At 69.4% G+C, this 82,191-nt stretch carries 66 protein-coding genes; 26 read left to right on the top strand and 40 right to left on the bottom strand.

Features of this window, described 5'->3' with window-relative positions; genetic code table 11:
• Nucleotides 1-495: 495 nt before the first annotated feature.
• Nucleotides 496-768 carry an SCO4848 family membrane protein gene (locus ACIG87_RS29150; protein ID WP_396854817.1) on the bottom strand — a complete coding sequence of 91 codons (273 nt, stop codon included), beginning with the start codon at nt 766-768 and terminating at the stop codon, nt 496-498.
• Between the two features lie 502 nt (nt 769-1,270).
• Here ACIG87_RS29150 and argS point away from each other — a divergent pair.
• On the top strand, nt 1,271-2,989 hold the full coding sequence (argS, locus tag ACIG87_RS29145) for an arginine--tRNA ligase (RefSeq protein ID WP_396854821.1): 1,719 nt from the start codon (nt 1,271-1,273) through the stop codon (nt 2,987-2,989).
• A gap of 150 nt (nt 2,990-3,139) precedes the next feature.
• Here argS and ACIG87_RS29140 read toward each other — a convergent pair whose 3' ends face one another.
• Nucleotides 3,140-4,216 (bottom strand): ice-binding family protein, encoded by a 1,077-nt coding sequence (locus ACIG87_RS29140; RefSeq protein ID WP_396854816.1) that lies wholly within the window; start codon nt 4,214-4,216, stop codon nt 3,140-3,142.
• 239 nt (nt 4,217-4,455) lie between these two features.
• Between ACIG87_RS29140 and ACIG87_RS29135 the strand changes: the two genes are divergently transcribed.
• The 5 genes from ACIG87_RS29135 to ACIG87_RS29115 all read left to right on the top strand — a co-directional run bounded on the left by ACIG87_RS29135 (nt 4,456) and on the right by ACIG87_RS29115 (nt 9,493).
• Nucleotides 4,456-4,680, top strand: a complete 225-nt coding sequence (locus ACIG87_RS29135; protein ID WP_396854815.1) for a hypothetical protein — start codon at nt 4,456-4,458, stop codon at nt 4,678-4,680.
• A 39-nt stretch (nt 4,681-4,719) separates the two neighbouring features.
• On the top strand, nt 4,720-6,780 hold the full coding sequence (locus ACIG87_RS29130) for a S8 family serine peptidase (RefSeq protein ID WP_396854814.1): 2,061 nt from the start codon (nt 4,720-4,722) through the stop codon (nt 6,778-6,780).
• A gap of 83 nt (nt 6,781-6,863) precedes the next feature.
• Complete coding sequence (locus ACIG87_RS29125; RefSeq protein ID WP_396854813.1) at nt 6,864-7,742, top strand: hypothetical protein; 879 nt, start codon at nt 6,864-6,866, stop codon at nt 7,740-7,742.
• 303 nt (nt 7,743-8,045) lie between these two features.
• Nucleotides 8,046-9,269 carry a cytochrome P450 gene (locus ACIG87_RS29120; RefSeq protein WP_396854812.1) on the top strand — a complete coding sequence of 408 codons (1,224 nt, stop codon included), beginning with the start codon at nt 8,046-8,048 and terminating at the stop codon, nt 9,267-9,269.
• Complete coding sequence (locus ACIG87_RS29115; protein WP_396854811.1) at nt 9,269-9,493, top strand: ferredoxin; 225 nt, start codon at nt 9,269-9,271, stop codon at nt 9,491-9,493. Before ACIG87_RS29120 ends, ACIG87_RS29115 begins: the two co-directional genes overlap by 1 nt.
• 143 nt (nt 9,494-9,636) lie before the next feature.
• On the opposite strand, the gene ACIG87_RS29110 is transcribed toward ACIG87_RS29115, so the two are convergent.
• A complete protein-coding gene (locus ACIG87_RS29110; protein WP_396854810.1) occupies nt 9,637-10,344 on the bottom strand; it encodes a TetR/AcrR family transcriptional regulator in 708 nt (235 codons plus the stop codon).
• A gap of 113 nt (nt 10,345-10,457) precedes the next feature.
• Here ACIG87_RS29110 and ACIG87_RS29105 point away from each other — a divergent pair, with 113 nt between their 5' ends.
• From ACIG87_RS29105 to ACIG87_RS29090, 4 genes are all read left to right on the top strand, one after another.
• Entirely contained in the window at nt 10,458-11,438 is a 981-nt protein-coding gene (locus ACIG87_RS29105; protein WP_396854809.1) for an NAD(P)-dependent alcohol dehydrogenase, read from the top strand.
• A gap of 355 nt (nt 11,439-11,793) precedes the next feature.
• The gene (locus ACIG87_RS29100) at nt 11,794-13,185 is read left to right on the top strand and encodes a carbohydrate-binding domain-containing protein (protein ID WP_396854808.1); all 1,392 of its coding nucleotides are present in this window, start codon (nt 11,794-11,796) and stop codon (nt 13,183-13,185) included.
• Nucleotides 13,186-13,472: 287 nt separating this feature from the next.
• A complete protein-coding gene (locus tag ACIG87_RS29095) occupies nt 13,473-14,066 on the top strand; it encodes a DUF4956 domain-containing protein (protein WP_396854807.1) in 594 nt (197 codons plus the stop codon).
• The gene (locus ACIG87_RS29090; RefSeq protein ID WP_396854806.1) at nt 14,063-14,926 is read left to right on the top strand and encodes a polyphosphate polymerase domain-containing protein; all 864 of its coding nucleotides are present in this window, start codon (nt 14,063-14,065) and stop codon (nt 14,924-14,926) included. The genes ACIG87_RS29095 and ACIG87_RS29090 overlap by 4 nt, the downstream gene beginning before the upstream one ends.
• A gap of 91 nt (nt 14,927-15,017) precedes the next feature.
• On the opposite strand, the gene ACIG87_RS29085 is transcribed toward ACIG87_RS29090, so the two are convergent.
• On the bottom strand, nt 15,018-15,728 hold the full coding sequence (locus ACIG87_RS29085) for a response regulator transcription factor (protein ID WP_396854805.1): 711 nt from the start codon (nt 15,726-15,728) through the stop codon (nt 15,018-15,020).
• Between the two features lie 197 nt (nt 15,729-15,925).
• Nucleotides 15,926-16,504 carry a DUF3455 domain-containing protein gene (locus ACIG87_RS29080; RefSeq protein WP_396854804.1) on the bottom strand — a complete coding sequence of 193 codons (579 nt, stop codon included), beginning with the start codon at nt 16,502-16,504 and terminating at the stop codon, nt 15,926-15,928.
• Nucleotides 16,505-16,698: 194 nt separating this feature from the next.
• On the opposite strand from ACIG87_RS29080, the gene ACIG87_RS29075 reads away from it, so the two are divergent.
• Nucleotides 16,699-16,893 (top strand): RICIN domain-containing protein, encoded by a 195-nt coding sequence (locus ACIG87_RS29075; protein ID WP_396854803.1) that lies wholly within the window; start codon nt 16,699-16,701, stop codon nt 16,891-16,893.
• A gap of 72 nt (nt 16,894-16,965) precedes the next feature.
• Here ACIG87_RS29075 and ACIG87_RS29070 read toward each other — a convergent pair whose 3' ends face one another.
• The 7 genes from ACIG87_RS29070 to ACIG87_RS29040 form a co-directional block, all read right to left on the bottom strand.
• Nucleotides 16,966-18,189: a cellulose binding domain-containing protein gene (locus ACIG87_RS29070; protein ID WP_396854802.1), complete on the bottom strand. Its 1,224-nt coding sequence runs from the start codon at nt 18,187-18,189 to the stop codon at nt 16,966-16,968.
• Nucleotides 18,190-18,486: 297 nt separating this feature from the next.
• Nucleotides 18,487-19,599 (bottom strand): RICIN domain-containing protein, encoded by a 1,113-nt coding sequence (locus ACIG87_RS29065; protein ID WP_396854801.1) that lies wholly within the window; start codon nt 19,597-19,599, stop codon nt 18,487-18,489.
• Between the two features lie 51 nt (nt 19,600-19,650).
• Complete coding sequence (locus ACIG87_RS29060; RefSeq protein WP_396854800.1) at nt 19,651-20,361, bottom strand: ice-binding family protein; 711 nt, start codon at nt 20,359-20,361, stop codon at nt 19,651-19,653.
• Nucleotides 20,362-20,652: 291 nt separating this feature from the next.
• Nucleotides 20,653-20,847 (bottom strand): hypothetical protein, encoded by a 195-nt coding sequence (locus ACIG87_RS29055; RefSeq protein ID WP_396854799.1) that lies wholly within the window; start codon nt 20,845-20,847, stop codon nt 20,653-20,655.
• A complete protein-coding gene (locus ACIG87_RS29050; RefSeq protein WP_396854820.1) occupies nt 20,829-22,121 on the bottom strand; it encodes a PHB depolymerase family esterase in 1,293 nt (430 codons plus the stop codon). The genes ACIG87_RS29055 and ACIG87_RS29050 overlap by 19 nt, the downstream gene beginning before the upstream one ends.
• A gap of 186 nt (nt 22,122-22,307) precedes the next feature.
• Complete coding sequence (locus ACIG87_RS29045) at nt 22,308-24,053, bottom strand: PQQ-dependent sugar dehydrogenase (RefSeq protein ID WP_396854798.1); 1,746 nt, start codon at nt 24,051-24,053, stop codon at nt 22,308-22,310.
• Nucleotides 24,054-24,083: 30 nt separating this feature from the next.
• On the bottom strand, nt 24,084-25,166 hold the full coding sequence (locus ACIG87_RS29040; RefSeq protein WP_396854797.1) for an SMP-30/gluconolactonase/LRE family protein: 1,083 nt from the start codon (nt 25,164-25,166) through the stop codon (nt 24,084-24,086).
• Nucleotides 25,167-25,686: 520 nt separating this feature from the next.
• On the opposite strand from ACIG87_RS29040, the gene ACIG87_RS29035 reads away from it, so the two are divergent.
• The gene (locus ACIG87_RS29035; protein WP_396854796.1) at nt 25,687-26,511 is read left to right on the top strand and encodes an SAM-dependent methyltransferase; all 825 of its coding nucleotides are present in this window, start codon (nt 25,687-25,689) and stop codon (nt 26,509-26,511) included.
• 139 nt (nt 26,512-26,650) lie between these two features.
• Here ACIG87_RS29035 and ACIG87_RS29030 read toward each other — a convergent pair whose 3' ends face one another.
• Together ACIG87_RS29030 and ACIG87_RS29025 are read right to left on the bottom strand one after the other, a co-directional pair.
• Nucleotides 26,651-27,091 (bottom strand): hypothetical protein, encoded by a 441-nt coding sequence (locus ACIG87_RS29030; protein WP_396854795.1) that lies wholly within the window; start codon nt 27,089-27,091, stop codon nt 26,651-26,653.
• 111 nt (nt 27,092-27,202) lie between these two features.
• Nucleotides 27,203-27,988 carry a class I SAM-dependent methyltransferase gene (locus tag ACIG87_RS29025; RefSeq protein ID WP_396854794.1) on the bottom strand — a complete coding sequence of 262 codons (786 nt, stop codon included), beginning with the start codon at nt 27,986-27,988 and terminating at the stop codon, nt 27,203-27,205.
• Between the two features lie 47 nt (nt 27,989-28,035).
• Here ACIG87_RS29025 and ACIG87_RS29020 point away from each other — a divergent pair, with 47 nt between their 5' ends.
• Nucleotides 28,036-28,617: a helix-turn-helix domain-containing protein gene (locus ACIG87_RS29020; protein ID WP_396854793.1), complete on the top strand. Its 582-nt coding sequence runs from the start codon at nt 28,036-28,038 to the stop codon at nt 28,615-28,617.
• Between the two features lie 304 nt (nt 28,618-28,921).
• Here ACIG87_RS29020 and ACIG87_RS29015 read toward each other — a convergent pair whose 3' ends face one another.
• From ACIG87_RS29015 to ACIG87_RS29005, 3 genes are all read right to left on the bottom strand, one after another.
• The gene (locus tag ACIG87_RS29015) at nt 28,922-29,695 is read right to left on the bottom strand and encodes a hypothetical protein (protein ID WP_396854792.1); all 774 of its coding nucleotides are present in this window, start codon (nt 29,693-29,695) and stop codon (nt 28,922-28,924) included.
• Nucleotides 29,696-30,310: 615 nt separating this feature from the next.
• Nucleotides 30,311-31,249 carry a 5'/3'-nucleotidase SurE gene (gene surE / locus ACIG87_RS29010; RefSeq protein WP_396854791.1) on the bottom strand — a complete coding sequence of 313 codons (939 nt, stop codon included), beginning with the start codon at nt 31,247-31,249 and terminating at the stop codon, nt 30,311-30,313.
• Nucleotides 31,250-31,548: 299 nt separating this feature from the next.
• The gene (locus ACIG87_RS29005; protein WP_396854790.1) at nt 31,549-33,078 is read right to left on the bottom strand and encodes a cellulose binding domain-containing protein; all 1,530 of its coding nucleotides are present in this window, start codon (nt 33,076-33,078) and stop codon (nt 31,549-31,551) included.
• A gap of 214 nt (nt 33,079-33,292) precedes the next feature.
• On the opposite strand from ACIG87_RS29005, the gene ACIG87_RS29000 reads away from it, so the two are divergent.
• Both ACIG87_RS29000 and ACIG87_RS28995 read left to right on the top strand, forming a co-directional pair.
• Nucleotides 33,293-33,439 carry a hypothetical protein gene (locus ACIG87_RS29000; protein ID WP_396854789.1) on the top strand — a complete coding sequence of 49 codons (147 nt, stop codon included), beginning with the start codon at nt 33,293-33,295 and terminating at the stop codon, nt 33,437-33,439.
• A gap of 224 nt (nt 33,440-33,663) precedes the next feature.
• Nucleotides 33,664-34,275: a hypothetical protein gene (locus tag ACIG87_RS28995; RefSeq protein WP_396854788.1), complete on the top strand. Its 612-nt coding sequence runs from the start codon at nt 33,664-33,666 to the stop codon at nt 34,273-34,275.
• A 120-nt stretch (nt 34,276-34,395) separates the two neighbouring features.
• Here the strand turns inward: ACIG87_RS28995 and ACIG87_RS28990 are convergent, their stop codons facing one another.
• From ACIG87_RS28990 to ACIG87_RS28970, 5 genes are all read right to left on the bottom strand, one after another.
• A complete protein-coding gene (locus tag ACIG87_RS28990) occupies nt 34,396-35,160 on the bottom strand; it encodes a hypothetical protein (RefSeq protein WP_396854787.1) in 765 nt (254 codons plus the stop codon).
• Between the two features lie 132 nt (nt 35,161-35,292).
• A complete protein-coding gene (locus ACIG87_RS28985) occupies nt 35,293-36,156 on the bottom strand; it encodes a DUF3592 domain-containing protein (protein ID WP_396854786.1) in 864 nt (287 codons plus the stop codon).
• Nucleotides 36,157-36,179: 23 nt separating this feature from the next.
• Nucleotides 36,180-37,262, bottom strand: coding sequence for a hypothetical protein (locus tag ACIG87_RS28980; RefSeq protein ID WP_396854785.1), 1,083 nt, complete (start codon nt 37,260-37,262; stop codon nt 36,180-36,182).
• A 180-nt stretch (nt 37,263-37,442) separates the two neighbouring features.
• Nucleotides 37,443-39,437: a tetratricopeptide repeat protein gene (locus tag ACIG87_RS28975; RefSeq protein ID WP_396854784.1), complete on the bottom strand. Its 1,995-nt coding sequence runs from the start codon at nt 39,435-39,437 to the stop codon at nt 37,443-37,445.
• Nucleotides 39,398-40,246 carry a BTAD domain-containing putative transcriptional regulator gene (locus tag ACIG87_RS28970; RefSeq protein ID WP_396854783.1) on the bottom strand — a complete coding sequence of 283 codons (849 nt, stop codon included), beginning with the start codon at nt 40,244-40,246 and terminating at the stop codon, nt 39,398-39,400. The genes ACIG87_RS28975 and ACIG87_RS28970 overlap by 40 nt, the downstream gene beginning before the upstream one ends.
• Nucleotides 40,247-40,559: 313 nt before the next feature.
• Between ACIG87_RS28970 and ACIG87_RS28965 the strand changes: the two genes are divergently transcribed.
• The 11 genes from ACIG87_RS28965 (at nt 40,560) to ACIG87_RS28915 (ending at nt 54,613) form a co-directional block, all read left to right on the top strand.
• Nucleotides 40,560-41,609, top strand: coding sequence for a LacI family DNA-binding transcriptional regulator (locus ACIG87_RS28965; RefSeq protein WP_396854782.1), 1,050 nt, complete (start codon nt 40,560-40,562; stop codon nt 41,607-41,609).
• Nucleotides 41,606-42,559: a carbohydrate ABC transporter permease gene (locus ACIG87_RS28960; protein ID WP_396854781.1), complete on the top strand. Its 954-nt coding sequence runs from the start codon at nt 41,606-41,608 to the stop codon at nt 42,557-42,559. Before ACIG87_RS28965 ends, ACIG87_RS28960 begins: the two co-directional genes overlap by 4 nt.
• 2 nt (nt 42,560-42,561) lie before the next feature.
• On the top strand, nt 42,562-43,401 hold the full coding sequence (locus ACIG87_RS28955; protein WP_396854780.1) for a carbohydrate ABC transporter permease: 840 nt from the start codon (nt 42,562-42,564) through the stop codon (nt 43,399-43,401).
• Nucleotides 43,402-43,465: 64 nt separating this feature from the next.
• On the top strand, nt 43,466-44,761 hold the full coding sequence (locus ACIG87_RS28950) for an ABC transporter substrate-binding protein (RefSeq protein ID WP_396854779.1): 1,296 nt from the start codon (nt 43,466-43,468) through the stop codon (nt 44,759-44,761).
• Nucleotides 44,762-44,763: 2 nt separating this feature from the next.
• Complete coding sequence (locus ACIG87_RS28945) at nt 44,764-45,900, top strand: ADP-ribosylglycohydrolase family protein (protein WP_396854778.1); 1,137 nt, start codon at nt 44,764-44,766, stop codon at nt 45,898-45,900.
• On the top strand, nt 45,897-47,243 hold the full coding sequence (locus ACIG87_RS28940; RefSeq protein WP_396854777.1) for an ADP-ribosylglycohydrolase family protein: 1,347 nt from the start codon (nt 45,897-45,899) through the stop codon (nt 47,241-47,243). Before ACIG87_RS28945 ends, ACIG87_RS28940 begins: the two co-directional genes overlap by 4 nt.
• Nucleotides 47,240-48,217: a ribokinase gene (locus tag ACIG87_RS28935; protein ID WP_396854776.1), complete on the top strand. Its 978-nt coding sequence runs from the start codon at nt 47,240-47,242 to the stop codon at nt 48,215-48,217. Before ACIG87_RS28940 ends, ACIG87_RS28935 begins: the two co-directional genes overlap by 4 nt.
• Nucleotides 48,214-50,238, top strand: a complete 2,025-nt coding sequence (locus tag ACIG87_RS28930) for an SUMF1/EgtB/PvdO family nonheme iron enzyme (protein ID WP_396854775.1) — start codon at nt 48,214-48,216, stop codon at nt 50,236-50,238. Before ACIG87_RS28935 ends, ACIG87_RS28930 begins: the two co-directional genes overlap by 4 nt.
• 39 nt (nt 50,239-50,277) lie before the next feature.
• Complete coding sequence (locus ACIG87_RS28925; RefSeq protein ID WP_396854774.1) at nt 50,278-52,446, top strand: alpha/beta hydrolase-fold protein; 2,169 nt, start codon at nt 50,278-50,280, stop codon at nt 52,444-52,446.
• 110 nt (nt 52,447-52,556) lie between these two features.
• Nucleotides 52,557-53,723 carry a CaiB/BaiF CoA transferase family protein gene (locus ACIG87_RS28920; RefSeq protein WP_396854819.1) on the top strand — a complete coding sequence of 389 codons (1,167 nt, stop codon included), beginning with the start codon at nt 52,557-52,559 and terminating at the stop codon, nt 53,721-53,723.
• Nucleotides 53,723-54,613, top strand: coding sequence for an HpcH/HpaI aldolase/citrate lyase family protein (locus tag ACIG87_RS28915; RefSeq protein ID WP_396854773.1), 891 nt, complete (start codon nt 53,723-53,725; stop codon nt 54,611-54,613). The genes ACIG87_RS28920 and ACIG87_RS28915 overlap by 1 nt, the downstream gene beginning before the upstream one ends.
• A 668-nt stretch (nt 54,614-55,281) precedes the next feature.
• Here ACIG87_RS28915 and ACIG87_RS28910 read toward each other — a convergent pair.
• The 18 genes from ACIG87_RS28910 to ACIG87_RS28825 all read right to left on the bottom strand — a co-directional run bounded on the left by ACIG87_RS28910 (nt 55,282) and on the right by ACIG87_RS28825 (nt 81,620).
• Entirely contained in the window at nt 55,282-57,279 is a 1,998-nt protein-coding gene (locus ACIG87_RS28910) for a hypothetical protein (RefSeq protein WP_396854772.1), read from the bottom strand.
• A complete protein-coding gene (gene dpdK / locus ACIG87_RS28905; RefSeq protein ID WP_238672887.1) occupies nt 57,276-57,779 on the bottom strand; it encodes a phospholipase D-like domain-containing protein DpdK in 504 nt (167 codons plus the stop codon). Before dpdK ends, ACIG87_RS28910 begins: the two co-directional genes overlap by 4 nt.
• 11 nt (nt 57,780-57,790) lie before the next feature.
• Nucleotides 57,791-62,254, bottom strand: coding sequence for a protein DpdJ (gene dpdJ, locus ACIG87_RS28900; RefSeq protein WP_396854771.1), 4,464 nt, complete (start codon nt 62,252-62,254; stop codon nt 57,791-57,793).
• Complete coding sequence (locus tag ACIG87_RS28895; RefSeq protein ID WP_396854770.1) at nt 62,251-62,925, bottom strand: hypothetical protein; 675 nt, start codon at nt 62,923-62,925, stop codon at nt 62,251-62,253. The genes dpdJ and ACIG87_RS28895 overlap by 4 nt, the downstream gene beginning before the upstream one ends.
• On the bottom strand, nt 62,922-65,954 hold the full coding sequence (gene dpdH, locus ACIG87_RS28890; protein ID WP_396854769.1) for a protein DpdH: 3,033 nt from the start codon (nt 65,952-65,954) through the stop codon (nt 62,922-62,924). Before dpdH ends, ACIG87_RS28895 begins: the two co-directional genes overlap by 4 nt.
• Entirely contained in the window at nt 65,947-66,846 is a 900-nt protein-coding gene (gene dpdG, locus ACIG87_RS28885) for a protein DpdG (RefSeq protein ID WP_396854768.1), read from the bottom strand. Before dpdG ends, dpdH begins: the two co-directional genes overlap by 8 nt.
• 1 nt (nt 66,847) lies before the next feature.
• On the bottom strand, nt 66,848-69,433 hold the full coding sequence (gene dpdF, locus ACIG87_RS28880) for a protein DpdF (protein WP_396854767.1): 2,586 nt from the start codon (nt 69,431-69,433) through the stop codon (nt 66,848-66,850).
• Nucleotides 69,423-72,518: a protein DpdE gene (gene dpdE / locus ACIG87_RS28875; RefSeq protein ID WP_396854818.1), complete on the bottom strand. Its 3,096-nt coding sequence runs from the start codon at nt 72,516-72,518 to the stop codon at nt 69,423-69,425. The genes dpdF and dpdE overlap by 11 nt, the downstream gene beginning before the upstream one ends.
• Nucleotides 72,519-73,045: 527 nt before the next feature.
• A complete protein-coding gene (gene dbpB / locus ACIG87_RS28870) occupies nt 73,046-74,191 on the bottom strand; it encodes a DGQHR domain-containing protein DpdB (protein ID WP_396854766.1) in 1,146 nt (381 codons plus the stop codon).
• Nucleotides 74,188-75,429: a tRNA-guanine transglycosylase DpdA gene (dpdA, locus tag ACIG87_RS28865; protein ID WP_396854765.1), complete on the bottom strand. Its 1,242-nt coding sequence runs from the start codon at nt 75,427-75,429 to the stop codon at nt 74,188-74,190. The genes dbpB (ACIG87_RS28870) and dpdA overlap by 4 nt, the downstream gene beginning before the upstream one ends.
• Nucleotides 75,426-76,586, bottom strand: a complete 1,161-nt coding sequence (gene dbpB / locus ACIG87_RS28860; RefSeq protein ID WP_238672869.1) for a DGQHR domain-containing protein DpdB — start codon at nt 76,584-76,586, stop codon at nt 75,426-75,428. Before dbpB (ACIG87_RS28860) ends, dpdA begins: the two co-directional genes overlap by 4 nt.
• A complete protein-coding gene (locus ACIG87_RS28855; protein WP_396854764.1) occupies nt 76,568-77,374 on the bottom strand; it encodes a hypothetical protein in 807 nt (268 codons plus the stop codon). Before ACIG87_RS28855 ends, dbpB (ACIG87_RS28860) begins: the two co-directional genes overlap by 19 nt.
• Before the next feature lie 145 nt (nt 77,375-77,519).
• Complete coding sequence (folE2, locus tag ACIG87_RS28850; protein WP_396854763.1) at nt 77,520-78,359, bottom strand: GTP cyclohydrolase FolE2; 840 nt, start codon at nt 78,357-78,359, stop codon at nt 77,520-77,522.
• Entirely contained in the window at nt 78,356-78,712 is a 357-nt protein-coding gene (queD, locus tag ACIG87_RS28845; RefSeq protein WP_099855491.1) for a 6-carboxytetrahydropterin synthase QueD, read from the bottom strand. The genes folE2 and queD overlap by 4 nt, the downstream gene beginning before the upstream one ends.
• On the bottom strand, nt 78,712-79,350 hold the full coding sequence (gene queE / locus ACIG87_RS28840; RefSeq protein WP_396854762.1) for a 7-carboxy-7-deazaguanine synthase: 639 nt from the start codon (nt 79,348-79,350) through the stop codon (nt 78,712-78,714). The genes queD and queE overlap by 1 nt, the downstream gene beginning before the upstream one ends.
• An 8-nt stretch (nt 79,351-79,358) precedes the next feature.
• On the bottom strand, nt 79,359-80,060 hold the full coding sequence (gene queC, locus ACIG87_RS28835) for a 7-cyano-7-deazaguanine synthase QueC (protein WP_396854761.1): 702 nt from the start codon (nt 80,058-80,060) through the stop codon (nt 79,359-79,361).
• A 100-nt stretch (nt 80,061-80,160) separates the two neighbouring features.
• Complete coding sequence (locus ACIG87_RS28830) at nt 80,161-80,343, bottom strand: hypothetical protein (RefSeq protein WP_396854760.1); 183 nt, start codon at nt 80,341-80,343, stop codon at nt 80,161-80,163.
• Between the two features lie 338 nt (nt 80,344-80,681).
• Entirely contained in the window at nt 80,682-81,620 is a 939-nt protein-coding gene (locus ACIG87_RS28825) for a replication-relaxation family protein (protein ID WP_396854759.1), read from the bottom strand.
• Nucleotides 81,621-82,191: the final 571 nt, after the last annotated feature.

Genomic DNA, 82,191 nt, shown 5'->3' with positions numbered 1-82,191 from the left:
CTGTTGAGTTCTCAAAGAACAACCACACACCACCCGAAAGCCCCACCACAGCAGGACCCCCGACCCGGGGTATCTCGTTCGCAGCACCCGGCGCTCCCGCGCTGGGCACTTTTACTACGTTACCTCACCGTCTTCCCCGTGTCAACCGGTGTGTCCCGGTGTGTCACGCTTCGTACGGCTTACACCGCTGAGCGCACGCAGCAACGATCACTGCGATTGATCATCGGATTCTGCAGAACCGGCCGCTGCGGTCTCCCGCGGGCTCGCCCGGTGCTCTGCCGATCGACAACACTACCCGGCCGGTTCCGCCCGACCAAATCCGCCCTGCGGCGATTCGGTGAGCCCCACCCGGTCCGCGTCGTTTAAGTTGGTGCCCGCTACGACGCGTTACCAAACATCGAAACTCGACCTCCAGGACCTTCGTCCTGTTTGCCCCGTTCCGCGCTGGCAGAGAGAAAGTTACGCGGTTTCAGGTTTGATCGTCAAATCCGCAGGTCACTGCCCTGTATCGCGGCGAACCGCCCGCCACCCCCGGACGCCGAGCACCCCGACGGTGGTGCCGATGGCCAGCGAGGCCCCGATCAGCAGCGCGTGAACCCAGAAGAAGCCGGTCGGTGCACCCTCGCCGACCGCGCCGCCTGCCCAGGCACGCGTGTCGTGCCAGATGGCAAGCCCGAGCCTCGGCCAGATCAGCCAGGTCCACACCCCGACCCCGACCAGGAAGAACGCCCAACGACGCGACAACACCATGGTCGACGAGTATCCCACTGCCTGAACCTCACCCGGGGACTGCGGACCCGCGTCACCACGAAACGGAGCCCGACCACGATGGCGGAGCCGTACACCGGCCGGTCCCTGGTGCGTCGGAGGCCGTTACCGGCTTCCCGGGCACCCGCCGTCCTCCTTCCCGACCTGCGTCGGCTTTGGCCGGGGGCGGACCCTTGGGCTCCTTCGTGCCGGCGGACTACGGTTCCGCGCCGGCTGGTGACGGCCGCCAACACCCGGACGAGCCGATCCTGCCGGGTGCCCGCCGCCGGCCGGCCCGCTACGCTGGTGCCATGACCAGCGTGACCGCTCAGCGCACCGGAACGTCGTACGACGTCCGGGTCGGTGCGGAGCGACGCCGGCGATCCGTCGCCCGCCCGCGCTGACCCATTCCCTGCGACCGGCGGATCGAGCCGCCGGTCACCACCGCTGTCCTCGGTCCGTCCGCAGGCTCTCCCGTCCGGGGATCCGCGTGACTGACGGATCCGAGCAGATCGGCGTACCCATGGATCTTGAAAAGCTGCTCACCGACCGGCTGACGCCGGCGTTCACCGCCGTGGCCGGCGGCCCGGTCGACCCCGTGGTACGGCGCTCGCCGCGCGCGGACTTCCAGTCCGACGCGGCGCTGGCGCTGGCCCGGCGGCTCGGCCGGCCGCCACGCGAGATCGCCGAGGCGGTGTTGGACCACGCGGTCCTCGACGACGTCTGCGCGGTCGCGGAGGTCTCCGGGCCGGGCTTTCTCAACCTGACGATCGCCGACGGGGCGTTGGCCGGGATGGTCACCGCGCTGGCTGCCGACGACCGGCTCGGGGTGCCGGTGACCGCCGATCCGGAGACCGTGGTGGTCGACTACTCGGGCCCCAACGTGGCCAAGGAGATGCACGTCGGGCACCTGCGCTCGACGGTCATCGGCGACGCGGCGGTACGGCTGCTCGGCTGGCTCGGGCACCGGGTGGTCCGGGTCAACCACCTGGGCGACTGGGGCACCCCGTTCGGGATGTTGATCGCGCACCTGGTGGACCTCGGCGAGGCGGAGGCGGCGCAGGAGCTGTCCATCGGCGACCTGGACGGGTTCTATCGGACGGCCCGGTCGAAGTTCGACACCGACCCGACGTTCCGCGAGCGGGCCCGGCAGCGGGTGGTCGCGTTGCAGGGCGGCGACCACGAGACCCGGCGGCTGTGGCGACTGCTGGTCGAGCAGTCCCAGCGGTACTTCCTGACCGTGTACCGGCTGCTGGACGTGACGCTGAGCGAGGGTGACTTCCGGGGCGAGAGCGCGTACAACGACCGGCTCGGCGCGGTGGTGACCGATCTCGACCGGCTCGGACTGCTGACCGACAGCGCCGGGGCGACCTGTGCCTTCCCACCCGGGTTCACCGGGCGGGACGGCACCCCGCTGCCGTTGATCGTGCGCAAGGGCGACGGCGGGTACGGCTACCCGGCGACGGACCTGGCCGCGTTGCGGCTGCGCACCGGAGAGTGGGGCGCGACCCGGCTGCTCTACGTGGTGGGCCTGCCGCAGCGGCAGCACTTCGCGATGGTGTTCGCGGTGGCCGGGCAGGCCGGCTGGTTGCGTCCGCCGGCCCGCGCCGAGCACCTCGGCTTCGGCTCGATCCTCGGCCCGGACGGGCGGATGCTGCGCAGCCGGGCCGGGACGTCGGTGAAGCTGGTCGACCTGTTGGCGGAGGCGGTCACCCGGGCGACCGCGCTGGCCCGGACCAAGAACCCCGAGCTGGACGAGGCGAGCGCGGCCGAGATCGGCCGGGCCGTCGGGGTCGGCGCGATCAAGTACGCCGACCTGTCCACCGACCGGACCCGCGACTACGTGCTGGACTGGGAGCGGATGCTCGCCCTCGACGGCAACACCGCCCCCTACCTCCAGTACGCGTACGCCCGGACCCGGTCGGTGTTGCGGCGGGCCGGCACCGACGTCGGGTCGGGCGTGCGGGTCCTGCTCACCGATCCCGCCGAACGGGCGTTGGCGTTCGAGCTGCTCGGGTTCGCCACCGTCGTCGACGAGGTGGCCCGGACGGCGGAGTTCCACCAGCTCGCCGGCTACCTGCACCGGCTGGCCACCCGGTTCAGCGCGTTCTACGAGCGCTGTTCGGTGCTGCGGGCGGACGGGGACCAACGGGCGGGTCGGCTGCTGCTGACCGACCTGACCGGGCGGACCCTGCGGCAGGGGCTGCGCCTGCTCGGCATCCGTACGGTCGAACGGATGTGAGCGGGCGAGCCGCCGCACTCGCCGATGTGCTCCTCACTACCCGCCGGCCTGGCGGCACCGTCCGCAACGCACCGAACCGCTGCTCGGCAGCGGTTCGGTGGGCAACGCCAGCGGGTCCGGCGGCCGGTGACCGACCGCCGGACCCGGGGGTCAGGACGTCCTACGGCGTCGGTGCAGCAGTGTCAGCAGTGCCGCACCGGTAGCGACGGCGAGGCTGCCGACGCCGGTCAGGACGGGTACCAACGTGCTGCCACCGCTGCCACCCGTGATGGGCAGTTTGGTGCGGCTGGGGGTGGGCTGCGCCGTCGGGGTGACGGTGGGCTGTCCGGTCGGGGTGCCCGTGGGCTGCCCGGTCGGGGTGCCCGTGGGCTGCCCGGTCGGCGTGCCCGTCGGCGTGACGGTGGGTTGCCCGGTCGGCGTGCCCGTGGGTTGCCCGGTCGGCGTGCCCGTCGGCGTGGCCGTCGGGGTGCCGGTGGTGGGAGTGCCGGTGGGTTGGAGGCAGACCGGGGTGGTGATGGTGTTGGTGTCGAGGGTGACGGCCCCGGTCTGGGCGAGGGCGCGGCCCTGGAGGGTGGCGCCGGTGGTCATGGTGATCGACGTCTGGGCGAGGATGTTGCCGACGAACTGGGTGCCGGTGCCGATGGTCGCCGAGCTGCCGACCTGCCAGTAGACGTTGCAGGGTGAGGCGCCGTTGATGAAGACCACGCTGCTGTTGGAGGCGGTGGTGAGGGTCGACTCGATCTGGAAGATGAACACGGCCGCCGGGTCACCCTGGGTGTCCAGGGTGAGTTGCCCGGTCAGTTGTGCGGCGGAGAGGCGGTAGACGCCGGGGGTGAGGGTGGTGCCGCCGAGCTCCGCGGGCAGGACGGTGAAGGGTGTGCGTCCGGCGGCGTCGTTGTAGGCGGTGGTGAGGTCGTTCTTGGCCTGGAGGGCGACGGCGTCGCCGAGGTGGATCTCGCCGCCGACGATGCCCGGTGGGAAGCCGGGCGCGGTGTTGCCGGGAGAGACGCCCAGGCTCTGTTGGAGGAACGTCGCGCCGGTGTTGGTCACGGTGGAGCCGGCGAGCACGGAGAAGTTCGCGGCGGTGCCCAGGCCCACCGGTGCTTCCGCGGCGCTCGCGCCGGTGCCGCTGACGATCAGCACGGCGGTGGCGGTGACGCCGGCGGCGATGGTGGCCAGCGCCGCCAGGACGACACGTCGTGGGCGGCGCGATGTGGTGACAGTCAAGGTGTGCCCTTTCACGAATGCGTTTCGCCGAACTTCGGTGACCCGGTTGTCGTTCGGTCGGGAACCAAAATCGGATGCAATCGGACTTTGACACACTTAACGGGACTAAGTCCTCATAACGGCAATATCTCCTGTCGATCCGGAATGGAGCCCGTCGGGCGGTCGGTGGCGGAGCCCCGCAGCGGCGCGGTGCCCGGCTCCACCCTCCAAGCCCTCCTGATCGGCCCGGCCGCACACACGTGTCCTGCACCGTGTACGACGGGCTTCCCGCCACCCGGCCGTCGGCGGCGGCCACCCGTACCGACCAGGTCACGGCCGACGCGCGCAGCTGCCCCACGGTCGCCCGCGCGGACGACCCGTCCACCGTCATGGCCCGGCTCTCCGGTGCGCCGTCGACGGGGGTCCACTGCACCCGCGCGCTGTCGATGGTGGCGCTGCCAGTGACGCGGACGACCAGGCTGTAGGTCTCCGCACCGCAGCGCACGTGCGCGTTCGCCGACACCGTGAACGTGGCGGCGAGCTGCGGCGCGGCGGCCGGCCGGGACGCGGCCGGCGGTCGGGTCGGCGTGGGCCCCGGGTCCGGCCCGCCGACCGTCGTGGCGTCCACCGGCAGCCCACCGGGCGCAGGCGGGCCACCGGCACCGGTCGGGGCGGAGCCCGGCGTCGTCCGGCCGGCGGCACCGGCGGTGGTCGCGGCGACCGACGGCCCCGCCGATCCGCCGAACGGTGCGCCGGACGTGTCCGCGACCCGCTCGGCGACCGGCCTGCCAGGCGCGAACGCCCTGACCAAGCAGGTGAAGTACCTGGTGCAGGACGGCGGATTCAACTCCAATCCCGACTTCCCGAGCAAGGTGTCCCTGCACAAGGCCGAGTGGGGCGAGACCAACACCAACGACTGCACGAACGGCACGCCCTGCCCGTGGCACGCCACCGACGTGGTGCTCGCCGGGATGGGCCGGGTCGACAACGACTACGGCACCGCAGGTCCGGCCGGGCCGGTGGTGCAGGAGCTGGTCGGCGTCCGCAACGGCATCGACTACTGGACGGTGCTGCGCCGGCTGGAGAAGGCCGCCGAGGCGACCCACCCGGACGTGGTCAACCTCAGCTTCACCCGCGACGTGAACCTCGGCACCGGTTGGGCCCGCACCTGGACCGACCGGCGGATGAAGCACGTCCGGGACACCGGCGCGCTGATCGTCGCCGCCGCCGGCAACAACGGTACGAACGTCGACGGCGACACCCTCTGGGTGCCGTGCGAGAGCACCCATGTCATGTGCGTGGGCGGCATGAACGGCGACGCGACCGTGTCGGGTGGGTCGAACTGGGGCACCAAGGACCTCACCACGTCGGTGGAGATCTACGGTCCGATGTGCGTGCCGGGCCTGACCGACCCCGGCACGCCGGCGGTCAACACGACGAAGACCACCTGCGGCACCAGTGTCGCCTCGCCGTTCGTGGGTGGCGTCGCCGCGCTGGTGATGGCCGCCGACCCGACGCTGACCTCCGAGGAGGTCCGCGACATCCTCAACGACACCGCCCACGTCGGCGGTCTCGGCGCGAAGGTGACCGGCAGCCAGCGCCGGATCGACGCGCTGGCCGCCGTCGCCGAGGCGTTGGGCGTCAGCGTCGGCAAGCCCTCGGTGAGCATCAGCACCCCGAAGACCAAGCAGCAGTTCGGGGTGAACCAGTCGGTGGACCTGTGGGGCACGGCGACCGACTTCCTCGGCAAGGAGATCCCGCTCACCTGGACCAGCAGCATCGATGGTGAGCTGGCCACTGGGTCACAGACGTTCGTGCCGTCGCTCTCGGCCGGCAGCCACGTCATCACGGCCAGCGCCACCGACAGCATCGGGCGTACCGGGTCGGCGTCGGTCACCGTCACGGTGGTGGACGCCCCGACGACGGTGGCCATCGTCTCGCCGCCGGCGGGGCTGACCCTCGCGGCGGGTCAGTCGGTCGGTCTGCTCGGCACCTCCCTCGACCCGGACGCCTTCGGGCAGGTCCCCGACGGGGAGGTGTCCTGGACGGTGCGGCGGGGCAACACGGTGGTCCTCGAGAAGACCGGCCACCAGGCCCTGCTGCCGGCGAACACGGTCACCCCGGGGGCGTACACCGTGACCTTCGCGACGGCCGGTGCCAGCGTGCAGCGCGCCTTCTCGGTCATCTCGGCGCCGGCCGGGCAGACCCGGCCGACCGCCACGATCACCCAGCCGGAGACGGCCCTGGAGTTGACCACGATCGAGACCGGGCCGAAGTCGGTCGCGTTCGCCGGGGCCGGCACCGACGCCGAGGACGGCACGGTCGCCGGCACCCGCTACCGGTGGACCGCGTACGGCGACGGCGGCGTCAAGAAGGTCCTGTGCCAGGGCAGCGCGGTGCCCACCGGCGAGCCGGTCGACGACAAGGGCACGCCGAAGAACTGCGCGGCCTTCACCTCGGCGCTGGCCCAACTGACCAGCGGGACCGACACCACCACCTGGTCGGTGTGGCTGGAGGTCTTCGACTCGACGGGACTGGTCGGCACGGATTCCGTGCCGGTCCGGATCCGGCGGGTCACCCCCTGACCGGCCGTTCCCACCACCACCACCAACGAGCAGGCCAGGAACCGGGCGGTTCCGGGACCGAACGAAAACGAGGAGAGAACACCATGCGCAGAGAAGCGAACCACCACCGGTCGACGCGTCGGGCGGTCGCCGTGGGCGGCGTCCTGTTGAGCACGGTCGTACTCGGCCAGGTCGCCCTCAGCGGGCCGGTGGCGGCGGTGCCCGGCCTTCTGATCCGGACGACGGTCGGGCCGAGCAACAGCGTCGCCAAGTCACAGAGCGCGGTCTGCCCGGCCGGCACCACGGTCATCGGCGGCGGCGGGGCGATCACCGGGTCGGGCCTCGGCCAGGTGGGCATGGACATCGTGCAGCCGCTGGCCGATGCCGGCCTCTACTCGGTGACCGGGCGGGAGGACCCGAACGGTGTCACCGGGAACTGGGCGGTCACCGCCAGCGCGATCTGCGCCCCGACGCCTGCGGGCTACCAGGTGGTGACCGGCCACTCGGCGATGAACTCGGTCAACCCGAAGTTCCTGGAGTTGTCCTGCCCGGTGGGCAAGCGTGCGATCGGGGGCGGCGGCGCGGCCCTGGCGCTCGGCTCGGGATCGAGTGACGTGCTCCTGGAGGACCTACGGGTCAATCTGAGCAGCGTGACGGTGGCGGGTGTCGAGGCCGGCAACGCCTTCGCGGACAACTGGTCACTAGACGTCTCGGTGATCTGCGTCGACCCGCTGGCCGGGGAGCAGCGGGTGACCGTGGACAGTGTCTCCAGCTCGGTGGTCGACCGTTCGGTCACGGCGACCTGCCCGGCCGGCAAGCGCCTCCACGGGGTGGGTGGCGAGATCGTCGGTGGTGAGGGCCAGGTACGCCTGACCGAGCTGCGACCCACCTCGTCGACCACGGCGACCGTCCGCGCCGCAACGGACGAGAACGGTTTCAGTGGTAGCTGGAAGGTGCGCGCGTACGCCGTCTGCGCGACCTGAGCGACCAGCCTCCACGCCGACAGCCACCAACCGGCCCTGCGGGCCGTGCCGACTCGTCGTCACGGTCCGCGGGGCCGTCGGCGTCATCCGTGGGCCGTCGGCGCGATCCGTGGGGCGTCGGCCTCGGTGGCGCGTGGGCGTCGGCACGCGCACGGTCGGCCGGCTGGGCCGGGGTTCGGCGTCGGCCTCGGCCTCGGCGGGGGCCGAACAACCGTCGATTGCGGAGGGTTGTGTCGACCTTCACCGATGAGTAACGTCATGCATCGATACGACTACCCACGGTCATGGCAGGAGATGTTCCACATGACACAGACCATGGAGACCGAACTGCCCTGCTGGCCGCCGGTCAACTCGGCCCGCGGCCCGTTCACCCCACTCGACGACGCCGAACGACAGCGGTACGTCGGCCCGGTGACCCGGGTGCTGCTGCCCACCGGCGCCACCGCCTGGCTGGTCAGCCGGCACACCGACGTACGTCAACTGCTGCGCCACCCGGCCTTCAGCTCCGATCTCCAGCGCCCCGGCTTTCCACTGCTCCGCCCGCTGCCGCCCGAGGTGGCGATGAACAATCAGGGCGCCTTCATCCGGATGGACGGTGCGGCGCACAGCCGACTGCGTCGGATGCTCACCGCGGAATTCATGATCAAGAATGTTCGTCGGATCGAGCCGCTGATCCACCGGACCGTCGACGAGGCCCTGGCCGACCTCGCCACCGCCGGCTCCCCGGCCGACCTCGTGTCGACGTTCGCCCTGCCCCTGCCGTCCAAGGTGATCTGCCACCTGCTCGGCGTCCCCTACGCCGACCATGACTTCTTCCAGTCCCGCAGCCGCCTTCTGCTCAACCGCGAGGTGCCGCCGGAGCAGTTCCAGCACGCCGCCCAGGAGCTGCGGGACTATCTCGGGGCGCTGATCGACACCAAGCAGGCCCATCCCGACGAGGCGGACGACCTGCTCAGCCGGCTGATCCGGGAACGGGTCGCGCCGGGCGAGCTCGGCATCGACGAGCTGGTCGGGATGACGCTGCTGCTGCTCATCGCCGGCCACGAGACCACCGCCAACATGATCGGGTTGAGTGTCCTGTTGCTGACCCGCCACCCCGAGCAGTACGCGATCCTGCGCGAGCGACCCGAACTCGCGGCGGGGATGGTGGACGAGCTGCTGCGCTACCTCAGCATCGTCCGCACCGGACTGTTCCGGCTGGCCACCGAGGACGTCGAGATCGGCGGCCAGCTGATCCGGGCCGGTGAGGGCGCCATCGTCCTGATCTCCCTGGCCAACCGGGACACCGAGGTCTTCGACGACCCCGACGAGTTCGACCCGTACCGGCAGGCCCACCAGCACCTGGCCTTCGGGTTCGGGATGCACCAGTGCATCGGGCAACCGCTCGCCCGTGCCGAACTCCGCATCGCGCTGGTGGAGCTGGCCCGCCGCTTCCCCGACCTCCGCGTGACGGCGGACCCGCAGGAGCTGAGCACCCGGGACAGTTCGATCGTCTTCGGCCTCGACACCCTCCCGGTGACCTGGTGATGCCCGACCGACAGGTGACCGAGGAGACGACGCTGCAGGTGGCCGTCGACCGGGGTCGCTGCTGTGGATCAGGCAACTGCGTCCTCGCCGTACCGGAGGTCTTCGACCAGGACGACGCCGACGGGCTGGTGCTGCTGCGCGACCCCGCACCCCGCGCAGCGCTCCGGGAACGCGTTCAGCGGGCCGTCGACCTCTGCCCGGCCGGCGCGATCCGGGTCGGGTGAGGCCCGTGGACGGGTGAACGTCTGCCGCGTCCAGTGTCCCGCTGCCCCGCGAGGGAGATCGTCGGCAGGCACCCCGACGTCCGCGCGGAGCACCATGATCGAGACGCCGCCCCCGGCGGGCCAGCGGGACACCCCACGACGGATCAGCGCGACGACGTCCAGCCCTGTTCCCGCAGCCGTTCGATGCCGTCCAGCAGCAGGTCCAGCGCGAACTCGAACTCGAACTGGTCGTCGCAGCCCTGCCCCACGACGGACGCGTCGTCGTGGGACGCCGCCGTGGCGATCTCCGCGACGTGGGGGAACCGGGCGGCGACCTCCGGCGGCAGGGGTGCCGGTGGTCCCGGCTCGGTCGGGCCGGACCGACCGGCACGCCGGTCGGTGTCGAACAGTTCCTGGCTGAAGCCCAGGATGCGGCTGCCCATCGCGTGCATGACGTGGTGGGTGAGGTCGACCGAGAGCCCGCCGGCCCGCAGCGTCCCGATCATCGAGTCGAGGTAGGCGAGGACGGCCGGCGTCGCCATGGTCCGCGACTCGATCGCGAGCGGCGCCCAGGGGTGCCGCCGCAGCACCTGCCGCGCCGAGAGGATGCGCTGGCGGATCGCCTGCTTCCAGCCGACGTCCGGCACCAGCGGATCGATCTCGCCGACGACCACGTCGATCATGCCGTCGAGCAGTTCGTCCTTGTTCGCCACGTGCTTGTAGAGGGCCATCGGTACGACGCCCAGATCCTGCGCGAGGTTGCGCATGCTGAGCGACTCGATCCCGGCCCCGTCGGCCAGCGCGACGGCGGCACGCAGGATCCGTTCCCTGCTCAGCGGCGTCCGGCGCAGCCTCTCAGCCTGCTCAACCATCTCGGTCCCTGTCCTCGGTCGGCGAATGGAACCCTATCCGGATTGACAGGTGTACGGCGTACACCTACCGTGGTTGACATGCGGTGTACGCCGTACACTTTGAGGAGGGAACGATGAAGGCGATCGTCCAGGACCGATACGGCCCGCCGGAGACGCTCGTGCTCGCGGACGTCGACGTGCCGGTGCCCGCCGCCGACGAGGTGCTGGTGCGGGTCGAGGCCGCCGCGCTCAACGCGTACGACTGGCATGTCATGCGGGGCGATCCCCGGATGGCGCGGTTGGCCCTGGGGCCGGCGCGGCCCCGGGCGCGCATCCGTGGCCGCGACTTCGCCGGCCGGGTCGAGGCCGTCGGTGCCGACGTGCGACAGGTACGTCCGGGCGACAGCGTGTTCGGCGACCTCGGGGACGCCAACGGCGCATTCGCCGAGTACGTGTGCGCCCCCGCGACGATGGTCGCGCCGAGGCCGGCGAACCTGACGGCACAGCAGGCGGCGGCCCTGCCGCTGGCCGGCACCACCGCGCTCCAGGGACTGCGCGACGCCGGGCGGGTCGCGCCCGGCCACCGCGTCCTCGTCAACGGCGCTTCCGGCGGCGTCGGCACCCTCGCCGTCCAACTCGCCAAGGCGCTGGGCGCGACCGTGACCGGGGTGTGCAGCACCCGCAACGTGGACCTGGTCCGTTCGCTCGGCACCGACCACGTGGTCGACTACACCCGCGCGGACTTCACCCGCGGGGACCGTCACAACGTCGTGTTCGACCTGGTCGGCAACCGTTCCCTCACCGCGCTCCGGCGGGCCCTGACGCCGACCGGGACGCTGGTGCTCTCCGGCGGCGGCGTGTACCGCGGCGGGAGCCTGCTCGGGCCGGTCCAACTCCTCATGCGCGGGCGACTGCTGACGCCCTTCGTCCGGCACCGCATCGTCACCCTCACGGCCACCCCCGGCCGGGAACACCTCGACACGCTCCGCGCCCACGCCGAGGCCGGCCACCTCACCCCGGTCATCGACCGGACCTACCCACTCCACGAGGTGCCCCGGGCCATCGGTTACCTCGAAGGCGAACACGCCCGCGCAAAGGTGGTCATCACCGTCTGACCGCCCACCGACGACCCCGTCGACAGCCCCGGCCGGCACAACAGATTCCGTTTCCTCGGTCAAGTGTATCCGGCTCAAAGGTCCGTCAATGTTTCCTGTGAGCCAGCTGGCATCTACTGAAGCGGTTCGGTTTCTCGGTCGAAACCTATTGACGAGCGCTCATTCTAATTTACGCTCATCAATGCCTGGCCTCGTTCACCTCCCGTTCACCCTATCGAAAGTCGGTGTTCGAGGCACCCACACCGCACCTCGGGCTCAGGCCAGCCCCGCCCCGTCCGTATCGAGGGAACAGGACCGCCCCGTCCGTATCGAGGGAACAGGACCGCCCCGTCCGTATCGAGGGAACAGGACCGCCATGAAAGCAACCGCCCGCAGAACCGCCGTCCTGGCCGGACTCACGGCCGCCCTGCTGACCGGCCCGCTCGCCGTCGCCGCCGTCGCCGCCGCAACCGCCACGATCACCCTCAACGGCTCCAGCGCGAGCGTCACCGGCAGCAACGTCACCGTCGCCGGCAGCGCCATCACCATCACCGCCCCCGGCTCGTACGAGATCAGGGGCACGCTGAACAACGGTTACGTCAAGGTCGACACCGCCGTCACCGGCACCGTGGAACTCATCCTCGCCGGCGCCTCGATCACCAACTCGACCTCCTCGCCGTTGTACGTGACCAACGCCAGCGCGGTCACCGTCACGCTGGCCGCCGGGACCAGCAACAACCTCACCGACGCGGCGACCTACACCAACACCGGCGAGCCGGACTCCGCGCTGTTCAGCGCCGCGGACCTGACCATCGCCGGCACCGGATCGTTGACCGTGCGCGCCAATCACGCCGACGGCATCGTCAGCAAGGACGACCTGGTCATCCAGTCCGGCACCATCACCGTGACCGCGGTGGACGACGCGATCCGGGGCAAGGACTCGCTCACCGTCAACGGCGGCACGATCAACGTGACCTCGTCCGGCGGCGACGGGCTCAAGTCGAACGACACCGAGGCCGGCAAGGGCGTCCTCACCATCACCAACGGCACGATCACGGCCTCGGTCGCCGACGACGCCATCAAGGGTGAGAACGACCTGAACATCTCCGGCGGCACCATCAACGTCACCCGGTCGTACGAGGCGCTGGAAGGGCTGCGGACCACGATCAGCGGCGGCAACATCAACGTCGTGGCCAGCGACGACGCGGTCAACGCCGCCGAGGAGGGGCTGGGCCACATGGAGCCGTCCGCGATCGCGTTCATCAAGGTCACCGGCGGCACGGTGGTGGCCACCGGCGGCACGGACGGCTTCGACTCCAACGGGTCGCTCACCTTCGCCGGTGGCACCGTGGTGGCGCGGGGCTCCAGCACCCGCAGCGGCGGCGAGGGCGCGATCGACGCCGACGGGCCGATCACGTTCAGCGGCGGCACGGTGGTGGGCGCCGCGCTGACCTCGTTGGCCGTGTTCCGGGCGGTGCCGAACACCGGCCAGGGCTGGGTGGCCCCCCGGTTCAACTCCAACCTGGCCACCAACACCATCGTGCACGTGGTGTCCGGCAGCACGGTGCTGGCCTCGTACCGGACCACGGGCACCGTCCGGGAGGTCGTCTTCTCGTCGAACCGGATCACCAACGGCCAGCGGTACGACATCTACACCGGTGGCAGCGTGAGCGGCACCAGCACCGGTGGCCTCTACACCAGCGGCAGCATCACCGGGGCCACCCGGGTGCTGACCAGCGTCACCGCCGGGCAGTACGGCCGCTTCTGAGCCCTCGTGGCCCGGCCGGGGCCGATCGCGCCCCGGCCTGGCCCCGGGCGGCGGCAACGCCCCGGCCTGGTCCCGGGCGGTGGCCACCCGCCGCCCGGGGCCGCACGACCGCACCACCCTTGTTCCGCCGGCTCGGCCCGGCGCACCGCGCGGACTCTGAGCGAACTCTGAGATTGCCGGTCCCGCTGACGACGCCAGCCTGATAAATTTACCGTTCTCGATTAGATGCCTGTCCGTCAGACTCCGTTCACCGGAAAGACGCCGGGCGGACACCCGAAGGAGCGAAAATGTCGCGCTTGGTCCTGGCCGGAATGGACCTGGTCGCCGTGGTCCTGCTCGTCTTCGCGCTGTACTTCCCCCGCCACCGGCGGCGGGACCTTGTGGTGGCCTACCTCGGCGTCAACGTCGGCGTTTTCGCCGTGGCCAGCTCACTCAGCAGCAGCACCGTTGGCGCCGGCCTCGGGTTGGGACTCTTCGGGGTGCTGTCGATCATCCGGCTCCGCTCCACCGAACTCGACCAGCACGAGGTGGCGTACTACTTCTCCGCACTCGCGCTCGGAATCCTCGGCCCGCTCTCCGGCACCTCGATCTGGATGGTCGGCGCCCTGACCGCGCTGATCCTCGCGGTGATGTACGTCGGAGACCACCCCAGGCTGCTGCGCCGGTACCGACGGCACGTCATCGTGCTGGACAGCGCGGTCACCGACTCGGTCGCCCTCACCGCCCACCTGGAACAGTTGCTCGGCGCACGGGTGCACAACGTCAACGTCGAGCGGGTCGACCTGGTCAACGACACCACGGTCGTCGACGTCCGCTACTCACGCCCGAGGGTCACCGCCAGCAGCGGTCGCCGTCCCGCCGACGCGGGCGCGAAGCGATGACTCCCGCCGGCACGCCCACCACGGCCCTGGGCGACCTCGCGCCGATCGGGCTCGCGGAGCTGACCGAGCGCGCCGCTCTGCAGACCCGGTTCGACCGCAAGTACCTGCTTCCGCTCGCCGAGATACCACACCTGATCACCGGGCTCGACCGGACCGACCAGGTGCTCGAGATCGACGGCATGCGGGCCTTCCGCTACGAGTCGATCTACTTCGACACCCCCGACCTCGTCAGCTTCCGGCTGACCGCCCGCCGACGCCGCCGCCGTTTCAAGATCAGGACGCGGACGTACCTCGATTCGGGCCTCTGCTGGCTGGAGGTGAAGACCGAGGGCACCCGTGGCGGCACGGTCAAGGAGCGGCTGCCCTACCGCCCCGACGACAGCAGCACTCTCACCCCCGGCCGGTCGTTCATCGACGGAGTGCTCGCCACCGTCAACACCGGCCCCGCACTGGCGTTCGCACCGACCCTCACCACCAGGTACCTGCGCAGCACGCTCTACCTGCCGGCGACCGGGAGCCGGGCGACCATCGACGTCGCACTGCACTGGGAAGACAGTCGTGGCCGCCGGCTGGCGCTGCCCGAGCTGGCGATCATCGAGACGAAGACGGGCTCGACCGCCTCGCACGTGGACCGCCTGCTCTGGAGCCGGGGTCACCGCCCGGTGTCCATCTCCAAGTACGCGACCGGGCTGGCCGCCCTCGATCCCGAGCTGCCCGCCACGCGCTGGCGACGCACCCTGAGGCGACACTTCGTGTCCGGCACCGACCCGGCCCACCCGGCGTCGACGCCGCCGAACCCCGGCCCCGACCCGGACCTGCTCGACCGGACCGCCCCGTCGATCCGCGCGGGCCAGAGCTGATCCTGATGCCGCCGAACTAGCGCTGGCCGCCGCCTCGATACCGCTGGACCAGCGACGATGCGAGCCACGCCGGCTGCCGACCGGGGCCGGATCAGGGGTTCGGCGGGGCCCCACCGCGAGGCAACCGCAGCGCGTAGCCGGCACCCCGGACGGTGTGGATCAGCGGCGGATCCCACCGGTCGATCTTCTTACGCAGGCAGTAGACGTACGACTCGACGATCCGGCCGTTGCCCCCGAAGTGGTAGTTCCACACCCGGTCCATGAGCTCCGCCTTGCTGACCACCCGACCCGCGTTGGCGAGCAGTTCCCGCAGCAGGTTGAACTCGGTGGGCGACAGGTCCACCAACTGGCCGCCCCGGCGCACCTCGTGGGCGTCCTCGTCCAGCTCCAGGTCGGCATAGCGCAGTCGCCCGCTGCGCTCCACACCCTGATCCGTCCGGGTGCGTCGGATGATCGCCCGAACCCGCAGCACCAACTCCTCCAGGCTGAACGGCTTGGTGACGTAGTCGTCCGCGCCCACGGAGAGCCCGGCGATCCGGTCCTCCAGCGCGTCGCGGGCGGTGAGGAACAGCACCGGCACGCCCGGCCCCGGGCCGGAACGCAGACTCCGCGCGACCTGGAAGCCGTCCAGGTCCGGGAGCATCACCTCGAGCACCACCAGGTGCGGGTCGAAGGCTTCCGCCACGACCAACGCCTCCCGACCACCGGACGCCACCCGGACGTCGAACTCCAGCATCCCCAGCCTCGCCGAGAGCAGCGTACGGATGTGGGGTTCGTCGTCCACGACGAGCACCCTGGGCATTCGGGAAGTCACACCCTGTTCATACGGGGCATTCTGGAAAGTGACCTCGGCGTCGGCTGTGGATCAGCTGTGCACCTTGTCCACACCGGCCGACCGGCGATCCGACGGCCGTCCACAGAGGACCGATCGACGTCGGGCAGGTCCGCCGGCCGTCCCCGGCACCCGCCGAACGGCAGGCGGGCACCGGGGCGAGACGGCTACCGCTTCGCGGCCCAGAAGACGTAGACCGCGCCGTACGGCACGGCCTTCGTCGCCCCGTCGGTGCAGGCACCGGTCGGGGCGGCCCCGCCGGAGGTCAGCAGGCGGCTGATGTACGAGACGTTGCTGAGGATGCCGGTGCCGGAGTGGGTGTCCACCGTCAGCAGCAGCTCGGGGATCGTCCCCGGACGGGCGCTCTCCGCGGTCTTCTTCGCCGTGACCAGGGAGCCGTCGCGCTCGGACTGCCAAGTCGGGCCCTTGAAGTGGTGGACCCGGCCGCCGGTGCCGATCAACTGGGCTTCCGGCACGGACGCGCCGGTGAACACGCCGCCGGCACACGTGTAGGTCTGTGTTCCACGGGTCACCACGTACGCGCCGACGGGGCGGGCACCCGCCGGCGGCTTGATTGCCGGGGCGATGCGCGGAATGTCGACCCGGCGGGCGTCGGGGCCGACGGCGGCCGGCGCGGCCACCTCGGCAGCGGACGCCTGATGGGTCACCGCGCCGAGCGCCGCCACGACACCTGCCATGCCGACGACAGCGAGCGCCCGAACCCGGGAGCGAGACGTGTTGAGCATCCGATTCCTCCGTTCAGGCAGGCGCGACTGCGCCCACGTCGTCCTACACGGATGGATCGCGTCCAACGATCAATGTCCCGCGGATTTCGTCGACAAATTCACCTGAGCCTGAGCCTGAGCCCGGTTCGGTGTTCGGCAGTGGTGTCCGGGAATCCGTCGGACAGCATGCACGCGCATCAGCATGGAGGTCCGAAGTGGCAGAGGCGCAGGCCGCAGCGGCGCGCAGCACCCTGCCAGTGGACTACTACGAGTTCCGGGCCCGGCACAGTGACCGGTGTCTGGACGTGACGAACGCCAGCACCGCCCACGGCGCGCAGGTCGTGCAGGGCACCTGCTGGGGCGGGACCACCCAGCATAGGAAGCTCGTCAACGCCGGCACCTGGAGCTGAGGCTGGGCAGGGGATGGCCCGCAACCGGCACGAAGAGGCCGCCCACCTGACGTCCAGGTGGGCGGCCTCCGGTCATGCGCCGGTGCAGGTCGGTGCCGGACTGGTGGGCGTTCCGGAGCCGAGGAAGCCGAAGGTCGTCGAGCTGCCCGAGCCGATCGCGCCGTTGTAGGAGACGTTGCTCACGGTCGCGGTCGAGCCGCTGGTGCTCAGGGTGCCGTTCCAGATCTGGCTGATGCTCTGGCCGCCACCCAGCTCCCAGCGGACGGTCCAGCCGTTGACGGCGGCGCTGCCGGCGGTCACCGTGACCTCGCCCTGGAATCCGCCGGACCACGAGTTGACGGTGCGGTAGGTGGCGGTGCAGGCGGCGCCGCCGGGTGGCGGGGTGGTCGGCGGGGTGGTGGGTGGCGGGGTGGTCGTGGGGGGCGGGGTGGTCGGCGTGCTCGTCGGCGGCGGGGTGGTGGGCGGCGTCGTCGGCCCGCCCGGCGGCACCAGGGGGCAGGTGGCGCTGTACCGCGAGACGCCGGTGCTGTCCGCCAACGGGCAGAGGAACTGGGTGTAACGGGTGTCGTTGTCCAGGAAGGTCTTGAGCCAGGGGATCAGGAGCCGCATCTCGGTCGGGTTCGACCGGGTGAACGAGAGGTGGTCGTTGCCGGCCAGCTCCGCCCAGGCATGCTCCACACCGGCGGGCAGCGTGTTGTAGATGCCCTGCACGTAGGAGGGCGTGACGGTGCCGTCGTTCTGGCCCGACAGGAGCATGGTGGGGACCTGGGTGGTGGACATGTTCAGGTTGTTGCCGGGCGTGCCGGGCGCGAGACCGACCGCGGTCTTCAGCGACGGCCGCCGCAGCGCCGCCAGGAGGGTTCCGGCCCCGCCCGCGGAGTGGCCCATCACGCCCAGCCGGTTGGCATCCACCCGGCTGCGGACCGGGCTGGACCGGGTGAGGTAGTCCAGCGCCGCGAGCAGCTGGGTGGCGCGGGCGTCGGCCCCGTCGGTGCGGCTGTTGGTCTCGATCCCGATCACCACGAATCCGAAGGACGCCAGCCAGGGGCCCATCCAGGCTTCCTCGTTGGCGAACAGGGCCGAGTAGCCGGGAACGATCGCCACCGCGCCCCAGGTGCCCAGGCTGGTGTCGGTCGGGTAGTAGACGTACCCGCCGTTGAAGCCGTTACCCGCCGGCACGGTCGCCTGCGTCGTGGCGAACGGTCCCCGGGTGGCGGCCACACTGGCCAGGGTCGGGTCCGGACCCCGCTGGTACGGGCTGTCCGCCGCCGCCGCGTACTGCGTGGTCGTCGACATGGTCAGGCCGAGGACCACCGCGAGCCCGGCCGTCAGCCATCTCGCGATGCCGGATCGACGGACGGACGGGGCCCGGGGCGCGGTCCCCGATGTCGGGGCTTGATCTGTTGGCAGCTTCACTTCTCGCTTCTCCTTCGGTCAGGCGGGCCCGTACTCGGTGGTGGAGGTGCCGGTCCGGGGCGTCCCACGACCGTTTCCTGGGATCGGTCACCGATGCCGGGGTGCCCGCGGCGGGCGGTCACACCGGTGCCGCGCCGGGCCGGCGGACGAGCCGACCGGCCGGCGCGACCACGCGAGCTACCGGCGGCTCCACTGCTGGTTGGTCTGCCCGCTGCAGGTCCACAGCACGAGCTTCGTGCCGTTGGCGGTGCCCGCGTTGTAGGCGTCCAGGCAGAGACCGGACTGCACACCGGTGATGGTGCCGTTGGCGTTGACGTTCCACTGCTGGTTCGTTCCGCCGTGGCAGTCGTAGATGGTGACCTGGGTGCCCGGGGTGGTGCCGTAGCCCGCCGCGTCCAGGCACTTGTTGCCGTAGACGGTGAGCGCCCGGCCGGAGGTGTACGTCCACTGCTGGTTGGTGCCGCCGTGGCAGTCCCACAGTTGCACCTGGAGGCCGTTGGTCGTGGCAGAGCCGGGTACGTCGAGGCACCGCCCGGACGGGTTGCCCACGATCGTGGTGGTCTGTCCGCTGCCGCTGCCCGGGTTGCCGATGCTGCCGGACACCGACTGCAACGCGCTGTACCAGCGGGCGGCCATCTTGTCGTAGCCGCCGGACGTGGGGTGGATGCCGTCGATCAGGTCGGCGGTGGTGAGGGCGCTGTGCATGTCGACCAGGTGCACCCGCTTCCCGGCGCTCACCTTGCCCTGCACGATGCCGGGGATCGCCGCGTTGAAGGTGCGTACGGCCGCCTCCTGGTTGCTGTTGGAGAGCGGGATGAGCTGCGCGACGAACACCTCTGCGGTGGGCACGGTGGCGGTGATCCGGTCGATCAGGGTGGAGAGCCGGTTCGGCGCGGTGCTCACGTTGTAGTTCTGCAGGATGTCGTTGGTGCCGATGTGCAACAGGACGGTCTGCGGCCGTTGGGTGTTCAGCCAGCCGACGATGTTCGCGTCGATCTGGTCGATACGCCAGCCGGGATGCCCCTGGTGGTCGTGGTCACCCAGGCTGGCCGGCCCGTTGAACTGCGACCCGACGAAGTCGATCGTGTACCGGCCGCTGGCGAGGCGCTGCCAGAGGCCGATGCGGTACCCGCCCGGCACCTGGGTGCCCTCGGTGATGGAGTCACCGAGCGGCATCACCCGCACCCCGCCGTTGGACTCCGCGTTGGCCGGCCCGGTCGGTGTCACCACCCCGGCGACCATGACGCCGAGTGCGGCGAGCGCCGCGAGCCATCTTGCCCTTGTTCGCATAGCTTTCTCCCATGAATGGTCGAGCCGATGCCGGCGACACCACCCCGAATGTTAACGATAACAACGATACTTGTAAATTTTTGTCGCTGATTCGGCAGCCGTCAACCCTCTGGTCGGCCCGGTGGGCACGGCCTGCTGTGGTTCTGGTGAATACGACGGGCGAGGTGCGCGAAGGCGTTGGTCAGTCCGTACCGGGCTGCCGGTGGTGACGAAGTCCGTCGCGACGACCGTCGCCGTCCAGGCAGCGGCCGAGAGCAGACGGTCGTCGGTCACCGTCACCGACCCCAGGTTGGCCGAGACGACACCACCGGCGTAGAGGGTCAGGGTGCCGGCGATCCCGAAGGTGCCCCCGACGGAGCTGTACACGCCGGTGGTCCTGGTGCTGCCACCGAGATCACCTGAGATGGTGTCGGTGGTGGTCCGCGCCACGGCATTGTCGTACGCGATGGTCAGGTCGGTCTGTGCCTGCGCGGCGGGGCCGTCGTTCACGTGGACCGCACCGTTGATCTGACCGGGAGGGAAACCGGTCACTGAGGTACCCGGGCTCACGCCGACGTCACCGGTGACCACGGAGGATCCGGTGTTCGTCACGGTCGTGCTGGCGAGGATCGCGAAGTCGGCGGCGGAGCCGAGCGGTACCGGCACGGTTTCCGCTCTCGCGCTCACGGGTGCGACCACATCGACCAGCAGCGTGGTCACGCAGGCCAGGAGCAGTGCCGTGGACAACCGGCCCACGGCGGTACGCCGACGGCGGGTGACCACAAGAGGTTGACCTTCCCGGTCAGGTCCAACGCCCGCTGGCCGGTGTTGTCGACCCGATGGCGACCGAGGGCACGCCGTCCGCATCCCGGGCCGGGACGGACTCACCAATGCTGAAGTCGGACGGCGGTTCGCCGCCCGCGCCGACGCTCAGATAGACGCGGATACCCCAGTTGGATCCCGATGCTGCCCTCGTCCGGATCAGGCGCGGCCTCGCTGGCCTGGGCGACAGGGCCCAGACCAGCGAGGCACAGCAGCACCGGTACGACCCGCACGGCCGACCGGACCCACCGCTCACGCCACCGAATGCGTCACCGTTCCGGGGGAGATGCCGGCCTGCGAGTCCAGTGGAACGTTGACCACCAGGGTCGGGTTCCAGGTCGCCGTGTTGTTACCCGTGCCACCGACGTGGGTGAAGGCGGTCAGCGGGGTCGTGTTGTCCAGCGGGGGTAGCCGCCGCTCCGACGTGGTCAGCTCCGCAGCGTCCACCGCTGGTTGGCCTGACCGTTGCAGGACCAGAGGATGGTCTTGGTGCCGTTGCCGGTGCCCGCCGCGTTGGCGTCCAGGCACAGTCCGGACTGCGCGTTGGTGATGGTGCCGTTGGTGTTGACGTTCCACTGCTGGTTGGCACCACCGTGACAGTCCCAGATGATCACCTGGGTGCCGTTGCTGGTGCCCGCTCCGCTGGCATCCAGGCACTTGTTGCCGTACACCGTCAGCTGCCGGCCCGACGTGTAGGTCCACCGCTGCCCGGTGCCGCCGGTGCAGTCCCACAGCTGCGTCTGGACGCCGTTGGTGGTACTGGCGTTCGGCACGTCCAGGCAGCGGCCCGACTGACCCCCCACCACGGCGACCCCGGCCGTCGGCGTGGTCGGTGACGGGGTCGGCGTGGTGGAGGCGCCGTCGAGGCCGAGGAAGGAGATGGCGTACGCGATCTGGCCGGCCTGCGGCAGCTCGTGCCCCACCCCGCTGATGCTGATGCCCTCGATCGTCGCCCGGGTGCCACTGTCGCCGTACCGGGTCCGGGTCCAGTTCGACTGCGGACGGTCGGTGAACACCGGGGTCTGGCTCACCCCCTGCAGGTTGGTCCACTGCTTGATCTCTTCGCCGAAGTTCACGTACGACAGCGTGGTGTCGGTTGTCCCGTGCCAGAACTGCATCCGGGGATACCGGCCGGTGTAGCCGGGATACATCGCGCGGGCGGCGTCGCCCCACTGCTGGGCGGTCTTGGTGAGCTGGCCACCGGCGCACTGGCTGTTCCAGGTGTTGGTGCTGCTGCCGGTCGCGAAACAGGTGGCCGGCACACCGCTGAACGCCGATCCCGCAGCGAACACGTCCGGATACTGCGCCGCCATCACGTTGGTCATCATCGCCCCGGAGGAGAACCCGCTGACGTACACCCGGGCCGGGTCGACGTTGTGCTGCTGCTTGGCGTAGTTGACCATCGAGATGATGCCGTCCGAGTCGCTTCCGCCGCCGCGCCGCAGCCCCTGCGGCGAGTACACGTCGAAGCACTTGCTGCTCCGGGTCACCTCCGGCACCACGATCACGTAGCCGTACCGGTCGGCGGCGGTGACGTAGTCGCGGCCGTTGCCGTTGAAGATCGCCGGCCCCGATCCCCCGCAGTAGTGGATCAGCACCAGCAGCGCCGGCTTCGGCCCGACGTTGTCGGGCACGTAGAGGTACATGTTGAGGGCGCTCGGGTTGTTGCCGAAGTTGGTGACCTGGGTCAGCGAGGCCGCTGCGGCCGGCTGTGCCGTCATCAGCACGGTCATGGCGAGCAGCGGCACGACCGCGCTGACGACGGCCGTCACCGCCCTGAGTAGACGTTTCACGGGCAGGGTCTCCGATCTGGGGACGGGTGGTGCGGTGAGGCCGTCGACCGGACGGCCGACGACCTCACCGGGGGTGGTGGTGTGGGTCCGGGCCGGCGGCGTGCCGGCCCGCGGCTACCTGCCGAGGGTCACCTTGAGGATCCGCTCGTTGCTGTTGTTCGGGACGCTGTCCTTGTCGCCGCCGGTGCTCGTGGTCAGCCACAGGTTTCCGTCCAGGGTCGGCTCGACGGTGCGCAGCCGGCTGTACGTGCCGACGAAGTACTGCTGCACGTCGGTGAGCGTGTTTCCGCTGATCACGGCCCGGTACATCCGGTTGCCCCGCAGGCAGGCGAGGTACAGCACGTCGCGGACGATGGCGATGCCGCTACACGAGCCCTCGGCGACCGGGTAGGTGCGGACGGGCGCGACGTAGTTCGGGTTGGCGCAGTCGCCCACCGTGCCCTCGCAGGCCGGCCACCCGTAGTTGCCGGCCCGGACGATGATGTTGGTCTCGTCCATGACGTTGTTGCCGAACTCCTGCTCGAAGAGCCGGCCCTGGGAGTCGAACGCCAGCCCCTGCGGGTTGCGGTGGCCGTAGCTCCACACCGCGTTGCCAAAGGGGTTGTCGGCCGGCACCCTGCCGTCGGGGCTGATCCGCAGCACCTTGCCGCCCAGGTCGTTGACGTCCTGGGCGCGGTCCGGGCTCTGCCCGTCACCGGTGGCGGCGTAGAGCATCCCGTCGGGGCCGAAGCGCAGCCGCCCGCCGTTGTGGTACTTGTTGCGCGGAATGCCGGTGACCAGCACCTGCACGGTGCCGGTCTGCAAGGTGCCGTCGTAGCGGATGCGGACGATCCGGTTGTCGGTCGTGGTGGTGTGGTAGATGTACAGCCAACGGTCGGTGGTGAAGCTCGACGACACGGCCAGGCCGAGGACCCCGCCCTCGCCGTTGGTGCCGGCGACGTTGGGCACCGTGCCGATGCTGCGCTTGTTGGTGCCGTCGGGGTTCATGGCGACGACGTCGAACAGGTCGCGCCGCCCGTACAGGACGGTGCCGTCGGGCAGTTGTACCAGGCCCCACGGCAGATCCCGCTCGGTGGTGACCACCGTCGTGCCGCAGACCGCGCTGGTGCAGGCCGATCCGGTGCGTACGGTCACCGCGCTGCTCGCCGCCGAGGCGTTGCCCTGCGCGTCCCGGGCGACGACCGTGTACCGGTAGTCGGTGGTGGCGGCCAGCCCGGTGTCGGTGAACGAGGTCGCCGGCGGGTTGGCGGCCGTGCCGGTGACGGAGCCGACCGTCACCCCGTTGCGCAGGACGTCGTACCTGGTGACGGCGACGTTGTCGGTGGCGGCCGACCAGGTCAGGGTCACGTCCGTGCCGTTGGCGGTGGCGACGAGGTTGGTCGGCGTGGTGGGCGGTTGGGTGTCGGACTGGCAGAACGGCGGGGTCACGCTGAGCGTGGCGCTGGCCTGTGACACGTTGCCGGCGGCGTCCCGGGCGTTGACGTACCAGCCCCAGGTGACGCCCTGGGCGACGGTGAGCGTGGCGGTCAGCGTGGTGCCGGCGACCGAGGTGACCAGTTGGCCGTCGTGGTAGATGTCGTAGTAGGCGACGCCGACGTCGTCCCTGGACGCGGACCAGGTGAGCGTGACGGACTGGCAGGTCAGCCTGCTGCTGCGCAGGTTGGTCGGCGCGGTGGGCGGCCTGGTGTCGGCGGCGAGCGGGGCGGCCGGGCCCCGGCCGGCGGCAGCCGTCGTGGCCGTCGTGCCGGCCGTCGTCCCGGACGGGCCGGCGGTGGCGGGTGCGCTGACCAGGACGGTGCAGGCGCTGGTCAGCACGGCGAGGGCGACGAGATGGCGGGGATGACGAGGACTGGTTCGCACGCGATGCGTCCCTTCTGTCGAACCTGGTGGTCAGTACGGGTAGCCGGGCACGTTGAGCCGCACGCTGTACAGGCCGGAGTCGTTCGTCGGGCCGGAGGTGACGTAGAGGGTCCGCCGGTCGGACCCGCCGAACGCCACGTTGGTCGTGCCCGAGGAGCCGGCCCGGATCGTGCCGAGTTGGTTGCCGGCGGGCGAGTACACGTGGACCAGGCCGTCGGCGCCGGAGGCCCAGTACACGTTTCCGGCGCAGTCGATCGTGGCGCCGTCCGGGCCGCCCACGTAGCTGACGAACACGCTGCGGGCACCGGTGCTGCCATCGGGCTGGACGGCGTACTTGTAGATCTTGTTCTCGCCGTAGGCCCCCACGTAGAGCGTGGTGCCGTCCGGGGAGAGCGCGATGCCGTTGGGCTGTCGCAGCGTCTCGTCGACCAGCGACACCTGGCCGCCCGAGACGCGGAAGACGCTGGTCCGCCCGCTCATCTGGTCGGGGCGGTTGCCGCGCTGGAAGTTGGGGTCGGTGAAGTAGACGACGCCGTCCGAACGGACCGCCACGTCGTTCGGGGAGTTGAACGCCCGCCCCTGGTAGTTGGTGGCGACGACGCCCCGGGTCAGGTCGTCGATCCGGTACGTCGAGACGCTGCGCTGGTCGTGCGTCGCGGCGACGAGTTGCTGCCCGTCGGGGGTGAGCGCGAGTCCGTTGCTGCCCGCGATGGCGAGAAACGTGTCGAAGGTCGCCGGCGGCGTGAACCGTCGGATCGTCGACGGCTGGACGCGCTCCGACCCGGTTGCCGCGCCCATGTCGGACACCAGCAGGAAGCCCCGGTCGGCGAGCCAGACGGGCCCTTCGAGGAACGAGAATCCACTGCGGATCTTCGCGGCCACGACCGATGTCGCCGGCAGCGGCGGGCCGTAGCTGGTGCCGGACGGGCAGACGCCGGGCGGGGCACCGGGCGGCCCGGCCAAGGTGCCGACGGCCTGTTCGGCGCTGCTGTGACCGTTCACATCACCAGCCCGAACAAGCGGTACGGACGAGGCGGCGGTGCCCACCGGGACGGCGGCGGGCAGGGCGAGGACGAGGCTGGCCAGCGCGGTGGCGGCTGGGTGCAGGACCATCGAGGACTCCGATCAGCGAGCGGACCCGCCGTCGTTGGCGGACGCGGGGTGGCACGGCATCAATCTAGCTGTATCGATGTACCATTGGGCAGCATAGGTGACGAACCACCGGCCCGCAGGGTTTGCCAACAGTCAATCCAGGCGATGACCCGAACTCACTACCGAGACGTTGGTCTATATCTAAACCCGACGGGAGACCCCGACTCCACGGGAAGGCCTCCCGCCGAGGGCCCTGGCCGGTTGGCCGGGGCCGCCTTCCGCATCCCCCGCCCCGACCCTCCACACTCGACGCCACTGCCGCATCACCCCGCGTACGCGGATGCTCCGGGCGGGTGTCTCCTCATCTGTTTACCTGCAGGAGTTGCGGTGCCAGCGGAATCGACGTGCGGAGTCCGCTCATCTACCCTCAGAGCACATCCGTCCCACTCTCGTGGGGCGGCATCGGTTCGGCAGCCATGAGCGTCGTGGTCTCCCCGCCAATATGTGACCAACCATGGCCCTGTTCGGAGGGATCAAAGCGTTGACGAGCGACAAGGCGGCACCGCCGGGCGTCGACACCACCCGGCCCAGCATCGCCCGGGTGTACGACTACTATCTCGGCGGCAAGGACAACTTCGCGGTCGACCGACACGCCGCCCAGATGGCGATGCAGGTCACGCCGGACGGCCCGGAGGCAGGGCGGGCCTGCCGGGCCTTCCTCCGCCGATCGGTCCGCTACCTGGCCGCCGAAGCCGGCATCCGCCAGTTCCTCGACCTCGGCTCCGGGCTGCCCACCCGGGGCAACGTGCACGAGATCGCCCATCAGGTGGACCCGGACGCCCGGGTGGTCTACGTGGACAACGACCCCATGGCGCTCGCGCACGGCCGGGCCCTGCTCGCGGACGCCCGGACCACCACCGTGGTCGGGGCCGACGTCCGGCAGCCGGAGGAACTGCTGGAACAGCTCAACGACCGTAAACTGATCGACTTCGACCAGCCGGTCGGGCTGCTGCTCCTGGCGATCCTGCACCACCTGCACGACGACGACGACCCCGCTGCTGTCGCCCGGCGGCTCATCGCCGCCCTGCCCTCCGGCAGCTACCTGGCCATCTCGCACTTCTACGACCCGGGCGACGCCCAGCCGGAGGTCTCGCAGCGGGCGCGTGCGGTGGAGAAGGTGTTCAACGAAACCCTCGGCACCGGCCGGTGGCGTACCCGCGAGGAGATCCTGGGCTTCTTCGGCGACCTGGAGCTGCTGCCACCCGGACTGGTCCCGCTGGCCGAGTGGCATCCGGACAGTGAGGAAGACACTCGGCAGACCGCCACCTACCACACCATCGTCGGCGGGGTGGCGCGCAAACCCTGAGGCCCGGTTGAGGCGGGGCGGCGGAGATCCGGAGGACCCGCCGCCCCACCCGACTCCGGGATCCATCCTCTCCGGGCTCCACCCTCGCCCCGGCTCCCGGTGCCGACCTGCGGAAGTGACCGGCGTCAGTAGTAGGTGTTCATGGCGGCTCGCACCTCGGCGAGAGTGGCGTCGGCCACCGCTCTGGCACGCTCGTCGCCCTCGCGCAGCGTCTCGCGGAGGTAGCCGCATCCTGCCCGTACTCGGTCCGGCGTGCCCTGATCGGGGCCAGGTACTCGTTGACCGACTCGGTCACGACCTTCTTGAGCGCGGCGGCACCCGCAGGGCCGATGTCGGCGGCCACCTGCTCCGGGGCCCGGTTCTGGCAGCGGGCCGCCAGCAACAGGAGCGAGGACACCTCGGGGCGGGTGACCGGGTCGTAGGTGATGTGCCGCTCCGAGTCGGTCTTGGCCCCCTTGATCAGGCGCGCGGTCTCATCGACGTCGGCAGCCAGGGTGATGGCTTGTTCCGGCTCTTGCTCATCTTGGTGCCGTCCGTGCCGAGCAGAAGTGGAGCGTGCGGAGATAGCGATGGGAGACAATCCGACAACTCGCGGGACGCCGGTTTCTGGTGGGTCGAGGCAGCCCGGGGATGAGGCGTGCCACCTCGACCTTCCCGCCGACGACGAGGCGGCCCGGCGCGGATCAGAAGGTCAGCGGCGGGCCAGCCAGACCGTCCGTTCGGTGCGGACGGTGAGGTCTTCCCGGTCCGCCAGACCCGCGATGGCCTCCTCAAGGGTGGCGAGATCGCGGGAGGCGAGCCGCCCCTCCAGCCCGTGGCACATCCGGCTCAGCGAGACCTGCGCGTAGCGAGTGGTTGCGGCGGGCAGCGGCGGACGCAGGTCGATGTCGAAGTGCCGCTCGGTCACCGAGGCGAAGCCGGCCTGGCTCATCCGGTCGCCCCAGTTCTCGTGCATGTGCAGCCCTGCCTCGTGCCGACGCTTCGCCGCCTCGGCGTGACCGCGCAACTCCGCTTCCTCGCCCATGGTGCCGGTGAGGAAGCGGGGAAAGGAGTCCAGCTCGGCGATCACCAACAGCCCGCCCGACCGCAGCGCGCCGTACGCCGACGCGAGCGCGTTCGCCGGCTCGGCCATGTGGTGCATCGACGCGGCGGCCCAGATCACGTCGACCGGCCCGAGGTCGGGCCAGGGCTGGTCGAGGTCGGCTTCGACAGTGCCGATCCGATCGCCCAGACCGAGGGCGTCAGCGCGGCTACGCAGGTGGCCCAGCATCTCCGGGGAGACGTCGACCGCGGTGACCGTGGAGCCGGGCAGTTCCCGGGCAAGGGCGATGGAGGCAGTGCCGCTGCCGGCCCCGAGGTCGACGATGCGGGGCTGGCCGGTGGCCTCGCGGCCGACCCAGCCGATCACGTCGTGGAAGTACTCGTGCAGCACCTCGGCGTCGAGGTCGAGCAGCTCGATCAAGTGGTCGTGTGGCATGCGGCCACGGTAGCCAGGCCATGCCCTATCGGCATACTGTCTTGCTTATGAAGCAAGACAAGGATCTGGAGACCCTGGTCCGCCAACGGATCCGCAGCCTGCGCGTGGCGCGCGGCTGGTCGCTGGATGAATTCGCCCGTCGCTGCCTGATCAGCCCCTCCACGCTCAGCCGCATCGAGACCGGACACCGACGGGTCGCCCTGGACCAGGTCGCCACGATCGCCCGGGTACTGGGCATCACGCTCGACCGGCTGGTCGAGTCGGATGCCGACGAAGACGTGGTGATCCGCCCGCACTGCAACGAGGAGCGCGGCATCACCACCTGGCTGCTCTCCCGCGACAACAACCAGACGGTCGCCAAGATGCGGATCACCCGCGAGGCACCGACGGAGCTGCGGGTGCACCCGGGGCGGGACTGGTTCATCGTGCTCTCCGGCACGATCGAGCTGCGCCTCGGCGAGCGGACGATCCTCGTCGGCACGAACGAGGCAGCCGAGTTCTCCACCCTGGTCCCGCACGCGTTCGGGGCGCACGACGGCCCGGCCGAGGTTCTCTGCATCCTCGACCACGAGGGTGAGCGCAGCCACCTCGGCCCGAAACCTGCCCCTTCGGGTCGACCGTCGCCCTGAGCCCAGCGGGAACTGGCAGGAAGGGCTTCCTGCCTGTCCGGGGCACCCTGACCTTCCCCTCCCGCAGGAGCGGTCCGGCAGCGTGACGCACGGTGCGAGCACGACCAGCCGCCGTACGACTACTGGAACGGCCTGGCGCTGTGGGCGTACATGAAGGACGCCTCGTTGCAGTACCGCGGCTGCGCCTGAGCGGAGCCGCCCGGCCGGTCACCGCGGACCCGCGGGAGGAACCTGAGCGAACAGGGGTGCCGGTCTCGACGTCGGTCGACACCGAGACCGGCACCCCTGAACGTGACGGTCGACGTCAGCAGCCGAGCCGCCTGGTGGAGAGGGCGATGTCGTCGATCCAGAGGTCGAACTCGCCCGGCGTGGCACCACCCTGGTAGAGCTGCCAGCCGATCTTCACGGTGTCGACCGTCGGCAGGATGAAGGGGACGTCGTTGCCGCCGTGCGCGGTGGTGGAGGCGGTCAGTTCCGGGTTCGCCACCCCGTCGATCCACACCGCGACGCGGTTGTCCGTCGGGTCGAGCTTCCATTCGAAGCACTGCCAGGTGTCCTCGGCGACCGGGGCGGACTCCCGCCAGTTGGTCCAGTCGCCGGTCGGGCCACCGTCCGCGCCCACACCCCAGAAGACTCCGGGGACCGTGGGCGCGTACTGGCCGCCGACCGGACGGACGACCTCCGAACTGCCGGCGCCGGTCGCCTCCACCAGCGTGAAGTGCGCCCAGTCGGGGGCGGCGGGGAAGGCGTCGACGCGCAGCCGCATCCGACCGTAGAAGCGGTTGCCCGGCGCGGCGAAGTCGTCGACGCGCAGGAAGGCACGCCCGTTGTCGACCGTGTGGATGTGCAGGACCTGGTTGCCGTGGCGGGCACGCTCGACGGTGAGCGTGCCACTGCGCGTGTCGACGCCCCAGTTCAGCGTGCTGGGGCCGCCCGGAGGCAGCCGCTCGAAGTCCTCGCAGAAGAGCATGCCTCGGGTGCACGAGCGCGGGGAGGCACCGGACGCGCCGGCCGGGACGCTGCCGGCGGTGGTGCCGAGGATCAGGGCGGCGGCGAACACCGCGAGGAAACTGCGCATGGTCATCCTCCAGGACGTCTGGCTCCCACCCCGTGGGCGGGGCCGGTACGGACTCTCCCGGGCCAGCACGAACGTTGCTCACCTCGTGCGGGTGCGTCGACAGGGCGCACCGGACGCCTCCGGCTGCCAGCGGCCGAACGCTCGGTAGTCGCGGGAGTGCGTGACGGGGGGACACGTACGGCGGGAGACCTGCTGCCCGTCGTCGTGGAGATGGCCCGGCGACGGGGCATGCGCGTCCGCCGTGGCGGCGCGTTGCCGGCCTGCGATGCTCCCGTGCTCACCGTTCCCAGCACGGTTGCCCCCGTGCTGCGGCGATGTGAGCCATTCCAGCACGCCGTGCCCGTTCCGGCAATATCGACCGGGGGCTTCGGCCAGGCGGAGAGCAGGGTGCCGTACGGGGCACATCCCGCCGGTCTGGTGCAACGGCCCGGCACGCCGACCAGTGGCGACGCTTCGCGCCGAGACCGGCGTCAGCACCCGCGGGTGAGGCGCTGACGCCGGCACCGTCGACCGATGTCCGGGGCGCTGGCCCGGTCGGGCCGGCGGGGCGAGCAGATCGTCGATCCGTCGGATCGGACCCCCGGGACGGAAGCTGGCTGAAGGAGAACCGGAGCGTCAGGGGTTGAGGCGTTCCAGGAAGCGCACCCGGGTCGCACCGGGCGGGTTCGCGCTGAGGTCGGCGTCGAACGGGGTGATGCTGATCCTGCCGGCCTGGAGTGCGCTCCAGTCGCTGCCGGGGGCAGGCGTGCCCGTGGGCCCGCCGATCGTCAGGGCGTAGGTCCCGGGCTGGCCGAGCGCCCCGGTGGTGTTGGTGAACCCGAAGCGGAGGTAGCTGTTCCGGTCCACGCGCGTCAGGCTCGTGCCGGTGACCGCGGTGCTGCCCGGGTAGTTGATGTTCAGGCCGAGGCCTTCGGGGAGGAGGGCACGGCCACCGGCGTTGCGGGCGAGCGCCGCGACGACGTCGCTCGTGTACCCGGCGACCCTGTCCTTGAGCGCCAGCGACTCGTCGAGGGTCTTGCCGTCGATGCTGACGGCGATCGCCGGAACGTCGTTCTCGAGGGCGGCGATCGCTGCGCCGACGGTCCCGGAGTGGTTGGCGACCGAGGTGTAGTTCCCGCCGGGGTTGATCCCGGACACCACGAGGTCGGGCGGTTCGCTGTGGAACAGGGCGTCGAGGCCGACGATCACCGCGTCGCTGGGCGTGCCCGTCACGGTCCACACCCGGGGTTCGGGATTGGCGAGGTTCACCGTCGGATAGGTGATCAACGTCCCGGTGCCGCTCTGGTTCGTCGCCGGGGCGCACACCGTCACGTCGTGGCCGTCGGCGACGAGGGCATTGCGCAGCGCCACGATCAGTGGGGTGCTCGATCCGCCCGGTCCGATCCAACCGTCGTCGTTGGTGATCAGGATGCGCAGGCGGCGGTGGTCGGGCTGGGGAGCGGGCTGGGGCTGGGGACTGGGCCGAGTGCTGGGCTGGGCGGCAGCGTCGAGGGACGGGACCACGGCCAGGGCCAGGGCAAGGGCGATCGGCATGAGACGACGCGCTGTACTCACGGCAACTCCTCTTCCACCCCGGGACCGAACACCGCGATCTCCTGCCGCGAGGGCCTGGGCCTGACGGGGCAGCAGGCGCGGATTCACGGGGTACGCGGTGAATGGGTGTCGATTGTAGACGGCGGTGGTCGTCCCGGGTGGGCGCTGGCGACGAGACTCCTCCAGCGGACCGGACACCGCACCGTCGGGCCCCGCCGGGGTGACCGGCGGGGCCCGACCTGGTGTTCACGCGGATCGTGGTGGGTGACCAGGAACCCGTGGTGCCGCCGCCCCTGAGGTGTTCAGGGGGCCGGGGTGGGTCAGTTACAGGTGGTGCCGTTGAGCGTGAAGGGCGCCGGGGTGGTGGGAGAGCCGTCGGCGGTGAAGCCGAAGCTGACCGCGCCGCCGGTCGGGATGTTGGCGTTGAAGTTCTCGTTGGCCACCGAGACCGCGGCAGCGGTCTGCTGGAAGACGCCGTTCCAGTGGCCCTGGATCAGCTGGCTGCCGGGGAAGGTCCAGCCGAGCGACCAACCGTTGACGGCCGGGCCGTCGTTGTAGACGGTGACGCTGGCGGTGAAGCCGGTGCCCCAGGAGTTGGTCACCACGTACGACACGCGGCAGGTGCTCACCAGGGTGGTCGCCGGCCGGATGTCGCCGTAGTCGTCCCGGGCGGTGGCGAAGTCCTGGAAGCCGAAGCCGGGGCCGGCCGACCGGGTGGTGGTGCCGGCGGCGAGGACGGTGCCGTTGGCGTTGACCGAGTAGACCGGGCCGCCGCTGTCGCCGCCCCGGGCCGCCTCGTCGTCGTCGAGCTGGGTGGCCTCGACCAGGTCCTCGATGTCGTCGTAGTGGAAGTCGACCCGCAGGTTGCAGACCGGTCCGCCGAGTTCGCCGGCCGAGGTGTATCCCGACTGGCAGAGAAGCTGCCCGGGGAACACCTCGGTCCAGCCGGTCACCTGGGCGCGTACCTCGTCGTTCTGCCCGCCGACGTAGATGTGGTCGCCCGGTGAGGAGGTCGAGACCAGCATGGTGTCGTGGTCGTCGTTGCTGGCGACCGAGTAGCCGACCAGCGTCCCGGTGTTGGAGGTCGTGTTCCAGGCGACGTGCCAGGGCTGGCCGATGGGTCCGCAGTGCTCCGCGGTGAGCAGGTAGCCCGTGCTGGTGGTGTGGTTGCGGACGCCGAAGCCGGCGGTGCAGGCGTAGGTGGTGAGGCCGATCCCGATCCCGCCGTCGTACGGCGCGGAGTCGTTGTACCGGGACCGCTCGATCATCCGGTCCCGCACGACGGTGCGGGTGCTGACCCCGGTCGCCGGCAGCGTCGGTCGCTTCGTGCCGGCGGTCGAGTCGACGACGACCTCGATGCCGGAGCCGTCGGTACGGAGCCGGACGGCGTGGGCGGCGTCGGTCGGGTCGGCGTCGACGACGGGGGCCAGCTTCGCCGCCGCCTTCTTCAGCTCGCTGCGGGTGTAGGTCGCCTCGACCACCTCGACGGGGGCGGTGCGGCGAGCGGTCGACACCGCCACCGCGATGTCGCTCGGCAGGGCGCCCTTCCACCAGAGCGTGACGTGGTCGTCCACCAGCCCGATGCCGGCGTAGCCGCGCGGCGCACCGGCGTCGACGGCGGTGCGGATGACGTTGGCGGCGTCGACGAGCGGGGCCTGGGCGAGCATCCGGTCCCGGGTCTGCGCCGGGATCAGGTCGAGGACGGAGCGGCCGTTCTCGGCCGTCGACGTGCCGAACGGCTGACTGGGCGCGGCGTTCGAGGGCGCCGTCAGCGGGCCGACCAACACCGTGGCGCCGATCAGCACGCCGGCGACAACCGAGCGGAGGGTCGCTTTCCGGGTTCGTTTCATGACTATGAGTCAAGTGACACCGGAGTCCCGAGAACAGGCAGAACCATCGGCAAGAATCACGCCGGTTCGATGGCCGCACCACCGAGCGAGGTTGTGGGCGGTCAGGGGGTCGGTGGGTCGAGGGGCCGGGCCAGCGGGCAGGCACGGGTTTCACGACCGGGCCGGCAGGGGTAGAGATCGCACCGCCCGTCAGCCCACCATCGAGGAGAGTGCCATGTCGGTGCAGGCGTTTCTCTATGTCGTCGCGGTCATCCTGCTCGTGCTCGCCGCGCTGCCCTTCCCCACCCGGGGCTTCTCGCTCGCACTGCTCGGGGCCGCGTGTGCCCTGCTGGCCTACGCCTGGCCGGTGATCACCGGTTAGCCATCGAGCTGTCAGGGGTGAGCGGGGTCGCCTGGGCCGACGCCGATTTCGACGGCGATCGGGAATATCGCATCCCTATACGACTGCTCTCGCCCGTCGTGGCGACTCCCGCTCACTGACACTTATTCCGGACAGCGCACTCGGCGGCCAATCCCCTATGCCGGAAGGCTCACTGGGCCTGGACCTGCTGCGATTCGCCAAGACGCGAGCCGTAGCATCGCCTCATGAAAGCCATCTCGCGCCGCTCTCGAATTGCCGCTGTTTCCGCGCTGGTCACCGTGGGCCTCGGGTCACTCACCGGCTGCTCCGGAAGCTCGGACGACGCGGCTACCGGGGAACTGGGCGGCACTCCCGCGCCTGCATCCAATGCGCCTTCCACAACAGGGGAATCCGACAACGCCATCAGATGCGCGCAGATCGAGCCGCTGGCCGCCCCCATCACCAAGGCCTTTTCGTTCTCCGCCGACGACTCCGCGGAAGACCCGTCAAGCACCTCGTGCGTCTGGACCAACGCGGCCGTCAAGTCCGCTTCCACGAACCTCGACGAGTACGCGACTCTCGGCATCACCGTCGACCGAACCGGCTGGAGCAAGGACGACCTGGCGGCGCTGCCGGGTGCGACCGACGACCCCCGCGCCACTGCCCTCGGCGGGCGCATCAACCTGGGGAAACAGGCAAGTACCCTGGGCGAGGCGGGCTCCGTGCAGGTGCTCTTCCCGGAAGGGACAGTCACCGTCGTGGCAACCGGTGCGCTGCTGACAGCCTCGAAGGACACGTCGATACCAGTGGATTCGGTGATCGACGTCGCCACCGCTGTCGCCCAGCTGCGCCGGTAGCCCCGGCCTCGACCACGATCGCTACCGGGTCCGGGCCGGCCCGGTGGTCTCTCCACGCGACTGCGGCCCGCACACCGGGTCGCGCCCACGTGACCCTCCCCGAACTGGACGTCGTCCGGCTCAGCCGAACTCCTCGGTGTAGCAGAGCAGTAACGTCGTGCTCCGCTGGACGTGGGTGGCCAGGTCACGCCATGCCCCGGAGGCGCCCTCCGGGTCGCCGTAGAGGTCCGTCAGGTCCGCGACGAGGCCGGTGGCGCTCTCGGCGCTCAGCGGTGCGTCGGCCACGAAGCCGAGCCAGGACGCGCCGATGCCGAAGAACCGGTATCCGTGCGACTCGTGCATCCGCCGGATGACGGCGTGGTTCTGGAAGACGTTCCAGTCCGAGGTGAAGTAGCCGTTGGGCAGCCCCGCCAGCAGCAGGTCGTCGCGGGCGACGGGCAGCCGCTGCACGTAGACGACCGTGTCGAGTACGGCGGAGGCGTCCGCGTTCGTCGCGGCGAGGGTCTCGATGTCGGCGGCCAGCGCCGGCAGCGTGCCGGTGACCTCTTCCCAGTTCGTCCGGAACTGCGGGTTGTCGAGCTGCGCGGCCACGTGCCCCAGGCAGGCCAGGTGGTAGGCATGGACCGCACGCGGGTCGTCGAAGTCGATCTCCCCCGGTGGTGTGTGGAGCCGGTCGTCCTCGGCGGCGTGCATGCTGGTGTAGCAGCACTGGCCCAGGTCGTCGAGGGTGCAGAGAAACCGGGCCCCGGGGTCGGCCGCGCTCAGCCCGCCGACGAAGGCGAGCACCTCGTCGAGCGAGTCGATCTCCGACAGCCGGGCGTGACTGAGGGAGTCGACGGGTCGGTAGGGGCTGGATTCGGCATGCTCGAACAACCAGACCTTCATGCGCAGCCAGCCCTTCGACGGTGGAGATCCGGGGCACCCCGACGATAGACGGCGGAGGCGGCGGCCATGCGGGAGTAGGTGGCTTCCCGGCCTGGCACCCCTCCGGGTCTCACCGGAGAACCCTCCGGGCTCTCACAGCAGCACCGCTCCCGCCACGGCCGTCGCCGCGAGCACGACGACCACCAGGACGTTGATCGTCAGGTCCCGCCCCCGCATACGGCGTTCGGCCGCGCGGTCCAGGGTGAACTCGGCGGGGTCGGCGGAGGTGTAGTGGACCGTGACGTCACGGCCGTACGCGTCGGCGGGGTCGGGGAGGTTCGACGTGCAGTAGGCCGTGACGGCCGTGCCCTCGCGGGTGGTGAACGACAGGACCGGGGTGATGGTGGTCGAGGTGTGGCCGTCGTCCTGGTCGACGCTGACGTCCTTGAGGACCGCGACGACCCGTCCCGGCACGGTGTCCATCGCGGCCAGTCTCTCGATGCGGCGGATCCTGTCGCGTACCGCCTCGGGCAGGTGGACGGCGGCGAAGACCGCCCACGGAGCGCCGAAGCCGATCAGCGCCCACGGCCACCCCCGGTCGATCGCGGCGAGGACCACCAGCCCGACGTAGACCAGGAAGACCGCGAAACTCGGCCAGCCCAGTCCACGACCGGGCTCCTGCGGAGTCTGGGAGAACCGGTAGTCGTGCGGCCTGCCTCGCGGGTGGCTGACCCCGATCTCCCGGCCCTCCCACGCAGAGGTGATCATCTCGCCCCGGTCACCGTCGTTCGTCACGGTGGCTTCCCGCCCCGAGGCCGGGTCGCGGTAGGAGACGACCACCGATATCCCGCCCGTGCGGGATCCGCCGTGCCGGGGCTCCCGCACCCGCTCGATCCGCCCGGTGAGCTGGACCGTCCGCTGCGCCCTGGTCACTCCGGCCAGCGACATGCCGTACCCGACCAGGGCGGCCACACCCCACACCGCACACCACAGCACCAGGAACTCGTCCCATCCCATGCGCGCTCCTCCTGCCCAGGTGGTCATCTGCCGCTGCGCCGCAGCACTTTGCCCTGTCCGTCCGCTTCCAGGGTTCCCGTGCCGCCACCGCCGGTGACCATGACCCTGAGCGTGAGCGAGCCGGTGACGCCGTCGGCGGTGAGCTGCCAGCTCTGCGGGGACTCGACGCCGAGGGTGGTCCTGGCCTCCTCGACCAGGCCGGGGACACGGTCGTAGGGCAGGGAACCCGGGTCGAACCCGGCGCTCTGCACACCGGCGGGAGAGAAGACGATCGTCAGCAGGCGGTCCTGAACGACGAGGGTGAGCGCCCGACGCCGCTCCGCGCCCTGCGTCAACGACTGGACGGCCTCGCGCAGTTCGCCTTCGTCGAGCATCGACTGGCCGGGGCCGAGGGTGACCATGCCCGTCGCCGACGTCACGGTGGTCGTGGACGAGGAGGAGGAGACGGACGGTCTGGCCGCGCCACTGTCACCCTCTCGGGAGTCGAACAGGTCGACCCGGAACAGCATGAGCACGGCGGCCACGCCGAGCAGCAGCCCGAGGAGAGTGAGCAACCCGCTGAAACAGCCCACCGGGCTCTCGCTCTTCATGGCCGGACCGGGCACCGAGGTCAGCTGGGCCACGGCCACCCGCTCCTCCCACTCCGGCGTCGGCCGCTTCACGATCCGCGTCTTCCACGGCCGGTCCGGCGGATACTGCACCACCACGACCCCGCCCGGCCGGTATTCGGGCAGCTCGACGAGGTTGACGTCCTGCCGTATCTCGACCCGGAACGCTGGTGCGTCGTCCGGCGCGACGGACAGCTCGAACCGCACCGGCACGTCGCTGCTCTCACCCCCGACGGCCTTCCGACTCTCGATCACCGCGAGTGCCGTGCGGGGCACGACAGCCGCCTCCCGGGCCCGGCGCGGCAGCGTGGCGAGGAAGAAGAGAAGCCCGTAGACCGCGGGCAGGACCAGCCCCGTGACGATCAGCGGCACCTTCTCGACGACACAGCCACCGATGAAGGCGGTCAGCGACGCCCCGATCACCCCGCCCGTCAGGAACCCCCGAGCGAGGTTGGCCGGCGTGTTGTGGGTAGGCGGCCCACCCGGGGTGATCGTCATATGGACGATTGTGCTCGTCACGGGTAACGGCCGACAGACCTGTGGATGTGCCCCGCGTGCCATGTCTGACCCGCGGCGCAGCGTACGGCTCGATGCCGTCCACCGGCCGCGGGGATGCGTCGTTCCCGCCGCTCTCTCCTGCTCGCCCGCGCCGACGGGCCGTCGCCCGTCGGCGCGGGCCTACCGGTCGACGATCGCAGCGCGGCTCGCGGCAAGCCTGCCGTGGAGTTGTTCGGCCTCCGGATGCCCGATCTCGGTGAGAATCTCCAGAGCACCCCGCCAGCACTGATCGGCGGCCTCCGGGTCACCGAGGGTCAGCTGGGTGTCGCCCAGGTGCCGTAGGGCCTCCGCCTCGTTGTAGCGGTGTCCGAGTTCCCGGCTGAGGTCCAGCGCCTGGCGATAGCAGCAGGTCGCCTGTTGGTAGTGACCGAGGTGGTGATGGGCGTAGCCGAGGGTGTCCCAACTGTTCGCCTCGCCGGTCCGGTCGCCGAGTTCCCGTTGCAGGGCGACGGCGTCCTGGCAGTAGCGAATCGCCTCCTGGTACTCACCGAGCATCGCGTGGTCCCAGCCGAGCGCGTTGAGTGCGCGGGCCACCCCCGCTTGGTGCCCGTGGTCGCGGAACAGCCGCAGCGCCCGCTCATCGTGACGCAACGCCGCAGCCTGGTCGCCCTCCTTCTCGCTGACCCAGCTCAGGGTCAACAGGGTGTGCGCCTGGCCGACCCGGTCGGCGAGGTCGTCCAACAACACCAACGCGCGTTCCAGGTGATCCCGGGCCGACCCGACCCGCCCGGTCTCCGAGTAGGCGGCAGCGATGTCCTGGTGGGCCTGTGCCCGCGCCGCCCGGTCGCCGTTCCGCTCGGCGACGGCCAGCGCGCGGTTCTGGACGGCGATCAGGTCGTTCCAGTGGGCCTGGCGGCTCAGGAAGGTGGTCAGCGTTCCCGCCAACTGCCAGACGTACCGGTCGAGGCCGTGCCGGGCGGCCAGCTCGACCATCTGGCTGAGCACACTGTGTTCCTCAGTGAACCAGGCCATCGCCTGCGTGTTGTCCGCCGGCTCTTCCGGTTGCACCCCCGCCGTCGCCGGCGACAGCTCGATCGGATGCCGCAGCGGGGAAAGCCACCGGTCGGCACAGTGGGCGCTGCGAAGGTAGTGGTCCATGGTGCGGTGCAGGGCCTCGCGGCGCACCTCCGCGGGCTCCGACTCGACCAGTCCCGCAGCGTACGCCCGCAACAGGTCGTGGCAGGTGTATCTGCCCGGCGTCCACTCCACCAACAGCTGCGCCCGGCTGAGTTCGGCGAGGGCGGCCCGCATCTGCCGATTCGGCAGGGCGGCGAGACTGGCTGCGGCCCGCACCGAGATGTCCGGCCCGGGATGCAGCCCGAGCAGGCGGAACAGCCGCGCTGCCGGCTCGCCGAGAGCCCGGTACGACCAGGAGAAGACCGACCGTAGGTCAGTGGCAGGGTCTCCGCCGCCGGCGAAGCCGTCGAGGCCGCCCTGCAGCTCGACAAGTTCCCGTTCCAGTGCGGCGAGCGAGAACCCGGGTCGGGTCGCCGCGCGGGCAGCCACGATCGCCAGGGCCAGCAGCAGCCCGGAGCACCGCCCGACGATCCCGTCCACCGACCGCGGTTCGGATTCCACCCGGCCGTCGCTCAGTCGGCTCGCCACCAGCTCGCGAGCCTCGGCGGTGGTGAGCAGGTCGACGGTGATCGGATGGGCGCCCTCGACCGCCACGAGGCCGGACAGCCGCTGGCGGCTGGTCACCACCACCGCGCATCCGGCGGCACCGGGCAGCAGGGGACGCACCTGCTCGGCGTCACGGGCGTTGTCGAGCACGATCAGCATCCGCCGACCGGCCACCAGGCTGCGGTACAACCCGACCTGCGCGTCCAGATCCAGCGGCACCGCACCGGGCGGCACGTTGAGGGCGCTGAGGAAGCCGTGCAGCGCGACCGCCGGTGGCATCGCCTCCGCAGCGGGCTCGAAGCCGCGCAGGTTGACGTACAACTGTCCGTCGGGAAACCGGTCCAGGTTGTCGTGGGCCCACCGCAACACGAGGCAGGTCTTGCCGATCCCGCCCATCCCCGCGACGACCGCGATGGCGAGCCCGGTTCCGGCCTGCCGGTCGACGGCATGGGTCAGCGCCGCCAACTCGCGGGCCCGGCCGACGAAGGGCACCGGCGGCGGTAGCTGCCGGGGCGTGTGGCCAACGGCCGGTTCCGCAGGTGCCCGTACCGGGCCCGGGGCGGCGGCCTCGCGGTTGCCGTGGAGGATCCGTAGATGCAGCTCCTGCAGGTCAGGCCCCGGGTCGACGCCCAACCCGTCGGCCAGGCTCGCCTGATCCGTTGGTACCGGTCGAGGGCTTCAGCTTGCCGTCCGGAGCGGGACAGCGCCAGCATGAGCTGCCCGGCAAGACGCTCGTCCAACGGTTGTTCGGCCACTTCCCGCGACAGCTCGGACAGCAGTGTCGAATGCTGACCGCGACGTAGGGCGATGTCGGTCCGGTCGCGCTCGGCGGTCAGCCGTGCCTGCTGCAGCGAGGTACGCAGGGTGTCGAACCAGGGGTGGTCCAGGCGCGCGAACGGCTCACCGCGCCACAGGCCGAGCGCCTCGTCGAACTGGCACAGCGCCTGGGCGTCGTCCCCGGCGAGCCGGGCGCGTGCGACCAGCTCCTGGAAACGGTGCAGGTCCACCGCCATGGGATCGACCCTGAGCAGGTAGCCGCCCTGCTGCCGCACGATGGCGAGGTCTTCGGCGCTGCTCAGGCACCGTCGTAACCGGGACAGGTAGCTGTACAGGACGCTGTGCGCCCGCTGCGGCGACCGGCCCACCCACACCCGGTCGAGAAGCTGGTCGACGTGTACGACCCTGTTCGCCTCGACCAGCAGCACCGCCAGCACGTGGCGCTGACGGGAGTGGCCGAGATCGACCGCGGTGCCGTCGACGAACGCCTCGACGGCACCCAGGAGTCTGAACCGAATGACCATGAGCCCTCACTGTCCGCCCCCGCCGCTTGCCAGCGGAGTCGAGTTTTCCACAGGGTCTCTTCGCGCGGTGTCCAGCAACCGTCAGGCATGGCCGGGCAGCCGGGGTACGCATCGACTGGCGTTCGCGCCGGTCTCCGGGGCGGGCCGATCACGCTCCAGCCCAGGTCAAGTGGGGTAGGAAACGTTTTCGTAACGAGCCCTTGACCTTGTCGGCATGAGGCGGGCACACTCCCCGGAAACGTTTACAACATTCGAGGTGGAGGTCCTACAGGTGGCTCGTAAACGTTTACAGTCCGATGGGGACCGACCGACCGTGCACACCGTCGCGGCTCGGGCCGGTGTCTCGATCGCCTCCGCCTCCCGGGTGCTCAACGGCGTCGGCGGCAGCGCCGAGACCGTCCGGCGGGTACGCGCCGCAGCGGCCGAGGTGGGCTACGTGCCCAACGCCATCGCCCGCTCGTTGCAGTCCCAGCGCACCGACCTGATCGCCCTCGCCGTCGAGGACATCGGCAACCCGGTCTACGTGGCGATGATGCGGGCCATCGAGTCGGTCGTCGCCGCCTCCGGCCGCCAGCTGGTGGTGCACGCCACCGGTGGCCAGGTCGACAACGAGACCGCCCTGCTGCGCCGGCTCGCCCACCGCTACGTGGACGGGATGATCATCTCGCCGATCCGGATCACCGACGCCCACCTCACCGCCCTGGTCGACAGCCCCGTACCGGTCGTGGTGATCGGTCAGCTGCCCGCCGACGCCGGCGTGGACAACGTCCGGACCGACTCCCGCAGTGGCGTCGGGCTCGCCGTGGCCCACCTGGTGGCGGCCGGTCGACGGCAGATCGGCTTCGTCAACGGCCCGCTCGACACCGTGCCCGGCGCGGCCCGGGACGCCGGCTTCCGGACCGCCCTGGCCCGGCACGGCATCACCCTCGACGAGACGCTGATCGAGGTCGGCGACTTCCAGTACGCCGCCGGCCGGGCCGCCGCCGAACGGCTGCTTGCCCGAGCCCGACCCGACGCGCTGGTCTGCGCCAACGACCTGATCGCGGTCGGCGCCCTGCACGCGCTGCTCGCCGCCGGCCGACGGGTGCCCGAGGACGTCGCCCTGATCGGCATGGACGACACGGAGTTGGCCGAGATGATGTTCCCCCAGCTCTCCAGCGTGTCACTCGGCTCGGCCAGCCGTGGTCGGCGGGCCGCCGAGCTGCTGTTGGAGCGGATCGCCGACCCGACGCTGCCGCCCCGACGCGAGCAGGTCGCCCCGGACCTCGTCGTCCGCGCCTCCAGCCCGGACCTCGTCGTCCGCGCCGCCAGCCCGCAACCGTCGGGACAGGACCCCCGTGCCACCGAGGGGGTGCTCAGGTGAGCGCGGTCGCGGAGGTCGAGCCGGCCGGCGGGCGGAACGGGACGGGCCGGAAGGGACGGGACAACCGGCGGCCGTCGGGTGGTTCCGACAAGCTGACCATCTACCTGCTGCTGTTGCCGTCGCTGCTGCCGATCATGGTGCTCTCGGTCTTCCCGCTGGTGCGCGGGATGTACCTCGGCTTCACCGACGCGCGGGCCGGCCGCAACACCGACATCAGCTTCACGGGCCTGGACAACTACCGGGAGCTGCTCGGTGACGAGCTGTTCTGGAACTCGTTCCAGGTCGGGCTGATCTGGGCGGTCGGCGTGACCGTGCTGCAGTTCGTGCTCGCCCTCGGGCTGGCGTTGCTGCTCAACCAGCGGCTGCGCTTCCGGGGCGTGGCGCGGGTGCTGGCCGTGGTGCCGTGGGCGATGCCCCCGGTGGTGGTCGGCATCCTCTGGAAGCTGGTCTACCACCCGGACGCCGGGCTGCTCAACGAGTTCTTCTACCGGATCGGTGCCGAGGGGCTGCGGACCAACTGGCTCGGCGACTTCAGCACCGCGCTGCCCGCCGTGATCGTCGTCGGCGTCTGGGCCGGGATGCCACAGACCACTGTGGTGCTGCTGGCCGGGTTGCAGGGGGTGCCCCCAGAGTTGCACGAGGCGGCAGCGGTGGACGGCGCGAGTAGCTGGCACCGGTTCCGCACCGTGACGCTGCCCGCGCTCGCGCCGGTCATCGTGGCGATCACCTCGCTCGACTTCATCTGGAACTTCAACTCGTTCGGGTTGGTCTACGTGCTGACCGCCGGTGGGCCGGGTGGCAAGACGATGCTGCCGATGCTCTTCGCCTACGAGGAGGCGTTCCGCTACGGCAACTACGGCTACGCCGCCGCGCTCGGCAACGTGATGGTCGTGATCATCGTGGCGCTGCTCGCCGTCTACCTGCGCCGTCGACTGAGGGAGGCGAACTGACCATGCTGGGCACATCGAGCCGTACCAGCCGGGTGCTGCAGTACCTGGCGCTGGCCGGATACCTGATCTTCCTCGGCTTCCCGCTGGTGTGGCTGCTCTCCACCTCGTTCAAGCCGCCCCGCGAGCTGGTGCAGCTGCACCCGACGCTGATCCCGGTCAACCCGACCCTGGACAACTTCGTACAGGCCTTCACCGAGCAGGAGTTGGGCCGGGCGGCGCTCAACAGCCTCCAGGTCTCGCTCGCCTCGGCGGTGCTGACCGTCCTGGTCGCGCTGCCCGCGTCGTACGCGCTGGCCCGTTTTCGCAGCCGGCTCGGCACCGCCGCGCTCGGCTGGGTGCTGCTCAGCCAGCTCTTCCCGTTCGTGTTGTTGATCATCCCGATCTTCCTGGTGCTCCGCGAAGTCGGGCTGGCCAACACCCACGCCGGGTTGGTGCTGATCTACGTGGTCTGGGCGCTGCCCTTCGCGCTCTGGATGCTCCAGGGCTTCGTCCGCAACATTCCGAAGGAGTTGGAGGAGGCGGCCGCGGTCGACGGGGCCAGCCGGTTGCAGACCCTGCGTCGGGTGGTCTTCCCGCTGCTCGCCCCCGGCCTGGTCGCCACCGCGCTGTTCTCCTTCATCTCGGCCTGGAACGAGTTCTTCTTCGCCCTGGTGCTGATCAAGACGCCGGACCTGGCGACCCTGCCGGTCACCCTGGCCCGGTTCGTCGGCATCGAGGGCACCGCCCGCCTCGGCCCGCTGGCCGCCGGCTCACTGCTGGCCACCCTGCCCAGCCTCGTCTTCTTCGCCTTCATGCAACGCCGGCTCTCCTCCGGCTCCCTGGCCGGAGCCGTCAAGGGCTGACCGTGCACCCGGGTCAGGGCCGAACCGGCACGCATCCCCCACCACCATCAAGGAGGTCCACCTCATGCACCTGAACAGGTTCAGTCGTCGACTTGCCGCCAGCGCGCTGGCGACAGTCGTCGGATTGGGCGCCCTGGCCGGCTGCGGCACGGGCGACGACGACGGCGAAGCCAGCGGCCCGGTCAAACTGCGGTTCCTCAGCCTCGCCTGGCAGAAGGAGTCCCTCCAGGCCAACAAGGACCTGGTCGCCAAGTGGAACGCCGACCACCCGGACATCCAGGTCGAGTACGTCCAGGGTGACTGGAACTCGGTGCACGACCAGTTGCTCACCTCGTTCGAGGGCGGCGACGCGGCCGACATCGTGCACTACGAGTCGTCGGCGATCGGCGAGTTCAGCAGGCAGGGCTACCTGACCGACCTGTCCGGCCTGCTCTCCGACGACTTCAAGGGCCAGATCGACAAGGGCGTCTGGGAGACCACCACCTTCGACGGCAAGGTCACCGGCGTGCCGTTCCTGCTGGAGTCGCAGGTGGTCATCGCCAACAAGAAGCTGCTCGACGCGGCCGGCATCGCGGTGCCCCCGGCCGACGGCGGTTGGACCTGGGACGAGTTCCAGGCCAACGCCCAGAAGCTGACCAAGCCCGGCCAGTACGGCGCGGCCTGGGCCCTGAAGTCGCCGACCAACCGGGTGCTCAACCTGGCGCTCAACTTCGACGGCAAGTTCTTCTACGACGAGAACGGCAAGACCGAGGTCAAGGTCGGCGACGCGGAGAAGGAGATCCCGAAGCGGATCCACGACATGATCTACACGACCAAGTCGGCCTCGCCGGAGGCGCTCGGGATGAGCGGCGCGGACAGCCTCCCCGGGTTCTTCGGCGGGAAGTACGCGATGATCCCCGGCTCGGTCTCGCTGCGCCAGCAGATGGTGGAGCAGGCGCCGGCCGACTTCGAGTGGGTGACCCTCCCCCCGATCAAGGGGCTCACCACCAACCAGGCGGCCAACCCGCAGACGCTGTCGATCGCCGAGGACTCCCCGGCCAAGAAGCAGGCCGCGCAGTTCCTGGAGTTCTTCCTGAACCCGGCCAACATGGCCGCCCTGGCCAAGGGCGACTGGCTGGTGCCGACCGGTAAGCAGGCCGGGGAGGAGCTGGTCAGGACGACCGGCGGCAAGCAGGGCTGGGACGTGGCGGCGGACAGCGCCGCGGACCTGACCGCCGCGCCGTTCCAGAAGGCCGAGGGCTACCCGGAGTGGAAGACCAAGTACGCCACCCCGGCGCTCCAGCAGTACTTCGCCAACAAGATCACGCTCGACCAGCTCGGTAACCAGCTGGTCGACGGTGGGAAGCAGGTTCTGAGGTAATCATGGCTACCTTGCTCGACAAATCGGTTGGGGCTCTGGTCGGCGCGGCGGTGGGCGACGCCCTCGGCGGGGCCACCGAGACAGCACTACCCGAGCAGATTCGGGCCCGTTACGGCGGCTGGGTGGAGGGCGTCGCGCCCCCGTTCCACGCCGACTGGGCCACCGCGCGGCCGATGGCGCCGTACCACAAGGGCGACGGGCACATCACCGACGACACGTTGATGACCCACGCCCTGGTGCGGGCGTACGCCGCCAAGCGGGACCACCTTGACGCGTACGACGTGGCGGAGCTGCTCGTCCCCGACCTGATCGAGCGGGTGGTCCGGATACCCGATCTGGAGCGCGACGGGCTGACCTTCCACCGCCTCGCCGCCGCCGAACGGTGGCTGGTCACCCGGCTGCACCACGCCCACGCCGACCCGCGCGAGGCGGGCGTCGGCAACATCGTCAACTGCGGCGCGGCGATGTACATGGCACCGGTCGGGGTGGTCAACGCCGGTGACCCGGCCGGCGCGTACGCCGAGGCGGTGGAGATCGCCGGGGCACACCAGCAGAGCTACGGGCGGGAGGCGGCGGCGGTCTTCGCCGCCGCCGTCGCCGCGGCGATGACCCCCGGCGCGGGCGTCGACGACGTGGTCGACGCGGCGGTGGAGCTGGCCCGGGACGGCACCCGGGCCGCCATCGTCGCCGTGGTGGAGCAGGCCAGGGGGTACGACGACTGGCGTACCGCCATCGGTCCGCTGCGCGCGGCGGTGGCGCCGTACGACACCGTCGGCGAGGACTACCGCCGCCCGGGACTCGGTGCCCGGCGGCCGAGCCGGCTGCACTCGATCGAGGAGTTGCCGGTCGCGCTCGGCATGCTCGTGGTGGCACGGGGGGAGTTCCGGGCGGCGGTGCTCGGGTCGGTCAACTACGGCCGGGACGCCGACTCCACCGCGACGATGGCGGCGGCGGTCGCCGGTGCGCTCGGTGGTGCGGCAGCGGTGCCGGCGGAGTGGTCGGACGTGGTGGCCGAGGCGTCCCGTACCGATCTGGTGACCCCGGCCCGCGAGCTGGCCGAGGTGGCGGTCGAGGTCTTCGCGCGCGACCGGGACCGGTTCGCCCGCCGGGCCGAGCGCTTCACCGGGTTGCACCGATGAGGCTGACCTGGGTACAACCCGAGGACCTGCTGCCACACGAGCTGGTCGCCAGCCGGGCCGAGGGCCGGGACGTCACCGCCGTCGCCGAACAGTGGTCGGCGGCCGGCGGGGTCCTGGAGCCACCGGTCAGCGGTGCCTCCGCGACCCCGGCCGACCCGGCGCTGCGCGCGCTGGCCGCGAAGCTGCTGGACGACTGTGCCGCCCTGCCGGGCACGACCGACCCGGCCGAGCCGGAGTCGCTGGACGGCATCCGGGCGAGCTGGCCCGATGCCTGGCCACTGCCGGCCGGGCCGGCCGCGACGGACCGGTTGCACGGGGCCTGGCTCGGCCGGGCGGTCGGCTGCCTGCTCGGCAAGCCGGTGGAGAAGATCCCCCGGGCCGGCATCCGGGAGATCCTGACCGCCACCGGTCGCTGGCCGTTGGCCGGCTACTTCACCGCCGAAGGGCTGCCGGCCGAGGTGGCCGCGCGGTGGCCGTGGAACCGGCGCAGCGCGCCGACCAGCCTGGCCGAGAACATCGACGGGATGCCGGAGGACGACGACCTCAACTTCGCCCTGCTGGCCCTGCGGGTGCTGGAGACCCACGGATCGGTGTTCACCAGCGCCGACGTGGCCCAGTCCTGGCTGGGCTGGTTGCCCGGTGGCCGGGTCTTCACGGCCGAACGGGTGGCGTACCGGAACCTGCTGCTCGGGCTGACGCCACCGGAGACGGCGCGGCGGCACAACCCGTTCCGGGAGTGGATCGGTGCCCAGATCCGCACCGACGTCTACGGCTGGGTCAACCCCGGCCGGCCGGACCGGGCCGCCGAACTGGCCTACCGCGACGCCACGGTCAGTCACGTCCGGGCCGGTGTGTACGGGGCGCTCTGGGTGGCCGCGATGTGCGCCGCCGCACCGGTCGCCGACGACGTGGAGACGGTGCTCGACGCCGGGGAGTCGGTGCTGCCACCGGGTAGCGGCTTCGCCGCCACCGTCCGGGCCGCCCGTCGACTCGGTGCCGGGGCCGACGACTGGGAGACGGTCGTCGACGCCCTGTACGAGCGGCACGGCCACCTGCACTGGGTGCACGTGTCCAACAACGCCGCCCTGGTCGCCGCCGCGCTGGCGTACGGCCGGGGAGACTTCGTACGGTCGGTCTGCGCGGTGGTCAGCGGTGGCTGGGACACCGACTCGACCGGGGCCACCGTCGGCTCGGTCACCGGTGCGCTGGCCGGCGCGGCCGGGCTGCCGGAACAGTGGACCGGCCCGCTGAAGGGCCGGCTGGGCAGCAGCATCGCCGGGTTCGACGGGATCGGCTTCGCCGAGCTGGCGCACCGGACCCACCGGCTCGGGAGCGCCTCATGACCCGCCGGGGGACGGGTACCAGCCGGGTCGCCGTGGTCGGCAGCGCCAACCTGGACCTGGTGGTCACCACCCCACAGCTGCCCCGACCGGGGGAGACCATGCTCGGTGAGGGCTTCCGGATGGTCCCCGGTGGCAAGGGCGCCAACCAGGCCGTCGCGGCGGCTCGGGCCGGCGCCGACTGCGCCTTCGTCGGCGCGGTCGGCGACGACGACTTCGGGCGTACCCTGCGGGAGAACCTGACCAGCGCGGGCGTGGACGTGCGGGGGTTGCGTGAGCTGCCCGGACCTTCCGGGGTGGCGCTGATCGCGGTCGACGCCTCGGCCGAGAACCTCATCGTGGTGGCACCCGGTGCCAACGCCGGGCTGGCCGACCTCGACGACGCCGACCGGGCCACCATCGCCGGGGCGGACGTGCTGCTGACCCAGCTGGAGGTGCCGCTGCCGGCCGTCACCCGGGCGGCCCGCTGGGCGCACGACGCGGGTACCACGGTGGTGCTGAACGCGGCACCCGCCCGGCAGCTGCCGGCAGAGCTGCTCGACCTGGTCGACCTGCTGGTGGTCAACCAGCACGAGGCGGCGGTGGTCGCCGGCCGACCGGAGTCGGCCGAGGCGGACGGCTCGCTCGACGCGCTGCTGGCGCTGGTGCCCCGGGTGGTGCTGACCCTCGGGGCGCGGGGGGCGATCTACGCCGACCGGGACGGCCGGCGGCTGGCGGTCGCCGCCCCGACGATCGACGCGGTGGACACCACGGCGGCCGGCGACGCCTTCACCGGGGCGCTCGCCGTCGCCTGGGCCGAGCGGGCCGGCCCGGACACCACCGGCCCGGACAGCACCGGGGCGCTCACCGACGTGCTGCGCTGGGCCTGCGCGGCCGGCGCCGCCTGCGCGTTGCGCCCGGGTGCCGGCACCGCCCTGCCCACCCGTACGGAGATCGACGCCCTGTTCGCCACCACCTACGCCGGAGCCGACCGATGACCACCGGGGTGAGTTTCAACCCGTACGTGCCGAGGCCGATCGACCGGCCGACCGCGGTGCCGCTCGCCGCGGACGCGCCCCTGGACGAGTTGGACGAGGCGAAGATCTTCGCCGCCCCGGACGAGCCCGCCGACTGGCCGGCCTGGCGGGAGCAGTTGACCCGGTGGCGGGCCGAGGCCCGGCACCGGCTCGGCTACACCGGCCGGCACTACGACGAGATCGCCGGCGACTGTCACAGCGTCGCGCTGCTCTGGCTCTGGGACGAGACCCTCTACGACCACGAGCGCGGCGTCTTCACCGTCGACGCGTTCCTCGACGCGGCCGAGGGTGACTTCGGTGGCTTCGACGGGGTGGTGCTGTGGCACGCGTACCCGGTGATCGGGCTGGACGAGCGCAACCAGTTCGACTACTACCTCGACGTGCCGGAGCTGCCCGAGGTGGTGCGCGCCTTCCAGGCCCGGGGGGTACGGGTCTTCGTCGACTACAACCCCTGGGACACCGGCACCCGGCGGTCGGCCCGCCCGGACGCGGTGGAGGTCGCCGCGCTGGTCGGCCGGCTCGGGGTGGACGGGGTCTTCCTGGACACCCTCAAGGAGGGCGCCGGGGAGCTGCGCCGCGAGCTGGACCGGGTACGCCCCGGCATCGTGCTGGAGGGCGAGAGCCGGGTTCCGCTGGCCCGGATCGAGGATCACGCGATGTCCTGGGCGCAGTGGTTCGCCGACTCGACGGTGCCCGGTGTGCTGCGCGCCAAGTGGTTCGAGCGGCGGCACATCCTGCACCACACCCGGCGCTGGCACCGCGACCACCTCGACGAGCTGCACTCCGCCTGGCTCAACGGGTGCGGGGTGCTGGTCTGGGAGAGCGTCTTCGGGGTCTGGGTCGGCTGGAACGACCGGGACCGGGCGGTGCTGCGCGCGATGCGCCGCGTCCAGGCCAGCCACGCCGCGTGGTTGCGCGCCGAGGACTGGATCCCGCTCGCCGACCACCCCGGCACCCCGACCCGGGTGTACGCCTCGCGCTGGACGCACGCCGGAACACCTCTGTGGACGGTCGCCAACCGGGGCCCGGCGTACGACGGGACGTGGCTGGTCGTCGACCCCGGGTCCGGGCGACACTTCGTCGACCTGGTCACCGGGACGGAGCTGAACGGGACGGCCCTGCCGGACGGCCGGATCGCGGTCGGCGGGCCGTTGCCGGCCGGCGCGGTCGCGGCGGTGGTGGCGACCGACGAGCCGCCCGGCGACCGGAACGAACTGCCCCGCGCCACCGACCGGACGCCCGGCACCGTCACGCCGACGCCCCGCGACGCCGGGGCGGGCTCGGCGGTCGAGGACCCGAGCTTCCCGGCTCGGGCTGCGGTGCGCCGACCGGCCCCGGTCGCCCCGGTGCGGGAGCTGCCCGACGGGATGGTCGCCGTCGACGGCGGTCGGTACGACCTGCTGGTCCGGCACCGGGTCCGGGAGACCGGGCTCTACGGCGAGGCGCCGTACGTCGACGAGTGGAAGCCGCTGCCGCCCCGACTGCACCACCCCGGCACCCTGCACCGCAGCGTCCGGCTCGGCCGGTTCGCCATCGACACCCACGAGGTGACCCACCGCCGGTACGCCGAGTTCCGCGCCGCCACGGGCTACCGCCCGGTCCGGCCGGAGCGCTTCACCGCAGGTCAGGGGCACCCCGACGCCCCGGTGACCGGTGTCGAGATCGCCGACGCGCGGGCGTACGCCGCCTGGGCCGGGCTGCGCCTGCCGACCGAGGACGAGTGGCAGGTGGCCGCCGAGGCGGGCCTGCTGCACCGGGCCGAGCCGCTGGTGTGGAACCTGACCGAGAGCGAACACACCGACGGGCGTACCCGCTTCGTGATCGTCAAGGGCGGTGCGGCGTACCGGGCCGAGGGCTCGGACTGGTATCTCGACGGCGGCCCGCAACCTCCGCGGGTCTCGGTGAAGCTGCTGCTGCTCGGGGCCGGCCTGACCCGTTCCGACTCGGTCGGTTTCCGCTGCGCGGCCGACCTGCCCACCTGACCGTTCCCCTCCCCCACCACCGTTGCGAGGAGTTCTCCCATGACGAAGACCTGGCGGAGCGGCGGTGCCCTGGTGGCGCTGCTGCTCGCCGTCGGCCTGACCGGCGCGCTGCCCGGCGGGGCCGCCGCCGAGCAGAAGCCCGGCGGCACGCTGACCACCGCGACCTCCCCCTCGGCCGCGCTCGGCACCCCGATCGACTACACCGTCTACCTGCCCGACGGCTACACCGCCAAGCGCAACGCCACCACCCGCTACCCGGTGCTCTACCTGCTGCACGGGCGCGGCGACACCATGCAGGCGTGGACCCGGATCAAGGCCGACCTGGACAAGCTGATCGCCGACAAGGTGGTGCCGCCGGTGATCGCGGTGCTGCCCGACGCCCCCTGGAGCAGCCGGGGCAGCTACTACGTCGACTCCGCCTACACCGGCGACGACCCGGGCCGGCCGGTCGAGACCGCGTTGACCCGGGACCTGGTCGCGCACGTCGACGGCACCTACCGCACCGCCGCGCACCGGGGTGCCCGGCTGATCGGCGGGTACTCGATGGGTGGCGCCGGGGCGCTGCGATACGCCCTGGCCCATCAGGATCTCTTCGCCAACGCGTTGGTGCTCAGCCCGGCGGTCTACCGGCCGTTGCCGCCGGTCGACTCGTCGGCCCGCGAGTTCGGTGGATACGGCTCCGGCACCTCCCTCTTCTCCGAGGAGGTCTACCAGCGGCTGAACTATCCGGCGCTGCTGCCCGGCCTGGACGCCGAGTCCCCGGTGCGGATGTACATCGCGGTCGGTGACGACGAGTGGGCCAACCCGGAGCCGGCGAACGCCGTCCACGACCTGGACTACGAGGCCGCCACGCTCTACAACACGGTGCGCCGCACCGACGGGGTGGCCGCCGAGTTTCGGGTGCTCGACGGCGGGCACGACTGGGACGTCTGGCGGCCGGCCTTCATCGACGGGCTGACCCACCTGGCCGGCACGCTCAGCGCCACCCCGCCGGCCGGGCTGCCCGGCCCGGTGCGCGGCAGCGCCGGCACCGACTGGGCCGGTGGCGTGGCCGCCCACCCGGACGGCACCACCACCATCGGGTACGCCGCCTCCGGCGCGGTCGCCGGCCAGCCGTACGCCGGTGGGCTCGACGCGGTGGTCAGCCGCCTCGCCGCCGATCACACCACCGTGCAGTGGACCACCCAGTTCGGCACCCCCGCCAACGACCGGCTCTACGGTGTGGTGCCGCTGGCCGACGGCGGCGTGCTCACCGCCGGCTACACCCGGGGTGACCTGGACGGGAAGCACCCGGGCAGCCCGGCCGACGACGGGTTCGTGGCGAAGCTGACCGGCACCGGCGAGCATGCCTGGACGACCCAGGTCGGTGACCCGGCCAAGGCGGACCGCTTCTATGCCGTGACGGCCGCCCCGGACGGGGGCGCGTACGTCGCCGGTTACACCAGCGGCTCGTTCGGCGGCACCAGCGCCGGTGACAAGGACGCGGTGCTGGCCCGGATCGGCCCGGACGGCACGCTCGCCTGGAGCCGCCAGCTCGGCGGGGCCGGCGAGGACAAGGCGTACGCGGTGACCGCCGACGCGGACGGCGTCTACGTCGCCGGTGGCAGCTCGGCCGGCATGCCCGGCACGACCGCGCTCGGCGGCACCGACGGCTGGCTGGCCCGGTTCACCCCGGACGGTAAGCAGCGGTGGATCACCTCGGCCGGCGGTGCCGGCGACGACCTGCTCGGCGGGGTCACCCTCACCTCCACCGGTGCCGTGGTCGCCACCGGCTCGACCGGCGGGGAGGCCACCGCCGGCGGCACCGACGCGCTGACCGTGTCGTACGCCAAGAACGGCCAGCAGCGCTGGCGGACGGTGACCGGCGGTCGGGGCGCCGATGCCGGCGCGGACGTGGTGGCCCTGCCCGACGGCGCGGTCGCCGTGGTCGGCTTCACCGGCAGCGCCCTCGGGGTGCCGGTCGGCGGCGCGGACGTGCTCACCCTGCGCTTCAACGCCCGGGGCAAGCAGCTCGGGGTGGCCCAGTTCGGCACCCCGCGCGACGACGCGGCCGACGCGTTCAGTGAGGAGAACGTCTACGCCGCCCTCGCCGCCGACGGCCGGTTGCTGGTCAGCGGCCTGACCGCCGGGGTGCCGGTGGGCGGTGGCGCGCTCGGCAACGGTGACGTCTTCCTGGCCGTGGTCGACCCGGTCAGGGGGACGCCGTGACCGCCGCCGGGGCCGGGCGGGGATCCGTCCCGTCCGGCCCCGGCGGGCCGGACGCCGATCGGCCCGCCGCGCAGGATCACCACGTCGTCCCACCCGGCCCGCTCGCCGGGGTGAAGGTGGTCGAGCTGGCCACCCTCTTCGCCGGGCCGCTGGCCACCGCCTTCCTCGGTGACTTCGGCGCCGACGTGGTCAAGGTCGAGCATCCGTCCCGGCCCGACCCGTCACGCGGGCACGGACCGGCCAAGGACGGGGTCGGCCTGTGGTGGAAGGTGCTCGGGCGCAACAAGCGCACGATCACCCTCGACCTCTCCGACGCCGACGGCGCCGCCCTGCTGCTCCGGCTGGTCGCCGACGCCGACGTGCTGGTGGAGAACTTCCGACCGGGCACCCTGGAACGTTGGGGGATCGGCCCGGCCGAGCTGCACACGGTCAACCCCCGGTTGGTGATCGCCCGGATCAGTGGCTTCGGGCAGGTCGGCCCGTACGCCCGGCGGCCCGGCTTCGGCACCCTCGCCGAGGCGATGAGCGGCTTCGCCGCCGCCACCGGGGAGCCGGACGGCCCGCCGACCCTGCCGCCGTTCGGGCTGGCCGACTCGGTGACCGCACTGACCGCCGCGTACGCCGTCATGCTGGCGCTGCGCTCGCGGGAGGCGACCGGCGTCGGGCAGGTGGTCGACCTCGCGATCATCGAGCCGATCATGGCGATGCTCGGCCCGCAGATCACCTGGTACGACCAGCTCGGCTATGTCCAGCCCCGGCTGGGCAACCGGTCGGCGAACAACGCCCCGCGCAACACCTACCGCTGCGCGGACGGGCACTGGGTGGCCGTGTCGACGAGTGCGCAGAGCATCGCCGAACGGGTGCTGCGGCTGGTCGGCCGCCCCGAACTGATCGACGAGCCGTGGTTCGCCACCGGCAGCGGCCGGGCGGCGCACGCCGACGAGCTGGACGCGGCGGTCGGCGCGTGGGTGGCCCAGCGGGACCGGGCCGAGGTGGTAGCCGCGTTCGAGGCGGCGCAGGCCGCCGTCGCCCCGGTCTACGACGTGGCCGACATCCTCGCCGACCCGCAGTACGCCGCGCTCGGCACCGCCGTCACCGTGCCCGACGAGGAGCTGGGCGAGCTGCGGATGCAGAACGTGCCGTTCCGGCTCTCCGCCACCCCCGGGGAGATCCGGCACGCCGGTCGGGGGCACGGCCAGGACAGCGACGAGGTGTTCGACACGCTCGGGCTGACCGCCGAGGAACTGGCCGCGCTGCGTGAGCGGGGCGTCGTCTGATGCTGCTGACCCTGCTCTATGTGCCCGGTGACCGGCCGGACCGGTTCGCCAAGGCGGTCGCCTCCGGTGCCGACGCGGTGATCCTCGACCTGGAGGACGCGGTGGTCGCCGGCCGCAAGGCGTACGCCCGCTCGGCGGTCGCCGAGTTCCTCGGGCAGGAGCAGCCGGTGCCGGTGCAGGTGCGGGTCAACGAGCTGACCGGCCCGGACCTGCCGGCCGACCTGGCCGCGCTGACCGGCCGGTCGCCCGAAGTATCCGACTCGGGCGGCCCGGGTAGCTCGGGCGGCTCGCCCGGATCGGGCGGCGCAGTGCCGCCCGGTCTTGCCGGCCTCCGTCTGCCCAAGGTGGAGTCGCCGGGCACCGTGTCCGACCTGGCGCGACGGATCGCGGTGCCGCTGCATCCGCTGATCGAGTCGGCCGTCGGGCTGGAGTCGGCGTACGCCATCGCGGGCGCACACCCGGCGGTGGCCTCGGTCGGGCTCGGCGAGGCCGATCTGCGCTCGGACCTGGGGGTGACCGGTGAGGAGGGGCTGACCTGGGCGCGGAGCCGGCTGGTGGTGGCGGCTCGGGCGGCCGGCCTGCCGCCGCCGGCGATGTCGGCCCACACCGACGTCCGGGACCTCGACGGGCTGGCCGCCTCCTGCGTCGCCGGCCGCCGCCTCGGCTTCGTCGGTCGGACCGCCATCCACCCGCGCCAGTTGCCGGTGATCGTGGCGGCCTTCCGGCCGGCCGACGAGGAGGTGGCACGGGCCGAGGAGCTGCTCGCGGCCATGGCCGAGGCGGTCACCCGGGATTCGGGTACGACGGTGCTGCCGGACGGCCGCTTCGCCGACCGGGCGATGGTGGCCGCCGCCGAACGCACCCTCGCCCTCGCCCGCCGGTACGCCTGACCCGGCCCAGGGGAAAGGCCGTTGTACGCATCCGACTACCCGGGCCGACGGTGGAGCCGGGTCAACCAGTGGACGCCGCCGCGAGTGCCAACGACCCTTTCGGCTCCCCGCAGGCGGACCCGAGTCAGGGGAGGGGTTCGGGTAACCTGGGGCGCAGCGGGCCGTTAGCTCAATGGCAGAGCTGAGGACTTTTAATCCATAGCAATCTCTGCCAGCACTGAGACGATCATGCAACGACCTGCGCGAATACCGCGCTCTTAATCCACTATGGATCCGTGATGCTCGCGGGTTGCTCGCTTGCCATACGGAACGTGCCCGCCACCTGTGACAGGCACACGGCGCGGGTTGAGCTCAGGAATGGGGTACCGGTTTCCCCTAAGGCGATGCTCTATCTGTGCACGCAGGCAATGACCTGCGCCTTCCTATTCTATTCTTCATGTGAGGGGGCCGCACGGGATGACGCGGAACTGGTCGTACTCCTCGCTGGGTGTGGCGGGGTGGGTTGACGACGGAGTCCGGCGACGAGTTGCCCCTCGGCGCGTCCGCGGAACACGGCTCTTACCTAGAGAAGTGGACCTGGAGGACGAAACACCTGCACCGCCGGGATGCAACAGCAGCACTCGGGCGTCGTTGGGCGCCCTCCAGCGACCGCGAGTTGGGGGCACCGCTCAAATCGGCTGCCGACGCATCAGCGCTGCTGTCGCGGCGCGCAGGAGTGAGGCCGAGCCACTTCCATCAGCTTCACGGACAGGTGTTCCCGGCCGACAGTTCGCACGGATGAAGCCAGTCGCGGCGTGAGTCGCGCAGCGTGTGGCCATGACCACGACGTCGGCACGCCGAGCCCACTGTCTTAGTTGCGTGCTGCCGACGTAATCATGGCTTGTGATGACGTTGACCTGGGGTGCGACGGCATTGAAGGTCGCGGCTACCCGGTCGAGGACCTTTTCGTCCAGTGAGTACAGGAGCAGATCCTGAGCCATCACTAACGACCATGCCTCTGCTGATGATTTCGGTTCGGGCTCAGGCCACGGGAGTTCAACGGCGATTTCGGCACTCAGTTGAGCGGCAAAAGTAGCCTGATCGGGGTCGAGGCGGGTGCTGTGATCGCTCAGCGGTCGAAGTAGGCGGTAACCCAGTCGAAGCCGGGCGTCGGAGTCTGGACACGCCGACCGTGCGACGAGGTCGACGAGGTCGAGGACGACTGGGGCACGGTCGGGGCCGGCCCATCGCGGTGCTTCAGCCGTCAGGTCGTCCAGGAGGTGTGCGTATGCGGGGGCGTCCGGTGCGGACCGAAGGACGATTTCTGTGAGAGCGACGACGCCGGCCAGGTCACCAGGGCTGAAACGGTCATGGGTGAGCGCGTTAACGAGGAACTCACGTGCTGATTTCGCCGCTGGGGTCAGGTAGCGGTCCGAATCGACGAATGGGCCAACAAGCGACCAAATTCGGTCCGCCGCTGCATCGTCGAGTTGACCGAGGACGGCAGCGATCTGGTCGTCGTGCTCGGCTGCTTGTGACCATTGGCGCCACTGCTCGCCGGCAAGGACCTCGGTGACGGGTGACCGGACTGCGACGGCTTGTACCAACTGAAGCCATGACGCTGGTGCTGCTGCCGGCGGGCTGGATCTGCGTTCGGTCGGTTCTGGGACATTGCCTACCCCATGCGGTTCGAGGCGGGTGTTGCGGTATTTCGCGGCCAGTTCAGGTGCCAACCGTTCGACCGCTTCGAGGACATCGGGTTGGTCGCGTAGGAGGTCTAAGATGGGTGTGCTGTTTACGACGATTGCAGCTAGCGCGAGGACAGTGAGCGCTTGAGGGCTCAGTTCGGAAAGTTCGCCGTCCATGAGGGCGGGAACCAGAGTTCCGGCCTCGATGAGGCGGGTCCGCGCAAGGTCGAGGTCGCCGTTTGCTAGGGGTTCCGCCAGTGCGGTGGCAAAAATCGCTGCGAGGATGGCGTCGCGCACAGGGATGGGTGGGTGCGTGATGGCGACATCGGGCAGTTCTGCGAGCCGGAGCAGTTCGCTGTTCCGGCCGAGGCGGGATAAGCGCTTGATGCGCAGGTGAGCGACGTTTGTGGCGCTGAGCCCGCCGGTGGCCGAAAGTTGATCGAGGATCGATGCTGAGGCGGAGTTGTCGCCTGCGGCCATGGCAACGTCAAACTGGCTGAGCAGCCGGCCGACGGGAGTCGGCGTATGCCAGGACCGTCGTGGGCGTGCTCGTATGGCTTGCTGGAGTAGCCGTACGGCGTCCCACATGTCTTTCTCTTTCGAGCGTGGGCTCGCGATGACGAAGATTGAACTGTGGCCGGCGAACTCAAGGACAGCCCGATCTATCGGATCATTCGGGTTGAGGCGTGCGGGCAGGCCGTGAAATCTGGCGAAGCTGGTGCCGATGAACGCCTGGAGCAGTTCACCAACCGTCGCCGCATGTCGTTCATCGTGGGGGATGACGTATGCCACCCATTGCCGGGTCTCGGGGTCCTGGCGCGGCAGGATGATGGGGACGTCAGATGCCTCATGAAGGACTTGGAGGTAAGGAACGAGGCGGCGTCCGACAGGCGAGCCCGGATCGCGGTCCGGCCACACAGGATTTGCTGGACCGAAGAACGCTTCGATGAGCCGGTCCGCCCGAATGGCGTAGCTGCTCTCGGTGCGGCGCCCGGTCATTCGAGTCCTCCAAAACGGTGCCGGAAGTCGAGGCGGGCGGTAGCGGCAGCTTCACTGCTCACCTTGTACGTGACGGCTTCGTCGTTGATCTGCATGCCGCGCAGGGTGAGGTTCATGGACCCCGTGAGGAGCCAATCGTCTCCGCAGAAAGTCTTCTCATGTACGTCTTCGTGTTGCTTGATCTGCAGGTTCTCGCCGTCGGCGCTGCGGCGAAGGCGGTCCAAGAACGTCGAGTTGTGCCGGTCGGGACGCGAGACGACTGTCACCCGGGCCTGGTTGTAGGTAAGTAGGGATAGGACTTCGGAAAGGGTGTACATCCGGTTCGAGGGGTCGACGAACACGCTGTCGAAGCTGCCGCTGGTGTTGTCGATGGCCGGTACGTCGCTGATCCAGGGAGACACGAGCCAGAGTTGGCTGCTCGGCGCCACCAGTTCAGCGGTGAGCACGGTTGCCAGCACTGTGTCGATGCGAAGGCCGGTCGCCCGGCCGGTCCGGACCACTCGTTCCAACGTCACTGTGTAGCCTCACGAACTTCGATCGTCGCGCGTAGATTGTCGCCGTCACGTGTGATGGTGCGAACGTCGCCGTAGACCCGCAGCACGTCGCGATCGATGGCGACCGCCGGCACGGTCCTTAGGGCTGTGCTGAAGGCTCGCATCCGCTGTGCCGGGGCGACGAGCACGACGGCGCCGCGGTCGCGTACTGCCGATCGGTAGTTGTCGAGCCAGTCGACGTCGTCGACGTTGACCACAGGCAGCCGTTCGTCGTGTGCTGCCTGCGCCAAGAGCCGATCGAGGATCGGCGTGGGGGCGTATGGCTGGTAGTGCTGCAGGTGTTGGACTCGGGCCTTGTTGCCTCGGGGCCACAGCAAGCTGAACACCTGGTCCGGTGTAAGGCTGGTGTTGCCTGCATTCGGCACGGCGACTTGTCCGCTGCCGATGAGATATGCGAACACTGCTGCCTCGACCTCGAAGCCGAGGCGTTGCTGGAGGGCGTCCCAGGCGTGGACGAGTCCGAGCGCTGCGGCGTCGGTGGCGTTGGTGGTTCCTGGTCTTAGCAGGCGGGTGGAGAGCGCTGCCACGGCTTGATGGCGTGGGTGGCCGGTGAGTTTCGCCCATGCTGATCGAAGTTGTTGCAGCGCGCTCTCAGCGGCATGGGCCGAGCGCGGGTCACGGAGCGTGGACATTGCCTGTGCGGCGGGCCCTGATGGCTGGGACACGACATGGTCGAGCAGTTGGACGACGGTACTGTGAATGTAGTCGTGGTCGCTGGGGCCTAAAGCGCTGTCGACGAGGTTCCAGAATCGGCGCGGATTCTCGGCATAGTAGTGCGTCAGTTGCTCGATGATTCCGATACCGCCCAGCGATGTTTCGCTCAGCCAGACCGCGGCGGGGCCTCCGGTCCCAGGCGGCGAAACGACGTCGACGATCAGGTCGCGGTCTTGAGCGTCGGGGCACGCGCGTTGGGCAGCGGCCAGAATCGCGGCTGCCACGGTCTCGCGGTACGTCCGTTGGGCGAGGTCTTCCGTGAGGCTTACGACTTGATCGGTCCAGAGCAGCCGTGCGTGACGGTCGAGGCAGTCGGTGAGCCGCGCGTCGTTGCTGAGTTCAGTCAGACCGGCGACGAGCCTCTCAGGTGCGGCGGTCGCGACGGATCCGGCGTCGCGGTAGAGGGCCCGCAGGATCTGTTGGACGTCGTTGCGCCAAGCGCCACGACTCAATTGGGCGTGAAGGCGTTCGCCGGAGGTCGCGTTGTTGGGCTGGGTGGCGGCCAGGGCATATGCGGCCGTATACACGGTGGTCAGCCAGTTCCGCTGGAATGGATTGGCTACACCGTCGAGCGCCGGGTCCTCCGCGACGGCGGTGGCGAACGCCAGCGAACGCCACTCTGGCGATTTCAAGTGTTCGACGACGGTCGGCCGAGTGAGGTTAAGCGGTGCGAGGTCGAACCGGACTGCGTCGACGTTTAGGCGGAAGCCAAGCGCAGCCGGCCGGCCGTCCAAGCTGTAGCGGACGCTGCTGGTGACGGTGCCTGCGGTGCCGCGGTCATAGGTCGTTTCGCATTCGGCCCCGAGCGTCATTCGGCGCACCTCAGCCGGGTTGCCGGCGGCGCTCGTGGCGAAACCAACAGCGGTGATGCGGTCGGTCCAGTTGGACGGCTTGGGGATGTCCGCCATGTAGAGGCCGCTGCTGGGTTCAAGGATCTCAGACGCCCACACCGGAATGCCTTGCGATCGATCGGCGACCTCGTCCGGTGGCTGCTGCAGAGCGACGACGTGGGGCCGGAATACCTGAACCGGCTGGTGTCCCGTCGGTGACCAGGTGCCCTGTGGCGTATAGGTCTCGACGAAACTGTCGATCTCTAGAGCGCCGTTGGCCTGGACATCTGGCAGCGGCAGCCATGTGCGGTGATTGCTGCGGCGGTAGCCATAGCGGCGGCTGACGCGTCCGGGCACTGCCTCGCGGAGCGCCCGCTCGATGGGAAGGGCTTCCCAATCCTCTGCGAATGGCAGCCGGAAGTTGACCTCCGGCACGTTCAGCGGCTCGTACAAGGCCGTGGTGAGGAACTCGGGTAGCAGGCTTCCGGGATGCGCGCCTGGGTCCGGGTCGACGGGTCGCCACCCGGACCGCAGCCGGCGCAGGGCGGTGGGCACCACGCCGAGCAGGAGGGCACGCGGCTGTTCCCAGAGCAATGCCTGAGCCTCGTCGGCGCTGATGTCCAGGGCGCGACGCAGGTGGACGATCAGGCTGTCCTGCAATGTTGGGTCGATGATGAGTTTTTCCAGCAAATCGGCGAGTGCCTGCCCCTGTGCTGGAGACGGCGGGCGGGCAGTCGGGCGCGGCGCGGACAGCAGCCGGCGTGGGTCGATCTGGTTGTCCCGTAGCATCGTGGATAGCCAGTCCAGCAGAGCCTGCGCGCCTTGGATTTTGAGTACGAAGCGGTTGCGGACCGGGAGGCGGCGCGCGGTCAACTCGGGCGAGAACAGGGAGTCGTAGGCCTGGTATGCCAGCCTGTCGCGGCCGTAGTCCGACAGGGTGATGACGGTCCAGGGGCGGGTTCCTCGGCGACGTCCGGCGCGACCGCGGCGTTGAATGAAGGCAGCCGCGTCGTGTGGCGCCTTGTGCTGAAGGACGAGACCCACGCGGTCGTCGTCGTAGCCCACCTCCAGCGACGCCGTTGCAACGATGAGATCGGCATCATCGTCCACACCGACGTCCTGCGATGACGTACGTCCTACGGCTAACTGTCCCATCAGAGCGCGAGGGTCTAGGTCACGTCCAATCTGACGTACCAGATCCCACGACTGACCGTCGATGAAGCGTTCAGCCCGGAACGGCGCTTCCGGTGACCGGAGCCCGGCCAAGACTCGCCCGGCTCGTCGAGGTCCGCGTCTAGTGCCTCCTCCTTCGGCGTCGCACAGGTCGTCGTAAAAGCGGTTCGTGACGTCTAGATCATCAGTGAATAGGAAACCGCGCGAGCCGTAGAGCATCTCCCGGCCGGGAAGGTCGAGGATTCGGCCGTACAGCATGGCGGTCTGAATGGACGTCGACAGCTGGCTCGCGCCGGAGACCGGGTCGGCGCGTAGAGCAATGGCGTACTCCCGGCCTTTGTTCTCCAGGTCTTGCGGCTGCGGCGTGACGTACTCCACCGACGCGTCCGACAGACCTGTGAGCTGTGCGAAGAATGCAGCGGCGTCGCGCAAGGTGGCGCTCAGGCCGACGAAGGTCACCGGGTTTCGCACGGCGTGGCGCCATCGCCGGAGTACGAGTCCCACCTGGGCGCCGTGCATGCCGGTGTAGGTATGAGCCTCATCCAGGAGCACCAGCGACGGCCGGCGTGGGCCGCGCCAGCCGAGGAGTTGACCGAGCCCAGGGTCGGTGGCGTTGCGGTTGAGCATCTCCGTCGTGGTGAATAGAAGGTCCGGTGGATTGTCGCGTAGCGAGTCACGGGTCAAAACGACATCGTCGATGACAAGCCCACAGGTGGCCTGAGTGCAGTGCAGGCGATCCCGGTTCTCGTTCTGATCTTGGCGAGACCAGATCAGTTCCTGGCGGCACTGGGGACACGACAGGTAGGGACACACGACATCGGCGCCGCGACTGCGCCACGCACGGCTCAGGTGAGATGTCTGTGCGCGTAGACGCTGGGCGTTGTGCGGCGTGTCGCCGTACAACACTCCGATCCTGAGCCGGCGGCTCGTCCCGGCGCCGGCCTCCCCATTCACCCGCAATGAGGTGGCGACCGCCTCCCGCAACTGGTCACGCAGCAGTTCGATCCGAGGGTAAAGAGCCAGCGTATGCACACCGGTTCGGCCCGTCCGCATGTACGCGACCATGGCGGCGAATGCGGGGAGGTAGAAACCCAGCGTCTTTCCGCTGCCGGTGCACGCACCGACGATGACGCCCGCGCTCTGGCGCGCATTCAGCGCCGCGGTGATCGCTCGCGTCGCGTCCACCTGGAATCTCGCCACAGTTGGATGTCTGAGCAGCGCTCGGGCGGTTGACTCATGCCCGGCCGTCCATGCCTCGGCGAGGGCGAGTTCCTGCAGGGCGTCCTCGATGAGGACGTTGCGCTCAGGGTAGCGACGCGGTGCTGTGTGGAGGCGGTAGTCGGCGACGAGCGTTTTACCTTGCTCCCACCAACGCGCTGGGGGCGACGTGAGGTCGCGGGGGCCGAATAGCTGTCGCAGTCGGGTGGTGAGACGCACGGTCTCGCCCATGCGTGTGCGGTAGCGGGGCGGTGACGTCGCCGGGATGCGCATCAGCAGTGCGCCATCGAGGAGGGCCGTGAGGACGTCGTCGGGGTCCACGTTTGCCGAGGTCGGGGACTGCAGGAGTTGCTCGTTGATCGTCTCGAGCACCTCCTCGTACGAAAGGGTGCCCGTGGTCACGCCCCAAACCAGGAGGGGCAGTTCGAGATCCTCCAGATGATCGAGGACGCCAGACAGGGTGCGTCCGTCGAGCCCCTGAGTCACAAACCCCTCCTATGGAGTTCAATCTGGTCGGCCAGACCGTACTCCCGTAGCATCGCGATCTCTGCGTCTGAGACTCGATCGAGTGACACCCGTCGGCCAAGGCGAAACAGTAACGCCTCAAGCTCCGGCTCGGGTTCCCGCAGGTAGCTCAGCGACTCCTTCAGGCCGGCATGTGTCGTCACGAAGGAGGAGATCTCCCGTACGTGAGGCACCTCGATCTTGCCAAGTCTCTTCAGTTCGGTGAACCATGTCTGCTGGTCGCGCTGGGCGGCAGCGGGCAACACTGCCAAACGTTGAATCGGGAGTTCGGCCAACCGCTCGCTGGTCCATCTCAGCCACGCCTCTGTCAGCGTGGCCTGCACCCGCTCAAGGACGCCCTCTACCTTCTGGCGGGCCGCGGTGATGGCGCGAACTGATGGCAGTCCGTCCGCGGCAAGTTGCGCGAATCTCTCGCGTCCCTCATCGACCTGACCCACCGGCACATCGGCGCCTTGTTCCTGCAGAGCGCGACCCGCTTCAAGCAACCGGCGCAGTTGCTCAAGCGCGCTGCCGAGGCCATCGGCCTGCGTGAAGACCCGCTTGGCGTTGTCTTCCGCGACAGACCCTTCGCGTAGCCGGTTCGCCTCAGCCGTGAGCGCCCTCGCCTTGTCTAGAACAGACATCGCTGTCATGGCCCCACCTCTGTCCACTGCCGCAAAACTTCTTGAACCCGTAGTGCCGCCGACTCGCCAGAACCGCCAGTTTTTAACCTGGCCTGGTCCAGTCGCTCGGTCAACCAAGCGTTACCAGCGACGAGGAAGCGTTCAATCGCGGCCAGGTCCGCCCCTCGGTCTGCTGCGCATGTCGCCAGGACCGCGCGGAACCGGCTGTCGTCGTCCTCGGCGGCCGCGACGCGCGCTATGTCACGCTCAAGCCGATCGATGGACTTCCAGTCGCGTTGCCGAACGTCAGCCAGCAAGGATCGGAATGTTGGCAGGTCCACCGGGCCAAGGCCCTCGTCGACCGCGGCACGAAGAGCCTGGTCAATTGCCAGCACCGTCTCGGCGCCGCTGACTCCTGCGGGTAGCAGAGCGCGAACCTTCTCGAGGGTGTGCTGCAGGTCGGCAAACTGCGCATCGGCCACGACAGCAAACTGATTGAGTCCGGACACTGCCTTGGTGGCCCACGAGGGAAGCTTGTCGGGGCGCTCCCAGGCCCACTCTTGGGATGCCTCACCAACCAAGGGCAAGGCCCGTGTGCCGTCGATGATGCGGACGTTGCCTCGCACCCCTCGCGTGAAGCCCACACTGTCTCGTAGCCTGGCGACCAGTTCGCCACGGCCGCTGCGGTGAGCCTCCCAGAGCCGATTCCATTGCGGTGTGCGGCTCAGTCCATCCGCTCGTTCCCACCCGCTCCCGTCGGCAAGCGCCGCGTTCAGCAATTCTGTGTCCTTCATGCCCGGCCAGGCGTGGCCGGCAAGCGCGGCGCCCAGCAGAGAGGCGCGGAACCCGAGGATGAGTTCCCGGTTTGAGAAGCCACGGTGGCGTTGTACGGCACGCTGGAGGTCGGGTTGGTGATGCTCCGCGATCTCGTGGAGGCGTCGTATCGCTGCCGCGTTACCTGCCACACCCACGCTCGCCAGGAGTATCTGTCGGAAGAACGTGGCGTTGCTCGGATTGCGCTTGAACCGAATCGGGGCGTCTGCCGTTCCGGGCAACCGCTCGCTCGCCGCACCTTCGATCGACACGACGGTGGAGTTCGATGGCCATGCCCTGTCGAGTTCAGCAGACTGGGGGTCCGCCACAACCGGATCGATCCACATGCATCTGTTGATCACGGCCTGTCTGATCGTCCCTCGAAGGTGAGCAGCGGTAGTTTGCGGCAGTTGACTGTGTCGTCCCTGCCATTCTTCGACATGATCGATCATCATGGCCAGGGCGCGAGGAAGTTCTTGCGCGTTGGCGCTGGCCGGCTTCCTCCTCCCGGAGGTGGTGTCTTCCGTTGCGCGTGTCGTTGTCTGGCCGGGTCCGCTGGCGAGATCGTTGAGATCGAGAAGGCCAATGCCGAATGCGGCGTGCATCGCCGGATCAAGGTTGGTTATTTGGTCTGGGGCGTCGCCCCAGAACTCAAGGAAGGCTTTTCGGCGGCTAGCGTCGGCGTGGTCGCGTTCCTCGATCTCCCGTTGCACTGCGCCGAGCATGTAATCCTCACCAGCAGGAGTGCGGTAGTCCTCGCTGAAGCGTTGATCCGGGAAGGATCCATCACGGAGGGCATGAGCGTGATCGACCAGGACGGGCCGGATGACCTCGCCGATCACCGCCCGCGGGTTGAACGAGTTGGGATTATTGTGTGCCGGTCGTGCTCGGATGGCCCGTCGCAAGGTTGGCCAGTTAAACGGGTAGAGCCCATGCCCGTCGACCGACGCACCGAAGGTGGAATGGCATGTCTCTTGGAACTCGCACGTGACGCATCGGTTGGGCACGTCTGCCCCGTTCGCGATATTGGCATTGTCTAAGGCCTCTCGGCCGACGCGCGCGGCGTTGAGGTACCGGCCGGCGAAAGCCGTGATGTCAGATCGGCCCTGCTCGCCGGTGTCGAACCCAGCATCCAGGTCGTAGAGGTACGGCGTAGCCGCCTTCGCGCGGGTGAGCACCGTCTCGGCCAGCCGCGCGAAATAGCCGGTAGTCACGGCCATTAGCGTTCGGACAGGAGCCAGTTCGGCCTTGCCACTGCGCACCCCCGCCTCGATCAGGGCGTCGAGCAGGTCACGCTGAACACCCTGGAGGACGACGAAGTCCTCGATCAGTAGGACGATTTCTTTGCCCTGGGCTGCGTACTGGCGGCGAATCTCTAACATCGCTTGCTGTAGGCGGCCACCGCCCATGTTCCAGGCGGCGGTGATGGCGACTGGTAACTGCTCGGTGAGGATGTCGATCGCGGCGGTTTGCAGTTCCGGCCTGTTCGTGATGAGACTCAGCAGGCGTCTTGCTTTGTCGGATGCCTTGTTGACATCGGCGATGTCTAGTGGCAGGTCGGTGATCGAGAAGGCGGTCGGTCGATCGTCTTCGCCATCCCGTCGGTCGGAGAGGAGGCTGGCGGCAAGCCGCGGGATCAGCTTGCCCTTCTGCAGCAGATGGTCGCGGACATGGGGGTCAAGCAGGAGAAGAGCGAGATTGCCTGGCCCGGCGAGGACACGTCCTTGGCCTGGTCTGGCGTCAGCGACCGCAACGGCCTCGGACAGCTCGTTGATGAGGCGGCGTTCCAGACTTTCGACGTCCAGTTCCGAGCTCATGCGGTCGACGTCGGCGCGTAGTTGCGCCAATTCAGGGCTGTCGACTCCGGGTTGATCGAGCAGCGTCCGGACGACGGCCCGCAGGCTCGTGCTGGTCTTCGGCAGGTAGATCACCACCCGCTTGTCGGTCGACGGCGTTAACTCGTGCACCCAGCGGACCAGATGCGATTTTCCGGTCCCGGACTCGCCGGTCACGGGCATCAACAGGACCCCGTTCGGGGTGTCCCGCCCCAGGAAGTCTCGCCGTACGTCCTCCTCGGTGACTGCCGTGCCGGGGTCGTCGGTTTTAGCCTCGGGGTGTCGGCGCCTGATGCGCAGTGGCGCATGGGTGGCGAAGAAGACGGACGGTGACGGGCTGACGGCTTCCGTGCTGATGGTCGTCGCGGCCTCGATCGGTGACCAACAGAGGAACTGGCGGAACTCAGCCATCGAGTGGCTCCAGGATGTCAAGGTGGGTGATCCGGTGCGTCCCGTTAGCCCGGTCGGGATCGACGAGCAACACCTCATCGTCGGCGTCGGAGCGGCGGTCGAACTTGAGCCAGCCTCGCTCCTCGCCGCAGAAGAGTGCGAATGATAAGGCGGAGGACACGTCTATCGAGGTTTCCTTGAGGTCGAGCGCGAGGCTGTAGCGGCCGCCAGGTAGGACAGGCAGAACCTCAAGGAGAGCCGCGATCGCGTCTCGCGCTGCGAGCCGCGCGCCCGCTGGCCAAAGCATCCGAGCCGCACGCTGGACAGCGACCGCGCAATCGGGTTGGAGCGTCAGCTTGGTGGGCGTTTGTAGGAGCGGGCCGGTCGCGAAACCGAGGGCTTTGGCCCAGTATCCGAATCGGTTCCGGCGGACGTCGTTGAAGTTGGGGTCGCTGATGTGTTCTGGCAGCGTCCTGCGCAGCAGGTCAGCCATGGCGTCCTCGTCGACTGGCGTGAACGCGTCGAGAGTGAGGAAACATGCCAACGCTCTGACCAGGTCCTTGGGCCCCTGGTCGCCTTCGTGGGCGATTCCTTCATTGCGGTGAGACTCAAGGACACGTATGCGCAGCAGATCGGCGTACCCGGGGTAGTCATCTGGGGACTTCAGTCGGCCGTCGTCGCACAAAGTGAGGCGATCGTCTTCTAGGGCGATCAGATTCAGGTCCTGAAGCGTTTTGACCGCGTTGTCGAAGGTCTTGTCGGCGTCGGCCTTGTCAGGTGGCAGCAGGCTGCCTGGCCTCAGCGCGGCCCGTACAGCGTCGTGGGTTTGGCGCCGGCCAGGCGCGGACGCTAGGTGCCTGGCAACCACCCACATGGCAGTAGGAAAGGACGCAGGCTCGTTCAACAGCGTCATGTCACAGCGCTCCAAGGGCGGTCTCGAGCGAGAGTGAAGCGTCGCACATCTGCCGCAGACTAATGGTCGGCCGTTCGGGATCGGGCAGGTCCTGGGAGTGCACGAGGTAGGTCGGAACGTCGTCCTGCAGGCGCAGACGTACGGCGGTCGGCAGGGCGGGCAGGTCGTCGGCGACCCAGACTAGCGGCCCGGAGAAGGATTCGGTGAGGTTGCCGTCGTGGTCCACGATGACCGGGTGGGGCCACGCTTCGCGCTGTATGCGGTTCGCGAGACGTGCGGTAATTCCGGGGCCAGCAAGCACCCCCAGACCGCGCCGTGCGAGCTGCGACAGCAGTTCGGGCAGAAGATCATCACGTGCAATTGGCGTCCGCCACCAAATGCTCAACCACGGATGGTCACCGCGGATCAGTGCGAGGGGATCACGGCCTCCCTCCCAGTGAGGAATTGCGGGATGGGGTTCGCCGCCGTCGCGGTAAAGAGGATCGTCGCCTCGCATGTCGGGCCATCGCCGGCAGCGAGGGCATCCTCGACAGCTCACGGCGGTGCCCAACAGCCCGCCTCGCCATGGTATGCGGTAGTAGTCGCCGAGGACGTCGCCGACGCATCGGTCACCCTTTATCAATGCCTGCAGGCGGTCGAGCGCAGCGGTTTGCTGCTGCGCGACAAGTGCCCGTTGTGTGCCGAATGCTCGCCCCCAATGTGATCGGTCATTTGTCTGACCATCCTGCAGCCGAAAGACCACCCGGGCATCGAGGCCGCTGAAGTACTGGTCCAGCCTGGCCTGCCACAGACCATCGGGCTCGTCCGGTAGCCGTTCAGGGGCTTGTGATTCTTCAAGTGTGATGAGGCCGGCGCGTGACATCAGGTTCAAGGTGCGGACGTTCCACTGGCGGTTGTGCCGTGACTCGGCGAGGACGTGCGGCGGAACCACATCAAGACTTGTCTCGTGGCGGCCGTCCCCGAGATCAGAAGCGGCTCGAGACATGGTGCGCCACCGGTCCCAGCCTTTCTCGGGGCTGATGACGATGGAGGCGTTGAGCCGCTTCGCCGTCTCGTCGTCGCCGGGTGCGATAGTCAGGTAGACGGCTGCGGGGCGGCCGTCGCGCCCACTGCGTCCTACTTCTTGGTAGTACCGGTCCAAGGTTTCGGGCAGGCAGGCGTGCACAACGCTGCGCACATTGGACATGTCTAGCCCGAGGCCGAAGGCTGACGTCCCGACGACGATGTCGTGTTCGGTCGGCGCCGGTTTGCCTTCATTGTTTTCTCCGCGCCATCCCATCACGGCGGCTCTGCGCTCGGCATCGGACATGTCGCCCGTGACCTCCGCGACGCGAAGGAGCCCGGCAGTCTTGAGCCGGCGAGTCCAGTCCCGCGCATCTTTCTTTAGGGACGTGTACAGGATGAGCGGGCGGGGCAGGGTGCTGACCGCTTGCAAAACGGCGGCGCATCGGTCGGCTTCGGTGCTGAAGCGTTCGACGAAGTAGGACGGTTCGCGGCGTGTTTGCGACGCCCAGACCAATTCGACGCGACCAGGCGAACTGAACAGCTCCACCAGCGTCTGGATCTGGTGTTCGGTCAGCGTGGCGCTCATGGCTACTGTGATCAACTCCCGGCCAGGCGGTGCGATGGCGAGCCAGGAGCGACGCTGCCCGCTCATCGCCTGAAACTCTGGACGGAATTCATTGCCCCACTGTTCGACCAGGTGCGCCTCGTCGATGATCAGGTGAGTGAGGTAGCCCTGCCGTGTCGCGTCGTCCAGTGCCTGGCTGAGCCCGGTCAGGATGGCCTCGGGAGCCGCGATGACGACGCGTTGGCGACCATCACGGATGTCCTTGCGGATGGCCTCTTTGACGTCTTCCGAAGTTCCGCCGGTGTATGCGTAATAGCCGCTGGGACTTTGCTGCTCCCCGAGCGATGTGAGCAGCGCACGCAGACGACGTTCCATGTCCATGGCCAGTACGACCGTGGGGACCACGACGACTGCGACACCGCGCTGCCGTGTCGCGGGCAGGACGGCAGCCCACGCCACCTCGGTCTTTCCCTGGCCGGTCGGCAGACACACGATGGTCGTGCTGCCGGCCGGTGCCGTCACGATCGCGCGAGCCGCCTGCCGCTGTCCCAGCGAGGTGTAATGCTGAAAGCCGGTGCCGAGTGCGCGGCTCCAAAACGGATCCGCCGGATGAGCTGACCTAGGGGTGGCGTCCCCGCCGTAGACCTCGAGAACCTCCTGCTTGGCGGCGCCCTCCGACAGAGGGGCGTCGGTGCGAGGATGCCAGATCCGTGCCGTCACCGAGAAGCCCGCAGCCACTGACAACGCCTCGCAGCCCACGTCCTCCCACTGTTGGCGGCTCGGGAGGGCTGGGCTGTTGGGCACAATGAGGGGCCAGTCGCCACCCTGGCGTGCCTCGTTCTCGAGCAGGATCTGACGGGTCAGCCCGACCACATCACGCCATCCTGCACCACCGGCGGTCAGGCCAACGAGCGCATCACGCAGTCGCGCACAGCTGCCCGAGGCAGGGAACGTGGCTGGAACCTTGGGCCAGCTAGCCCAAAGCTCCTGGGCGGATGACCAGCCATCAGTTGCCATCTTGTGGCACCCCCAGTTCGCCGCCAGTCACGCAGGTCACGGCCATTAGCCGGACCTTTGGCTCCTTCAGCGCGTCGATGAGAGCAGCCGCCACGCGGACATCGGTGAGGTAACTATCAGTATCGGACAACAACCGGCCGGCGTTCCGGCGCGCCTCGGCTTGGGCGCGACGGACTGCCCACGCCCGGCCTGCTTCATGCTGCGCCTGCTCCGCGCGCCGTACGAGCTGCGCGGAACGGGTCAACTCGTCGCGTGCAGTTGCTTCGGCGCTGCGGGCGGCCGTCGCCAGCCCTTCGATGTCGCCGAAGTATTGCCATAGAGCAGATATTCGCTCGTTATTGAAGTTGAGGTCGCCGCGATCCTGCGCGTACGGGGCTTCCAGCCACCGCAGGAGATCGGGATCCTGCACGGCCTGGTCTGCCTGCGACGGAAGCCAGATCCGCCGCATGATGGGCGGGAGGATGACGCTGGCCTGACGTCGGAGGGCGTATACAGCGTCCGCCGCGTCTCTGACGAGTTCTAGAGCCGGCTCGATGTCGGGCTCGACCAGGAAGTCAAAGCCGAAGTAGGAGCGGAGCTCTCGACCGCGGACGCCCGGGCGCCAGAACACGCACGCTTGGCCGCGATCGTCGATCGCCACAACGTTCGCGAGCAGGTCGACAAAAGGGTTACCCAGCCGGAAGAGCCGGGTGTTCGGTGTACGCAGAGCGGTGTTCCTGTTGAAGGTGCCTTGCATGGCTGCCGGTGGGACGGACCGTCCGGAGATAGCGAGGAGCCGCGGGGACACCAACGGGTTTGCATGGGCGCGTTCGAAGCGCATGACGTGCCGAATCGATCCCTCGGGATGGATAGCAAACCGCAGCCCACCGGCTTCGGCGCCGGCGTAGAGCCGCATCGCTTTTTCGTGGGCGCCCCAGCGAATCTCGGTAGTGGTCATCGCCTCAGCGACGGTGAGGCCGAGCGAGCCCTCGTGCACGGCCTCGACAGTGTCCATCCCGTCGATCTCCCGACGCTCTTCTCTGAGGACGTCGGCGACCATATCGGCCATCTCCAGCATCGCCGCCGGTCCATCCCGCAGGCCGGTCTCCCAGATGGTCGTGGTCAAACTATTGAGGGCGTACTGCAGCGCCGACACAGAGTCGTCGAAGATGCGTACCGCACTCGTGAGCAGCGTCGTCCAAACGGCGGCGAAGGAGTTGTCGGCGTGACCGCCAGGGGCGACGTACTGCATGGCTGCCCGGTGTCCGGCACCGAACGCGCCGGCGAACCGGTCTACTCGTCCCAGCCGTTGCTCACACTGGTTGGGTGACCACGGCAGCCGTAGATGGATGACGGCATCGGCCTCTTGCAGATTGACGCCGTCCTCGGCGCTGTCGTCTGCAATGAGGAGGCCGCCCTCGGCTCGCCAGCGATCCACGTCCATTGCGCTCGCCGCAGCACCTCGACGATGGGTGTGCTCGGTGATCCGGACTCGCGCATTCGGTGTCAGGACGTCGGCGATCAAGCCGGCCAGGCTGCCCGCGCCGCAGAACATCACAGCGCGTTTGTGCTGTCCGAGCACCTGAAGGTAGTCACGCATGTCGGGCTCTGCAGCATCGTTGTCGTCGAGTTTGCGCAGAAGGTCCTCGTCGTCAGGCAACACAGCTGCCGCAGCAAGCACCTCACGCTCGTACTCACTCAGGCCAGCGCGCCGAGCAGCCGCGTCGTCACGGTGAATGCGCCACCGGAGAGCGTCCTGCAGATCCCCGGAGAGACCGTCACTGCGCGACGACAGCACCGCCAGGACGAGGCCATACGCTTCGGTGCGGTCGTCGGCGTTGTGGTCCAGCAGCCAGTGCGAGACGTGTTGCTGCCACGTCACCAGCGACTCGCTGACCAGTTCGTCATTGGCGGCGACGCTCAGTACGGTAGGTCGCTGCCGGCCAGTGACCTCGAAGGGCAGTGCGTCCACGGAGTCGTCGCCTGCCGACGTAAGGACGTTGTGCCGGCGATGGCGGATGATTCTGCGATGCATGCGGTACGTCTCACTGATGTGGGCCCGCAAGGCATCGACGTGTGACCGGAGGATCTCGCGCTCGCCTTCGTCGATCAGGTCGCCATCGGCAGTTAGCAGGTCCGAAACACGACCGGCAAGATCGCGGAACGTTATGTCGCCGGGGAGGAGGTCCGAGATCTCCGCGATGGCGCTCGGAAGCAGAGGCTCGAAGTCCGCGTCGAGCGCGAAGACGGCGTTGGCCAGCACGCGCCGTGCCTGGAATCGCTGGGTGAACTGCGGCAGGTCCTCCCAGCGGTAGAGAGTGGGATCGAGCAAATGCAGCATGCCGAGGTGCGCCTGCGGCCGCGACATCGGCGGTGTAGCCGACAGGAGCAGCAACCGGGGCGTGGAGTGCGCCAGCTGGGTCAGTTCCCGATATCGGGCTTCCGTTGGGTCGGCCGCATCGGTCAGGCGATGCGCCTCGTCCACCACAACCAGGTCGAAGCCGTGGTATTCCTCCCACTTGTCTGGGGTTTCATGGCGGGTGATCTTTATCGTTGCTGCCGGGAAGTCCTCGGTGAAAAACTTTCCCTGCAGTTCACGGCTCCATTGCTGCCGCAGCATGTCCGGCGCGAGGACGACGATCCGAGCGGTCGGCTGATCGAGGAGGCGCTGCCGGATGACCAGTCCAGCCTCAATGGTCTTCCCGAGGCCGACCTCGTCGGCCAGGAGGTATCGCTGCACAGGGTCGCTGAGCACGGTCAGCGCAGCTTGCACCTGATGCGGATAGATTTCGATCGCCGCCGACAGCAGCGCGGGAAGGTCGGCGCATGCGGCCCGTTGGGCCACGAGGCTGCTGAGCATCGGAAGCCGGGCATCTCGAAAGTACGGCGACTCGTTGGCGCCCGCTGCGAGGACCTCGACCGGAGAGGCGATCGGCCTGTCCCAGCGCACCCGCAGATGCTGCTGTGGAACCTGGTAGTCGAGGTCCTTGTTGGGTAGGCGCACGAAGTAGACACCAGGGCCACCGCCGATGATCCGGCCCGCCCGCCACCGTCCCGTATCAGGGTCCTGCCAGTAGACCCTCGTCTGGGGTAGAAGTTGCGCCAGACGTCACTCGTCGGCCGGGACCCAGTAGCTCTGCGCGACCGGCCTCGCAATGGACTCGAAGGCATCAATTCGCACATCGCCGCCACGACGTTCTCCCACACGTCCGATACCTGGAACCTGTGGGTGCTCAACGAATTGACCGGTCGGCAGCAGCATGATCGGACTGGTCCCCGTCCCTGCGCGCCGTCCTGTGGACGGATCGGCACCTAAACGCACCAACGCAGGGTATCGACTATCTCTGGCGTGGGGCAGCAGCAGCGGTGCGCACATGATCAGCCGAAAAGCCCAAAAGACCAACCCAACTCCTGAGATGGGTTCACGGTCTCCTCTAGGGCGCCTCCCGCTTCCCAGCCAAGCGCGGTTCGGACCCGGTGCGGCGCCGCCGGTGACCTCAGGGGTCACGACGACGCTCTCCCACCACCGTCCGGTCTGCCGAGCCTGGCGGCCGTGGCTGTGACGTAGGGCCGACCCGAATCCGCCTCAGCCCACCGCAACACCTAAAGTCGCCGCGCGCAATCGATGCTTCACTACCTATTCCGGTACCTGACCTGCAGGAAATCCGCGACGCGCTTGATGTCACGAGGCGTGTTCTGGATGTCGTTCCACCTGCGAACGATGCCGTTGCCGAAGTCCCACTCACCGTCGGTCCAGCGGCAGTCATCGGCGATCGACTTGAGGTGGGCGGCGAACTCCTCAACCTCGACGATCCCGTCGCCCTCCTCACGCGCATGGCTAATGGCGTCCATGAGGTAGCCCATACTGATGATTCCGACGCCGTGCATGAGGCGCGACTTGCGGGGCGGCTTGCCCCACGCTTCGGGGAAGACCTGGCTGACAGCGGTCCAGAAATTGAACAGGACGGTCAACATATAGCCGGTGGTCGGCAGCGCCTCGTCGTTGCGGAACCGGTAGAGGGCGCCGTCGCTCAAACTGGTCTCCAGCATCCTCAAGACCGAGTTGTCCTTGATGACGCCGGACGGGTTGGTCGGGGTCTGGATCATCCGGTTGAGTGGAGACCGGGCGTCGAAGTTGAGCCCCTCGAGCAGGGTTGCCGGCAGTTGACGTACCCGTAGCGGAGTGGGCAGCGCGCCCGAGGCTCCGGGCAGGAGTTCGTGGATGAGCCCCTTCGGCAGCGCCTTGGTGGAGTTGACGAGGATGAACTGTGAGCGCTGATCTGCGGTCTTGTTCGTGATGAAGGCGCTGATGCTCACTGGGAAAGCATCGACCCTGGCGTCGCGGATCGCGGCGCTGCGCTGCTGGCCATCCACAATGAAGCCGGGCCTGTCGTGATCAGGGCCTTCGGTGATCGGGATGATCAAAGTTCCGCTGCGCACGTAGCCGGGGCTGTCGGATTCCGTCTGGCCTGGCTCGAAGCGCACCCGTTCGTCGAACGCGATGACGATGGCGTTGGGGAGCAGGGGGCTGGCGTCGGTTTCTATGTATCGGCGGATCGCCGCGACGTGGGCGAGGACCTCGGGCCGTTGGTAGCCGTGCAGCAGGGCGTCCTCGTCGCGGCGGATGCGGGAGACTGTAGCGATCTTGGGTACGAGCTTGCCGTCCATGGCGAAGGTGTAGAGAAGGCGCCCGCGGCCCTGCTGGATCTCCAAGGCGGGCAGGCGCAACTCCTGGGTGACGGCGGAGTCAGCGGACGCCTCGGTCCGGGTCTTGGTCACGCGGTTGTCCTTCCTCGTTGTGCGCGGAGACGCTGTTCGAACACGTACAGGTTGTGGAAGCCGCGCCGTTTGTTGCGCTCGGAGCCCCGAAACACGACGATCTCAATCCCAACGGCGACACAGAGATCGCAACGACAGTCGCGCCACGGCCGAGCCGCCAACGTCGCACGGTACTGCTCGCTGCGGTCGGACTTGCCGCCGTCCCACAGCGCGCTGTAGGCGACGAGTGCCTCCAAGACCGGCTCGAGGTCAGTCTTGTCTGCGTCGTACTCGCGCAAAAGGGTGAGGGCAGTCCGCTCGAGCGCCATCGCCTCGCCCTGGCCAATCTCGCCAGAGCGGATCCGGGCCTTGAGCTTCGCGTTGCCGTCCACCTGCGGAACGCGCAGGGCGACATGGGTACGGGTGGGGGTGTAGTAGTTGTCCCGGTCGTCCTTGAATGCCTGGCGGAACGGTGAGGTGCTGTCGAAGCTGGTGACGCCGTGGCTGGCGAACGTCGGCACGTCGCCGACGCGGCTCACACCGAGAAGGTGCAGTTGGGTGGAGTACTCTCGGACCTGGTCGATCGCTCGTAGGCAGGCGAGGATTTCATTGGTCTTCAGCGGCACCATGCCGCCGAGCGCGATGCGGGTGTAGCCGATGCGCTGCAGTTCCGCGATCGCGTCCGCGTAGGACTGCGGGCTCCAGCCCTGGGCAACGCCGACAGGGGCGAAGCTGACGTTGCGGGCGTCGCACCGATCCCAGAACTCCTGGGCCAAATCGAGGGTGATCTTCTGGCGGCGGACCCATTCCTGCGCCTTGGGATCGTCGCGTGACGTAGCGGGCTCGTACTGAAAGATCACGTGGTCGACGGCGATGCCGTAGTTGAAGCCGCATCCGTCGTAGAAATCGATGACTTCATCAACGGTGTACGGCGGCCACTCTTCGGCAACGTAGGAGAAGGCACCGCAGTCGCCCATGATCTCCAACGGGGTATGGCCGTTGTCGAGCCGGAAGAACTTCGCGGCGCCTTCACGATAGAGGCGGTGGCGTTGTGCTCCGGTGTACTTGCCCGTGGTGCCGCTGGCCAGCCCATCCACGATGGCCTTGGACACCAGCAGCCCGTCGAACGGCGCTTGGGTCAGGACCTCGTGCGCGTACAGGTCGTCGCGTTGCCGGACACGGAACGGGTCCCGTTCTTCGGTGATGAAGTCGAAGCTCGGATCGACCTGGTCCTGGCTGTCAGGAAAGAAGAATTTCATCGCTGCTCCGCCTGGGCGTTGCGGTGCACCCGGATGAGGTAGTTGGACAATGCCTGGATGTCGCGGGGGGTGTTCTCGACCTCGTTCCACCGCATGTTGAGCTCGTCCCAGGTGCCCGAAGTCCAGCGACAGTACGGGGCGATCAACGCAAGGTGCTCGCGGATCAGGCGAGGCGCGTCCGCTGCGCGGGGATCGACGATGCCGAGCACCCGGCCCATGAGGTGACCCATGGCGCGTATCCCTGCGCCGTGCATCAATCGACTCTTGGCGGCCGGTTTCCCCCAGGCGTCGGGGAAGGTGTCCCGCACGGCACCCCAGTAGGTGTAGAGGGCGTGCAGGACGCCGTCGAAGTCGGTCTCGTTGCGGCCCACGTCCCGATACGGGAACAGGCACCCGGCCGATGTCAAACTGTCTTTGATCAGTTCGACGAACCCTGTGTCGGTGATCACCGCGAGAGCGGTCTGCGACTTGTCCGTCGACGCTCGTTTGATCATCCCCCGCAGCGGTGAGCGTTCGTCGGTGTTGAGCACGTCGCATAGCTCCGACGGAGCCCGGCGAATGGCCAGCCGCGTCGGCAGTGGGCTGTCGACCGCCGGGAGCAACTCCGTCACCAAGCCGCGTGGCAACGGCCGGGTGTTGTTGATGCGCAGGAACTGATCGCGTTGGACCTTCACGGCGTCGGCGACGAACGCGGTGATTGGGACGGGGAAGTCTTTGCGCCGCGTGCGGGACAGCGCCACCGCGCGTTGCTGCCCGTCGACGATCCACGCGGGTTTCGGCCGACCGTTTTCCGCCATGGGGATGGTGAGCGTGCCGGTAATGCCGAGCTCATCTCCTGGGAGCCGGTCGCCGCGGATCTTCTTGAAGTGCACTCTCGACGACAACGCCATGATGATCGGGTTGGGGAAGACCGCAGCGTCGCTGTTGAGGTACTCGACGATCTCCTGGATATGTTTGCGCACCTCAGGGCGTTGGTAGCCGATGAGCTTGCCGGCATGGTCACGACTGACCCGGGAGATGTCTGCGACCTGCAAAATCTCCTCGGCCCGGAGGGTGAAGACATAGAGGGGATATTCGGTGCTCTGCGCGATGCACAAGGCCCGACGGACCATGCTGTTGGGAGGCGGTGAGGCAGGCATCAGGGGCGCGCCCTCCATGCCATTACCTCGGCGAAGAGTTGCCCGAAGCGGGCCTGCTCACATGACCGTCCTGACAGGCGAAGGCGTCGCAGCAAGCCCGTCGCGGTGGCTGCCCGTTCGCCCGCATGCCCACGGATGAAGGCGCGCACCTCTTCGTCGGTAAGACGCTGTCCAGCGGTGCGAGTTGCGGGAACCGGCGTTGCTTGCGTTGTCTGTTCCACACGCTCGCGCAGTCGTTCGCGCCGTAGGTCGTGATCGTCATCGACCGACGAGCGCAGCAGGAACGCTGCGACGCGAGCGTTGAGCGATAGCAGGCTGCCGCCGAGGTGAGGTTGCAGCCTGGCGGTCACCGGTACGACGAGGTCTTCAAGGTCATTAGTGGATGGCCCGACAACCGATAGTTGCTGCGTGTCGTGCAACAGACTGGCCGCAACGGTGACGTCCGTGGCGCAGGCTCGCTGGTAGGCGTCAGAGAGCACCGCGATGATCGTGGCGTGTGGATCACGACGGGCTAGGTCCGCGAATGACCGCGGTTGGTCTGCGTCAGGGCCAGGCCACTCGGTCAGCCTTGTCCACCAGTCGCGGGCGGCGGATTTATCCTCACCGACCGAATCGACCCCGCCCGAGGCGAACGTTGCCGCATACGGTCGGATCGCCGCCGATGCGGCGATGAACCCGTAGCCTGCTGAGCAGACCCATAACGTCGCGGCCCGCGGTGCGATCTGGTCGGGCAGGGTCCGGGCAATCTGCCAATGCTCACCGGCGTACAGATCAACGGCAGGGAAGTTGCTGGCAGAACTGGTCAACAGTCGGTCTGTCCAGGTGGCGAACCGCTGACCTGGACTGCTTTCATGGAGGTTACCCACGCGTAACCGGTCTGGCACTGTGTGTCGTTTCCGGTTGCTGCAGGTGACCACAACGTGCACGTTGGCCGGGCCGGAGTGACCGCTGCTAGCCATCGGTGGAGTCCCGAGTCGTCGCGGTCAGCGTCCAGGGGATCTGCGCGTAGGCGGCGTGGTTGTGGATGCTTTCGTCGTTGACCACGCGGATCCGGTACTCGGCGATGCGGACGTCGTGGACCAGTGCCCCGGCGACGGTGCGGATCATGTCCTCAACGAAGACGGGGTTGTCGTAGCCGGCCATGGTCACGTGGCGTTCGTCCGGACGTTTGAGTAGCGCATACACCGGCGATGATCCGGCTGCCTCGGCGATGTCGATGAGGTGGTCGAACCACAGGCCGGTGGCGGGGGTGTGTGGGCGGGCGTCGATGGTGACCCAGCCGCGTTGGTTGTGGGCGCCGCGGTCGCTGATCGCTTTGCTGCACGGGCACACGCTGGTGACCGGCACCTTCACGGCGAGCACCACCTCGTCCCCACGGTCGCTGGCGGCGGCGGTCAGGGTGCAGGTGTAGTCCATGAACGAGGCGATGCCGGTAACTGGGGCGAGGCGTTCCAGGAAGTACGGGAAGGTGAGAGCGACGCGGGCGGTGGCACAGCCCATGCGTTGGCGCAGGTCGTCGGCCATCAAGGTGACGGCTTGGCTGCTGAGTCGGTCGCGCCAGGTGTGCAGCACGTCGACGAAGCGGCTCAGGTGGGCGCCTTTGACGTGGTCGGCGAGGCTCACCGACATGGTGACTGTCGCGACGGTCTCGCGTTTGTTGCCACGCGCGTCGGAGATGAGCAGGGGGTAACGAAGGCCCTCGACACCGACCTCGTCGAGGGCGATGCCCCGAGTGTCCGGCAGGGCCTGAACGTCTTGCAAGCTGTCGCCCCTGATCTCACTGATCGTCATGCGTCGCCTCGGTAGACGCAGCCTGACGTGCAGGTTTCCCGGACGAGGATCTCTGACAGCGGCAGTTGATCGATGAGTCGTTCCCAGATCCAGCGGGCAAGGTTTTCGCTGGTGGGGTTGTCCAACCCGGGGACATCGTTGAGGTAGTAGTGGTCGAGTTGGTCGTGCAGTGGGCGGAACGCCTTCTTGATTTCGGCGAAGTCCATCACCCAGCCCGTCGCCGGATCGACGTCCCCGCGGACGTGTACCTGCACTTTGTAGGAGTGGCCGTGGAGGCGGGCACACTTGTGCCCGTCGGGCACGCGAGGAAGCCGGTGGGCGGCCTCGAAGGTGAACTCGCGGTAAATCTCCATCAGGCTATTCCTAAGTACTTGTGGGTCTGCAGGCTCAGTTGCCACTGCGGGTGAGCCAGGCAGTAGGCCACCGCTGCGCGGGTGTTGGCCTCCTGCTCTGGGCCGTCCATCGGCTGCAACCGCATGAACGTGAACGCGAGGTCCTCGAAAAGCTCAGGCATCGCGGCGGGCTGGGGATAGACGAGCTTCAGTTCATCGCCGGCCGTCAACACCAGATCAGCGCCGGCCTTGGGACTGACACAGATCCAGTCGAGGCCAGCGGGCGCCGGTTTGGTGCCGTTAGTTTCCACCGCAGCCTCGAAGCCCTCGGCGTGCAGCGCCGCCACGGCGTCATCGTCGAGTTGCAGCAACGGCTCCCCGCCGGTGCACACCACGTAGGGCTTGCTACGGGAGTGCGGCAGGCCCTGCCATGTCTTGGCCACCGCTATCGCGAGGTCCGCGGCGCTGGCGAAACGGCCCCCGCCAGGCCCGTCAGTGCCGACGAAGTCGGTGTCACAGAACTGGCAGATCGCGCGGTGCCGGTCGGTCTCCCGTCCGGTCCACAGGTTGCAGGACGCGAACCGGCAGAAGACTGCGGGTCGACCAGCGTGGCTGCCTTCACCCTGCAGGGTGTAAAAGATCTCCTTGATCTTGTACATAGCCCTGTTCAGCTCTGTGACGTCGTCAAAGCCGGATCGGTCATTCCCAGCTCGGCAAAGCCGCGGTTGCGGAGGAGGCACGAGTCGCACGTGCCGCAGGCGCGGTCGTCGACCGGGTCGTAGCAACTGTGGGTGAGGGCGTAGTCCACATTTAGTTCGAGGCCTCGCCGGATGGTGTCTGCCTTGGTCAACTGAATCAGAGGGGTGTGGATCTTCAGTCTCTGGCGGCCCTCGACCCCAGCCCTAGTAGCCAGGTTCGCCATCTCCTCGTAGGCCTTGATGTACTCCGGGCGGCAGTCCGGGTAGCCGCTGTAGTCGAGTGCGCTGACCCCAATGAAAACGTCCGACGCGTCAAGCGTCTCGGCCCATGCCAGGGCGAACGACAAGAAGATCGTGTTGCGTGCTGGGACATAGGTGACGGGAATGTCATCGGCCGAGAGGTCGCCAACGCTGTCGTGATGCGGTACCGCGATCGACGCGTCGGTGAGCGCCGATCCACCGAAGACCCGCAGGTCAATGTCGGCTACCACATGCTTGGTCGCTCCCAGTGCGGCGGCGACGCGCTCTGCCGCCTGCAACTCGACCGTGTGGCGTTGTCCGTACCTGAAGCTCAGCGCGAAGGTCTCGTACCCTTCGTTCCGGGCGATCGCCAGCACCGTCGCCGAGTCCAAGCCGCCGCTCAGGAGGACTACCGCCTTGCGCTGCGCCATGTTTGTGACCTGATCTCTCGCTCGTGTGAAACTGCAGACCCATGGCGAACCACAGCTATGTAGTTTACCGCTTGCTACGGTACCGAACGGATCGTCAACATCAAGTGCCGCCGCCCACAAATCCTCGGCAAGCTTGGGCGTTCGAGATGGTCGCCAACCCAGCACGCTCGGACTTGAGAAGCCAGAAGCCAAGGTCCAGAGTTTTAGGTGCAGAAACTACCAGCCTGCCGCCGAACACCGAGCTGAAGTTTACGCGGTTACGCTGCGTGGATTCGTAGTCCACTCCGCGACATTGGTGTGCCCCGTCGGGAGCTCTCGCCAGCCTCGACCGTGACTATGGCGCGCAGGCCATGCCCAACGGTCCATGCGGTGACGCAGGCCGTCCACGGTCCGGGGGGGGGGGGGGGGGGGGGGGGGGGGGGGGGGGGGGGGGGGGGGGGGGGGGGGGGGGCGGGGGGGGGGGGGGGGGGGGGGCGCGCGGGGGGGCGTCCCCCCCCCTGCCGCGTGCTTTGGGGGCCGCCCCCCCCCCCCCCCCCCCGCGGGGCCCCCCCCCCCCCCCCCGGGGGGGGGGGGGGGGGGGGGCGGGCGGCCCCCCCCACGCCGCCGTGTGTTCCGCTCCCCTCATTGGCCGGCCCGCTCGTCCGGGGTGGGCTGGTCGTGGGTGGGGTATTGGTCGTCGTGGTGGGTGTCGGTGTAGGGCAGGTCGATGAGGCGGTGACGGCCGGTACGGCCGGGTAGTTGCCAGATCTGGTGGGCGGGGCTGGCGGCGATGGCGTTGCGTAGTTCGGCGGTGGTGGTGGCGATGACCGCTTCCAAGCTGATGCCGGCGATCCGATGGTGCAGGTTCGCCTCGCGTCGTGCGGAGGGGAGGTGCAACAGCACCGGCCACGCCCAAGTGCTCAGGAGGTAGAGCCGCTCGTATTTGATGATTTTGTCGATGAGGACCTGCAGGTTCTCACCGCTGGTGTCGTACTCGAGGAAGAACGGCACGGACCGTTCGCGCTCGGTCCACACCCCGGCCCCGTCCGGCCGGGGGAAGCCGGTCGCTCCGGCGATGATGATGTGCGGGTCGCCGCCTTCGCGGTAGAGGGTGCCCGGTTCGTGGTAGGCCGACGCGGGCTCCCAGCGGACGAGGTCGCTGTCGGGGTGGGTGCGGGCGTGGGCGGCGAGGTCGATGAAGACCTGGTTGCCGCCGAGCAGGTGCGGCAGGTCCGGTCGGTTCGTCAGGGAGTGTTTGCGGCGGCGGGCCTGGTCCCGGCGGCCTCGTGGGAGTCCGCGTTGGGCGTGGACGTGGTCGTAGCCGAGTTGGTCCAGGACGTAGTGGTAGGGGTGCGAGCCTCCGTCGGCTTTGTTTGGTCGGAACCGGTCCACTGCTCGCAGGGCGGTGAGGCGGCGTAGCCGGCGTTGGGTGAAGTCCAGGGATGGGAACAGGGCGGCGGCGATCTGGTCGGTGGTGAGCACGCCGTGGTCGTAGAGCCAGCCCAGGAGCCGGTCGTCGCGGGCGGTGATGCTGGCCTGCAGGCGCAGCAGCGGGTCCGCAGTCGGTAGGTGTTTACCCATGGGCACAAGCCCTGGGGGAGAGACCCGAGATTGGAGGGTCTGTCTGGAGCGGTCCCAGACTCCTGACAGCGGGGCTGACCTGGGCTGTGAGCGGCCGTGAGGGGTCAGGTTGGCGGTCAGGATCAAGACGGACGGTAGAACGGAGATCGGCACTGACCGCTGAAGCGCCGGCCACAACGGGTTCGGCCAGACCGTGCAGTGAGGGTGGGTGTGAGCCGGGCCGGTGACGCTGGTGAGGTTCGCGGTGCGGGGTGATCATCGTTGTTGCTCCAAGGTCGCAGGTGCGAGTGGGTGTGAGGTTGGTGCGCCCCCGTGGCCGCAGCGGGCGGGCGCAACCGGAGGTCCGCAGGGCTGTGCGGAAGCCTGGTTGTACATGCCAACCTGCCTGGTCTCGCGCATGTGGCGAACTTCCGGTGACACGGGCAGTCAGTCGCCTTGTCGGACGAAGTTGGTCACAGCGGCTGCGACCTGCGGTGTGAGTGGGTGATTCGAGAGCGTTCGTCCAGTGTGGGTTTGTAGACGGTCTGAGGGCCGGGCCCTCGCCAGCGGGTCGTCGGTGAATGGCGTAAAA

It is taken from the genome of Micromonospora sp. NPDC051925 (assembly GCF_044548625.1).
Lineage (GTDB): Bacteria > Actinomycetota > Actinomycetes > Mycobacteriales > Micromonosporaceae > Micromonospora.
This window is presented reverse-complemented; position numbering and strand designations above follow the sequence as displayed.

What these genes read in the sequence shown, in the direction of transcription:
- ACIG87_RS28825 (WP_396854759.1), bottom strand. Translation starts at nt 81,620, where the DNA reads ATGGGTAAACACCTACCGACTGCGGACCCGCTGCTGCGCCTGCAGGCC.
- argS (WP_396854821.1), top strand. Translation starts at nt 1,271, where the DNA reads ATGGATCTTGAAAAGCTGCTCACCGACCGGCTGACGCCGGCGTTCACC.
- ACIG87_RS28940 (WP_396854777.1), top strand. Translation starts at nt 45,897, where the DNA reads ATGAGGCTGACCTGGGTACAACCCGAGGACCTGCTGCCACACGAGCTG.
- ACIG87_RS28970 (WP_396854783.1), bottom strand. Translation starts at nt 40,246, where the DNA reads ATGGTCATTCGGTTCAGACTCCTGGGTGCCGTCGAGGCGTTCGTCGAC.
- dpdA (WP_396854765.1), bottom strand. Translation starts at nt 75,429, where the DNA reads ATGAAATTCTTCTTTCCTGACAGCCAGGACCAGGTCGATCCGAGCTTC.
- ACIG87_RS29065 (WP_396854801.1), bottom strand. Translation starts at nt 19,599, where the DNA reads ATGCGAACAAGGGCAAGATGGCTCGCGGCGCTCGCCGCACTCGGCGTC.
- folE2 (WP_396854763.1), bottom strand. Translation starts at nt 78,359, where the DNA reads ATGACGATCAGTGAGATCAGGGGCGACAGCTTGCAAGACGTTCAGGCC.
- ACIG87_RS29000 (WP_396854789.1), top strand. Translation starts at nt 33,293, where the DNA reads ATGTCGGTGCAGGCGTTTCTCTATGTCGTCGCGGTCATCCTGCTCGTG.
- dpdH (WP_396854769.1), bottom strand. Translation starts at nt 65,954, where the DNA reads ATGGCTGAGTTCCGCCAGTTCCTCTGTTGGTCACCGATCGAGGCCGCG.
- ACIG87_RS28985 (WP_396854786.1), bottom strand. Translation starts at nt 36,156, where the DNA reads ATGGGATGGGACGAGTTCCTGGTGCTGTGGTGTGCGGTGTGGGGTGTG.
- ACIG87_RS29040 (WP_396854797.1), bottom strand. Translation starts at nt 25,166, where the DNA reads ATGGTCCTGCACCCAGCCGCCACCGCGCTGGCCAGCCTCGTCCTCGCC.
- ACIG87_RS29085 (WP_396854805.1), bottom strand. Translation starts at nt 15,728, where the DNA reads ATGCCCAGGGTGCTCGTCGTGGACGACGAACCCCACATCCGTACGCTG.
- ACIG87_RS29050 (WP_396854820.1), bottom strand. Translation starts at nt 22,121, where the DNA reads ATGACGGCACAGCCGGCCGCAGCGGCCTCGCTGACCCAGGTCACCAAC.
- ACIG87_RS28955 (WP_396854780.1), top strand. Translation starts at nt 42,562, where the DNA reads ATGCTGGGCACATCGAGCCGTACCAGCCGGGTGCTGCAGTACCTGGCG.
- ACIG87_RS28895 (WP_396854770.1), bottom strand. Translation starts at nt 62,925, where the DNA reads ATGACAGCGATGTCTGTTCTAGACAAGGCGAGGGCGCTCACGGCTGAG.
- ACIG87_RS29100 (WP_396854808.1), top strand. Translation starts at nt 11,794, where the DNA reads ATGAAAGCAACCGCCCGCAGAACCGCCGTCCTGGCCGGACTCACGGCC.
- dbpB (WP_238672869.1), bottom strand. Translation starts at nt 76,586, where the DNA reads ATGGAGGGCGCGCCCCTGATGCCTGCCTCACCGCCTCCCAACAGCATG.
- ACIG87_RS29090 (WP_396854806.1), top strand. Translation starts at nt 14,063, where the DNA reads ATGACTCCCGCCGGCACGCCCACCACGGCCCTGGGCGACCTCGCGCCG.
- ACIG87_RS29080 (WP_396854804.1), bottom strand. Translation starts at nt 16,504, where the DNA reads ATGCTCAACACGTCTCGCTCCCGGGTTCGGGCGCTCGCTGTCGTCGGC.
- ACIG87_RS29020 (WP_396854793.1), top strand. Translation starts at nt 28,036, where the DNA reads ATGAAGCAAGACAAGGATCTGGAGACCCTGGTCCGCCAACGGATCCGC.
- ACIG87_RS28930 (WP_396854775.1), top strand. Translation starts at nt 48,214, where the DNA reads ATGACCACCGGGGTGAGTTTCAACCCGTACGTGCCGAGGCCGATCGAC.
- dpdF (WP_396854767.1), bottom strand. Translation starts at nt 69,433, where the DNA reads ATGGCAACTGATGGCTGGTCATCCGCCCAGGAGCTTTGGGCTAGCTGG.
- queD (WP_099855491.1), bottom strand. Translation starts at nt 78,712, where the DNA reads ATGGAGATTTACCGCGAGTTCACCTTCGAGGCCGCCCACCGGCTTCCT.
- ACIG87_RS28995 (WP_396854788.1), top strand. Translation starts at nt 33,664, where the DNA reads ATGAAAGCCATCTCGCGCCGCTCTCGAATTGCCGCTGTTTCCGCGCTG.
- ACIG87_RS28950 (WP_396854779.1), top strand. Translation starts at nt 43,466, where the DNA reads ATGCACCTGAACAGGTTCAGTCGTCGACTTGCCGCCAGCGCGCTGGCG.
- ACIG87_RS28990 (WP_396854787.1), bottom strand. Translation starts at nt 35,160, where the DNA reads ATGAAGGTCTGGTTGTTCGAGCATGCCGAATCCAGCCCCTACCGACCC.
- ACIG87_RS29110 (WP_396854810.1), bottom strand. Translation starts at nt 10,344, where the DNA reads ATGGTTGAGCAGGCTGAGAGGCTGCGCCGGACGCCGCTGAGCAGGGAA.
- dpdG (WP_396854768.1), bottom strand. Translation starts at nt 66,846, where the DNA reads ATGACGCTGTTGAACGAGCCTGCGTCCTTTCCTACTGCCATGTGGGTG.
- ACIG87_RS29025 (WP_396854794.1), bottom strand. Translation starts at nt 27,988, where the DNA reads ATGCCACACGACCACTTGATCGAGCTGCTCGACCTCGACGCCGAGGTG.
- queC (WP_396854761.1), bottom strand. Translation starts at nt 80,060, where the DNA reads ATGGCGCAGCGCAAGGCGGTAGTCCTCCTGAGCGGCGGCTTGGACTCG.
- ACIG87_RS29070 (WP_396854802.1), bottom strand. Translation starts at nt 18,189, where the DNA reads ATGTCGACGACCACGCAGTACGCGGCGGCGGCGGACAGCCCGTACCAG.
- ACIG87_RS29120 (WP_396854812.1), top strand. Translation starts at nt 8,046, where the DNA reads ATGACACAGACCATGGAGACCGAACTGCCCTGCTGGCCGCCGGTCAAC.
- ACIG87_RS28915 (WP_396854773.1), top strand. Translation starts at nt 53,723, where the DNA reads ATGCTGCTGACCCTGCTCTATGTGCCCGGTGACCGGCCGGACCGGTTC.
- ACIG87_RS28945 (WP_396854778.1), top strand. Translation starts at nt 44,764, where the DNA reads ATGGCTACCTTGCTCGACAAATCGGTTGGGGCTCTGGTCGGCGCGGCG.
- ACIG87_RS28910 (WP_396854772.1), bottom strand. Translation starts at nt 57,279, where the DNA reads ATGACCGGGCGCCGCACCGAGAGCAGCTACGCCATTCGGGCGGACCGG.
- ACIG87_RS29015 (WP_396854792.1), bottom strand. Translation starts at nt 29,695, where the DNA reads ATGCGCAGTTTCCTCGCGGTGTTCGCCGCCGCCCTGATCCTCGGCACC.
- ACIG87_RS29005 (WP_396854790.1), bottom strand. Translation starts at nt 33,078, where the DNA reads ATGAAACGAACCCGGAAAGCGACCCTCCGCTCGGTTGTCGCCGGCGTG.
- ACIG87_RS29115 (WP_396854811.1), top strand. Translation starts at nt 9,269, where the DNA reads ATGCCCGACCGACAGGTGACCGAGGAGACGACGCTGCAGGTGGCCGTC.
- ACIG87_RS28925 (WP_396854774.1), top strand. Translation starts at nt 50,278, where the DNA reads ATGACGAAGACCTGGCGGAGCGGCGGTGCCCTGGTGGCGCTGCTGCTC.
- ACIG87_RS28980 (WP_396854785.1), bottom strand. Translation starts at nt 37,262, where the DNA reads ATGACGATCACCCCGGGTGGGCCGCCTACCCACAACACGCCGGCCAAC.
- ACIG87_RS29095 (WP_396854807.1), top strand. Translation starts at nt 13,473, where the DNA reads ATGTCGCGCTTGGTCCTGGCCGGAATGGACCTGGTCGCCGTGGTCCTG.
- ACIG87_RS29125 (WP_396854813.1), top strand. Translation starts at nt 6,864, where the DNA reads ATGCGCAGAGAAGCGAACCACCACCGGTCGACGCGTCGGGCGGTCGCC.
- ACIG87_RS28935 (WP_396854776.1), top strand. Translation starts at nt 47,240, where the DNA reads ATGACCCGCCGGGGGACGGGTACCAGCCGGGTCGCCGTGGTCGGCAGC.
- queE (WP_396854762.1), bottom strand. Translation starts at nt 79,350, where the DNA reads ATGTACAAGATCAAGGAGATCTTTTACACCCTGCAGGGTGAAGGCAGC.
- ACIG87_RS29105 (WP_396854809.1), top strand. Translation starts at nt 10,458, where the DNA reads ATGAAGGCGATCGTCCAGGACCGATACGGCCCGCCGGAGACGCTCGTG.